This window comes from Rhodohalobacter halophilus, assembly GCF_001715195.1.
In the GTDB taxonomy this organism is placed as follows: domain Bacteria; phylum Bacteroidota; class Rhodothermia; order Balneolales; family Balneolaceae; genus Rhodohalobacter; species Rhodohalobacter halophilus.
Genome location: NZ_MDWE01000016.1, coordinates 1 through 115,343, shown reverse-complemented (window position 1 = coordinate 115,343; position 115,343 = coordinate 1). Strand labels below are relative to the sequence as shown.

Sequence of the window (115,343 nt, the reverse complement as noted above, 5' to 3'; positions counted from 1 at the left end):
AATCCCGAATCGGTCTATTCCTGGTCAAATATTGTACCGGGGAATGATGATGCGGAGGATGAATTCTGGGCACTCTCTCCCGCATGGGCTCCTGAACAAATATAAAAAATCCCGGATGAACTGAATCAGCCGGGATTTTAAAATGACGTTTAGATGGTTGTCTACATGACGCTGTCAATCGGAGAGTACTCCATATCAAACGCGTCTGCCACATATTTGTAGACGATCTTGCCGTCTGCAATATTCAATCCAAGTTTCAACTCCGGATCGTCATTCAGGGCTTTCTTCCACCCTTTGTTGGCGATCTGAACCGCATACGGCAGCGTTACGTTGGTCAGCCCCATGGTTGAGGTGTACGGAACAGCTCCCGGCATGTTGGCCACGCAGTAGTGAACAATGCCATCCACTTCGTAGATCGGATCATCATGAGTCGTAGCCTTGGATGTTTCAAAGCATCCGCCCTGATCAATCGCCACGTCAACCATAACGGTTCCGGGACGCATCAGCTTCAGCATATCTCTGCTGACAAGGCTTGGCGCTTTAGCTCCGGGGATCAGCACCGCACCAATCACCAGATCCGTGGTTGGTAACAGATTTCGAATTGCCCCCTCCGATGAAAACTGTGTGTCGATATTTTTGGGAAGAACTTCATCCAGGTAGCGCAGCTTGTTGATGTTGATATCCAGAATCGTGGTATTGGCACCCATTCCGGCTGCAATTCTTGCCGCATTCACACCGACAATACCGCCACCGAGTACAATTACGTTTGCAGGCTTCACACCGGGAATTCCACCCATTAATACACCGCGGCCGCCAAATGTTTTTTCGAGGTATTTAGCTCCTTCCTGAGCTGCCATGCGTCCGGCAACTTCACTCATGGGAATCAGCAGCGGCAGAGATCCGTCCGATTTCTCCACTGTTTCGTAAGCAATGGCAATACATTTCGATTTCTGAACCGCTTCCGTGAGCTCACGGCTAGCGGCGAAGTGAAAGTAAGTGAAGATAATCTGCCCTTCACGCATTCGCGGATACTCCTCGGCAATCGGCTCTTTCACCTTCATAATCATCTCGGCGCGGGACCACACTTCTTCCACATCATCGATAATGACAGCACCATTTTTTTCATACATATCATCTGTAAAACCACTGCCCAGTCCGGCTCCCTTCTGAACGAGTACTTCATGCCCGTTATTCTTCATTTGAAGAACGCCTGCAGGCTGCAATGAAACACGATTTTCCAGAGTCTTAATCTCCTTTGGAACTCCAATAATCATTATAAAAGGTATTTAATTTGAACGTTTAAAATTCGCGGTCATAAGGTAGGAAACTTTCCGCAAAAGAGGAGACTAATTCCTGTAAAAGAGAGCAAAAGAGTCAATCATTTTCAATGCTTGAAAGAGTACTCTTCCGGGTATCTATTTTATTGATAGACAACATACACCGCCGGCTCTCAAAATTCAGTTCATGTGACCGGCGGGACAGGCTTCTCGTCCCTTGCAAGTCAGTGGCTGATTTGGAAGGCTGAATCAACTCTCATATCACACATCTTAACTCTGAGATAGTACCTGGGGCGGGACTCGAACCCGCACGTTGTCGCCAACATCGGATTTTGAGTCCGACGCGTCTACCAATTCCGCCACCCAGGCTTGAGTAATGGATTGTGAATTGAGGATGCAAATATAAGCAGGGTTTCAAACAATAGAAAAATATATTTACACAGGATCCTCTCCTTTTTTATCCGGAGTTTCAGATCTTTAAATTGTTGATCGACATAACATATCAGCAGATTTCTTAGTAGATTTGGATATACAATAAACCGGAAGAATTTCTCACTATGAAAAAAGCATTCATCGGAAGTCTGGTCGGACTGGCCATTGTTATTGCATTTGATTCATTTGCCCGCGTCATCATCTCCATCTACATGGGGTTGGACCTGCCCATGATCTCCTATTCCGAATATGATGGAATCTGGCCCTTTCTGATCACCTTTATTGGAGGCTTTTCCGCTTTTTTCGGGGCCATGTTCTCACTTACATACGGACGCACGCACCGATGGGTTAATGTACTCAGCTACCTTACGCTGATGATCCTGCTAAGATATGGACAGATCTACCTGCTGACCGGGAAGGAGTCTCTCTTCTACCCCATCACAACACTGGTCCTTTCTCTTGGGGGGATTTTAATTGCATGGCAGCTGACCTCAAAAAACAAGCCTACATCAAGCGATTCAACATTCCAGCAGGATGAACCGGAAGAAGATCCACTCTATCACGAGCCGGAGTCATAGCGGAGAATTAGACCGCGCTATTTCAGAATGTGATCTCTGGAAACACCGCGCCACTCTGCAACCTGATCAGCGATCGCGTATCTGACACGATCCCGCAGTTCATTCGCATCCTCCTTTGTGAGCCCCTCTGTTGAGATTGGGTCCAGAATTTTCATTTTTACATACACATCAGGCTTAAAAACCCAGCTCTTCTTGGGTAAACAGCCCTGAGTTCCGTCGAGTGCAATGGGCAGAATCGGCACTTGCTCCCTGATCGCTAAATCAAACGCACCGGGTGCAAATCGGTTGATGGTGCCGGTTCTTGAGCGTGTACCTTCCGGAAAAAAGATCACCGATATATTTCGATCCAGATAGTATTTACACCTTTTGAATACGCCAATTCGTTTATTGGATGAGGATCGATCCACGGAAATATCTCCCGCCATCTTCATCATCCAGCCGGCTACGGGCAGAGAAAAAAGCTCTTTCTTGGCTACCCACTTCATCTCCCACGGAAGGTTGGATATGACGGGTATATCGGCATTGGACAAGTGATTGCTGACCATCACGTAGGGATGACGGTCATCGATATCATCCCCGCCTTCAATCGCCACATTCCAGTTTGGATTCACCTTTGAGATAAAGTAACCCAGCTTTCTGAACCATTTCCCGGTACGGTATCGTACCGGGTCGCGATCAAAAAGGCGAATGATCGCCAGAAGCGGCAACCAGAAGAGGATCAGGAGAACAATACCCGCCCAGATTAACAGTGATTTGATCCGCTGCATCATAGCGAAAAAACGTTTAGAACTTAGGTATCATGCTCTTGATGATGCCCCAAACTCCTTTTGCCGGTTTTCGAGACCGTTTATTTCTCTCGACGGCCTTCTCTACAACCGGTGGAAGCGTCACATTTTTCAGATCTTCTACCTGAGGCTCTCTCTCAGGTGTCTTTTTCTCCTCTTTAGCCTCTGCGGACTTTTTCGCTTTACCGGAATCACTTTTCGATTTATGATCTGGAGCAGACTCTTTTTTACTGCTCTGCTTCTTGTCTCGCTGATCCATATCCGGTTTAGAGTCCTCCTTCTTTCCTCCCGGCCGCTGCTTTTTGGATCCCTTATGATCTGAAGATTCCTGCTTATGCGATCCGGAAGATTTTGTATTCTTATTAGAAGAACGCTGCTTCTGATCCCCTTTCCCGGTATCTCTCTCACCGCCGGACTTCCCTTTTGATGAGGATTTTTTGAACTCGTTATCCCAGGAGAATTCACTGTTCTCACCAAAATTGCGAGGCAGCTTAATGTGTTTCAGCGTATTCCCTTTGATCCGTTCAATATCACGAAACTTCTTGCTGTCGCGGCGGGTCACAAATGTAATGGCAATACCCGACTTATCGTAGCGTCCCGTCCGGCCAATTCGGTGAATATAATCATCCGTATTGTTCGGCACATCATAGTTAATGATGATCGAGACCTCTTTAATATCAATTCCACGGGCCAGTACATCCGTTGCAACAATAACTGGCACTTTTCCATTTTTGAAGGCGCTCAGTGCCCGGTTACGTTCATCCTGCGAACGATCGCCGTGAATACTCTCGGCTTTAATGCCCTCCTGGCGCAGCAGACGGTGGAGCTCATCCGTCCCCTTTTTCGTGGAGGTGAATATGATACAGGAGTCCCAAGAAAGCTCTTTAAAAATCTTTTTAACCAGCGGAATTTTCTGTTCACTCAAAAGTGTGTAAGCCCGCTGTTCCACCTGTTTTGACGGTTTGGAACGCTCAATATCCACACCTTCGGGGTTTTTCATGATACCGCCGGCGAGACTCTGAATCTCATTCGGCATGGTAGCGGAGAAGAGCAGTGTCTGGCGTTCTTTCGGCAGCCAGGAAATAATCTTGCGGATGTCGGGCAGAAAACCCATATCGAGCATCCGGTCCGCTTCATCCAGAATAAAATAGTCGACATTTGAAAAATCGATGTTGATCACCTTGTTCTGATCCATCAGGCGTCCCGGTGTGGCTACAATAATATCCACGCCCGCTTTGATCGCCTTCACCTGTTCAGAAAAATCGCTTCCGCCAATTACAGTGGCTGATGTAAGCCCGGTGTGGTAACCGATTGCAAAAATCTCCTCATCAATCTGTTTTGCAAGCTCACGGGTGGGACTCAAGATCAGGGCTTTTACCCCCTCGCGTTTCTCCTTGTTTTTTAAAATTTGATCCATAATTGGGATCACAAAAGCACCCGTTTTACCGGTACCTGTTTGTGCGGTTGCAATCAGATCTTTTCCGGAGAGTACGATCGGTATTGATTTCTCTTGTACAGGGGTGGGCTCAACAAATTGTACATCCCGCAATCCTGCGAGCAGAGATTCAGAAAGGTTTAAATCAGTAAACTTCAAATGTCAGTCTTTTATTACAGTTAAATAGTCGTTTATGAATAAGCATTCAATATAAGAAAAGTGCGGGAGAGTTATGCATGTTCAGTTTACAGTGTTTTAGGATGGACGATGGACGATGGACGATGTTACCGAGTTCTACATTCTGCCCCTGCGTTAGCGCCATATGGCTTGGCAAGTATTTATTTATCGCTGATGTCATGTTTTTCGATTAGGTTAATGTATTGATTTACGACGGATTTGGAAATATTGGTTACCAGACTGATGTAGTCTGGATCTGAATTGTGATTGTATACGGTTTGAACCCGATGGAAGTCCTTCAGATAGCGATCTACCGCCTGTTGGGTGTGTTTCGTCTCGTTAGATACCTGAACCGGGTCCTTTTTTTCCACAATGGCCTTGTAAACAATTTGGTCTTTGTGAGTAACGCACGAGCCCATATCCTGCAGATTGCCCGGGTGAGGCAGCTCACACTGGTTAAGTTGCTCATAGTATTTTCGCCATTTTGATGGCATGGACGTGGGGTGCCAGCACAGTAGGGTAATGTCCCGCATGGATAATAACGCTCCTTGCTGATAGGCTTCCCGCAAAATACGAGCCGTTGCATTGGCACGAATGTCGGCTATCGACATTCCCTGGGTTCTGTTTTGAATATCCTGATCGGTGACCATCGTAAGTACAACAGGTATAAACCGGCGGTTAGGAGAATCTGCGCGTGTGGCTATGTCTACGGCGTTCCACAGGATTTGACCCGGCTTGAGGGTGGTGGCCTGGCGTACTTGCCGGCTAAATAACTCCAGCAGTGCATCGGCAATGTGCCCTCGCATAACCGGGCCAAACAGTTTTGGAAATTCTTCGACAAAGAAGTATTCTATTTGAGGCTTCAACAGGCGTTGAGTAGCAGAGCTATACTGTTTTTGATGGAATGTATTAGCGTTCATTGGATCTTTTTTTTTGGGGTAAAGAGGGGGATTGATCCGACAGATCTTGCTGAAGCTGCTTACGCCGGTGCTCTGCAATTGGTTGCTCGCGGTAGAGTTTCCAATAATGTTCGGTCAGCTTTGCCGATAACCCGACCAGAAAGCGGATGGTATGCGTGTCAAACCCCTGGCCGGCCAACCAAATGCATCGTTTAAACTTGCTCACATAATTGGCGACCGCTGTAGGAGAATGATGGGTGGCTTTGGATATGTGATCATATTCTTTGCCCGCCAGCCAATGGCGAATAATCAAGCTTCGGTGCGAAATACCCCGTCCCATATCCTTAATGGTCGATCGCAACGGTAGCACAATGGACTGCTCCCGAAAGTGGTGCATATCCCGCACAAGCGTTCTCACCCCGCAGTTAAACAGCCGGTAGGCAATATCCTCGAGCGTCAGTAATCCACCCTGTTGGTAGGCCTGATGGGTGATGCGCTCCAGGCGGTGGCGGCGCAGAGCCACCGTTCCGCTGGCATGGCGTATGGCCAGGTCATCCTCACCGCCATCCAGAGTAAGTCGCACGCGAACCATAGTGGCATCTTTGAGAGGCTTAGCTGAAGAGTTTTCGATTCCCGTGCATAGTATGTGGATGTCCCCAAGGCCTTGCTGTCCGCCGGTGTCCATTTGAGGAGCAAAGACCTCATAGACCGTGTCCAGAATGGCATTTGCCTCAAACGGCGAGCAGTTCAAACCTTCGATAAGACGGTTGGTAAACTGCTGATTAAGCGTTTTTTGCTGGAGCCGGTCCCATAGGGAGTGAAAAGTATTGTTGATCATAAGTGCACCATAGGCTAAGAGATGGAAAGCGGGATCAACCGCCTGTCTCGTTCGGGCTACGCCCTCACATCGCAGACGGTTGATCAACGTGGAATGTATAATAAAACATATCACGCCATATGGCACAATAGTAGGGGCAGAATCTTTATAAAAAAGAAAAGAACCCGAACTTCATCCGCCGAACAGAGAGCGTCGTTCAGAGTACAAAACAGAATAGAGGCGGAATCACTCCGGATGCGAATAAATACACCCTCAAGTAAAAAAGATCAGCGCTCTGATACAATAAACACCTGTTTACTCCTGGGCAGCCTTCTCCCTACCCCAATGACGTAAAATAGAGATCGAAAAACCGGCCATCAGCAAAAAGGTACCCAGCCATACAACCGATACGTACGGCTTCCTCTCAGCAACAATCAGCACCCAATCCTCTTCAAACTCTTCATCAAGTCCTTCAACCGTAATCTCAATTGCATCAGACTCAGGAAAAATGCTGCTGAAATAGACATCCATATTCCACCGGTCAATACTTAGCGGAGGCGAGTAGGTGTAACTGCGACCGTCTTCGGTATAGACAGCGAACAGCGGTTCAACCTCATACGCATTTCCACTTGGCCGATGCTCCACACGTATCTGTGCCCTTACTCCAATCTGAGTATTCTCAGGAACGGCCTCTTCACTTGCCGGGGTAAATTGCACAAAGGTAAATGAGAACGGGCCGGCTTCAATTGTCTCACCCTGATGAATTTCAATACTTTGACGCTCTTCCTCTGCCAAGGCTTCCGGAAGTTCATCACGCACTCTCTGATTCTCCAGCTCTTCATTCCGGTCTGCAACATACTGGCTTCCGGCTACATATAGGTAGATATCGCTCAGCCATCCGGTCCGAACATGAACGTCCACCGACCAGTCAATATTATTCATCGATGATGTAGTCATCATCGGATAGACCACCGGGTCCATGTAGAAAGTTCTGCCGCCGTCAATCGGCTCAAATTTAATGCGATAGGTCTGCTGGCCAGGCCGCGGAGAGTCTGAGACCTCAAACCCTTCGTAGGTCACCATATATTTTTCGTTGACAAGCTTGGGTCGATTCAGCTCCAGCTCAAACATCTCCACCGGCTGTGTGACGGGGAATCCCTCTTCATCAAACACATCCCCGGCCGCAATTCGGGCGTTGTAGCGCGTTGTCTGCTGATCGAGCAAGGGTTCTGTATAAACAGAGGATGCGATAATTCCCAGAAGCAGTGCTCCAAACCCGATATGAGTGACTGTTCCACCAACAAGTTTGGGGTTCTTTCGAAGCAGACTGAGTAGAACGGCCCCGTTTCCAATTACCGCAAACCACCCTGCAAAAATAAATACCATATAGTAGAGGTTTCGAACCTCACCGAACACAATGGATATAACTGTAGCGATTGAGGTGATAATAAGCGGGAAAATCATCTTTTCTGCCAAGCTCTCCCACGTATGTTTTTGCCAAAAAAGATATTGTCCGATTACCGTTGCAATCGCCATGATAATGGCCAGTGGCATGCTCCAGTCATTGTAGAACTGAATTTCAGGTGGTGTGGGGTTGTCAACAAAAAGCCGACCGAGTATGGGAGAGCTGGTCCCGATAATTATAATGAACCCGAGAATAAAGAGCAGAATGGAGCCGGTAAATGTCATGAACTCCTTACTCAAAATTTTAGACTCCTTATCCACCGAAGGTATCTCTTTATACCGAAAGAGATAAAATCCAATTCCCAAAAGAGTAATAACCAGGATAAACAGAAGTAGCTGGCCGTAAAGTCCCAGATCCACAAAGCTGTGTACCGACTGTTCGGCAAGTACACCCGAGCGGGTTAAAAAGGTTTGATAGATGACCGCCATGTAGGCCAGAATTGCAAAAAAGAGCGATGCTTTGTGTGCTCTTGCACTCATTCGCTGAATGATCATCGCGTGAATACCGGCTGTTCCGATCAGCCAAGGAACCAGCGATGCATTCTCAACCGGATCCCAAGCCCAGTAACCGCCAAAAGAGAGTGTTTCGTACGCCCAGTAACCGCCCAGGAAAATAGCTGTGAGAAGTGAAAGGTTTGCAGCCAGTGTCCAGGGAAGTGCCGGACGAATCCACTCGTGATAAGTTTTGGTCCAGAGAGATGAGATCGCAAAGGCGAAGGGAACTGTCATCATCGCAAAACCGACAAATATGATCGGGGGATGAATCATCATCCACGGGCTTTTCAGAAGGTCATTCAGCCCGGATCCATCTGCCGGTACAAAATCGGGATTAGCCTGAATAAACGGGGCATTTGGCATCTCCTGTGCAATTGTTCGGAATGGGGATGCCCCGATTTTCGTAAAACCAAGATCCCATCCCACAACCATGGAGAGCAGGAAAACCTGCGTCAACATCATGACAAACATCACGGGAGCCCTGTACGGTTTTCGGGTCCAGCGAATCAACCCGGCACCGACCAAAAATCCACAGAGTACCCAGAGCATGAAGCTTCCCTCCTGTCCGCCGTAGAAAGCAGAAAAAAGGTATTGCGTTTCCAGATCAAGACTGGTGTAGTTCCAGACGTAGTAGTACTGAAACTGATGGGTCATGATCAGGTAGATCAATGCACCGGATGAGATCAAAACAAACAGACCTTTTGTCATCCAGATCCAGTTGGCATACGTCTCAAGCTTTTTATCCTCCCTGATGGCGGAAAGTGCGTAGAGGATGAGCCCGGCTATTGACACGGCAAGTGCACCGCTTAAGAATAGATTACCGATTTGTGCAATCATAGAATTGATTTGTCAGAAAATTGTGTCAGTCCTTTTTGAGCAGCGATAGGCTTGATTTACATTCCGGCAGTTTCGGCCGGTTCAAAGTCCGGATTTTCATTGTATTTTGATGGACATTTCATCAGCATCTCATCGGCGTAAAAAACGTTATTTCGCATCGAGCCGATCACAACAAGCTGTGTGGCCTGCTCAAAGTTATTCGGTTTTGGCCGCGGGTAGACCACACGGCGCACATTGCCGTCTTCATCTTCCATATGGAATGAGAACTGCATGGTTTCACGGGAGAAACCGGACTCTTTGGTGTTGTCCCACTTCCCCACTACGTGAGAGTTTGTTCGGTCAGCCGCCTGTTCAAAATTAACATAGGTGCTGATGCTGTTGCCAAAGTTGTACATCAAAAGGGATGTGAACAGGACAATTGAGAAAACGCCAATCAATAATTTCGGTTTCATGCTTTTGTAAATCGGTTAATTCTTAAAAAAAGTTCACTCTTCATCTGATTCTTCAGATTTTTGACGATCAATTTGCTCTTCCAAACTGCTCACTTTCTTATCCAGCCGGATCATAAAAAAGAGCAGCACAAACCAGATAATCAGGCTCACTCCCAATACCACATAAATAAGGTCATTGGAAGACATAAACTGGATAAACGCAGAAGCATCTTCTGTACCGGTTCCTTCCCAGCGGTCGCCATAACTTTGAGTCAGTGTATCAACGGCGGTTGTTGCCGTATCTTGTATATCATTCAATTTCATGATAGCTGTGCTTCGTCTGTAATATCTTTAACATGTTTATACCGGTTGATAATATCCATTATCCAGATTGCCAGCCCGATAAATCCGATCACGGCCGGATAAAATATAATTCGGAGCTCCGGCGCCGTCATATCGCTGAAAGCCGGGTTTCCGTCAGCTCCCGGGTGCAGACTTGGAAGCTGGCGCGGGATGATGTAGAGCAGAAACGGAATCGTTGTAACGCCAAAAATATTATAAACAGCTGAAATTTTTGCCCGTTTTTCCGGATCGTTAAATGCAGTTCTGAGAATAAAATAGGCCACAAAAATCATCATGGCGAGCGCTGATAGGTTCATTCGCGGTTCGGCGAATGTCCACCAGGTTCCCCAAGTAAAGCGTGCCCAGAGGGAGCCGGTCAGCAGACCGCAGATGCCAAACATCAAACCTACGGCTGTTGCGGTTTCCGCTTTGCGATCCCACACTTTTGTCTCGTCATTCAGATATCGGACTGAGTAGTAGAACGCCATGGCAAAGGCAACCATCATTGTAAACCACATGGGAACGTGGAGAAACAGATTTCTCGCCGTCTGCTCCAGAATGTCAATCTGCGGTATCTTGATAGAAAAACCGAGTATGATGACCACCGTCATCCACAATGCCACAATGTACTTCCAGATCTTCAAGTGATACCCATCTGTAATTTCAAGTTCTTTTTATGAAAAAAGGCAGGATCATTTAAGATAGCCTGCTCTTTTTCAGCTCAAAAGATACAGAAAATGAATGAGAAGTTTATGAAAGGTATGTGAATTTTTGGCACTGTCATTTCCATGATCTACTGTAGATGCAACGCGAAATCTTTCCACCATATAAATATATGACAAGAGGTTTCATCTATGGAGCAGCACGTACAGGTACTCTGATTCGGATCTCTTCCCAGGCCAGTTCAATAAAGCCGCTGTCGTCATCTTCTGAAACCACGGAATAGACAAGCTGTTCGGTATGCTCATTCAGCATCGGCTCCACGTCAAAACGAGCCACATCCAGTTCCTCATCATATTCACCCGCCTGGTGCTGGTCCCAGTGTTCATTCATGATCACCGTCCAGGTCTCCTCGCCCGGGATGGTGAAAAAGGCGTACTTGCCGGCCGGAACCGGTTCACCGTTCACAAGCATATCATCCTCAAATTCTACCGATGTGGCCATATGTGCACCGCTGACCCATATTTCACCATAGGGAACCAGGTCATCCCAGATGATTCGTTCCCGAACGGAAGGAGCGCTGTATTCGATCACAATTTGGGATCCGCCTATGTCACCGGAAGCTTCCCGCTGTGGACTCAGCACCTCCTCTCCTTCCTCTTCACCCGATTCATTCTCGCGATCTGATTCCGTTTCCTGGTCAGACATCTCCAGCTCTGTGGATGTATCCGTCTCTGCCGGTGTGTCCGTTTGATCAGAGTTGGAACTGCATCCCGCGAAAATAAATACAAAAAGTACTATCCATACGGTTTTCATAATTCTCGTCCTGTTTTTTTTGATTGTATCCGTTGCATTAATGTTTTAAAAATTTTCATGAATGCAAAGTTTTAAAACACTCAGAAACAGGACCCAAGAAATATATTTTCGAGTAACACAAACAGACCTCCGGTATCACACAACTTGATTCTCCCAGCCTCAGCGAGGCAGTATCTTTATAACACCCATGGCCGATACATCCTTCTCTGCTCCGGACGGAGCAGTACCCCGGGCAGGTGGATCAGTTGATGTTCATGGAAAAGAGATCAGCACCCTTCTATTTTCTGTAACAGCTCCACAACCGAATCGGGATACGACTCCTCAATCGTGAGGGCAAAATCAGCAGCCGCACTCATTTGATACTCAGAGCTTTGAGCCTGCATCACCATCGCCGTCTGCATCTCATCCTCCAGGTAGGGAAAGACCAGGTCCTGAACGGACTTCCAGTCGTGACCGGAACACTGAAATGACTGAGGATTTGTCTGAGCACAGGAAAGAGTGAGAGTCAGAAATCCGAGCGTTAAAATGAAAATAAGTTTGTGAGGCATATGTTGTTTTTTGTAGTACTGGAGTTAAAGATATGCTTTGAAAACATCAATGATCAATCAGCGCTTCCTTCTCTTGCCTGGAAAACTGCTTAATCTCGTACTCCCTCTTGCAAGCGGCTGAACGATTCAAATGTTGTTCAATAAATACGACTTCTCCGGGATCGTGAACCCACAAATATTTCGCCCCGGTCCCCTGCCGATGCTGATGCCAGCGTCTGATCATATGATTTGTACTCCCGGTATAGAGATTGCCGTTCGTGCACCGGATGATGTATGTAAACAGGGAATTACTATTGGTTATTTATTCGTAAAATTTTTTACCTACTCAAATGAGTAGATCCTACATTTTAGAAATACGATGTCATCGAAACCTTTTCCACTTAATTTTCGAAGGGAATTCGATCTATTCATTTATCCATTCAAATTCGTGAGGCTCCCCAATCATTGCCAGGATAAAAATCAGCATACTCAAAATAACCAATGGATTCCGGACCAGATCCATCTGACCCTGATATAAAGCTATAGCCACGCATAGAAAAAGGAAACCCACAGCCAGCATGTTCATTTTCCGTAGCCGGGCATAACGCGGCTTTACTGTTTTGTATTGAGCCGGTCCGATGAAATATGTTTTATAGGTTTTCAATAGCTCAATTTTTTAATTCAAAATGGTTTAATCCGGGATTTCCCACAAGTATAGACATCAGATTTCTTAGCTAAAGGAGAATAACTAACTGATATCTATGCTAACTCATTTCTTTGACAAACTCTGAAGAATTTGGAGTCAGATTTAGTTATGACGATTTGATCTACTCGTGATAAAAAACTGCGAGGAAACAGAGGGTTATCTTGCGAAGATCTATTGGAGAGATATAAAAACGGGGAAAAAACATGCGTCTGTTAGTCCGTTTTTTATGTAAGAAACTCCATTGGAGTCATAGCAACATCAGGAAATTCCCGGACGATCCTTTTATCAAATGTAACCAGACGGGTATTTAAATCATCTGCCAATGCCACAAACTCACAATCGTAGGCTGAGCAGGATGAATCCGAAACAAGGCTCATAACTTGTGTTGAGTTTACTTCGAATTCGTTGGCACTCATTAGTTGTTCAGCTTCTTCTATTACTTGCAAGACAACCGATAATTCTAAAATATGCTTTCGCAGGTAGATAGATAATACATTTCTGAATTCTGACCGCCAGAGAAGAGGTGCAACCCAATCGTCATCTTTTTTAAGTACTTGATAAACCCATTCATCCATATCGTTTGGCACCCACATGCTGGCAATGACATTCGTATCGACAACAATCATGGACGCCCCTCATCAATGGCTTGTTGTATTTCCTCCATAGAAAGGGTGCCTTTGGCTTTCTGTTTAAGTTTTTTAGCATGAGTGATGACTTGGTCAGGATCCCGTCGGTTGCTTTGGGCTAACATTTTTAAATAGACGATCACTTCACTGTTAATGCTTCGATGATGCAGCTCTGCCTGTTTCTTTATTTTTTCATAGACATCGTCGGGTATGTCCCGAATAGTAATACTCTTTGGCATGGAACTTGAATTTAATTTGGTTTCAAAATAAAACTAACTATTGGGGGGTATTATTGCAAGAAATGCGATATAACGGGCCGGCGCATAATGCGTGCGAAGATTAAGAATCTCTAAACAGCTAAACGTTCAAAACAAGCAACTTTTGCTATCGATGCTTCGGAGAGTGGGGTGTCCATCTAATTTTTACACATTCTGATAAACATCCCCCTAAATCCCCCTATAATAAGGGGGACTTTTACATTCAATATTCAACACTCAATCAACGCTTCCTTCTCTTGCCTGGAAAACTGCTTAATTTCGTACTCCCTCTTGCAAGCGGCTGAACGATTTAAATGTTGTTCAATAAATACGACTTCTTCAGGATTGTGAGCCCGCAAATATTTCGCCCCGGTCCCCACGCATCCTCAGTTAATGCGATTGTTAGGTCTCTGGAGATGATTTTTCTTCATATTCACCAGTTCTTATTTTTCGATGAATCTCCTTTATTACTCGTTCCTCAAGTTTACCAGGATGAACATCTAATTTTTTATTGAAGCTACAATTTTCACATTCTATACTAGAAATTTCTCGATAAGGTACTGTATATTCATTTCTAATTACTGGTTGATAAGAACATTCTGGACAAAGAGGTATTAAGCCCGTTACATCTCCAAGATACCAACTCCATTCCCAGTCAATTCCCAATATCCTGTCGATTGTATAGTCTTGATAACTATTTTCTTGAGTTGTTCTAACATTCAATAATACAACACCTGCACCTAACCCAATTGATAAAATTACAATTAAAATGAATAACCATACTGAAATTGAAAAGGATGCTATAAAAAGTCCGCCTATATATATCAAAGTACAAAACAAGTAATTTACTACTTCTACTGTTGTGAAAACTTCTACAAAAATGCCCACAATTAACGGTAGAATAATACCAGTGATAATTAAGTTTTTTTTTCGATTCTCCTTATTCATTGAGTTGTAATAAGATTCCAAATAAAGCTAACGGTTCGGTGTTTCTGCGGCCGGGTTGTCAATTAATTGTTCAGCGAGAAGCTGTAACCGGTCCGCAGGAAACACTTGTTAGCCAATCTTTTCAACTATTTACCCCTTGCAATATCAATTTGAGTTTCAATCCAATCTTGAACATAATATTCAACATATCTATCAATTTCTTTTAGCATCTGATCTGGCAGTCTTAAAGCTTCTCCGAGATGCCTCGTAAATGTCATATTAGCTTCATCTAATAATGATTTTAAGTCAGAATGGATTTCATTTTTATTATTTTTGGAAGAAAATTCTTCCGAATTATAGGACACAAAAATAGAGTCAGTTATACCTACAGATTTTTCTTTCAAATACTCTGCAGCACTTATAATAATTAATGCATCGGCAACACTGTTTTTGTTCTTAATGAAAGGAGCTTTCTTTTGAAGAGCCCATTCCGTTGCGCGGAGTTTCATTTTGTCAGTAACTGGAATTATTTCACATTCATGAATTAGTTTTTCAGTTTCTTCAACTTGTTGCTTTGCAGATTCTTTAAAATCATTCCGATATCTTAAAAAATCTTTTACCAAATCTGAATACTTGCCTTTCGTTTTACTACTGTAATTTTCAAAGACTTTTTTGGTAGCGTCAAATATTTCATCTGCCTTTTTTGAGATATCCTTTAATGTTGTCTCTTTGTTTCTATTCCACTCTTCAATTATTATTTCATTGGTTAATAAAATAATTTCACCAGATTTCTTCTTTTTTTTGATTTCATCAATAATACCTGAAGGCCAATCTTTCGCTATGTAGGCAATCCAAATATTTGTATCTAAAACTAAACTGATCATAGACAGATATTTTTGCTTGTGATCTTATAAATATGAATTTCTATTCAAACAACTTCAATTTACGGTACAATCCGAGGTAAGCATCCCATTGTGTGAAGTAGAGCATCTTTTTTCCATCTAGAACTATTTTTCCTGGTGCTCTATTAATAGTTTCTACAATATATGCCTTCTCGTTACCTGTAACACCTTTTTTAGAAATCAAAAACAGCTCAGTAGGATTATTGAAATATTTTAAAAATACTTCTTTACTGTTAGGGGATGTGTTACTCTGTTGATTTTCTAGATTGATAAGTTCATCACCGTAGAATAATCTTACCGCTTTTTCAGATTCACTTATATGGATATATGTTATAATACTGTCTGAAATGGGCTGACTATTATCGTCAAGTTCTATTTCAAATTTCTTTTTGCCTTGGTTATAAGTAAAATAGACTTGAGTGGATGAGAAAATTTCATGTACGCCAACTACTTTTTTAAATAATGATCTTATAAAACTCATTTATTTGTAAAAAGTTAAGATTTTTACGTATAAATTATATTCATTCTTTTATCTAATGAATATTCATACTTATTCATAGCAACTTTAAAATGATTTTTAATTCCATTAAGTTTGTGACTTATGTCATATCCTCTCTGACTTTGATAATCTCTCAATATCTCATTACAAGTGTAATCTACTAATGAGCCATTTTCATGATTCTTTTTCGACATCTCCCTTAATATATATTTGGATGATTTAAATAGACCGTCAATCCTGCTTTTATTTAATGCCCGGTTATGCTCTCTAATTTCATTGAAAACTCTTTCATTAATTACATCAATAAAATCTCTTTGACTGGAATTAATTTTAGAATCTAACCTAATAATCATAAAGCAAGAAGTAATCATCGCAGTATCAGCAATTCTGTTCACAGGTAAGTTTCTCTCATATCCAACTAAATCAATACCATATGAAATAATTTCCGCTGTGAAGAAGGATACAGTGGAGATACATTCTTGTTCATTTATTGTACCTCTCCCAAACAAGTTTAAGTTGTTCTCTAAGTTTTGATTAGCCAATTCGAACAACTTGTTCATTCGATTTTCTCGACGCTTATTGAAGTAATCTGAGATTCCCATAACTTTTATAATTCTGTTGAATTATCTGTTAACCATTTTCTCAATTGTGTTGCTTCTTCACCTTCAAACCTATAATGATATGGACGATCTCTGTCGTGCGTATTGAAAAAAAGAGTGATTTCACCCTCTTCATCAATTAGATGTATTACACTTTCTATATTAATGTAATGATTTGAAATCTTTAGAATGTTCATAGATCAGATGTTTTGTTTAAAGTTGGCTAACGGTTTGGCGGTTGTGCGGCGAGGCGATGAATGGTCCAAAGCTCTTAGCCAAAACGAGTCCGCACGAACCGCTGGTTATGCTACTTTTGATTTACTTGTTCACAGAAAATGAAATTAATGAGTGTACACCAAACTCTGACTCTTTAACTCCATAAGCCTTGCCATTCTTAATTTCGTGAAAAATGACAGAGTCTTTTAGTTTTGTATGATATAACCTTTCTCCATCACTATTAAAAACCCACCACAGTTTGCCATTCTGGAAATCATCTTGATTCACTGCTACCCAAAAATGTCCATCATCATCGATTAAGAAGGTTTCAAAAAAAGGCTTTACCTCTGGAAGTTGTTCATTAATTTCACTTTGAATATTCCGACTAACATAATACTCATCATCCAGAACTGATTGTCTTTCCTGACTACTGACTTGAGTTGGTTCAAGCGGAATTTCAAAAACCTGTGTAGAATTCTCCGGGTTTTGAAAATCGAGTTTATGTATAGTGGGCTCACTGTTATGGCCATAAAATAATACATCGTTTTCTTTACTAAATATCGGTTTAGTACCGAAGGCTAGTGGGCGAACACCGAAACCCCTGCTATTACTAAACCGAAAATATTCCCTTTGAGGCAATTGATGGACCTCTGTATACTCTTGTGTCATTTTATTAAACAGTTGCAGCTTCTCATATTTAGTTTCCAAAAGATCCTGTTGAGAAAAGCCTTCTCCAAAAACAAAGAGGTAGTTTTCCTCGTCATAAGGCCAAAAGTTCACTACTCGTCTAAAAGCTCGATCGGGATATATGAAGTCATCAATATGAGTTAATTCTCCTAAATCGTTTTCAATGCGAAATTCAGATACTTTGAGCTGACTACTATCTACAATGTATAAAGACTGATTATTCACATATATCTGAGCTAAAGTCTGATATTCCCCAGGTCCCTGACCACGGTTATCAAACTCTCTAATCAATGCTCCATTTTGATCGAATATCAATATGCTATTACTCTGGACATCGGCAACGAAGACATTATTAAATGAATCAAGATATATATTCCGAATGAAGCCAAAATCAATATCGTCTGTTTCAGATAAATCAAACTCTACTGACAACTCGATTTCACTAACCTGTTCTTGATTTAACTCGGTGTCCGACTCCGAAGTACAAGCAAGCATTAATAAAAAAAGGAAGGGTAATAGTCTTCTCATAATTGATGAATGTTTTATTAGTAGCATAACATCTATTTCCCGGCATTATTTTAGATAGTGCCTTTGTCCGATAATAATCCAATCATATTATCAAAGCAAGTAAACACAAGGTTTTGCCCGAATAATATTTATCGGCAAGATCAGAATGTCCGAATAAAACACCGATTCTCTTCCAATCCGCGGCCTCACCTCTTGCTTCTATCTTCTCGGTTACCGCTGTGTGCTATTATCATCCGGTGGGAAAAACTCTTGAGTACTTCTTTGTCAATCGGATGATCGTACTGTGTAAATAATTTCAACGTCTGTTCGAGCAGAAATCAGACATGGTATTTCTGTTCCTCTCCAATACCATTGCTGCTAAAACAACATCTGTTAATATCCTACCCTGAATACTACTCCTCATAGAAATACCATGTCTTTTACTCCGCTCTCCGAAAATGATCGGAGCACGGCGCAGTGACGATTCAAAAAATCTCGCCTCTCGCCCGCCAATAAAAAAACAACCCGGAGGAGGTTCGGTCCCCCGGGCTGAAAAAGACTAGTCTATCGATTGCTAAATCAGGAGCACCCTGTCGTAGATCCGCACGTTATGCACTTTTGGCATGTCCCATTCCGGATCATCGTCATGCTCCCGCACTCGGGGCAAGAGTCGCCTGTATAACCAAGCTGTTTAGCTCGATCGAAATCGCTTTCCGCCTCTTCTTCTATCGCGGCAGCTCCTTCTGTCTGGGCTACCGGATTTTTCTTCTGCTGCACTCTGCGTGCAACTTCTTCTTCAAGTTCATCCTCTTCGGATGGCCTCAATTTTCGTGTCATGATCTCCTCGGGAGCCACATGCGCAAGGTCATCGCGCTCCAGGTAGGTTACCGCCAGCTCACGGAAAATGTAGTCGATCACAGACGTGGTCATCTTCACATGCGGACTGCCGGATACCATACCGCTCGGCTCAAACTTGGTGAACACAAATGCGTCCACAAACTCTTCGAGCGGTACGCCGTGCTGCAGGCCGAGCGAGATGGAGATCGCAAAGCAGTTCATCAAACTTCGGAACGCCGCGCCCTCGCGGTGCATGTCAATGAAAATCTCACCCACCTGGCCGTTTTCATACTCACCGGTACGCAGATAGACGCTCTGCCCGCCAATCTTCACTTTCTGTGTATATCCGTTTCGACGGAACGGCAGACGCTTCCGCCGCGCTACATATTTGTGAATGATCTTCTCAGCGGTTTTCACCACATCATCCTGTGCCGCAAGACTTTCTGCTTCATCCTCATCCTCCTCGAGCTCTTCAAACACATCACTCATAGAGTTGAGCGGCTGACTCAGTTTCGATCCGTCTCTGTAGAGAGCGTTTGCTTTCAGCATCAGCTTCCATGAATCCATGTAGGCTTCCTTAATATCCTCCACGGTAGCCTCATTCGGCAGGTTGATCGTCTTGGAAATCGCACCGGAGATGAACGGCTGAGCCGCTGCCATCATGTTGATGTGTCCCTTGGCGGATATGAAACGGGTTCCGGTTTTTCCGCACTTATTGGCGCAGTCAAATACTGCCAGGTGCTCATCTTTCAGATGCGGTGCACCCTCCACGGTCATTGTACCGCAAACATAGTCGTTCGCCTCGTTGATCTGGTCGCGGGTAAACCCGAGATACCGCAAAATGTCAAAATTATGGTCGGAGAGCTGATCTTCGGAAATACCCAGAACATCCTTGCAGAAATCCTCGCCCAGCGTCCACTGGTTAAAGGCAAACTTGATGTCAAAACTGCTTGGCAGTGCCTCTTCAACCGCTTCAAGCTGTTTGTCGGTAAATCCTTTCTTCTTCAGCGTCTCGGCATTAATGTGCGGACATCCATCCAGTGAACCGTAACCTTTGGCGTAATTTACAATCGCCTCAATCTCTTTCGGGCTGTAACCCAGGTTCTTCAGCGCAAGCGGAACGCTCTGGTTGATGATCTTGAAGTAACCGCCGCCTGCCAGTTTCTTGAACTTCACCAGGGCAAAGTCCGGCTCAATTCCGGTGGTGTCGCAATCCATCACCAGCCCAATCGTTCCGGTCGGTGCAATTACGGTTACCTGCGCATTTCGGAAGCCGTGCTCTTCGCCCAGTTTCACTGCGGCATCGGAATCCTCTCGGGCAGCTTTCAGCAGATAGTCCGGACATTGGTTTGCATCAATCCCTTTCGGCTTGATGGTGAGGCCTTCATACTCCTCAGGCGCCACATTGTAGGCTGCACGCCGGTGGTTTCGAAGCACGCGCTGCATGTGCTCTTTGTTTCGCTCATATCCTTCAAACGTGCCGAGCTCTTTGGCCAGCTCGGCACTGGTGGCATACGACTTCATATGCATAATAGCCGTCAGGGATCCCGCAATGGCGCATCCGCGCTCACTGTCGTACGGCGCACCCTGAACCATCAGCGCAGCACCCAGGTTGGCGTAGCCGAGACCGAGCGTTCGGAAGATATAGGATAGCTCCGCAATCTCTTTGGACGGGAACTGCGCCATCAGCACAGCGATCTCCAGAACGGTTGTCCAGAGGCGGGTGGCGTGACGGATCGACTCCACATCAAACTCTTTGCAGTCCTCATCCTTGAAATATTTCATCAGGTTGAGGGACGCGAGATTACACGCGGTGTTGTCCAGGAACATGTATTCCGAGCAGGGATTACTCGCCTTAATCGGCCCATCTTCGGGGCAGGTGTGCCACTCGTTAATGGTATCGTGATATTGTGTACCGGGGTCTGCGCAAGACCATGCCGCATAGGCGATGTCGTCCCACAATTCACGCGCCTTCAGCGTCTTCATCGGCTGCGGATCACGATTCTCTTCTGCCGCACGCTTTTTCTCTACCCGTCCATACAGATTCCACTCCTTGTCGTCTACAACGGCTTTCATAAAGCTGTTAGGCACACGAACGGAGTTATTGGAGTTCTGCCCGCTCACGGTGGCGTAAGCTTCTGAATTCCAATCGGTGTCGTACGTATCAAATTCAATATCAGTAAATCCCTGAGCTGCAAGCTGAATCACACGTTCAATATAGTTCAGCGGAACCTGATGCTGCTTCGCTTCCTTGATTGCCTGGCCCAGATCTTTATTCTTCAACGGATCGCGGCTCACCGCACCGTTATACATCTGTCCGTCCACATCTACCGGCTCATGACAGAGATTGATAATCTTCTTCAGATACTTCTCGGTGATTTTTGAACCGGATACAATGGAAGCCACTTTCTGCTCCTCTCTCACCTTCCAGTTCACATACTCTTCAATATCGGGATGATCCAGGTCGAGTGTTACCATTTTGGCAGCCCTTCGGGTTGTACCTCCCGATTTGATGGCTCCCGCTGCGCGGTCACCGATCTTCAGGAAGCTCATCAGTCCGGATGATTTTCCACCGCCACTCAGCGGTTCACCCGATCCTCGCAGTGATGAGAAGTTGGATCCGGTTCCGGAGCCATATTTAAAAAGTCTTGCCTCACGAACCCACAGATCCATGATTCCGCCTTCATTCACCAGGTCGTCATCCACACTCTGGATAAAACAGGCGTGCGGCTGCGGATGCGTATATGCATCTTTGGATTTGGTGAGTTTTCCGGTCTTGCCGTCCACATAATAATGACCCTGAGCCGGACCGTTAATTCCGTATGCCCAGTGCAATCCGGTGTTGAACCACTGCGGGCTGTTAGGCGCCGCCATTTGATTCGCTAGCATATAGCAGAGTTCGCTGTAGAAAACCTTCGCATCCTCTTCAGAACTGAAATAGTCGTGCTTCCATCCCCAATAAGTCCAGCATCCCGCCAATCGGTGAAAAACCTGCCGGCTGTCAATTTCGTGTGAGTAACGCTCCTCCTCATCCATCTTCTTGAGGGCTTTCTCATCCGGCTCCGATCGCTGCAGCCACTCCGGTACTCCTTTCTCCTTCACCTTTTTAACTTTGGCAGGAACTCCGGCTTTCCGGAAATATTTCTGAGCGATGATGTCCGTTGCAACCTGCGACCACGACTTTGGAACCACAACATTCTCCATCTTAAAAATGACGGATCCGTCCGGGTTCTTGATCTCTGACTTTCTCTTCTCAAATTTGATGGAATCAAACGGGGTCTTCCAGTCTGGCTTGGTATATAGTCGGCTAAATTGCATAGGCGTTACTCCTTAACTTATTCTTAACGTGTCTGATTGCTAATTACTTACTTCTCGTGAGATGATATCTGGTTGAACCAATCAACCTCTGATTGCTAAATATCGTGCTTGGTAATATATCCGAGCGTAGCTATCACAGCAAGAAAAAATTCAATTACTTTTCCACAAATCCATCAAGTTATCCACATTAGAAAATGTTGAACGATAACTTGAATTTTAACTTGACAGCCATACCGCCAAAACTGAATGTACCCAAAAACCTCTGATGCAGTTTTATTTGCCCCGACTGAGATATTAACAGCACCCTGTGGATAATTAAGGCTGTTTTTACAGCTTAAACTTAGATTTTAGGGTTATCCACAAAATATACGAGTTATCCACATTTCGGGGTAAATTACTCGAATCGATAAATTTTGAAGCACTGCGAATATTCTGTTTTCAACAATCCAATCTCTTCGGGCAATCGTGTCTTTTGAGGATTTTAAATTATTTTTTAAACTTTTTGATGCACAGATTATAGTTATTTAATTGTATATTTTTTCGAGTTTAAAATCGAAACCATCCATACAGACACTCACTCCCCATAGTAAATGGGAAGTGAATATTTGACTGATTAAATATCGGCTGACCGATTCAAGCATCATACTTATCTATACGCAAAAATACCTATCCCGAGTTCTGTTTTGGATCAGGGGTTAAATCCAATCCGCGCAGTTATCAGATAACTTCGTCCCGGTAGCGGATACCCATCAATAAACTGGTTTTGACTGTCGCCAAGATTACGCACCCGGGCAGTAATACTGAAGCGGTACCGATCAATCGGTATCTCTACCCTGCCGAAAAGATCTGTCTCCGTAAATGAACTTAGTGGTTCGGCAAGAGTATTGTCTTGGGTAGTATAGCGCTCACCGGTATAGCGAACATCCGTTCCGGCAGATAGGTTTTTCCAGCTGACGTTCAGGTGTGCCCTGTGAGACCATTCGGGTACGTAAACCAGCTGACCGCCCTCAGCTTCGGGATTCGATTCATCCTCTGTAATGGTTGCATCGGTGTAGGTACTTCCGCCTTCGATTGTCAGGCTCAAATTAGACGATAACCGGAAATCGTTCCTCAGGTTCAGCTCAATGCCCTTGGTCTCAATTTCATTCACATTTCGAACGGAGAGCCCGTTTTGATCAAACACCCAGAGAATGCCGTCTTTTTGTACTCCGGCAAATCCGTTGATCTCGGCCTCAAATCGTCCTCCATCGTAGTCATGGATGGATAATATACCCGCTTCGGCTTTATGATTTGTTTCAGGTTCAAGATCCGGATTTCCGGCATCGGGCCAGTAGAGATCGTTCAGCGTAGGTGCAACGAAATTTCGGCTCCACTGTCCCCTGAGAATCAAAGCGTCCTCAAACAGGTTGTAGTTGGCTCCAAATGAACCACTGACGGCATCACCGGCTGTTTCGTAGAAGTCGTAACGAATTCCGCCAAATAACCTCAGCGATTCACCCGACTGCCATTCACTGTTCAACCGGTAGGCAAAATTGAATTGCGATTCATTTTGCTCAAAATTTGTACTCTCCACACGATTTACCAAAAACTGTGCGGATTGATCGGTTTTCAGGTTATCCAGCCAGTTCCGGCTCCACCCGATCTCATTAGAAAACGATTTGATGTTTGTTTCACTTTCGGTTCCAAATGCTTCATCGGTGTAGTCGGTATCCGCATCGCTATAGATAATATTGCTGTAGAGCCGGTTGTTGTCGAACCTGTACTCGATGTTTGTAGCCGATCGAAGTGCACGATCGTCCTGAACCGCAGTTTCACTGGGAAAGCTCAGTGATCCGGGAGATTGATTCTCTACATCATAGAACCACAGCGTTGTTTTCATCGATAGCGGTTCCGTTTCGTAGCCTGCATTAACCAGAGCGTTAAAAGCCTCTACCCTGTTGTTGTCGCGGGACTGAGTCTCGCCGTTGTTCTCAAATTCAAAATCGTTGTCCGAAGCTTCTCGCTGCAGGGAGAGTCCGGCGTGCCAGCTTCCGGAGCGGTGAGTCAGGTTCACTCCCTGAAGATTCTGACCGTAGCTGCCAAGAGTCTGCCAGCCTGAGTAGCTGCTGGCCGCTGCACCGGAGTCGAGATAGAGTGTCCCTCCGGCAGCTGAACTGCCGTAAGCGGTGCTGCTATTACCGGCACTCAACTCCATCGAACGGATAAAATTTGCAGGCATCAGGCTCAGATCAAATACGCCGTTTACCGGATCATTCAGGTTGAAGTTGTTCCAGACAACCTGAGTACGGCCTGGACTGTATCCTCTCAGTGACAGGTTGGAGAGTCCGCCGGGGCTATATTCCCGAACTACAGCTGAACTTCTTTTACCGATCAATTCGGCAATGCTTCCCGTTCCATAGATCTCAAGATCTTTAGCAGTAAAACGGGTAACGGATATAGGCTGATGCTTGCGTTCTGCATTAAAACGGGTAGACTGTACCGTGATCTCCTCTAACGTAAGAGTATCGGCTACAGCTTGTGCTTGAGTACATTGTGGGAAAATCAGATATAGGAATAGAGTTGTAAACAGTGTTTGCACAGATAGAATTTTCATGGAAATAGGATTTGATATTCGATTACAGTGAATCGTTCCGAAAACTTTAACTCCCGAAAGTTTTCTGGGAAATAGAAACGGTGGCAGGTCTCCTGGCTTGTTCAGCTGTTGATTCAACCTTCCCGTCTGATTTGTACAGACAGTGGCAAGATAAGGATCAACAGATACCGATCATGATGATTGGTTCTGAACTTACAGTTGCGGGTACAGCTTCCGAATGAAACGGAATTCCCTTTTCATCCCGGTTGTATTCTATACCGGGACACCACGATAAACTATTCCAAAGAACTGTTCAAAGCTACGGGCATCTTCATAACAATCAAAAATTTCTTTTCCACAATGTGTTGATAACACCCATAATCGATGTTTAATGGGAAAATATGCAGATGTTTAATATCAAATTTTTCCAAATATTCAAATCGCAGATAAAGAGTTCGACTCCTTCGGAATCTTTTTATTTACCTGTTCCATTATACCCCGAACGGGTTTAATATCTAATTAATCTTTTATCCGGTCCCACCATCCAAACAAATTCTCAACGTCAAAATTCTTATGTTATCAATCTGACGGCAAATTTTATTATCAAACCATTTATAATGGAAAAAATCTACACCATCCCCTTCAAAGTCCGCTCGTACGAGGTAGACCGAAATGAAAAAGTCACCTTCTCCTCCATTTGCAACTATTTTCAGGAAACTGCCGGTATTCATGCACATCACCTCAATTTCGATATATCTCAACTACATAAAAAAGGTCTGACATGGGTTCTGTATAAAATGCACATAAAGCTTCTTAAACAGCCAAAACGATGGGAAGAGGTGGAGGTCACCACCTGGCCTTCTGCCGGTGACGGACTTCGGGCTTTTCGGGATTATGAGATGAAATCCGGGACCGGTGAACTATTGGCTCACGCCATCAGTCAGTGGATGGTGCTGGATATGAAAACAAAACGCCCGGTACGAACACCAAAAGAGATTTCAGAAATGGGGATAAAAGATAAGCCCCACACGATTGAACCTGAAAGAAAGTCCATCAATCCCCTTTCTACGGACAAGGCTGAACTGATTACCATTGTTGGCAGAAATGATTTAGACATGAACCACCATGTAAATAATGTCCGGTATATCGACTGGATGACCGGCTATCCGGCGGACGATCATAAAGGTTGCAGGGAGATGGAGATTCAATACCTGGCGGAATCCGTTTTGGGAGACACCATTTATCACACATCAGAAATAGATGGCAATCGAATGGTACAGAGCTTATTCAAAAATGAGGAGAAGAAACCTATCGCATCTTCAATTTCCTATTGGGATTAGGCCCTTACTCGCTATCCTCTTTTGATGAATCCACAATTTTTGGCTCTTCTGGCCGGCGTCGTCTGAAGTCTTCAGGGTGTTCTTCCATCTCTTTAAATTCCTTGAAGGTATAGATCAACCCAACAAGAAAAAGCAAGACCGCAATCAAACCGGACGATATAAGAAAAGGTACACTGCCCATCATGATCTCCCCCTGTATTTTAAGATTTTAAAGTAGGCGCCAAAGCCAAGAATGGACGGAACCCAAATTCCTACAAAAAGTCCGGCATCCTGGTCCCCGCTAATCCATAGGGCAATTGACAGTGCCATAGACAGAAGTGCTGCAGACAAAATAAAATAGTCGGATCGCTTAAGCGATATAAACTCTATTTCTTTTCAATAATCATGTGCTTATTAAAAAAGAAATAGATGGCAATCGTTCCGTAATACGGAATATGATGTTGATTAAAACATGATGTTCAACAAAGAAAAGATTACCAGTCCGGAGCAAAAGAGGGATTCACCAAACGAGTGGTTTTATCCAGATTGTCAATCTCCTCAAAGTGTTCATCCTCAAGCTGGAAATCAAAAATATCGATATTCGCTTCAAGATGTTCTCTGGATGATGCCTTTGGAATGGCAATTACATTCTCCTGTTCAATAAGCCATCTCAATGCTACCTGAGCAGGTGATTTTCCGTAAGCCTCTCCAATTTCCTGAAGCGTTTCATTTTCCATTACCTTACCCTGTGCAAGCGGGCTGTAAGCCGTAATCAGAAAATCGTTATCGTATGAGTAGTCCAGTAGATCAAACTGTTCCAGGAATGGATGAAATTCCACCTGGTTGGCAAAAATGGGTATTCGAAGCTCTTCGAGGACTTCTTTGGTAAGAGACAGCGGAAAGTTACACACCCCGATATTCATCGCCTTACCCTGATCTCTGAGAACCAGCATCGCCTCAAGTGTTTTCTCCAAAGAGTACTGCTTATTTGGCCAGTGAATCATCAAAAGATCCACATAGGGGGTCTGAAGGTTGGTCAGGCTCTCTTCCACAGTCTGCAGAACATCATCGTGTGCAAGATTTGTGTGCCAGATCTTGGTCGTCAGGAATATATCCTCCCTTGGTACATTTGCATACTGAATGGCATCTCCGATCTCTTTCTCATTTTTATACATTTGAGCGGTATCGATGTGCCGATATCCAATTTTGAGCGCGTCTGTCACGACTTTCTTACACTCCTTTCCGTATAATTTATAGGTTCCCAAGCCAATTTCAGGTATGTCAATTCCCTGAGCTGTTTTGAACTGCATGAATTTGTTTGTGAGTAGGTTTAATTAAATTTAAGAGTGATTCTCAATGAATATTTAAAGATATCGCAGATGAAAGGGAAAAGCCAATAAACCCTGTCTATTTATTCCATTAAACAAATTTTGCAAGGAATAAAGTTCGATCAGATTCACGGGGTCAGTATGAATTTTATTCATCAGTTAGACGATAAGCCGACTGTAACCTATTTGATCAGGGTGATCTTTCGGGTAAATACGCGGCTGCCTACCTCAAGCTGAACGATATATACGCCACTTGGCATCTCTGATGCATTCCAGGATATTGAATGCTCTCCCTGGCTAAAGTTATCATCGGCAAGAAGTGCCACCTGCTGACCAACAATATTATATACACCAACCTTTACAGGCTGCTGTTCCGGCAGGTAGAAAACAACATTTGTGGATGGATTGAACGGGTTGGGGTAATTTTGTCTCAACTCAACATTACCCGATGGGGCATGCTCACGATTTTGTGTGATGGATGATTCAAACGGTTTAACGGTAATGGTAAAACGCTCCTGCTCTTCGGGACTGAACGGTTGTATCGTTCCCGGCTCCTGCTCTTGCTCAACCATTGGATGGCGTGATGAAACCACACGAAATTCGTAGGATGACTGCTCACGCATATCAATTTCACGGCCATTTGAGTTGTCCAAAAGAGTGACCTCCCACTCTTCAGGAATATCCTGCATAGCACTCCAGTCGAGAACTGCCTGATAACTCCGATTGCCGGAAACTACGCCAAGATTCACGCTGTAGTTTTGAGTCGGCTCCAGCGGAAGGTGGGAAAAACTGTTTGCCCTGTTCACACTTTCAGCAGAGCTGATGTAAATTAAATTTAACTCTTCAGCTCTGAACTGAGCATCTTTCATGAGAAGCAATTTGGGCAGATCATAACGCGCTTCCGCCATGCCCCGCTCCTCCCTCAAAAATCCAAGAACCGTTTTATCAACCGACCTTCGCTGATTGCCTTGTGAGCTTTCAAATAACTCAAACTGTATGTATCGATTCAGACTATTTCCGGAAAGAGAGGCTTGAGAGCGGGAAGCCGGATTAGACACCTGATCGTGCACAATAAGCGGACTCCACGGGCTCACCTCGGTATCTTGTTCAAAAAGAAGTTCAAAATTCTGTAAACTGCTATTCCACTTCAGGTAAGCCGGTGAAATCCTTCTTCCGGTTTCATCACCGATTTCGCTTAACAAACGACTCTCACCGGTACCCAGGGTAATTATTTTGGAAGATGTGCCTGGAATCACAAAACTTTGTGCCGTTATATTTTGGGTTGATTCAGAAGCATACACTTTTTTATTCGCTTCTATATTTGCAAAAAACGGTTCCGAAACCGAAAGCTCTGTAATGGGTTTATTTTCCTCTCCTATTGAATAGAATTCACGGGAGTTCAGACGGCTCAGTCGTTCATCGATTAATCCCGGTGCTGCAAGCAGATGCCAACCGGCTTCATTCAAATCTCTCACAAAGAGTCTCTGGGTCAACCCTTTCGTACCGGGAGTAGCAGAAATTTGGCCGTCATATCTTGTGTCGGATGGCTGAAAATGCTGTAAACTGGTATAGCCGTCAAATCCGTTTGAAATAGAATTGAGCTCAAGTGAACGTGCAGGGTCACTCCTCTCAAATGTTGCTTTTGCAAGCTCTTGCCCCCCCTGGTAGATCTCTACATAACCGCTATTTGTCGGAAGGATAGAACGGGAAAACTGATAAACCGCTCGTCGGTCCGGATTGTTTGCGGATAAATCTCCGTGTGCCAGTACCGTAAACTGCTTGGGCTGAATAGATATATCGCGCCGGATAACTTCTGAACCGGCAGGGGTGCGAACTTCCAGACCTTTTAGAAGCACCGGATATTCAGTTGGGTTATAAAGCTCAATAAATTCAAGCATTCCACTTCGACTTTCCGTTGCTGGTAAAATTTCAGAAATAATTACATCTCCTCGTGACAAGCCCGATGGAGTAAAAAGTTCAGGAATAAATTCCATACTCTGAATAGCAACCGGTATATCGTCTGCAGATACTGCTCCCCGTGTGTCAACCCAATCAAACTCAATCGACTCCCCCGGGTTTAACAACAGATCGTTGAGAGTTGTCTGGATTGAAAATGTACTCCAGGTCTCTTCCCCACCTCTCAGCATTGTCTGATCAATCTTTGCTCCCGATACATTTTTCCAATCCTTACCATTTAATGAGTAGCGTAACTGAAGTGAATACTCTCCGGCATAGTCAGACAAATAGAGAAGATCAAAGACTACCTGAAAAGATTGAACTCCTTCTTTTAAATCATTGTCCAGCAACAAATAAAAGAGTCGATCTTCAGGAGATCCTTCAGGTTTAAGGCCTCCAATGGCAAAATCCCCCGACTCATTTTTTGCAAGAAATGGAGTATTAGAAGAACGGTTAGACTCCCAAACCGGAATGGAAGAGATGTCGCCATTATAATATAATCTGGAGACATCTTCGGGAGTCAGTTGAATAAATCCTGATTGAGATTGGGAAGAAATCTCACTGAATGAAACTTCGATACCGCCTTCATTCTCAAGAGTAACCTGTGCGAACACACCGGGAACGATTGAGTAGGAAAAAACGGCAAAAAGTAACAGAACAGTAAAAAATCCCTTCTGTAGCGGTTTCCCCATAGACGGTTTTAAATTCTGGTTTCAGCTATTGTATATGTAACAAAATTACGAATTAAATCAGAACGAATTTGTAAGGATTCTAATAATAATTTTGTGTTAACTCAGTCAACTCCTCTACCCTTTTCCTGCTCTTTTCAGTCAGCTTTGGGATATTTGTATTGTTGATCTCTACAATCTCTGCAAATAACTCTCTCGCATCGCCTTTATTGCCGGAGTTTTCTAAAATTTCAGCTTTTTTAAATTTAAAAATCACATTTTTGGGCAGCTCCCGAGTCAACTCCTCTGCATATTTTAAAGCCTCAGGGTAGCGTTCTTCTTTGTTGTAAAGGTACATCAGGAGCATTCTTGCATCATTGCTGACATAGCTCTCACTCTCTGCTGCAAGCTTTAGCTCTTCAAATCCCTGCTCCATGTCTCCGCGAAGACCGGCGATATTTGTAACCCACCTCAGCTCAGATGGAACACTTCCAACCATATAGTAAAACATTCCACGTCCGATGCGTGCATCGGGCCGGTTAGTATCGAGTGAAAGAAGCTGACGCGTATAATTAAAGCCGGTCATTCCGCTGCGTGCAGCTACTCTGTAGTTTCCCTCCCCGGCGGCCACAAGGCTACGATAGCCGTGAAGTCCGCTCAGCAACAAAACCATTGTTGTATCACTTTTAGATTCATTAAGCCGTTTCTCACTAAGCTCGACTGCCTTCTCAGACCTCTCCAGAAATTGATTCGCCAGCTCTTCAGACTGATCAATAAAGAAGTACTCCCAGAACGGCATCATAGAGAGAAAGAAGTGCGGCTGCGGATCGTCCGGTTTTTCCGATATCAGTTCATCAAATATGGACTCTGCCCGATCCCACTCTGTATCATAAAAAGCCTCAATACCATCCTGAAGCTTTTGCTCATAGATAGCATCTGACCGGTCATCCTGATGGAACCCGGTCAGAAGAGTCAGTATGAAATATGTTAACAGAGTTATATTCAATTCGGGCGATAATAATTATTCATTCATAGATCATTGTAAGTAAGTGATCTATACTCACTGTACACTGAGAATCAGGCTTCAGGTTCCTCATCATCGAAGTGCAACGCACCAAGTTTTCCTTCCGTATGGGCCACTGCTACTGAAACAGCGGCGTCTCCCGTCACGTTAACGGCCGTTCTGACCATGTCGAGAATACGGTCAACCCCCAGAATCAGGGCAATTCCCTCAATCGGAACCTGAATTGTTTGCAACACAATCACTAACATGATAATTCCTGCCCCGGGTACTCCTGCCGCACCGATCGAGGCGAGCGTAGCCGTAAGCACAATCGTCAGCTGCTGTGCAATACTGAGATCCATGCCCAGTGCCTGTGCAATAAAAACTGCAGCTACAGCCTGGTAAAGGCTTGTGCCGTCCATGTTGATTGTTGCCCCAACAGGCAGAACAAAACTTGAAACTTCTTCATCCACTCCAAGATTTTTCTCAACGCGCTCCATTGTTACCGGCAGGGTTGCAGCACTTGAACTGGTGCTGAAACCTAAAAGAACGGCAGGCTGAATGGCTTTGAAAAAGTCCTTCAATTTCATGTTGCTGAAAATTTTGAACAAACTCGAATAGACGATTAATACATGCAGAATCAGACCGACAATCACGGCAATAGTGTACCACCCAAGAGCATTCAGCAGTGTAAGTGCCTGACCGAGATCATCACCGGCCAAGTCAACAATCACTACGGCCATGAGAGCAAATACGCCATAAGGTGCTGTTTTCATTACAAGATCCACAATCTTGATGATCACATCATTTAAAGACTCGAAGACGTTTATCAGCACCTGTCCTTTTTGAACCGGAATATTTACGATCCCAATCCCGATTAAAATTGCGATGAACACCACCTGTAGCATATTGGAGTTATCGGAGGCAGCTTCAAAAAAGTTTTCCGGGACAATATCTACAAAGAAATCGAGAGGGCTTCGGTCCAGAAGTTCTTCCGCCACAGCGTCACGTCCTTCCACACCCCCGCCGTAACTTTCCATAAGTGTTGTACGGGTGTCTTCAGGAAGGGCTTTTCCGGGCTGCATTACATTCACCACTCCAAGACCAATTGTAATGGCAAACGTCGTTGTTACCATATAAATGGCAATGGTCTTCCCTCCCATGCGCGAGAGCTGACTCATATCATTCAGGTTGGAAACACCTACCACGAGCGATGCAAGTACAAGCGGAACAGCGATTAGTTTGAGAAGCGTAATAAAGATGTCCCCAAACGGCCGTATATAATCACTGGTAAACTCGTTAAAACCGGCCACACTGGAGAGCAACCCCCAGAGAAGTCCGAGTACCATCCCGATAATAATTTGCCAGTGTAGTTTTCTGTACCACTTCTTCATAAAGTCAATATTTTTATGGTTAGGAGAGTTAAAAGACCACCGATTCCGGTAGCCAGCCAGTTTACAAAACAGTTTTTCAGCAACAAGTCGCGACTTCCATTTTCATTACCTGACAAAAAAGGGATATCACGATTTTGAAAGTAGGCTCCAAGATAGGAGTCAGCGATGGAACCTAAAAGTCCTGCAGCCGCAACTGTAATAACAATGTTCAATTCGACCTGCTCGGGCATCACCAACAGCAGAGAAGCGAGAGCACAACTCCCGAGAATAGCAGCAAACGTACCTTTCAGGCTTATGCCCCCATCGGTACCGGGCGGCACTTTTTTAAACGTGGTAATCAACCTGGTTCGCCCCTCTTCTCTGGCACCCAGTTCCGTAGCCCATGTATCAGCGGTCGCAGTTGCAATGGCTCCAAATATTGCCATCATAAAGTAGATCTGTTCAAATTGAAACCACAATAGAGCAAAAACCGCAACCCAAAATCCATTTGCCCACACCTGGTACCCATCCCTTCTGCTATTATGATAGGGATCCACAGATCGCAACGGTACCTTTCCGGCATCTACACCGTTGGGTCGTTTTTTGCGAGTGATGATACTGCTGCTAACAAAAAAGAATATGAGTGCTGCGGCTGCCCAAACACCGGCAAAACCGAATGTAATCATCCCAACGACAACAACCGCTTTGGTTGCGTCGAGCGTAATCCAGTTCAGGAAAAAAGCTAAGTAAGCTAATATTAAAGAGAGACCCAGTCCGGACAGAATCATAAGGTGGTCGTTCAGCTTCCCTTCAATCACAAAGAGAAAGATGACAACGATCCAGAAGAGATAATTTATGAGTCTGTCCAAAGCCGATCAGGATGATGTGCTTGTTGAGGTGTCGTCAATTTTGTGGTCTCGTTTTAAAATCGCATAAACGACAATGCCATACCCGGTAAGCAGCAGAATCGGTGAAATGTAGAGTGAGATAAAGCCGTACACCTCATTCTCAATCCTCATAATTGTAAAGCCAATAATAACCAGCATCACCCCTACACCAAGCAACTTATAGTTGAGTGGTGTAAAAAGCATCGGTTTTGATTCTTTTCTCTGCTTACGTTTTCTGCTCATGCCGGTCATCCATTACGTTAAAAATGTTTGTCTGGACTACTGCCCGATCGATTCTTCAGGGGAGCAGTTAGCCAACTTTTAAATACTGCTTTTATTAAGCAGTGCGGTTGGTTAAGTTATTTAATTATCTGAAACAGCAAAAATGTTCTTTCGAAGAGAATTTTAAAAAATGAAAATCGTATTAGCATCTGCAAGTCCGAGGCGGGCTCAACTCCTCAAACAGCTTAATTTAACCTTCTTGGTCTCCCCATCAAATATTGAAGAAGTGATGGATTTTTCAATAAACCCTTCGGAGCTGGTCGAGTCCCTGGCTAAACAGAAAGGAGAATCTGTTTGCGAAGCCCACCCGGATTCATTTGTCATTGCTGCCGATACGATCGTCTCTCTTCATGGAAACTATCTCGGCAAACCGGAAACCCGGGACGAGGCAACGAAAATGCTGAGTGAGATGAGCGGAAATACCCATAATGTATACAGTGGTGTATGGTTGGCAAAAACGGATCAGAAGGGAATCCCGGAGAGAGAAGCCAACTTCTCGGAAAAGACGAAAGTAACCTTCGGCGCGTTAGACCCGTTAGACATCGAACGATATGTTTATGGTGGCAGCCCGATGGACAAAGCCGGGGCATACGGAATTCAGGACGATTTCGGGGCCGTATTTGTTAAATCAATCGAAGGCGATTACAATAATGTTGTTGGGTTTCCGCTCTTCGAATTCTATCAACAGGTAAAGAATCATTTCCCTGAGGTTTTTAAAAAACATTTCAACTCGCTGTAATGCTGTTCAGAATATTCACGGTTACTGCTTTATTGAGTCTGTTATCTGTCATCTCACTGTCTGCCCGGCAATCGGACTTTCAAACAGCAAACCGGTTGTATCAGCAGCAACATTATGAGCAGGCTATACCTCTGTTTGCCGATCTTCATGAAAGAAACCCCCGGTCTAATGTATATTTTGAACGGCTTGTAGAAGCGCTCATCAATAACGGAGAGTTGGGCAGAGCCGAAGAGGTTGTCAGAAATCAGATCGGTCGGAACCTTATTACCCTACAGGCAAAAGCCAAGCTGGGTGAGATTCTACATTTAAACAGCAAACCGGAAGAAGCGCTCGAAGTTTGGTACGACGTCCTGGATGAAAACCCGCAAAACATCCAGGCTACCTACATCATAGCTTCTTCCATGGCCTCAAGGCAGGAATTTGAGGAAGCTGCGAAAGCCTATCGGGCCGCGCGCGAAATTCACAACAACCCCACTCTTTTTTTGAATGAGCTGGCAAACACCTACCTTCTCGCCGGCCGGTTTGATGAAGCCGTTAACGAGTACTTCACTCTCATCATGGAAGCACCCCAGCAGATGGCCATTGTTCAGCAGCGATTTTTTCAGATGCGTGATGAACAACTCTACGATATTGCCTCATTTGAACTGGAGGATCTACTCCTGGAGCTTTCTCCTTCTCATGAAGCCTATTCGGCACTATACCAGCTTCTGGGCTGGCTGCTGATTGAAACTGAACAGTATGAACGTTCATACAACTTTGCCCGACATTACGAAGAAGAAACTCCCTATACAGTGTACTCACTGTTTGAACTTGGAAGCCGACTGCTTTCTGCCCGGCAATTTTCTACCGCCGAACGGGCTTATACCTATTATCTGAACAGCTCTAACCAGGGCACAAAACACAGAGTGTACGATGAGCTGAGCCATACCTATTTGCGATGGGCACAATTTGCCGAGCAAAACAATCTCCTCTCTGCCGATTCCATTCGGACGCTCTATCATCATTCGTACGATCGAGCGGAATCATTAATGCAAGAATATCCCGAGTACAATCGATCAGCACGGGTGCTTTCGCGTTTAACGGATCTTGCACTTGATTATATGAAAGACCCTTTAAAGGCAAAGGGTTGGATAGATCAGTTAATAAGTGTTTCAGGTAGCGACAGCCCCTACTCTCTCTATGCAGAGGGTCGACTCGCTATCTTTGAACAGCGCTTCGGGGAGTCGCGAAGACTCTTAGCCAGGGCCGACAGGGCAACCGAGGAATCCAATCTATCGGAGAAGGTCCGCTACTACTCAGCACTCTCCGATTTCTTTTCCGGTGATGCCGAATTTGCTGAAATTCAGCTGCGCTCCCTTGAACGGCGCAATTCTTCCTACTTTGCCAACGATGCAGTGAAACTTCGCATGTGGATTCAAAACGGATTGCGAGCTGATACGACCGGAGCCGAGCTGAATAAACTCGGCAACGGACTCTTTGCTCTACATACAGGCAATTACGAGATGGCGTTAGAAACTTTAGAGGAGTTCATTAGCAACCCTGAACATCCATTTACCGATGACCTCACAGTTGAACTCTCCTCTGCGCTGCCTGAAGAGTACTCAAACCTTAAATTGCGATTGATTGTTCAACAAATTGAATCGACCCCAAATAGCCCTCTGATTGAACGTTTGATGTGGGACAGGGCAACGATCATCGACCAGGCCGTGCGGGGTAAATTAACTCTCAACTCTCCTCAAACTGCAGAAGAGAAATTTTTTGACTCATCAGCACAATTCAGTTTTACCCGAGAGGATTCCGATGATTTTTATGAAGAGCTCATTGTACGGTTTCCAAATGGGTTTTATGCCTCTTTTGCAAGGGAAAAGCTGCAACAATCTCAAATTGACTACCTCTGATGATATCCATTCGAAAATATCTGATACTCATTCTCATTAGCACCGGGCTTGGTATCTGCAATGTGAATGCACAAAACAGGGTGTTAATCCCAATGGATGGATCCCAAACCAATCACCTGAAAGCATATGGGGTCATTTTTAATCACCTGGGTGAGGGTGCTACCGGACAGTGGCTGTTGAACTACAGAGGCGGTAGCTTTCTGACCACCGATGAGCATGACATCATAAGAAAGGCCCGTGTACGAAACGTAAGCATAGAAATTATTTCACAAGCTGATGCATCCGGTTTGATTGATGAGGTTGAAAATCCCGGAGTGAATATGGCTTCTGTAAATCTGGAAGCAGCCCCAAAAATTGCTGTTTATACACCCCCCGGTGCACTTCCCTGGGACGATGCCGTTACTCTTGTGCTCGACTATGCTGAAATACCGTACAATACGGTATACGACCGCGAGGTACTCTCCGGAGAGCTGTCCGAATATGACTGGCTCCATCTGCATCACGAAGATTTCACCGGGCAATTCGGTAAATTCTGGGCAATGTATCGCAATAGTCCATGGTACATCAAACAGGTGCAGGATAAGCGGGATCTTGCCCGTGAACTTGGATACGAAAAGGTGAGCACGCTAAAGCTCGACATAGTTCATGAAATCCGCGATTTTGTAGGAAATGGAGGGTTTATGTTTGCAATGTGCTCAGCTACCGACACCTTCGATATTGCACTTGCTGCAGAAGGAATGGATATCATTCCTCGGGAGATCGACGGCAGCCCGATCGACCCCGAGGTAAACAGCCGGCTTAATTTCGACCAAACTTTTGCTTTTGAAAATTTTGAGGTGATCACCGATCCGTATGAGTACGAACATGCAACCATTGATATTGAAGTAGATCTGGATCGAATCAGTGAAAGCCTTGATTTTTTTACCCTCTTTGATTTTTCAGCCAAATGGGATCCGGTTCCAACCATGCTCACCCAAAATCATGTAAACAGCCTGAGAGGTTTTTACGGTCAAGCAACAGCCTTTCAGCGGAGTAAAGTGAAGAGCAGTGCTGTGATTCTGGCTGAATCTCCCGGCAGAGATCAGGTAAAATATGTACACGGAAATTATGGAAGCGGAACCTTTACATTTTACGGCGGGCATGACCCCGAAGATTACACGCACAGAGTAGGTGATCCCCCAACCGACCTGAGCCTTCATCCCAACAGTCCGGGCTATCGGTTGATCCTCAATAACATTCTTTTCCCAGCCGCTGAAAAGAAGAAGAAACAGACCTGATGTAAATTGCTTCATGACTCCCGCCTCTGCTGTTCATACATCTGAATGGCGCTCCGGGCTCTTGCATTCTTCACCTTAACTCCCCACTTTCCTGAGTCAACTATATGAACCTCCAATTTGCTCCATGATACATTCAATCATTTACAAAATTTCTCGCGCAGTTTTCCTCATTTTTACCACACTGTCAGCCTCTGTTTATAGTCAGCCGGTTGTCCCAAATCACCTGGATGGCTTCTCTTCAGACCGGGTTGCAGAGCAGATTGAGCTTGAACAGAAACTGATCCGGGCGCTTAAACCGGAAATGTACCGGGACCACCTCTACCGCCTCACCCGGGAACCCAATATAGCAGGAACAGAAGAGAATCGGCGAGTGATCGACTATATGACCGAGTCAATGGAGAAATCGGGATGGCATGTTGATCACTACGATTACGATGTCTGGCTGCCGGAGCCGGGCGACGTCCGGGTTGAAATTGTTCGCCCTAAGCGAGAACCACTTAACAATAAAGAGTACATCCTTGAGGAAGATTTGTATAGCGCGGATGAACGGCTTCATCACGGCTGGAATGCCTACAGCGGATCAGGAGACGTAACAGCCGGTGTTGTATATGCAAATTACGGCACCAAACAGGATTTTGAAATGCTTGATGAACTCGGAGTTACAGTTGAGGGCAAGATTGTCATCGCCCGGTATGGCGGAAATTTCCGCGGCTACAAAGCCAAGTATGCAGAAGAGTATGGAGCGATCGGATTGATCATCTATTCTGATCCGGCAAACGGCGGTTATGTGAACGGTCCCGCCTACCCTGAGGATAAGTTCATCAACGAAAGTACCATACAGCGGGGTTCTGCACTTACAACAGAGTATTATGGGGATCCACTTACTCCATTTGAACCGGCTCTGCCAATAGATGGAAACATTGAAATTGAACGGCTCGATCCGGAAAGTGTAGATTTTCATACCATCCCGATCGCGCCGCTGCCTTACGCCTCTGCTCAAAAAATATTGGAACAGATGGACGGAACCCCTGTGCCGAATCAAAACTGGCAAGGAGGCTTACCATTTACCTATCGTATGACAAGCGAATCTCCTCTTGAAGTCAACATTTTTGTAGATCAGCCTGCTGAACTGAAACCCATCACCAATGTGATTGGAGTAATGGAGGGAAGCGAATATCCCGATGAGTGGATTATTATCGGGAGCCACTTCGATGCTTGGGGATTTGGAGCCATCGATCCGAATAGCGGTACGGCCATGCTGCTCTCTGTAGCTGATGTTCTGGGTGAATTGGCCGGGAATGGATTTCAGCCCAAACGAAGTATTATGATTGCCCACTGGGATGCCGAAGAGTACCTGTTGATCGGATCATCTGAATGGGTCGAACATCTTACGGAAGAACTTAATGCTAATTCCGTACTCTATTTAAATGCCGACTCAGCAGTAACCGGACCCTCGTTTGGGGCATCCTCTTCTCCCTCACTGAAAAGGCCTATTATTGAAGCTTCCAAAGTTGTTCAGCACCCTGACACCACATTGAGCCTCTACGAAAGCTGGACTGGAGATAACGACTCTCCATCATTGGGAAATCTTGGAGGAGGGTCTGATCATGTGGGGTTGTACATGCACATTGGAGTTCCGTCCGCCGGCATCAGTATGTCGCAATGGTCGCCGGTTTACCACTCCAATTACGATAATTTCCACTACTACAAAACGCACCTCGACAGCACGTTCAGTTACGGTCCGGCACTTGGAGGGGTTTACGGAACCATATCCCTTAGGTTTGCAAATGCGGATCTTCTCCCCTACGATTTTGAACGCTATCATGAAGATCTAACAACTCATCTCAATGAAATTGAAGAAAAGTCCGGGCAGTTAGACCTTTCTTTTGAGCCTGAACCGATGCGAGAACAGCTCCGTGAAATGGAGCAGCTGGTCAACCGGTTATCTGATAATCTTTCCGGCCTCTCTGCGTCTGACTATCGTGAGCTGAATGTAGCTCAAATCAATCAGAAACTGATTCAACTCGAACGAAACTTTATCGTTGAGGAGGGAATGCCGTACAGCGCCTGGCTTAAGTCGATCTACGCCTCTCCCGATCCGTATAGCGGGTACGCCTCCTGGATGTTGCCCGCTTTTCAATATGCCATCGAAGAGCAGTTTGATCGAAATGAGATCAACCGTTGGGTGAACATTCATGCTGAGGCATTTAAAGAGCTCAATGTGAATTTATCCGAACTGATAGAGCTTACGCAGGCAAGGTAAAGTAACGACACTGGCACGAAATAGACTCGTGTCTCTTCTTTTTAATTGCGTAGATCAACAACCGGAGTTCCAAAATCGAACCCTCTTTTGAAACTCATTATTTCTTATACTTGAGCAACAAAATCACAATTTCATCAGTTAGAATCCGGATCATTATTAATTTTTCAGGCAGCTCTTCATGAATTTTACCTGGTACATTGCTGGCCGATATTTTAAAGGAAATCAAAGGGAATCCCGATTTCTCTCATTTATTAAGATCATGGCCATTGCCGGGGTTGCTGTAGGCTCGGCCGGCCTGCTGATTGCCCTCTCCATTGTTCACGGTTTTAAATCTACCATCAACGAAAAAATTGTAGGATTTGCACCTCACATTACGGTTCACACATTTCTGAATGAGCCGATGAACCGGGCAGATACACTACAGGTATTTATGGATGATATTCCCGGCATAGAACGCTCACAACCGGTTATTCTTGGTCAGGTAATGATACAGGCATCGAGAGATGTTAGCGGCAGCGGCATCAAAGGTGTGCCCGAGGAGGGTGATGTGACCATGCTCCGGTCGTTCATTAGTGAGGGAGAATACAACCTGAAAATGACCGAATCGGGTCTTCCGGGAATAATTATCGGGTCTGACCTGGCAAGAAATATCGGCGCTTCTGTGGGGGATCGGGTTACCGTTTACGCCCTCGATGGGATGCCCTCTCCCCTCAACACACCTGAAATTAAGCAGTTTCGGCTGACCGGTATCTACCAGACCGGCATTGCGCGATTTGATGACAATTTCGCCCTGATCCCGATAGAGTCAGCCCGCCAAATTTTTGAATTCAGACAGAACCAGGCCAGTGCATTCGACATCAACGTAGCCAGTATTGATGATATAGAACCGATCTATCGAACCATTCGCGATGAAACCAAATTTCCATATATCACGGAGAGTGTTTATCAGCGCTATCGCAACATCTTTGCTTGGGTAGATCTGCAGGAAGAGACCATTCCACTCGTCATTGGGGTTATGGTTATTGTAGCAGCTTTCAACCTGATTGGGACGGTTCTGATGATGGTACTGGAACGGGTCCGGGATATTGGAATACTGAAAACGATCGGTGCAAAAAGCAAAGCGATTCGAAAAATATTTCTGCTTGAAGGACTTTTTGTTGCTGCATCCGGCTTGATCATTGGAATTGGTATATCCCTGCTTTTCTATTGGCTTCAGGTTAATTATCAAATCATTCCGCTTTCCGAAGAGAACTACTACATGAGTACCGCTCCGGTTGAGCCGCACCTGCTGGATTTCGTAATCGTCAGCGGTGTTACTATTCTGCTTTGTGCTCTGGCATCCTGGCTGCCGGCACGCATTGCGGCAAAAACAGATCCCGTAAAAGTTCTCTCTATCGGAAAATAGTTGTACAAATTCTTCCGGCTGGGAATTTTCAATTCTGATTTAAACGGCTCGAAACCAAGCTTTTTAACAACTATTTGCAATCCCAATACTTCTTACTACATTGAAGGACTTTAACTTATAAACAAACCCTTCAAAGCTTATGGAAACTCTGGCCGGCATTATTGCCCTAATCTGTGCGATTTACGTAATCGTAGAAGTCTGGACCAAACAGCCCGGAATGGGAACCGGAGAAAAGGCAGTCTGGACGGTAGCTGCAATCTTTTTTAGCATCATCACAGCGATTGTCTACTACTTTATGAAGAAGAAATGACGCATGCTCCCTTACGGAGAAGAACTAACCTGCAATGTTACTACATCAAATCGACGCAAAAACCGCCTGAGTAATCCGGCGGTTTTTCAATTTCTACTTTTCCAGAGCAAATTTATCACTTTAAACATAAATCGTACGCACTTCTGTTTGTAAGATGAATGGTTGAAGTTTCCTATCAGATATATATCCAGTTTCGGATGATAAAACATAAATGCACCTGTTGCCCCCAACACTCCCCATGATTTTAATTTCTCAGGAATCAAGAGCGGAATCGGTTTCACCTGCCAGATCCCATATCCATATTCAAAATTCGGAAAGAGGTTTGCTTTATCAGCTTTCATCAAGTCGAGCGTTTCACCCGATACAATCTCCCCGTTTACCAGCGCTTTCATAAAAATTAACAGCTCTTCAGGAGGAGCCACGACTCCGCCTCCGGCATAATCAATACCCGAGAATCCCCTCAGATCATTCAACCGTCTTTTTTTGAAGTAAAAATCGGCCACCCGATCACTCGATTTTTTTCTTGGTTCAGAAACCTGAAGCATGAATGCGTGGTCCATTCCAAGCGGGTCAAAAATCATACTGCTTAAAACTGAATGAAAAGGAGCACCCGTCACCTTTTCAGCAATTAATCCAAGCAGGTGATAATTGGTGTCGGTGTAGTACGATTTTGTTCCGGGCGGAGCTGAGGGAGTAAGATTCTCCTTCGCCCATATGACCGCTTCTCTTGGTGTTATGTTAAAGTCCGGGTCAGCCAGTAATTTATCAAAGAGAGGATAGAAATTATCCGGCAAACCGGATGTTTGATTCAGCAGATGCCTGATCTCAATCTCACCGGAATAATCCTTTCCTTTGTACAGATGCAACTGTTTCATCAACTCATCATCCAGGTAACTGCTGATCTTATCATCAAACGATACGTCACCTCGTTCATGAAACTGACCAAAAATCGTCGCTGTAAAGAGTTTACCGCAACTGGCCATATAGTGTGGCTGCTGTGTACTTAAAGAAGAACTGTCTTTGGAACCATGGGATAGATTTATATGAATTCCATGAGATTCAGAATGCACCAGTAAAAAAGCATTTTTTACTTTCCGATCTCGATGAACCGTTTTAAGAAACTGAGTTTCAATCTTATTTTGTACTGTTTTATCCACACCGACCACCTCTATCAAATTTAAGGCACAAGACTCCATCAAATAAGAACGGAATATTTAAGTTATTCAATGCTTTACAAACAAACCATTCTGAACTTGTCCAGCCAACTCTTATAATTGAGATTTCTTGCAACTCCTATCTAATAAATTTGAATCATATCACAGCAGAATGATCGATCAGATTATGAAAAAACCTGATGCTTCAATAATCTATTCCACTAAATTCTTCAAACCGGTATATCTCACTGTTTGCCGGGATACTCCTTTCGCAAACAATCCCATCTCTCCATACAGGGTAAAGCTGTTCCTGGCGCGGGTAATAGCCGTATAAAGCAGCTCCCTCGTTAGTATCGGTGTATCCCGCTTAGGCAGAAGCAGATTGACGTGATTAAATTCTGAGCCCTGACTTTTATGAACCGTCAGAAAATAGGCAGGGGCATAATCGGTAAGGCGGCTTGGCTGCAGCTTCTTGATTTCCGATCCCGATTCCACATAGATCCGTAACTCGCCCGACCCATCATGCAGACAAACTCCCATGTCTCCGTTAAATACACCCAGCGAATAACTGTTTCGGGTAATGATAATCGGTCGGCCGTGATACCAGCCGTTTTCGGGCTGCACCGATCGCTGAAGTATCAGGATCTTCTCCACCAAACGGTTCAGCTCCCGGCTCCCTTCCGGCCCCCGCCGAAGCACCGTTAACCACGCCGATCGTTTCCAGAAGTCCAGTAGAGCTCTCTCATCCCGAATATTTTGTACCTCTTTTACCCTTTCGGCAAGATTTCCTGCCAGTTCCTCCAGCTTATCTCGGCTGAAATTAAACGTTTCACAGCTTAATTCACTACTCCCATCCATCACCGTTTTCATCCCTTCTGCGTCGGGTTCTCCCCTTTTAACTAACGCAGCCAGCTTTCCAATTCCACTTTCTGAATCGAACCGGTAGCTTTTAGTCAGATAGAGAACGGAATCACTCAATACCGACTGCTCCTTCAACGGAAGTTCTGTATCCGGCATTAGCTGTTTAATCAGTTTTGCAGTCTCCTTCAAAAATCCGTTTTCAGGCTTCCGACAGAGATCAGCAAATACGGATCCAGCTTCAACCGAAGCCAGCTGATCTTTATCACCCAGCAGAATTAACTGAGTCCCCTCCCCGATGTGTGAAATCAATCGGTGCATTAAATTCAAGTCAATCATCGACGCCTCATCCACGATGATCAGATCGTAGCGTAATTTTTTCTTTTCAGGATCGGGCAAAAGTCCGCCCCGATCCAGCCCGTAGAGCAGACGGTGAAGCGTTGCTGCATCATCCGGAAGTTGTGATCGCTTCTCCTCCGGCACATTCAGTTGATCCATTTCACGATACAGGGATTCTGCCATTCGTCCGGCGGCTTTACCCGTGGGTGCAGCCAGGGCAATCCGAAGAGGTTCATGACTACTCACCATTTTCATTGCCAAAATCTTTGCAACCGTAGTCGTTTTACCGGTACCGGGTCCGCCTGAAATAATCAAAAACGGTTTGATGAAAGACATTACCACGGCCACCTGCTGCCAGTTTGGCGATTCTTTATCCTCCTCAAACAGTGAATGGAAGAATTCGAACGGAAAATCCGGCGCCAATTGATACGACTTCTCACTTTTTGATGAAATCCAGTCGGCAATTCGATTTTCATACATGAAAAATCTGCGAACACTGATCTGATCGCCATGCAGAATAAAAGGCTTCTCCTCTCTGCCAATACCCACCAAGCGGCTTTTATCTAGCTCTGATCGATCAAATTTTTCAGCAGGCAACCCTGATGAGGCCGCACCATCCAAATCGAGATGTCCGACCCACTCTGCCGGTGACTGGCCGATCGGTAAACTCACATGTCCCGCCTTCAGGTAGAGTGACGTAAACACCGCAATTAACCGCTCTGTATCGGTTAGATTTCCATATTCAGCTTCGAGATATCGAACCAGCTCCTGTTCATAAAGTTCAATCCATCCGTCCGAAATACCGCTTCTATACCAATTAAAAAGTGTACTCATTACTTCACCTCCGCAGTCGTTGTAGTGGCTGTCAGATAGGTCTCAAGCCGGTCGATAATATCTTTATTCGGTTTAACCTTCCAAACACCCGACTCAGACCCTGCTCTCATTCCTCGCACGAAAAGGTAGGCCACACCGCCAAAATCTTCGTCATAATTAAAATCCGGAATACGAGTCTCAAGATATTTTTTCAGCGCTACTGTGTAAATATGATACTGCACGTCGTAATGGGCCGCTTCGATCTCCTGTTTCAACTTTTCAGGGCTGTAATCCTCAACCTGATCTCCCAGGTAGTTCGATTTGTAGTCCAGTATATAATACTTCCCATTTTGACGAATCGTGAGGTCGATAAATCCGGTGAGGTAATTCTGTACATCACCCTTTTTGATATATCCGGAGCTGCTTTGTCGGATGATGCTGAGGATTTCTTCCAGTTCCGTCTCTGATGATGGGAAATGGAACTCCATTTCACGGATTTCATCATCACGCCCCACTTCTTTCAATTTCAAATCCCCAATATCAGAAGCTGCTACATCCCGCATCATTTTCTGCAGTACGCCCGACCACTTCTGATCAAAATTGTACTGCTCCAATACCTGCTCCGCAATCGGAATCAGGTCGGTTTGATCGGCTGTGGCAAATTCAAAATCCTCATGTTCAAAAAGTTTGTGAATAGCGGTACCGGCAGTGGCTCCTTTGGGAAAGGTGAAAATAGTTCGTTCACCCATCTTCTTTTCATCTTCAAGAAATGATACGTAGTTGTCGAGAGTCTGATCATAATCCTGCTCACCCGTATCACCGCCATGTGTATTCAGTGATGAAAAACTTTCCAATCGCCTTCCGGCCGGTAACCTTTCCGGTCCGTTATACGGTTTAAACTCAGGAACCGATTCCAACTGCTCAACTAGCCTCACGGGTTTTTCCCTCTTCTGATATTCGGAAACCTTCTGTAAAGAAATGTACTCGGAATTCTTCCTGTGCAAGTCGCTAATCCTATCTATAAAAATTGTAGAACTAATATGCTTCTTATTATCCCCCAGTTTATTATCGATATTTTCATCAAGGAATATCTTCTCAAGAAGAATTCCACCCATTCCTGAAAGATGAGACTCTGAATGGCTTCCCCAAATAATCCGGCACTGATATTTGGCACGGGTTATCGCCACATACGTCTTCCTAACTTCTTCGGCAACCGACTCCATCATACTTTTTCTAACGGCTTCCTGACTGCCCTCTTTCCGAAAATCAACATTGATCTTCAGACGGTTATTCTCATCATGGTACTCATTAAATTCAGTCCCATTCTCTTTCCGGGTTCCTTCCCACAAATACGGACAAAATACTATCGGAAATTCCAGGCCCTTGCTGGTGTGCACAGTCAGAATTTTGATCAGCTTTTGATCGCTCTCCAGCAGCTGAGTTTTCTCATCGTCATCCTCAGCTCGTTTCATCTCATCCAGAAACCAGTGATAAAGTTCCCTCATGGAGAATGCATGCTCCTGCTCTGCCTTAGCACAGAGGTCGGCCAGATGAAAAAGGTTTGTCAGGACCCTCTCCGAATTCGGCTGTTCAGAAAAGTGATGAAGAGATTCGTACTTAAACAGCAGATGGCGCAGCATTGTGTAAAATCCCTGTTTGTACCAGATCTCATTCAGATGATTCAGTGTCTCAGAAAGGCGGACTATGAACTCATCACGATCCAGTTCACTGCTCAAATTCTCACCGTCAAACCCGAGAAATCCGGACACCAAAAGGTTGTTCATTTTTTTTCCGCTTTCCGGATCCATCACACTTTCCATCAATAGCTTAACACGTGTGGATTCGAATGATTCAAATACTTTTTCCCTGGAATAGGTGACCGCACTTAACCCTACTTTCTTCAGCTCCCGTTTTACTTTTTCTGCATCGCTGTTCCTGGAAACCAGGATGGCAATATCTCCGGGTCGTACCGCCCGCATTACCTCACTCTCCTCATCCATAATTTGCAAGCCGGAACTCTCCAGCATCTCACTAATCTCCGCAACAGTCTGATTCACAGCATAACTGCGCAGTTGATCCTTGTTCGATTGTAACGGTTCATACAACGTAAAATGGATCCCCGGAACCGGCTCACCATTTTTCATAAACTGCTCCTTAAGACCCTTTTTGCCTACACCTGATGGATTGTAGGTGATCTGCTCATCTAAAAAAGGATACTCACTAAATTCCAAAAGAGCATTGACTCCCTCAATAACTCCCTCCGAACTCCTGTAATTGTCCTGAAGTGTGTGTATGTCACCTTTTAATTCACTCTTGGCTTTCAGGTATGCATAAACATCTGCGCCCCGGAATGTGTAGATCGCCTGCTTGGGGTCCCCGATCATCAGCAGAGAAGAATCGACAGAGGTAGCCGGATAAATTTTGTCAAAAATTTCATACTGAATCGGATCGGTATCCTGAAACTCATCCACCAGCGCAACAGAGTATCGACTCCTCAGCTTTCGGGCGAGGAGATCCGGATTACTCCCAACGGTAAGCGCATCTCGAAGTTCTATTAATAGATCATCGTAACTATATGTCTCTGAATTTGATTTAAGTTTACTTCGCCGTTTTGTAATACGTTCAAAAGCTTCCAGAAGAATCGTAGTCTTCACTTTGTCGATATCTGAAATCAGCTCTGCATACTCGTCAGCCAGATCAAAAAAGTCACAATGTTGAGGTTTTTTTGTTCCCTTGCTTGTCAGATTTGAATCGTCGTCAACATAACTCCAGCAGAAATAGGTTAACTGTGAGATTACCTCACAATCTATGAGCGAAGTGCTGAGAAACTCATCCATCTTATTAATCCGACTGTCAGCATGCTGACTAAACCGACTAAGATCGTTGTCGTGAAATTCATTAACTATAAAATCTCTGTTCTCCTCCCAGCTCGTCTTCATTTTATCCCGCAGAGTTAAGACGCCAGTCAGATAGCCATCCACATCTTCCATCCTCTCTCCCTCAATCTCCGCATACGGCTTTTTGAAAAGATCGGTCAAAAATCGTTTCAATGTTTCCGGATGTATAGGATCATATCCATTTCTTTTAAAACTGTATAGCACTTCCAGTTTGTACTGACCAATTTCTGAGTCACTGTTTTCCGCTGTAAATTCTCTCCAGAAATCCTCTGTGGCCTCTTCGAGCTCGCTATCCTCCCGGGAGATCTCCGCATCAAAAGCTGATCCGGCCAGCAGCGCCTCCTCCTTCAAAACCTTCTGACAAAACCCGTGAATGGTGGAGATCAGACATTCATCAAAATTGAGAATCGCCTGGTTTAGAATATCTACAGCCCTTTCTCTATCATCCGTCCTTTTCACAAGTTCGGTGAGAAATGCATCCTCTGTATCATCCGCACCCAGTAACATCTTTTTAGCATTTCGAAGGGACTCCAGAACTCTCTCTCTGAGCTCTGATGCTGCTTTATTTGTAAAAGTTACAACCAGAATTTCATCCACTTTCAGTTCTCTCTCAAGCAATAGACGCAAAAAGAGCCCTACAATGGTGTAGGTTTTCCCGGTTCCCGCATTCGCCTCAATAATCGACCGCGCTTCCCACTTCAGATCATAAATTGATTCCAGCTTTTTCGACATTACTTCTCCTCCTTCATGTAGTGATGCATCTCATTCATCCAGGTTAAATAAGGCTCATCAACCATATCATCCGAGAATTCAATATTAGGTCCGTATAGGAGTTTAACTGAGAGCTTATCCCGTTCGGCAAATGGTGAGAACTCATTCCCTTCAAACTTAACCTTGGCTGCCGAAATGGCTTTTTCCTGATCCTTTTCAGGACTCTTTTCCAGATAATTCTGAATTACATTTGGGAAAAATTTTAATGGCTTGAAATCAAATTCGAGATATTTGGTTAAATATTTCTCAAGTATCTTTTCCGGCTCCTCTAACGAGCTAAAGACAAACACCCTTGGCTTTCCCTTTTTGAGCTCACAGATGAAGCGGGATTCACTTCTATTCTCCCTATCAAAAACCTGCCACACTAAATGGTTCAGCCACGCTTTAAAGAGATTGTCACCCCGGGCAGAGGATGGATTAATCTGCACCAAACCATTCTTCGAAAAATTCTCTATAGATCCATTTAAAATGTTACCCTTTATATGAATAGTTACTTCTTTATAAGATATTTCAGGGTCAATATTCAGATCATGTAAAACACTCAGCGCTTTGTCCACGGCTCCGCTCAATTCATTTAATATCTTTCGTCCGCCCCAGCCTTCCGGAAGAATTCCGGACTCCAGAACGACCGGCAAAATGGAATCGGAATTTATGCCGGACAATCGCCATGTGAAGATCTGAAGAAAAAGCAGGTGCTTCTCCAGGTTATTGAGTGCAAACTCGTCTCTCTCATCTTGCGGATCTCGCGGGCTTGCATCAAACTTATTGCGGAGAAACCAATCGGAATGCTTTGCATAGAAACTGATCAGGTCACGTAGCTCTATGTCTGATCCCGATCCCATCTCACCTTTTTTTGATATAAATTTCATGCCGCCAACTCGCTCCGCCGACTCTGCACCGGCTGATTTCATGGCTTCATGATAACGAGAGGAGTAGAATTTACCATTTTTAAACGCGTTGGGAGAAAATCCGGATATCGCTTCGTGCCTGATCCACTCCTCCTGCTTGAAACCGGTAATTCGGCTCAAATAATCAATCCATTCACTCACAACCGGCGACGGGGGCAGGTGTTCGTTATCCACCTTACTCTGGCCGATAAAACTGCAGTAATGCACCTTACCCGCTGCCATGACCGATTCCAGAAACAGAGCTTTATCCTCTTTCTTTCGATCTCGTTCCGTAATCCTTGGGTTTTGATTCATGAGGTCAAAATCGGGTGCATTCTGCATTCGCGGAAAACTCTCCTCATTCAGTCCAATCATCGCAATAACCTTAAATGGCAACCCCCTCACAGGTACCATACTGCTGAATGTCACTCCATCTGTAAACCTGGCGGACCTCCCGGACCGGTTTTCAAGCTCTTTTATCAATTCAGCCAGTATTACCCTAAAGGGCAGTTTATCGTTGATAACAGAATTTCTTATTTGCTCTCTAAGCGACTCAATGGCCGAATTCAGCACGTACCCCGCTCCGTCACTCATTAGTTTGTCAGAAAAGAGATTTACAGCCCATTTAGACAATAAATCACACCATTGCCCGCCGGGTTTAGGTGATTTCACCTCAACACGGCATTCTGCCAATAACCCAAAGAATTTCATAAATACAGCCCATCTTTCCCTGTCTGTGATCGATTGAATTCCATCATATCGGTCAAACCCAAGAGTGCCATTGTCGTGCCCCCCCATCAGATCACCGGCCCAAATTCTCTGAATGGCTCGTTGCCATGTATGAGTATTCTGTTCAGGCTGTCCCCACTCTCTCCGGTGATGATCATCAATTCCCCAGATAACATAATTCTCTTCCAGCCACTCTTTTACTTTCGCAGCATCCGACTGCGTCAGGTCAAACTTTTCTAAAATTGGTTTGGACTGAAACAGGTCAAAAACCTCATCAAACTGAAATCTTGACGTGAGCAGATTAAGAAAATCCAGAAAGGTGTTTTTCACCTGCATCGATTCCTGAATACCTGATGAAGGCGTGCGGTATGGAATGGCCGGAATCCCCTCCTCTTGCACACCGAACACGCCGTCGATCAACTTTTCGTAAGGCTCCAAATCGGGAGTGACCACCAGAATATCATCCGGTTTTAATGACGGATCGGATTCAAACTGTTCAAGCAAAAATTGGTGCAGAGTCTCAATCTCTCGCAACGGGCTGTGGCAGGATCGGATCTGAACGGTTGAATCAACGTCCGTGTGTTCTGTATCCTTGTCACTTAGATTCTTCGTAATACTGTTTTTTACCTTGCTGAGCAGTGTATCAGTTTTATATTCACGAAAATCCTGTTGCTCGCTATCTTGAATGTGTCGATACACTGAATCCACACTCAAAGTTTCGTCTGCAAGTGAGTTCAGAAGTGAACAGTCATAGGCTTCATGAATATTCTCAGTAACTCTGTTTTGAAACAGAAATACAGGATGATTTGCAGAGTAAATGTTTAGAAACCGAATAATGGAAGCCGGCATCAATCCGGGATTAAAAATAAAAAGCGGTGAATCGGCAAGATTTTCTCTTGACTGAAACTCCTTTTCAGCCATTTCAAACAACTTGGCTTTGTGATAAGCAACCGGTTTATCAAAAAGACGATGCCATTTCCGGTTCATCAACTGCCATAATTCCGCCTGCCACTGTTCATCACCCTTACCTTTTTTGCCACTATCCCATTTTAAAATCATTTCAGGCCTGTAGATCAGATATTGATCAAATACCGAGGCAAGCTGCCGGCTCAACTTCAATGTAGCAATCTCCCTCATATCATCACTTTGGGCAGAGATGTAGTTGTAGAGCCTGTTAAAGTTTTTAAGTACATCGGGATCACTCAACAGGCCAAAGAGAGTCCATTTCATCGGCTCAGGGTCTGAGGGCAAGACTTTTGGCAATTCGGGACAGACCTCCCGTATTCGCTTCCAGTGCCATTCAGCCGGCATCAGAAAACGGTAATTTGCAGCAATTCCCTGTTTCACGGATAGGTGAAGCTGTAACCACTTTGCTGTATCCCGGTTAGGAATCAATATAGTTTGTGACTGAATCGGATCACTCGGAGTGTGACTCTTCAGCGTTTCGGATAGATGGCCCGCAAGATTAGGTAGATGATTGCCGGTGATGTAAGAAACCATTCGCTCTCTGAGTTGACTGTTTGATGATCAACGGCAATGTAAGAATCAACAGTGACAACTTCTGTCACCCTGATGAAAAAGATAGGCTGTAAATTTTGACGAAAAGGTTTATCAATAACCTTTCTTAGAGATGAACCTCTCAATGGCATCGGTTACCACTGCAGAATAAGATCGGTTTATCTTATCAGAGAAGGTTTTTAAGCGATCAATCAGATCAACTTCAAGATAGTAGCTTGCCACTTTTTTCTTCGGAGCTTCCTCTTCTACCGGTTCGGGAACATCCCGCTCTACCAGGTGCTTGCTGATCTCTTCGTCTGTTTTTGGCTCTTCCCGGAATTTCCGTAACTCACGGTTAAGGCTGAACCCTTCCGGTTCACTGCCCACTTCCCGCAGTGACTCCCGCCTTTCACCCCCATTGATGTCAGGAATGAAAGAAAATTCCGATTCATCCACTTTGTGTTCCTGAAAAGGAAAGTGGCCGAGACTTTTTTTAGTAAGATTCATACCGGTTAGTGGCCATTTCTGATTTCTTTCGCAAGCATTTGATAGTCTTTGGCTCCGTTACTTTCACTGTCATACTCAAAAATAGTTTTGTGATGACTTGGAGCTTCCGCCAACGCTACGTTATCTCTAATAACGGTATTAAATACCTTGGATCCAAAATAATCCCGAATATGCCCCACTACCTCACGGTTCAGATTTTTTCGATTATCATAAAGCGTACAGAGAATTCCTTCCACTTTAAGATTCTTATTTAACCGTTTCTGAACGATTTGAATCACATCCATCAGTTTAGATAAACCGTGCAGTGCCAAATACTCCGATTGAAGTACAATGACCAGCTCATCTGCCGCAGTAAATGCATTCAGAGTCAGAATTCCAAGATTGGGCGGGCAATCGAGAAGAACAAAATCATAATCCTCTTTCACCTCATCCAGCGCATCTTTAAGCAGCATTTCACGAGCCGGCACATTGACCAACTCCATCTCTGCACCCGACAATTCAATCGATGAAGGGAGAATATCGAATGAGTTATGTTTTATGATCACTTCAGAAACATCCGCAGTTCCCTTCAATACTTGATACACATTTTTATCAATACGATTCGAATGGAGCTTTAATGAATAGGTAAGATTTGCCTGGGGATCCATATCCACGAGTAATACCTTATAACCCAAATTACTCAATCCGGCCCCGGTATTAATGGTAGTCGTGGTTTTACCAACCCCTCCTTTCTGATTTGTGAAAGCAATTTTTCTCATTGTACGTACGTCCGTAACGTTCACATTTAGTCTATTAGAAAGAGTAAGAAAGTGAATTTTTGTTACAAATTACATTAGCAATGATTAAAAAATAAAAAGGGCACCCGTTCAGAGCACCCATTTTGCCGTTATTTGATTGTCGATAGTACGTATTGGAGTTACACGATCAATATTAAGTTCAGATGTTAGTAGAATGTTAAGTTGATGTTAAGCTTAATAGAAAACTATAGATCAACTGATTTGACTATTTTTTGATCAACAATCGTAATATCTGTATGCCGGTGCGAGATCCAGTTAATAAAGTCATCGATTCAGTAATATTATTCTTAACTTTGCTGAGTCATATTTTTTAATCATGCACTTACAACTATAAATGGTTACTAAGTGAGTAACTTTAACAAAAATTTTTAAACCCATTGCATCATGCCTGAAATTTACGAAGGTATGCGTTTCTTCAGCAGAAAGTTGATTAAACCACAGGATCTAAATGCGCACGGCACCCTTTTTGGCGGGAGTGTACTGGCCTGGATTGATGAAGAAGCCGCAATTTATGTTATTTGCCAGCTTGGAAAGAATAATATCGCTACCAAATTCATGTCTGAAATTGATTTTGTCAGTTCGGCTCAACTGGGCGACATTATTGAAATCGGAATGGAAACGGTGAAATTCGGGACCACTTCCATCACTGTTAAATGCGAGGTCAGGCACAAGTTCACAAAAGAGACGATTATTCGGATAGATAAAATCGTTTTTGTCCATCTGGATAATCAAGGACGCCCTACCCCGCACAATATCAACAAACCTGTAAACTGATCAATGGCTAAACAAAGAAACTTTGTTGATGTTGGAATTATAAGAGAAATGCTCTACGACGATGATGGATACGTAAAAGAGTTTTCAAAAGCGTCAATTCAATCCTTTTCAGAATTTCAAACCAACTTTAAAGAGTCTGTACTCGCCCGGGATATGGAAGAGCTGCGACGTGCCGGCCATAAAATTAAACCGGTAGCAATGATGCTTAAACTGCAGCCGGTGATTGATATGTACGAAAAATCAAAAGATTATATCAAAGAGAACCGATCAACTGAAGAGCTTGCAGACCTCACAAATGAAATGGATGTCTATTGCGACCAGATCCTATCTGAGTTCAACGAGCTAATTTAAATAACTGTTTATCTATTTATGAAGACGATACTTGTTACCGGAGGAACCGGATTTATAGGAAGTCACACTGTATTAGAACTCTTAAAAGAGAATTATAAGGTTGTTGTGATGGACAACCTGTCTAATAGTAAAACCGAATCTCTGAAAAGGGTCCGGGAGATTACCGGTAAAAAGGCTGAATTTCATAAACTGGATCTTTTGGATGAAAACGGATTAGATGAATTGTTCTCAACGTACGATTTCGATGCTGTTATTCATTTTGCCGGATTAAAAGCTGTCGGAGAGTCCGTTGAGAAACCTTTGCTTTATTTTAAAAATAATATCTCAGGCACTGTAAACCTCTGTGAAGCAATGAATAGATATAGGGTAAAAAACTTGGTTTTCAGTTCATCGGCTACAGTTTACGGAGACCCTGAAAAGTCACCCATCCCTGAAGAGAGTCCGGTCACGTCCGTTAATCCATACGGGAGAACTAAACTCACGATTGAATACATTTTAAAAGACCTCTACGATTCTGACCCTGCATGGAATATTGCTTTGTTAAGATATTTCAATCCAGTTGGGGCTCACGAAAGCGGACTAATTGGTGAAGATCCCAATGGAATTCCTAATAATCTGATGCCATTTGTCACACAGGTGGCTGTGGGTAAACTCGATAAACTGCGTGTTTTTGGGGATGATTACCCCACTCACGATGGGACCGGAGTACGGGATTATATTCATGTTGTTGATCTATCCATTGGCCATTTGAAAGCGTTGGAAAAACTTGAGAGCAATCCCGGTGTGGTAACGTACAACCTTGGAACCGGAACCGGATCGAGTGTATTGGATGTAGTAAAAGCATTCGAGAAAGCCAATGATCTCGAAATCCCTTACGAGATTGCCCCCAGGCGATCAGGTGATGCAGCGATCTGCTATGCAGACCCAACTAAAGCTGAAAAGGAACTTAACTGGAAAGCTAAACGCAATCTGGTTGATATGTGCCGTGATGCATGGAATTGGCAACAGAATAATCCAAACGGATACGAAAGCTAAAGAAGATTTATGCTCTTTAGGTATAAGAAGCCCCCGGATAAAGAGGACTCTCATATAGATTCTCACCTAACTAATCATTCATCTTAATCTTCAAATACCGAGAATGTTTGGTCCGGGCGCATGTTCAGGATAGACTCTGTCATCAGGTCAATGAGTGCTTCCACATCATTCAACGATGCTGTTTCCACCGGGGAGTGCATATATCGTAGTGGCAGTGAGATAAGTGCACTTGGGATACCGGTTTTTTGATAGAAAATGCTGTCCGTATCTGTTCCGGTTCGTACACTGGTCGCCTCATGCTGTATCGTGATCTTAGCTTTTTCGGCAGCTTCTTGAACAAGTTTTACAACAGCAGGATGATTTGCTCCTCCATGCTGAACTGTTGGGCCTCCGCCTAACGTCACAGAGCCGAACTCTTTCTTATTGACCCCAGGGGTATCAGTGGAGTGCGTAACATCTGTTACCAAAGCAGCATCCGGCATGTGCCTGAAACTCATCATGCGTGCGCCAAATCCGCCAACTTCCTCTTGTACAGAGTTCAACGCAATAACATTCACTTTTAAATCTTTCTTGCGCTTCCTCAGTTTTCTTAATACCTGAGCAATGACAAATCCGCCAATTCTATTATCGAGAGCGCGAGCTGTAATAATTTCATCATTCAGATATTCCACTTCGTCGGTATAGGTTACCGGATCACCGATCTGAACCAGCTCCAACGCCTCTTCCTTACTCGATGCACCGATATCCACATAGATGTCTTTCCAGGCCGGTTGTTTGCCCCCACCATTTTTGGAGTCCTGAAGGTGAATGGCCTTGTTTCCAACAACACCGAGTACTCTCCCCTTTTTACTATGAATATAAACCCGTTTTGCCCGAGCAATGGTAGAGTCACTTCCCCCCAGTTTATTAAGCGTGATGAATCCCTCTTCAGAAATGTGCTGAACCACCATACCAATCTCATCAGCGTGGGCTTCTATCATTACCGTGGCTACATCCATGTTAGTTTCAACCTTGGCAACTACAGAACCGTACGCATCCGACTCAACCTTATCAGAATACTTTTTTACGTACTCCTTCCATACTTTTTGTCCGGCAGCTTCATAACCGGTTGGGCTTGGGGTAATCAATAACTCTTCTAAAAATAACTGCGACTCTTTATCCAACATTATGTCTGATCCTATTTTGTTTTCAATTTCCATCAGAATATAAGCATCCAATCTGTAGATATCGTCTTTTATTCAAAAGGATCTTCTTTCACCTTTCAGCTTATTTCTCATTACCTTACAGATGAATTATTTGGTATAAAACCCTATTTAAAATAGATCTATTTCATGGAGAAGCCCACATATCGACCCGACCTTTTCTACCACTGGACAGAGATTGCTGTTCGTTTCAGGGATCTGGATCCTCTCAATCATGTAAACAATGCGGTGTTTAACTCCTATTTTGAAGAGGCAAGAATACAATTCATTCACCACATTCCAGAGTTTAAGGCCTCTGTAAAAAGTGGTTTTAGTTTTGTTCTCGTTCACCTTGAGCTCGATTACATTAAACCAATATTAATGGGAGAAACAATTTTGGTAGGCTCTTCTGTGGAAGAGTATGGAAACAGTTCAATCAAAGGTTTTCAGGCAATTTATTCCAAAAAGGAAAAGGAGTTGAAAGCTGTTGCAAAAACGACCGGTGTGTGGTTCAATTTGGAGAAAAACCGGCCGGCCAGATTACCCGATATGATAGACAGAGAAAAATATCTCTTTAAAGGATAGACAATGGATAAAAGTAAACAGTACAAAATTTTCAGTGATCCGATCCACGGCTTCATTTCTGTCCCAAAAGGGATTATTCTCAAACTGATCGATCATCCATATGTGCAACGGCTTCGGCGTATTCGCCAGCTCGGACTCGGATACCTGGTCTTTCCGGCGGCTGAACATTCCCGTTTTTCACACGCCATCGGCGCCCTGGAGCTCGGGCAGCGCGTATTAAAGAATCTTCAGGAGAAAGACACTACCATAAGTGATGCTGAAATCAATGGAACACTGATCGCAATCCTTCTTCATGATGTTGGTCACGGCCCACTGTCTCATACGCTTGAACACTCTCTGATCCGAGATTTCAACCACGAAATGATGAGCTTGAAAATCATGGAGAAGCTTAATCAGGAGTTTGACGGAGCATTATCCACCGCTATCGACATTTTTACCGATCAATACCCGAAAAAATTTCTGCATCAGCTCATCTCCTCTCAGTTAGATATCGATCGCCTCGACTATCTTAAAAGAGACAGCTTCTTTACCGGAGTTTCGGAGGGTTCTGTTGGTATTAACCGTATTTTAAAAACAATGCGGGTTCTAAACGGAAACGTAGTAATTGAAAAGAAGGGAATTTATGCAGTAGAGAATTACATCCTTTCGAGAAGATTGATGTACATGCAAGTTTATCTGCATAAAACGGTACTCAGTGCCGATACACTGCTTAAGCAGATTTTTAAACGGGTTGAATACCTCCTGGAAAATGGAGAAAGCGTTCACATTCCTTCAGATCCTCTCAGGTTTTTTCTGCAGGCTAAGCCTTCAGCAAGAAAATTAATAACATCGGACATGCTGGAACACTACCTCGCCCTGGATGATAATGATGTACTCATATCTATTAAAAGCTGGCTTGGAAGTTATGACCCAATACTTTCTGACTTAACGTCCAGATTTCTGAACAGATCCCTTTTCAGAACCACATTTATCCAAAAAGGCCAGGTTAAAAGCCTGAAAGATGAGATTTTTACAAAAACCAAGAAGTATCTGAAAAAGCACAATTTACCAAGTGATGACCATTCAGCCGGGTTTTATGTAAATTTTGATAAGAGCTATTCCGAGGCTTATAAATATGAAAATGAGAGTATCTGGATACTGGATGATGATCACAAGAAAGCCGTTGAATTCTCAAAAGCAGCCGATACAAAACATATAATCGCTTTGACCAAGCCTGTTGTGAAACCCTACGCAGTGCACGTAAAAGAGATTAATTTAATGGAGCATTAACTGCTTTTAGTACCTCTACTAAGTCTCTCTCTTTGAAAGGTTTTTTAAGAAGTGCGTTAAATCCTTTCGTTCTCAGAGTCTCTCTCTTGTCATAAAATGTACTGGCTGTGACGGCAATAATCGGTAAATCATCGATGTTGTGTCCATCCTGACGCAGTTTTTTGGTCGTCTCCAATCCATTCATCACCGGCATACTGATATCCATCAGAATTAAGTCTGCAGGATTTGCTTCAAACTTTTTCAATGCTTCTTTACCGTTTACGGCTTCAGTAACATCAAAATCCATCCTCCTCAGCATAATTTTCAAAACAGTACGATTGATCGGCACATCATCGACAATCAAGACTTTACGAATCTCAGTTCTGTTTTCAACAGCAGAAATATTGGTTGAATTTCTATCAGCAAGAAGATCTTCGATTCTCGATTTTAGTTGAAACGACTGTGCATTAATCGTTTCAAGGTAATCTCGTTGATCCGGATTAAGCCCTTCCTGATTCTTTAAAATTTCGGAATAACCGACAATTGCGTTTAGAGGGGTATTGATCTCGTGCAACCATTTTCCGGCATCAGCTTTTCCCTTTCCTGTGAAAATATGATCTGAAATTTTGTACAGTGTCCCGAGATGTTGTCCATCATGTGTCGTCACGGGAGCCTTTTTGCAAGAAATCTTCCGACCATCATTTAGCGTAAATACTGAGCTGTTAGATCCATTATTTCCTGTCATAGTGACGATATTTTTTAGCTCAATAGGTACTCCAATTTGGGAAAATGAGATATTATCCACTGCCTCTTCTTCAAGGTCGAACATTTTGAGAAAATGCTCATTTGCAAACTTCAGTGTATGCTGATGATCTACAATAAAATCAGCTGTCTCGGAATATTTAGTTACAGCCTGTAAAAAGTGGTACTGTTCAGATGTGGTCAACGAGAATGATTCAGACTTCCTGTTTTTTATGAACAGATAGGCAACCAATGAAAAGACCATGATCAGAGTAACAAGGTAAATTTGGTTTGTTACACTGTACAGCCAAATTTCATTTAGAAACAGGGGTCGATATGTTGAAAGATAAATTTCCATCGGGCACCGGATACACTGCAAACAATCTAAAACTAATAGTCCTCAACACGCAGTTAATATTTTTTAACTATAAAGTTAACACACACTTTACCGTTAAACTTTTTTAAGTTTAACGAAATCGAATGCAGAATGTTCCTCTCTCCAGTACTCTCTCCAAACCGTTCCAATTTTATCCTGGTATTCCGGAAAAAAGGTATCACCTGAATACTCCACCTTTATTTGCGTGACAATGAGTTCATCAGCCATATCCAGGGTTTGTTTGTAGATCTCCCCTCCTCCAATTATAAACACCTTCTCATGGCCCCGAAGATTATCAAGCGCCTCCTCGATTGATTTGAATGTTTTGACGTGCTCAAAGGATTTTGTGCGGGACAGTACAATATTTTCACGGCCGGGAAGTGGTTTTTCATTTAGCTCTTCAAATACAATACGCCCCATCACAATTGGGTGCCCCATCGTTTCTTTTTTAAAAAACTTGAGGTCTTCACTGTAGTGCCAGGGTAAACCGCCTTCATTGCCAATCACCAGGTTTGGGTCATGAGCTACAATTAATACAATTTTCATACAGCCACAGGAAATTTAATAGCCGGATCGGGATCATACCCTTCAAGTGAAAAGTCTTCAAACTCCAATTGGTCGATCGGTTTTTTTGCGATCGTCAATTTAGGCAGCTTTTTGGGTTCCCTGGTCAACTGCTCCTGGAGTCCTTCAATGTGGTTTTCATAAATATGAGCATCCACAATTGTATGTGCAAATTCACCCGGTTTCAATCCAACCTCCTGGGCCATTGCCATAGTTAAAGCAGAATAGCACGCCAGATTAAATGGAATTCCCAAGGCAATATCACCGGATCGCTGAGTTAAATGGCAATTCAATCTCCCGTTAGACACATTAAATATATACATGATATGGCAGGGTGGCAGCCTCATCTCATCCAATAAACCCGGGTGCCAGGTAGAAACAACGATTCTTCGGCTGTTCGGGTTGTTTTTCAACATATCAATGGCTCTCTGAACCTGATCAAATTCATCATAGACCCAATCCCTTTCACGGGATTCTCCCTGTTTTGGATATGATGCGCCATTCTTCTCCTTCAAATAGGGAAACCTTCTCCACAGCACAGGATAGATTGGGCCTACGTAACCGTCATCATCAGCCCATGCATCCCAGATGTGAACATCTTTTTCATCTCTTAGCCAGCGTATATGGTCATCGCCTCTCAGGTACCAGAGAAGCTCCATAATTACGGATTTGAAATAGACTTTTTTTGTAGTGAGCAGCGGAAACCCATCCTCCAGGTCAACTTTATAAAATTCTGCAAAATTTGAGAGCGTGTCGGTTCCCGTCCGGTTCTCCTTTCGAACTCCGTGCTCAAGTACGCGCTGAACTAAATCTAAATATGCTTTCATAATGTGTTTGTTTAAAGAACAACTCCTGTTAAAAGTGCAACAGCAATGCTGAAGTAGATGATAATTCCGGTAACGTCTACTAGGGTAGCCACAAAAGGGGCCGAAGTAACCGCGGGGTCTAATCCCAGTTTTGACATGATAAAAGGAAGCATTGAACCGATTAAGTTTCCAAACAGCACTACCCCAACCAAGCTGGATCCTACCGTTAATGCCTGTAAAAGAACCGTAAACGACATCGGTTCTCCCCTGAAGACCATCCAGGTAGAAATCACCGCTGTTCCCATAATTCCTAAAATGGAACCCAACAAAAATCCGGACATCAGCTCTCTCTTAAGTACGCCAAGCCAATCTGTCAATTTAATGTCATCAGTTGATATAGCCCGGATAATAAGTGTAGCGGCCTGGGATCCTGAGTTACCGCCACTGGAAATAATCATGGGGATAAAGAGAGCCAGCACTGCAGCCTGAGCCAGTGTATCTTCAAAACCGGCCATTGCGGTTACGGTAAACATCTGCCCCAAGAATAGTAAGATCAGCCAGCCAATTCTCTTCCGGACCATCTCAGGTATATTGGTTTGAGAATAGTAGTCATCCAGTGCACTCATACCGGCCATCAACTGCATATCCTCAGTCGTCTCCTCTTCAGCTACATCGAGCACGTCATCCACCGTTACAATACCAACGAGAACTCCATCCGAATCTACCACGGGCAGTGCTACCCGGTCGTATTTACTGAGCATTCGAACTGCTTCTTCCTGATCATCAAATGCACTCAGCGCCTCAAAAGAGTGGTCCATGATATCCTCAATCTTCAGATCCGGATCTGAAATAATCAGCTGATTTAATCGGAGGTCATCAATCAGTTTTTCCTCCTCATTTACCACATAAATTACGTTTACAGTCTCTGCATTCCGGCCATACTTTCTTATATGACTCAGACTGCGATCAATTGACCAATCTTTTTTTATTTTTACATAGTTTGTGGTCATTAAACGACCGACACTCTTAGGCGGATACCCCAACAGACGGCGCACCTGGGCTATGTTTTCAGTGTCCATTGAGTTGAGAACACGCTGAGTTAAGTTACCCGGCAGCTCTTCCATCAGGGCAACTCTTTCATCCGGTTCAAGATTGTTCATAACATCACTGAGCTGCTGGCGGCTGAATACTTCAAGCAGTTCTACCCCTTTTCCGGAACTGAGGTATGTGAAAACATCAGCAGCTTTGGCCTTTTTCAGCAGTCTGAAGATTACAACCGCAACTTCCGGTTCGAGATCTTCAAGCAGTTCAGCAATATCAACAGCCGGTACATCCTCGAGTGCCTCCTTGATCGTAATCCACTCCTTGTTCCGGATCAGCTCATCAAATTCGGGTTTTAGCAAATGTGCAATCATATCTGTACCGGGTAAAAGAGAAATTCCTATTTACAAAGGTCCACTAAGATAATTCATCAGCCTTGCAGAAGCTAACAGTACCATCAATTTTTTGCGATTCCCAACTCCTCAATCGCGACCCTGGCCGCTTGCTGTTCGGCCTTCTTTTTACTTTTCCCTACACCTTCACCAATTTTCTGATCATCGAAATAAACACCAACTGTAAAGGTTTTATCGTGCCCCGGCCCCTCTTCCGATAAAACCTTGTAGACCGGCAGGGATGCACCTTGTGATTGATAGTGCTCCATAAGCAGGGATTTAAAGTTGTCTACTTTATTTTCCAAGGTTTCAAAATCGAGGAAACTGTTTACGTTACTGAGCACAAAATTGTAGGTAAACGCATATCCTTTAGAAATGTAGATCGCAGCAATTACCGATTCATATACATCGGCCATTATACTTTTAGAAAATTCGATTCCCTGCCCGGATGATCTCTCCCCTACTTCCAGAGCATCATAAAGCCGTAAATTGTTTGCAATGATTGCAAGAGTTTCACCTTTAACAATTTTTGATCGGAGTTTTGTCAAAAACCCTTCATTTTTGGTAGGATATTTTTCAAACAGGATTTCTGTTACAATTAGGTCCAGAACTGCATCACCCAAAAACTCCAGTCGTTCGTAGGTTTCGTGAGACTCGAATTGTTCATTATCAACAATAGACCGGTGGCGGAGGGCTTGTAAAAAAACAGACCGATCTTTAGCTGGTATACTAAACCCTATAGAACGTTCAAGTGTGTTTATACGAGTAAAAGACTCGGATTGATTGAAGTTTTGATCCCTTCTAAACCACTCCCTGAGTCTTTCAATCATATTTTACTCTTCAAATTTCTTAAATACGAGAGTTGTATTGTGTCCGCCAAATCCGAATGCGTTATTCATGGCATATCGTACGTCCCGCACTTCGGCTTCGTTGGCAGTGTAATTCAGATCGCACTCCGGATCGGGTGTATCGAGATTTATAGTAGGCGGAACCGTTCCATGATAAATTGCCAACAGTGTTGCCAGTGATTCAGCGGCTCCTGCGGCTCCGAGCATGTGCCCGGTCATGGATTTGGTTGAATTTAAATTGATTTTGTAGGCATGATCTCCAAAAACACGCTTAATCGAGTTTGTTTCGGCTATATCGCCTAATGGAGTGGATGTGCCATGCATATTGATATGGTCAATATCTTCCGGTTTGATTCCGGCCATTTTTAGCGCATTTGTTAGTGCGAGGTGAACACCGTTTCCATCCGGATCCGGGGCTGTAATATGATATGCATCAGCTGAAAAACCGTAACCTGTAATTTCTCCATAGATTCGGGCTCCGCGTTCAAGTGCAGAATCAAGTGATTCAAGAAACATCATTGATGCGCCTTCTGAAAGGACAAATCCATCTCGATTTTTATCAAAAGGCCGGGATGCTTTTTCCGGATCCTCATTTCGGGTAGATAGGGCTTTCATGGAGGAAAAACCGGCAATCCCGATTTCCCAAACCGGCGCTTCTGTTCCACCGCAGAGAGCCATATCGGCCTGCCCCATTCGAATTTGATCGTAGGCTAAACCAATATTGTGTGATCCCGTGGCGCAAGCAGACACTGCACAGAAGTTTGCACCTCTGAATCCATACTTAATGGAGATCTGACCTGCAGGCATATCAGGAATAAGCATGGGAATAAAGAATGGAGAAACCCCTCTTGGACCATGCTTATCATGTGATATAGACTGATCATAGAACGTTTTCATGCCTCCTATACCAGTTCCAATCAGAACAGCAACACGATCTTTGTCAATCTTGTCCAGATCGATTTTACTGTCTTCAATGGTTTCATCAGCCGCAATCATGCCGTACTGAGTCACAGGATCTAATCTCCTGGCCTCTTTACGATCGAAATATTGATTCGAATCATAATTTTCGATCTGTCCGGCAAATTTTGTGGGATAGTCGGAGGTGTCAAAATGGGAAATGGGGCGTACACCACTTTTCCCTGAAACAAGACCGTTCCAGAAATCCGGAGCGGTCTTACCCAGTGGTGTAAACGCGCCAATACCCGTGATAACGACTCTTCGTTCAGTCATCGGCGATTTTTTAAATTGTCAGTTAGCTATAATACTACGACTTTTCCTGGATGTACTTCACAGCATCGCCAACAGTGGCAATGTTTTCAGCGTCTTCATCAGGAATACTGAGATCAAACTCTTTTTCGAATTCCATAATAAGTTCAACGGTATCCAGAGAGTCTGCTCCCAAATCGTTTGTGAAGTTTGCTTCTGCAACTACTTCTGATTCGTCAACACCGAGTTTATCAACTATAATGGATTTTACTTTCGCTTCAACATCTTGTGACATATGAGTCCTATCGATTTGAATTAGTGGTTTTTATGTTTAATAAAATTTTTGATATGCTGAAAATACAACATATCGATAAAAAATAACACGAGCCGCTTCAGACTGTGCAAAATTATGAAAAATTACATTGCCATTCCGCCATCAACACGAATCACTTCGCCTGTGATATAAGAACTTAAATCCGATGCAAGGAATGCTACTACATTGGATACTTCTTCAGGATTGCCTGCACGTCCTAACGGAGTCTCCTCACGTATTGATTCCAAGACTTTCTCATCCAGGTCCTGAGTCATCTCTGTTGTGATGTACCCCGGCGCAACTACATTTGCCCGAATATTTCGGCTGGCAAGTTCTTTAGCGTATGATTTTGTGAATCCGATCAAACCGGCTTTGGATGCAGAATAATTGCTTTGTCCGGCATTTCCGGAAATACCCACAACCGACCCAATATTAACAATGGAGCCACCGCGTGCTCTCATCATCGGTTTGGCAGCAGCTTTACTGTAGTTAAATACACTCTTCAGATTGGTATTAATAACCGCATCCCACTGCTCCTCATTCATTCTGAGGATCAGGTTATCTTTGGTAATTCCGGCATTGTTGATGAGCACATCGAGTGCCCCCCACTCTTCAACAACTTTAGCGATCACCTCTTCAGCTTTAGAAAAGTCTGTAGCATCTGCCTGAATTGCCATCGCCTTAGAACCGGCTTTTTTAATCTCATCTGCAACTTCGTTAGCGGCATCAGCTGAGCGGGAATAAGTAATAGCAACATTAGCACCAAGCTTGGCAAACGTCAATGCGATTGATTTACCTATTCCGCGACTCCCGCCGGTAACGATGCAATTTTTATCTTTTAAATTCATTATTCGTAGCCTTCAATTGTTACGTTTTCCAATGTTCTCTTTACCAAACCCTGAAGCACTTTCCCAGGGCCAACTTCTACAAACGTTTCGGCACCTTTACTCTTCATGTTGTTCAATGTATTTGTCCACTGAACAGGATTTGTTAACTGCATGATAACATTTTGCTTGATCACTTCAGGATCTACTGTACCAACGGCAGTATAGTTACTATACACCGGAAAATCAGGTTCCGAGAAATCCATCTCATCAACCTTTGTTTTAAAAGCCTTATATGCAGGTTCCATCAGTGGTGAGTGAAATGCTCCGCTTACCGGCAACACTTTTGCAAGCCTGCAGCCTTCACTTTTAGCAAACTCAACAGCTTTATTCACAGCATCCACATCGCCGGAAATTACTAGCTGTCCGGGGGAGTTATAATTAGCTGCAACAACCGGCTTTCCAATTTCTTCTGTTGCTTTCTCACAAATCTGATCTACAACATCATCATCCATACCAATAATGGCTGCCATGGTACCGGGATGTTGAGCTCCGGCTTCCTGCATTAATTTACCCCGTAAACTCACCAGTTCGAGTGTTTCTTTAAAGGACAGCACACCTGCTGCAGCAATTGCGCTAAATTCACCCAAACTGTGACCGGCAACCATGTCCGGTTTAAGATCAAGTTGTTCATAGAGTGCAAATGAGTGAACAAAAATCGCCGGTTGCGTAAATTTTGTTTGGGTCAGTTTCTCTTGCGGCCCTTTAAACATGATGCTGCTCAATTCGTAACCGAGTATTTCATCAGCCTGATCCAGATGTTTTTTAAACAATGTGTTGGAGTTGTAATGATCTTGACCCATTCCAACTTTTTGGGAACCTTGTCCCGGAAATAGTAATGCCTTCATTTATTTACTCCATTTTAAATAGATTGCTCCCCACGTCAAACCTCCGCCAAAAGCAGAAAGGATGATATTGTCGCCATCGTTCAGACTCTCCTTCCAGTCATACAGACAAAGCGGAATGGTAGCAGCGGTGGTATTACCGTATTTATTGATGTTCACCATCACTTTATTCTTATCAAGACCCATTCTGCGGGCCGTGGCATGAATAATTCTAAGATTTGCCTGATGCGGTACTAACCAGGCTACATCATCTGCTTTAAGGTTATTTTTCTCCATGATTTCTGAAGATACATCCGCCATACCTTCAGTGGCCTTTTTAAAGACCGATCGCCCATCCTGTTTGATATAGTGCTGCTTGTTTTTCACGGTCTCTTCAGTTGCAGGATGAAGGCTTCCGCCGGCCGGCTGATAGAGCATATTATCTTCATCGCCGTCAGTATATTGAATAAAATCCACAATACCGGTGTCTTCATTTGTCTCTTCAAGAACAACTGCGCCTGCACCATCACCAAATAGTATACAGGTTGATCTGTCGGTAAAATCCATTATTGAGCTCATCTTATCGGCACCGATAACAAGTGCCTTTTTGATGCGTCCCGATTCTATCATTGAGCCAACCGTAGAAAGGGCAAACAGAAAGCCGGAGCAAGCTGCTGAAAGATCGTAGGCAAATGCATTTTTTGCACCCACTCTTTTTTGAACCAGCGCAGCCGTGGCAGGAAACAGATAGTCTGGTGTAACAGTTGCAACAACCACCAAGTCGATCTCCTCTGCAGAGACACCTGCATCCTTCAATGCTTCATTGGCAGCATTTGTAGCCATAAAGGAGGTTGCTTTGTCGGGATCTTTTAAAATTCTTCGCTCTGATATTCCGGTTCTTGTTCGAATCCATTCATCGTTGGTATCTACGTACGATTCAAGCTCTTCATTGGTTAGTACATAGTCCGGCAGGTATCTACCAACACCGGTAATTTTTGCTCGTTTAAAAGCCATTAAATTGAGATAAGATTAATTTAGAGAAGCTACGATTTTATCATTTAGCTTATGGGTAACACAGTGAGCTGCGTTTATGATCATGTTCTTAATTGCAGTTGGAGAACTGCCCCCATGCCCAACTAAGCTGGTACCGTTTACACCCAAAAATGGAACTCCACCAACATGTTCATAATTGAACGTGTTTAGACCTTTGGCCAAAATGGTAAAGAGTTGTTTCTGAACTTCCGGAGAAACTTGCTCACTCTCCATCGTTTTAGAGAGAAGTAGTTTAAGTACACCCGGAATAGACTCACCAAACTTGAGAACTACATTGCCGGTAAATCCATCGGTCAGGTATATATCGGTTGTTCCGTATAGAATATCTTTTCCTTCAATATTTCCTTTAAACCCGTCCATTTGTGATAAAAGCTGAAAAGCTTCCTTATGCTCATCAGAGCCTTTTTCGGGCTCTTCGCCAATATTCAGCAATCCAATGGTCGGGCTTTTTTTATTTAAAATCTCTTCAGAAAAGATTGTCCCCATTTTTGCAAACTGAAGATACATTTCAGGCTTCAGTTCAAGGTTGGCTCCGGCATCAATCAAAAGGCTAATGCCTTTTAAGGTGGGATAAGTGGCTGAAATAGTTGGCCTCATTACACCTTCAAGCTTGCCAAGTATCAGCGTGGATGCAGCAAGAAGTGCACCGGTATTACCGGCACTTACAAACCCGTCGCACTCCCCTTTTTTGTGAGCCGTTAGCCCAAGGGAAATAGATGAGGCCTTTTTGCTTTTGAAGGCCGCCGATGGAGACTCATCCATACCTACAATCTCAGGAGCATCCAGAATATGGGTTCGATTTGAATCATACTCGAGATTTTTCAGCTCTTTTTGTATAAGATCTTTGGGTCCGGTTAGGAGTACTTCAATTGAATCATCTTCTTTTAGTGCTTCAATCGAACCCTGAACCGGATTCTGAGGAAAATGGTCTCCGCCTACAGCATCAACAGCAATCAGCATTCTTCAGTTGTTTAATTATTTGGAAACGTTCAGTACCTGTCGTCCGCGGTAGTATCCGCACTCCATGCACACGTGATGGTACCGGTGCATTGAGCCGCAGTTTGAACATTCCGCCAAAGGAACATCCGCAATACGGTGGTGTGATCGTCGTTTATCTCTGCGGGCTTTGGATGTCTTTCGTTTAGGATGCGCCATTTCTACTGTTTATTATTGTTTACTTTAATTTTTTCAATTTCTCCCATCGGGGATCAATACGCTTCTCCTCATCAATAGGAGGACCAAAAGATTTTGTTTCAAATTTTTTCGGCTTACCGTCTGAATCTAACAAGTCAGGATGAATTTTACGAATTGGAAGATTGAGCATAATGGTATCCCTCACCTCCTTCTCTATATTAAGGAGAAGATCATCAGCCGGAATCTGCCTAACTGCTGCCTCTTCCGTTTCACTCTCCTCAACAGGATTGGGTTCAAACAGTATCTGGTATGAACCCTCTGCTGTATAGAGAAACGGTTTAAGCGTTCTGTCGCAGATAAAATTAACATCTGCCTGAACACCAAACTTCACCTGTACAAAATGATCGGTCTTATAAAAATTGACCTCAACATCAGCCTTTTTCAGTGAAACCTCATCATCTAACTCAAATTCAGCCTCCCCAATAGCAATCTGCCCATTGCTTTCACCGTCAGGGATTTCCTGTAATCGAAATGTTAGTTTTGATGTATTCACGATAGCTTTCAAAAATAAAAAGATCTTCTTTGGAAAGCAATTTAATTAAAGAGTCCGTAGAGCCTCTGCTCAACCAGCGAGATTACTTTCCCGAGGTCTTCACTGTTATTTACAAAATCGAGATCGTCTGTGTCTATGATCAACTTTTGATGTTCGTAACGATCAATCCAGCTTTCATACAAACTGTTGAGCCGTTCTAAATATTCAATACGAATCGTATTTTCGTAGTTTCTTCCCCTTTGCTGAATCTGTCTCACGAGGGTTGGAACTTCAGCTCGAAGGTAGATCAACAGGTCAGGCGGACGCAAATAGTTAACCATTTCGTGAAACAGAGCCTTGTAATTTTCATAATCTCTGTCACTCATTAACCCCATATCGAAGAGGTTTTTGGCAAAAATTTCTACATCTTCATAGATCGTTCTGTCCTGTATCAGGTTCTGATTGGACCCCTGTATCTCCTTTTGATGACGAAAACGGCTTGATAAAAAGTAGATCTGAAGATTAAAACTCCATCGGCGCATGTCATCATAAAAATCAGACAAATATGGATTATCGTCCACCGATTCGTAGTACGGTTTCCAGTTAAAATTTTTCCCCAACAACCTTGTTAATGATGACTTACCTGCACCGATATTTCCGGCAATCGCTACGTATTTATTCCTGCTCTTCTTTGTCTGCATTCCATTAATTTGTTTTACCGAGCAGACGATACATCGCCTGCTTATAATTTTCTACTCCGGGTTGATTGAACGGGTTTACATCCAGCATATACACATAAACTGCTGTCAATAATTCGTAGAAATAGATTAAGCGTCCTATTTGCTGTGCATTCAATTTTTCGATGATAATTTTCACTACTGGAACGCCACCATCGTGGTGCGCCTCCACCGTACCGTTCAGAGCACTTTGATTAATTTCGTGGAACAGTTTACCCTCCAGATAACCAAGCTGGTCTGTATTGTCAGACATTTCTGGTACACCCAGATCTGAAATAGGTTGGTTAACGACAAACAGTGTTTCCATTAAATTCCGACGCCCCTGCTGTATCATCTGCCCAAAGCTGTGCAGATCGGTAGAGTATCCGGCTACTGCGGGGAACAACCCCTTCCCCTCTTTTCCTTCACTCTCACCAAGAAGCTGCTGCGTCCAATCGGCAAACCCCGACAACTCCGGTTCGAACGATCCGATCACATCCAATGCTACACCATTCATATGCAAAACATAGCGCAGTGCAGCATACTGAAGGACTGAGTCCGGGGATTTTTCCAGATGTTCAAACTCCGAAACCGCACCGTAATAGAGAGTTTGAATATCGATACCGGCAACGGCAACAGGCAGAAGTCCAACCGGAGTCAGAACAGAAAAACGCCCTCCAATATCATCCGGAATGATATATTTCTGATAACCTTCACCTTCAATGATCTTGTTTAAAACTCCACCGGTTTTACCGGTTGTAGCAAAGATCCTGCTTGAAGCATCCTTGCCATATGTATCATTCATCCAACTACGCAGCGTTCTAAACGCAAGAGCCGTCTCAAGTGTGGAACCCGATTTTGAAATCACATTCAAGTAAACACTTTTGGGTTCTCCATTCTCTTTGGGAGTTTCAATGTATTTGAGCAGCTCCTGAAGATAGCGACCGCTCATATGATGCCCTGCAAACAGAATTTCGGGTCCAGAAGCATTAAACGGCATAGTTAATGCCTCAATAATTGCTTTTGCCCCCGTAAAAGATCCACCTATTCCACAGACGATAAAAATATCTGCATCTTCACGGATTTTGGCAGCGTGCTGCTCAATCCGGTCAATTTCAGCATCATTAGGCTGTGCTAAAATCCTCCGCCAACCAAGCCATTCACTGCCTCTTCCGCTCCCGTCCTGAACCTGCTTCAATGAACCGTTTGCAAGCTTTAAAGCATTATCAAAGTCATCAGAATCAATGAAATTTTGAGCCTTTGAAAGATCTACATTAATCATTCTTACCTCAATGTTTTTGCAAGTTCAAGAAGGTCGAAATTGATATCCTTCTTCTTACCGAACGTCATTTTTAGCGGTGTCAGCTTTACTTTGTTATTCACAACCCCAACCATTACCTGGCTGTGGCCTTCATTAAGAACACTCACCGCTGCCGATCCAAGTCGGCTTGCGAGTACACGGTCACGAGCAGTTGGGTTACCTCCACGCTGAACATGCCCCAGAATACAGACTCTCATTTCGTACTTGCTGAAATCCGGTTTCAACTCTTCGGAAATTTTGAGAGCACCACCGGTGTCATCTCCTTCGGCAATAACCACCAAGCTGCTGCGTCGTTGCTCACTCAGTACTTCATTTAATGACGCTTTAACATCATCAATATCCGTAAGAGATTCAGGGAGCAAAATTAACTCAGCCCCACCTGCAATTCCTGTTTCCAAAGCAATGAATCCGGCATCACGTCCCATCACCTCAACCAGGAATAGCCGATCGTGGGCATCTGCCGTATCACGTATTTTATCAATGGCTTCCATTGCCGTATTTAGAGCTGTGTCGTAGCCAATTGTTTCATCCGAACCAACCAGATCGTTATCAATCGTGGCCGGCACACCAATTACATTTATGTCATGCTCATTGGCTAAATGCGTTGCGCCCTGAAAGGTTCCGTCTCCGCCAATCGTAATCAAGGCTTCAATTTTATGTTTTTTGAGAACATTTGCAGCTTTCTCCCGTCCCTCTTTTGTACGGAATTCATCACATCGAGCTGATTTGAGAACTGTGCCACCTCTCTGAATTATATTCGATACATCATGTGGAGTTACTTTAGTAATGTCATCTTCAATCAGGCCTTTGTAGCCGTGCCGTATCGCCATCACCTCCATATTTAAAGTCTTTGCAGTTCGAACTACGGCACGAAAAGCCGCGTTCATCCCCGGGGAGTCACCACCACTTGTTAAAACACCTATTTTTTTCAAGATTCAAAAATTTAGATTCATTGGTTTTTTGAATAAGTTGTAAAACTAAAGAGCCCTTCATCATTGCGCAACTATTTAATGAGTTTATTCTTACTTTTCGGCTCTAATTATTAACCACGAAATGTCTACATGGCCTCTGAGGCAGCACTGAAGAAATCAGAATCAATACAGAACCCGCTTTCGCTCAAGGAGATAACTGCCCCCATCCGGGATGATCTCTCAACGTTTCGTACATTTTTTAAAGATGAGTTGCGAAGCGATGTTTTTTTACTGGATCAAATTATACAATATCTTCTGCGTCAAAAAGGTAAAGAGATCCGTCCAACCCTGGTCTTTATGACCGCCAGAATGTTTGGAACCGTGGATAAACGGAGTTTTGTAGCAGCCACTATGATCGAACTGCTCCACACAGCTACGCTCATCCATGATGACGTGGTTGATGAAGCCGACATTCGCCGAGACTTTCTTAGCATCAATAAACTGTGGAAGAATAAGGCCGGGGTGCTTCTCGGTGACTTTCTACTCTCAAAAGGCTTGCTGGTTGCCCTGGATCATAAAGAGTATCAATTGTTGCATGTTCTCTCAGATGCTGTGCGTAAAATGAGTGAAGGGGAATTACGCCAGCTCAAAACCTCGAAACTGTTCAACATGACGGAAGAGCGGTACTACCAGATTATTTCTGAAAAAACCGCCAGTCTCATCTCAGCCTGCTGCCAGTGTGGGGCCATTGCAACCACCGATGACGAACAGATCATAAGCAGTATGCGGGAAGTTGGAATGGATATCGGTATCGCATTCCAAATCAAAGACGACCTCTTCGATTATGGAATTGACAATGTGGGGAAACCGACTCGAAATGATATTCAAGAACGAAAAGTAACCCTCCCCTTAATTAAAGCTTTGGAAAAAGCGCCGAAATTGGAGCAGATGAAAATTCGCCGCATCATGAAAAAGCGTAAGAAAAAGAAGGCGGATGTCAATGAGATTGTCAATTTTGTACACAAATATGACGGACTCAAACTCGCTGAAAAGAGCATGGAGATGTATGCCAACCGCGCTCTTTCCACACTCAACAAACTTCCCGTTAAAAACGGACTCGATGATTTCGAAGCTCTGATTCGGTTCATTATCAACCGGAAAAAGTAGATTCCATGACACATCTTTTCCTTTCGGATGTGCATCTGGGTGCGTTTACTCCTGAGGTTAACCGGGAACTTGAGCTCCAACTCATCTCATTGGTTGAATACTGCTCAGAGAATTCCATTCAGGTACACATTTTGGGAGACTTGTTTGACTACTGGATGGAATTTGGGGCAATCAAACCGAAACTTGGTGAGAGTTTACTGGAATCACTTAAACATTATAATCATCATGTAAAACCGGCTACCTATATTACCGGCAACCATGACAACTGGACAGAAGGATATTTCTCCTCCGCAGGGTTTGATTTAATTGAAGAGTATAAAGTCATAGAAGCTGACACAAATAAACTTTTCATCCACCACGGTGATGGTTTGAAGGATTCAAGGTTTAACCTTCCAAGGCCGCTGTTTCATAGGCTGCTGAGACACCCCCTATTTGTTCGGTTTTATAAATTTATATTTTCTCCTGAAACAGGAATCGATATCATGAAACAATTTTCAGCCTTCAGCAGAAATAATCCTTCGGACGATCCGAAACGGTTAAACAGTTGGGCAACGAGCTTTTTAAAAGAGACCGACTACCGGTATGTCATCAGCGGGCATGATCATCATGCAAGAGTGGAAACTTTCCCTTTCGGTACGTATATAAATCTCGGTACATTCTACGGAGATAAAACGGTTGCAATTTATACCAATGGCGAATGCAATCTCGTTAGATGGGATGCAGAGAACAGAACATTTACTCCATTTAAATCAGATTATAAAGATCAGCAATGAGTGATAACGAACACAATATAGATATGGACCGGTATTTTGATGATCCGGAATATCGAAAAAGTGTGATGGGTAAAAACAGGCAGAACCCGGAAAGCGAGCGCGGTCCCAATCCCACCAAAAGAAATGGTGTTGGTAAGAAGATTTTGATCTACGGAGGCTCTACAGCTGCAGCACTACTGCTAATGGGTATAGGATACTTTATCTATTTACTGCAGGGACTGCCATCAATCCAGGAGCTTGAAAATCCACAAACAGCCGTTGCAACAGAAGTGCGAAGCCACGACGGAGCCGTACTTGACCGCTATTTTGTTGAAAACCGGACCTATGTTACCATCGATAATATTTCTCCAAATGTCATCAATGCTCTGATTGCCACAGAAGATCACCGTTTTTTCGATCACTGGGGAGTAGATATTCGCAGACTTGCGGGACTACCCTACTATTGGATACAGGGGAGAATTCAAGGTGGATCAACCATCAGCCAGCAGCTTGCCCGTAACCTTTACCGTAATATCGGTTTTGAAGTATCTGTAACCCGAAAACTTCGGGAGATGATTACTGCGATTCAGATTGAGAATAATTACACCAAGCGTGAAATCATTGAGATGTATCTGAATACTGTGGAGTTCAGTAACAGTGCATTTGGTATTGAGCAAGCTGCAAGAACACACTACGGAAAAAGTGCCGGTGATCTGACAATTAGTGAAGCAGCAACATTGATCGGTCAGCTTCGTGCCGTCTATGCTTACAATCCTCGAAGATTTCCCGAACGGGCTCAGTTTCGCCGAAATGTGGTGCTGAATCAAATGTACAACCGTAACTTTATCAGTGATGAGGTTTTCGAAACCCTCAGAATGGAGGAAATTCAGCTAAATTACCAGCCTCCATCAAGGTCCGGCAGGGAAAGCCGTTACTTCGGTGAGTATGTTCGTCTTCAGGTGCAGCGCTGGGCTTTGGAAAATGGGTACGATCTTTTTACAGACGGACTGGTGATTTACACTACGATCGACTCCCGCCTACAGCGCCATGCCGAAAGAGCAGTTCTGGAAAAACTTGAGGAGTTTCAACCTGTATTTGAACGAGAATGGACCTCACGTGGCGGCGACTACATGAATGAGTATTGGGAGGAGTACCCTACCTATCTCAGAGATTTTATTCGGGAAACAGACCGATACAAAAACGGTTTCCAGAAATTTAACACCGACCAAGAATCAGTTGTTTTTGCTGAACTGATGGCAGACTCTGCTTTTGTTGATTCCGTCAAACGAGTAAACACCAAACTTCAGGCAGGTTTTACAGCCATTGACCCGAATAATGGAAATGTGCTGGTTTGGGTTGGCGGTGCCGATTTTGGTGCCAAACAGTTTGATCATGTTCATCAGTCCAGGCGGCAGGCCGGTTCTACATTTAAACCTTTCGTCTACGCGGTTGCCATAGACAACGGCTACATGCCTTACCATAAGTTCTCTAAATATCCGAGCAGTTTTATTGAGACATCCGGCAGATTGTGGAACCCCAAAGACCCTTCGGTTCCATCCGGTCCGGAGATGGTTTCACTCAGAGAAGCCCTTGCAAGAAGTTTGAACAACGTCACGGTACGCCTGCTGCCCGAAATTGCAGGTGCCCCCGGAACAAACCGAGCAAACGACCTGATGCCGGCCGCTACCAAAATTGCAGAGATGGCCTCAAACCTCGGGATTAATATGACCAATCAATCTATATACCCTTCCATTGCGTTGGGTACAACGGAGGTCTCCCTGCTTGAGCTGGTCAGTGCTTACACTACATTTGTAAATCAGGGAGTTCACATAGAGCCGGTTGCCATAACCCGTATTGAGGATCGGGAAGGGAATGTTCTTGAAGAGTTCAATCCAAAATATACACAGGAGGTAATCAGCCCGGAAACTGCCTACATGATGATCGACATGATGCGCGGCGTCATTCGCGGAGGCGCCGATTATCACGGTACGGGTGTGAGATTACGAAACGTTTACGGTGTACAGCAGGATGTTGCCGGAAAAACCGGTACCACCCAGAACAGTGCTGATAACTGGTTTGTTGCCATGATGCCACACATTGTGATGGGTGCCTGGGTTGGCGGCGAAGATCGAAAAATTCGGTTTCCTACCAATGATCCCAACAGTATTGGTCAGGGAGCGCGAACCGCTCTTCCGATCGTCGGTGAATTCATCAATCGTGTAACGAATGACCCTGAAGCCCCGTGGAGTTACGATGCATTTGAACAACCACCCGGATTTGTGATGCCGGAGGATCCTGCCAACCAGGAGCGGAATGATCGACGCGGAAGAATTGGCTGGTAATTTTCATTCAAAACATTGAATTTTATGATCAGGGTTTTCACAATCATTCTCTCATTTCTTTTATTCAGCTGTGCAAACAGTGAACAAGAGAAGGAAACAGATGATGCTGAACATTCTTTCATGCAGCTTACAGTTACGGAACTCTACACACAGTGCGACGACACTCTATTCGCTGCAATCTATCATCACCCTGTAACCCGCACATTATATAACAACCCAACTTTTTGGGCAGGTCAGCCTGTATCGGCGTTTCACGACCTGATGAATACAGATCAAAAAGAAAAATTATTGATGGAGCTCCATCAAATAATGGACGAAACGACCGACCGGGACCTGTGGGCAGAAGTTTCTAACCAGCTTTCTCAATGGTGTAAAACTTCAGATGTGGTGGATCATGCTGAAAAAAGTTTGAGCCGAGAGGAGATCCTTGCCACTCTCTACAGCAGTGACCGGTTTAGCTATCTTTATAACGAATTTGAAAGCAGAGACCTCTTTCAAAATGATGAAATGCTCCCCATTGACAAGGTTGCATCACTCTCCTCGGCTCAAAGCAACGGCGTGATTACTACACTGATCACCGACATGGCTATGAGCCGACCCTTTGTTTTTCAATCGGAACTCAATCAGTTAGAAGAGTTACTTCTTTGACCGTTACACCTCCACTCTCTCCCTTTTCTGCTCACAAAAAACATACCCGCATATTTTTTTAAAAAAGAGTTCAAAGTTGGGTATAAAACCTGCTATATTTGAAGGGTATATTCGTTGACTTTCCGTCGTTGTGGCGGTAATTTAGAGCAAAAATAATTCTAACCGTATTTCATGCTTGAACAATATTATCCCATTCTGGTCCTGATTGGCGTTGCTTTTGTATTGGCGCTGGTTTTAATGTCACTCTCAAGAATTCTGGGACCATACAGACCAAATACCAACAAGCTCAGCCCTTACGAAAGTGGAATGGATCCAGTAGGTGAGGCGAAAGAGCGCTACTCAATCGCTTTTTATTTGGTAGCAATGGAATTTATCGTGTTTGACCTTGAGGTCGTTTTCATATATCCATGGGCAGTTCGCTTTATGGAGCATGGTACAGGAACGTTTCTGGCTATGACGATCTTTATTGTAATCCTATTCATCGGGTTGATTTATACCCTCAAGAAAGGCACCCTGGACTGGGACGTGAAAAACATTAAATACGAAGCTTTATCGAAATAACTTAAGATTATGGGTTTAGAAAGTTCTCTTAGTGAAGGCTATTTAACTACCAGAGTAGATGCTTTGGTAAATTGGGCGCGTTCAAATGCTGCATGGCCAATGCCGATGGGTTTGGCATGCTGTGCTATTGAAATGATGGCATTTGCAGGTCCTCGGTATGATGCCGCTCGGTTTGGATCAGAAGTGATGAGATTCTCTCCGCGCCAGAGTGATGTTATGATTGTTGCAGGCTGGTGTACATACAAAATGTCTCACGCTATCCGAAGAATCTGGGATCAGATGCCCGACCCAAAATGGTGTATAGCCATGGGTGCTTGTGCGTCAACCGGTGGAATGCACCGATGCTACGGTGTGGTTCAGGGAGTAGATAACTTCCTGCCCGTGGATGCCTACATCTCAGGCTGCCCTCCCCGACCGGATGCCGTACTCCACGCTCTCATGAAAATTCAAGATAAAATTAAAACCGAGCACTCTGTTACGCTCGACAGTTAATTCCTATGAGTTTAGAATTATCAGAATCTCTTCAAAAAACCGTAGATGCTCTTACTGAATCTTTTTCTAAAAAGATTTTAGATGTTTACCAGTCTTCCGGCCGAACGTTTGTTTTGGTGGATCTGAATTCAATTATTGAAATCTCAACTTTTTTGAAGGAAAATCAACATTTTACTTACCTGGCAGACGTTTTTGGAATTGATCGTTACACTTCAGATGACAGATTTGAAGTGGTATACAATCTCATTTCATTAAAAAACGGTGATCGGCTTTTTGTAAAAGTTCGATGCGAGGAAGAAAACCCGGAAGTTGATTCTGTCACATCAGTTTGGCAGTCTGCCGGATGGAATGAGCGTGAAGTCTATGACATGTTCGGAATCAAATTCAACAATCATCCGGACCTCAGACGAATCTTTATGCCGGAAGATTTTGAATATTTCCCGCTTAGAAAAGAGTTCCCACTACTCGGAATTCCCGGCTCTATCGATCTTCCAAATTCAACACCTGATACTGAATAGTAAGATTTTATGAAATTAACGGACATTCAATCGAAAGTTGATTCCAAGTTCTTTAAGGAGCACCAGAAAAAGCTCTATCAAAGTCTTGAAGACAAACACACCACCATTGAAGAGCTCGATGACGGCGATCCGCTGACATCCAAAATGGTGTTAAACATGGGCCCTCAGCACCCTGCTACGCACGGTGTATTACGGCTTGTTCTTCAGTTGAACGGCGAATCAATCGAAAAAACGAAACTGGATATCGGTTACCTCCACAGAGGTGTTGAAAAAATTGCCGAGAATAAGACGTATCAAGAGTTCATGCCGTACACAGACCGCATGGACTATCTTTCGCCTTACAGTAATAACGTAGCTCTCTGTCAGGCAGTTGAAAAGCTATCAAATGTTGAGGTGCCTGAACGTGCGCACTACATCCGGATGATCGGTGCTGAACTTGCACGAATTTCATCGCACCTTCTCTGGCTTGGAACCATGGTAATGGATGCCGGAGCTGTATCATTCTTTATCTGGACATTCAAAGAGCGTGAGAAAATCTACGATATCATGGACCGTTTGGCCGGTCACCGTTTTACGGTATCTCATGCCAGAATTGGGGGAGTTGCTAACGACATTACCGATGAAGCCATGGGCGCCATCAAAGAGTTTGTCGATACATTCCCGAATGAATTGAAAGATTATCATAAACTGCTCGACAGAAACCGAATATTCTTCGACAGAAATGAGGCTGTAGGTGTATTGAAAACCGAAGACGCGCTTCGTTACGGTGCAACCGGTCCCGTGCTGCGAGCATCAGGCTTTGGAATGGATATTAGAAAGTTTGAACCGTATGCCCGGTACAACGAAGTAGAGTTCGACATCCCTACCCGCCTCGAAGGTGATAACCTTGCAAGGTACTATGTACGTATGGAAGAGATGAGCGAAAGTATTCGAATCATCAAACAGTGCTTGGATAAATTGCCAAAAGGCCCGGTTCGTACCGATAATGCTAAACAGGCCTACCCTTCCAAAGATGAAGTATACTACTCAATGGAAGGAATGATTCATGACTTTATGATGACAGATACCGGTATCTGTCCGCCTGAGGGCGCAGAGGCTTACACAGCTGTTGAATCACCCAAAGGTGAATTGGGATATTACATACAAAGTGACGGAACGGGTCACCCATGGAGATTAAAAATTCGAGCCCCTTCTTTTGTCAATTTACAGGTATTAGAAAATGTAATTGACGGAGAAATGGTAGCCGATACAGTAGTCATAATTGGAGGAATTGATCCCGTATTGGGAGAAGCTGATAAATAGATCTATGAAATACGAATTCACAGAAGACGATTTACAAGAAATAGAAAAGATCAAAGCGAAGTATCCTGAAGTAAAAGCAGCCACTCTGCCTGCACTTTGGGTGGCACAAAATCGCTTTGGCCATGTAAATTCAGACGTCCAAAAGCTTGTTGCAGAGACATTGGAGCTTCCTGAAGCACACGTTCATGGTGTGGCAACTTTCTACACTCAATATTACAAGGAGGAGAAAGGTAAGTTTGTTCTAGATGTTTGTACCTGCCTTAGCTGTCAGCTTTGCGGCGGATATGATGTTCTGGAGCGTGCGGAAGAGAAGCTCGGAATTAAGGCCGGAGAAACAACCGATGACGGTATGTTTACCCTGAATGAGGTTGAGTGCTTGGGAGCCTGCGGCTATGCACCCATGCTTCAGATCACAAACGACAAGTATGTGAATAATCTCACTCCCGAGAAGATTGAGAGTTTGATTGAAGACCTCAAAGCAGGGAAAACTCCCGAATACGAACAAATTGAAATGCCACTCAGAAAAGTTAAATAAGCATTATGAGTACTGTTGATTGGAAAAATTACGAACCGGTACTGATTCCAAACATCAAGGATATTCACAAAATTGATGTTTACAGAAAAAATGGTGGCTACGAAGCCCTTAAATCGGTTCTGACTGATAAGAAGAAGTGGGCAGACCAAAAAAGTGTTATCGAAGAGGTTAAGAGTGCAAACATTCGGGGACGCGGTGGTGCCGGGTTCAATGCCGGACTAAAGTGGTCTTTTATGCCTCCTGCCGACGGTGGGCCTCGATATCTCGCCTGTAACGGTGATGAATCTGAGCCGGGGACCTTTAAAGACCGAAAGATTTTTGAATACAACCCTCATGTATTTATTGAAGGTGCATTGATCGCTGCATACGCCATGGAAATCACGTCGATCTACGTCTATATACGCGGTGAGTACAAAGCCTATATTCAAATGATGGAAAAGGCCATCCAGGATGCTTACGATGCAGGAATGATCGGTAAAAATATTTTTGGATCGGACTTTAGCGTCGATTTTTATGTTCACTCAGGTGCAGGTGCATACATTTGCGGTGAGGAGACATCCATGCTTGAGTCTTTAGAAGGGAAACGCGGTTATCCACGAGTGAAGCCCCCATTCCCCGCACAGAAAGGTTTATGGGGACGTCCCACCACAATCAATAACATTGAGACCCTCTCCCATGTGACGAGCGTAATTAACAGGGGAGCAGATTGGTTTAAGAGTATCGGTGCAGAGAATCACCCCGGCCCTATTCTTTACGGAATTTCCGGCCATGTAAATCGTCCGGGAGTTTATGAATTACCCAGTGGTGTTCCTGTATTCGATCTCATTAATGATGTAGCCCAGGGAATGAGAAATGGAAAGAAATTAAAAGCCGTCATTCCAGGCGGTTCATCAACACCGGTTGTAAGAGCCGATCAGCTCGATGGTGTAACCATGGACAGCGACTCTTTGCGTGAAGTGGGTACCATGTTGGGTACTGCCGGAATGGTTGTAATGGACGAAGACACCGACATGGTAGATATGCTTTGGAGAATTACTCACTTCTACCATCACGAGTCCTGCGGACAATGTACACCTTGCCGTGAGGGAACCGGCTGGCTTGAAAAGGTTATGCTAAAGATCAAAAACGGTGAAGGTGAGATTAAAGATTTAGATCTTTTGCTCGACATTACCACTCAAATGGAAGGACGAACCATTTGTGCACTGGCTGATGCTGCTGCATGGCCGGTTCGCCACACAATTACACGCTTCCGTGATGAATTTGAAGCAAGATGCAAAAAATCAGTTCACGCAGTAGCCTGACTATCAACGCAACTATAAATAGAAATTCACAGATCGCTGTTTAGCACTGCTAATTGGCACTATTAAATTAAAAAGTCAATATCATGCCTGAAGTATTTATTGATGGGAAACGATTCGAATATGAAGGTGAACAACGACTCCTTCAGTTCATTCAGGATCAGGGAATGGAAGTTCCGTTTTTCTGCTACCACCCCTCTCTTTCTGCACCGGCAAACTGCCGACAATGTTTGGTAAAAGTGGGTCAACCGGTTAAAGATCGGGAAACCGGAGAGTATGAGCTGGATGAAAATGGAGAGCGGGTTATTCGCTGGTTCCCAAAATTGCAAACTTCTTGCAATACCATGATATCAGACGGTATGGTTGTGCATACCCAAGAGACAGATGATCTGGTAAAAAGAGCACAAAAAGATACCTTAGAGTTTATTCTTATCAACCACCCGCTCGACTGCCCTATTTGTGATCAGGCGGGGGAATGCCCACTCCAGATTCAAACGTATAAATACGGACCGGAAGGAAGCCGATTTGAGGTAAAGAAAGTTCATAAACCAAAGCGTATTCAATTGGGGCCGCGTGTAATTCTGGATGCTGAACGGTGCATCAACTGTACACGATGTGTGCGATTTACAGATGAGGTCAGTAAAACTCATCAGTTAACAATTACCTCTCGTGGAGATAAAAATTACCCAATTACGGCACCGGATCGTGAGTTTGATGATGCTTACTCTCTCAACACGGTTGATATTTGTCCTGTTGGTGCACTTACTTCCGCTGATTTCAGATTTAAAGCCCGGGTTTGGGAGATGAATCAGACTCCAAGCATTGACATTACCAATGCAAAAGGAACGAATATTGACATCTGGACGAGAGATAATCTCGTATTGAGAATAACTCCGCGATATAACGAAGCGGTAAACGATCACTGGATGCCGGATGAGGGGCGCGAAGCATATCGCCTGTTTAATGAGAATCGTGTTTCAAGACCTCATCAAAAAATTGATAACGAACAGGTTAAATCATCCTGGAACAATGCGTTTGCTACCGTTGCAGAGCAGTTAGAAGGAGTTGATAAAAAAGATGTTCTGTTAATTGGAAGTTCGCACGCATCGGTTGAAGAAAACTACATTCTGTCAAAGTTATCTTCCCTTTTAGGCTATAACGAACCGGTTTTCACCTCCCACACAGAAAAAGGAAAAGGAGATGGATTCCTTCTTACTGATGATCTTGCTCCGAACGCCAATGGATGCCGACTGCTTGGGTTTAATGAAGTTGATAACAGCAAATTGTCTGGACTTGCAGAAAAGGCCAAAGTTGTACTTCTTCTGAACGATAATCTGGTAGACCGTGAGGTGTTGAGTGAAGATCAACTGAATAACACATTTGTTGTCTCTTTCTCTACAAATCACTCACAAACATCAAAAACCGCTGATCTGGTTATTCCGATCACATGCATTGCGGAACATGCCGCAAGCTATGTGAATATTGATGGACGAATACAACGATCCTTCCCTGCTAAGGAGACGAAATATACCAATCGCAGACTCGATTTTGAGATGAATGAAGGTCGATTAGACCGGTACGGAACCAACTTTGATAATTGGGTTACGGAAGAAAATAAAGTAGACTGTCTTCCATTCTGGATTGTAGCCTCCAAACTTGCAGATCAATTGGGAGTGGATGGTTTTGACTACGGCAATGGAAGAGAAATTATGGAGGAGATCTCCTCTACCCTCGCTCCGTTTGAAGGGGTAAGCTATGCCAGAATGGATGAGGAGTCTGGAATTGTATTAGACCAGGAAAAAACAACAGTAAAATCTTAATTATTTAATTTCTTAGGGGATGGCTGAAGTCACATTGACATCTTATATCGTTTTAGGAGTAGGCCTGTTTATGCTTCTGAACTCTGCTGCAATTACTGTATATGCAGAACGACGGGTTGCAGGTTTAATTCAAAACAGAGTTGGACCTAACCGGGTGGGGCCATTCGGATTACTCCAACCGATCGCAGACGTGTTGAAACTTATCTTTAAAGAGGATGTAACTCCTGACAAAGGAAATAAAGTTCTTCACACAGTTGCACCAATGATTCCTGTAGTTACCGCACTGTTAACAGTTGCTGTTATTCCATTTGGTGAGGGACTCTATGCCACCGACATCAACGCAGGTGTTCTGTACTTGCTGGCAGTTGCCTCATTGGGTGTTTACGGTGTAACTCTTGCCGGATGGGCCTCAAACAGTAAATACTCCCTTTTAGGTGGATTGAGAGCTGCGGCACAGATGATCAGTTATGAACTGCCGCTGGGTATGGCTGTTGCATCCGTCATTCTTTTTGTAGGTTCGCTAAGTGTGGTGGATGTTGCAGTAGCACAGGAGAACTGGTGGTTTGTATTTCTCAACCCAGTTGGAGCTATCATTTTTATCATAGCAGCCTTTGCCGAAAGTAACAGAACTCCTTTCGATCTCGTAGAGGCAGAACAGGAACTTGTCGGTGGTTTTCATACCGAGTACAGCTCCATGAAGTTTGGTATGTTCTTCCTCGCAGAGTACATGCACGTCGTGATCAACTCTATGCTGATGACTACCTTCTTTTTTGGAAGCTACCATTTGCCATTTGCAGGATACTGGCTGCCGGAGCTTTCCCCTTTGGTGAAAGGAATTCTGGATGTTAGTGTATTCACAGCAAAAACTGCATTCTTTGTCTTCTTCTTTATCTGGGTTCGGTGGACCATTCCAAGATTTAAGTATAACCAGGTGATGAAACTGGGTTGGTCAAGACTTTTACCAATCAGTATTCTTAACTTTTTTGTGATTGCTGCCATCCTCTTCTTCATCGTCGGATAGGAACAGTCACAATTTGCTTTCTTAAACCCTTGTTAACGTTTAACAAGGGTTTTTTTATTGATATGAGAATCGTGCCATCTGTTGTTTATCATCTACGCCAAGTAATTGACTTTACGCACAACAGGTATCTGAATGGCACCCATTGGCATGATTGCTGTAAGAATCATTTGGTGTGAACTCTACACTCATATTGCAACTTACAATTAAGAGCAAGTAGAAGTGTAATGTTGCTATCAGCTTTTTTAAAGCGGCTGACAATTAAGTGCCGGAGTTATTCTCTTGAAATCTTATGGTCTTCGTGAGTTATGGGATTTGGTAGGTTTGGACGCTGCCAAACCTAAACAAGAAGACTTTTTATTCTACACTACAGACACACTCACCGGGGAAGTATCTTAATCGAAAAGCGATGGTTAGGACTCTCTGAATATCCTATCAAGATCCATGAAAGGGTTTAGATTCAGGGAGAGCTTTTATTGATTTAGCTGAAGTAAATTCCCATCTAATCAAGGAAAGTTACCTATGCAGGCTGCATGGTTAAATCACGATTGGAAAGTACAGGATTATCAACCCGCTCGTCCGACTCAATTAAGCCGTCCCGTAATCGGACAACTCTGCGAGCATGCTCAGCAATCTCATTCTCGTGTGTTACCAGAATAATGGTATTCCCTGCCCGGTAGAGCTCTTCAAAAAGATTCATGATCTCTTCTCCGGTTTTGGTGTCGAGGTTCCCTGTAGGCTCATCAGCAAGAAGAATAGACGGATTGTTGACCAATGCACGGGCAATTGCCACTCGCTGACGCTGCCCGCCTGAAAGTTCATTGGGTTTATGATCTACCCGATCTCCCAGTCCCACACGGGTCAGAACATCCTTCGCGCGCTTTTTTCTTTCTGAACTTTTTATTCCGGAGTATATCAACGGTAGCTCTACATTACTGAGGCAGTCTGTTCTGGGAAGTAGATTGAATGTCTGAAAGACAAACCCGATCTCTCGATTTCGAACCTGAGCAAGTTCAGAATCATCCAGTTCGCTAACACGATTGCCATTCAAAATATACTCACCGGAAGTTGGTGTATCGAGACAGCCAATCATATTCATTAATGTTGACTTTCCGGATCCTGAGGGTCCCATTATGGCTATATATTCGTTTTCATCCACGTTAAATGTCACTCCGTTCAAAGCCCGAACGATGGTTTCACCCATTTTATAGTGCCGTGTTAAATCTTTAATCTCAATTACTTTCTTTGCCATATCAGTTTCCTCCGAGCGCTGCGATCTTATTTCTGTTTTGTACTTTTATCGGATTTCCATCATTGAGTACCCGCGAAAGAATTCGATAACTGCCTGTTACCACCTCAGCTCCTGTATCTACACCGCTCATAATCTGAATGTGTGTATTGTCGCTGATTCCTGTTTCAACTTCAACGCGTTTTGCAATTCCATTATCGTTTACAAATACAACTCTTCGAAAATCCTCGTCAGTGCTACGTGATCTAACTCCCGATGTTTCGCCATCCTCATCACTTTCCTGCTTATCCTCGGCGAAATTTCGAACTGTAACGGCCTGAATAGGAACTGAAACCACATCGTACACAGTGTTTGCCTTGATATCTACGGTGCCCGACATTCCCGGTTTAAAATTTGGGATAAATTCCGGCACTTCAGAATCTGTGGCATCCTGTGCTAAAATGCGATCAGGAGACTGATCCAGGTTATGCGGTGTAGTTATCCGAATTTTCACTTTATAATTCGTAACCTGATCGGCCGAACCTGAACCCGTTACATCTGCAGAGTTGGCTATCTCTGTCACAACTCCTTCAAATGTTCGATTCGGATAGGCATCCACTTCTATCAGGGTAGTGTCGGTTAACGAGACGTTCACGATATCGTTTTCATTCACATCCACCACAACTTCCATCTGCTCCATTCGGGCAATTCTCATCATCTCTGTACCGGCAGTCTGAGCCTGCCCCAGCACACGTTCTCCCCGTTCCACTGCCAGCCGACTGATTGTACCGTCTTTCGGTGAACGAATCACCGTCTGCTGAAGCTCCTCCTCTGCCCTGCGAAGCTGTGCCCGCGCACTTTCTATTTGAAATTCTGCAGCTTTAAGATTCGCTTTTTGTGCTTCATAATTATTTTTGATCTGAAGAAACTCCAGCTCAGAAATAAGCTCCCGATCGTATAGCTGTTGATTTTTCATGAACTCCGCTTCAGCCTGTAGCATTGTCGCCCGTGCCTGCTCCATTCGAGACTGTTGGGTAAGCAGTGCGGCATTCAACTCATCAATTCTCGCTTCATAAATATCCGGCTTAATTCTCAGCAGAAGTTCACCTTCGCGTACAAAGTCACCCTCCTTTACGTTGAGCTCAATAATCTCGCCGGATACATCGGGCCGAATAATCACTTCCACTTCCGGTTGAATGCGGCCGGATGCAGAAACAAGCTGGGTGATGGTTCTCAATTCAGCTTGTTGGGTTTCAACTTCCACTTCTCCGGAGTCGCCATCCAACCAGCCGGCTGTTTTAGCGACAATTGCCAGAACTACCATCGCAAATAGAAGTATGCCGAGTAGTTTTAATAGTTTTTTTGTCGCAGACTTATTTTTTCCCATCACCCTTACCGTTAGTTACTGTTTGTTTTAAAATTGAAACTCTGAATTTAGCTGACCGATGTAGTAATCGAGCAGTTTCTCCTGGAATACAAAGTTGTAAACTGCCTGTATTCGGTTGCTCTGTGCCTGTACGTAATTTGCATTGGCCTGATTCAGCTCGATCAGCGTTGTGGATCCAACTTCGTAGCGCTGCTGTTCTGTTTCGTATGCACGCTCAGCCGCTCTCAGTGCTTTTTCTGATGATTCCAACTCTTTAACGATAGATACATAGTCGTTATACGCCTGACGAACTTCTTCAGTTACCTGAAAGCGTACATTGTCGAGAGCAAGTTCACTGTTTTTAAGTTGAACTCTTGCGCTTTCGATGCTGGTTCGCGTATTCCATCGGTTAAAAATGGGTATTTGAATAGAAAAGCCAAGGGAACGTCTTACGTTTTGATCAAAAAACTGATCACTAAATGAAACGGTTTCCCCGGTAATAGGGTCACGGAGCTGATCACTCCAGCTGCCGTTAAAACCTGCACTTGCCGAAACGGTTGGATAGTACTGACCTCTGGCTATACGATAATTCTGCTGATTACTTTCAATATTGAATTCTTGTGCCCGAATATCGCTTCGCTGTTCAAGCGCAGCAGATATCATATCGTTCAAGCTTAAATCCATTGGCATCAGTGCCATCTCATCAACGGTAGGCATTACGGGATCCACCTCCGTGATGGAGTCATCTTGCATAATTCGAATAAGCCTTGCCATGCTCACTTCCAAAGCATTTTCTCGCTGTATCAAGGTCAGTTCATCATTGGCTACTACCGACTCCTGATTGTATTGGTCAACTGTTGGCCGAGATCCAACCTCGACCTCTGCTGAAATTCTTTCAAGCTGACCTCTGGAAGCTTCGAGGTTACTCTCAGCAATTTTTAGCAGCTCTCTATTTAATACCACTTCCAGAAATCGGCTGGCTGTATCAAACATCACATTCTCTTTCAGCCTCTGAAAGTTCAGCTCTTCTGATTCCCGATCAGCCTGAGCACCTCTTAAACCTGCAATATTTGCAAAACCATCAAAAATGGTAACGTTGGCATTTATGCTTCCACTCAGTCCGTAGGTTGTTCTGTCTTCAAACGAGAGATCCTCCTGAACAAACTGTCGACCTACGTTTCGGGAACCGTTAAAGCCTGCATTCAGTGATGGCAGGAAATCGGCTTGTGCACTTCGAACCCTGGTATCAGCCAGATTTCGATTATTTTCGGCCTGTTTAATCTGGTAATTATTTTCCAGCGCTGTATTGATCGCCTGTTCTATTGTCATGGATTGTGCCTGGGCAAACCCGATAACCGGAAAAAGTAGAAATAATGAGGTTAGTAATAGTTTCTGCATCATTCGGTAGTTATGATTATTTATTGGTGTTACACGAGAAAGTTTAAACAGAGTTACAGTAAAATTACTCCGTCTAAAAGATTTAATACGTTTTTTTACAAAAACCCCGTTAGAGGACGGGAAAAGTGATTAATTATTCTCAGATCCGGATCGCTTTCTGGAAGCCAACTGCTGGTCGACAACATCTGAGAGATAGTACATCGCTTTCTGTACAGCCATGTGCTTTAATTCGTTCATCAGAATAGACGAAATTCCACTTCGGGGGTTTGATTTGGAGTTGGAATATGAACGAGATTTATTGCTTCTCTTGAGCAGCCCAAGTGTAAAACCTGCTGCAGCCGCAACCGCGACAGACTTAATCGGATTCTTCTTTACATATCCGGTGGGACCGGTAATTTGGCCGAGGTTAGATTTCGCTTTCGTAATACGATTTTCAAAACCCGATTCAAGGAGTCGAATCTCATCTTTAAGCTTTTGCTTTCGTTCTTTCACCTCTTTCATCGATATGTGATTACTCTTTTCCAGCGTTCTCCTCTTGATTTTTTTGATCTGTTGCAGATGGACGAATCGACTCTTCCACCCCGTCCATCACTTTTGTAATCAACTCAGCCTGAATACGTTCTGTTAATTTTTTTGAACTGGTACGTGAAAAGATGAATCCTACCAGAAATAGCGGCAGCGAGGCGAGCAGGAACCCAAGAGCATTACTTTGAACCAGTTCACTCAGAAAAAATGCCACTCCCAGCCATAGAAACAGCAATGCCGAGCTGAGAATCAGCAGGCCAGCAATTTTTTGGAAAGACTGTGCAACAATCAATGAGATCTGCTCAGCAAAATTTATACTGATCAGCTGTATGCGTTTCTCAACATAGAGGCGTATCTCTTGTCCCAGGTTATTTTGGGTGTCGCTATCTTTTGGGCTGTCTGTCATAAATTATTTGAGTAATCTGGCCAGCAGGTATCCTGCTGCTGCACTAATCAAAACACTTTTAATCGGGTGCTTACGTATCAGAAGTTCTGATTCTGTTTTCAATTCCTGAATTTTTTCCTGCAACTCTTCATCCTGCAGAAATGAGTAGCCTTCCTCAATCACACCTTCCAGCTCTTCATTTAAATCGTTTATAATATCTTCATTCATCGTATTGTCCATTTTCATTTTCAAAAAAACTACAGGAGGGCTTGAATAGTGTTTTCAACCCTTCATGTAATCAAAATAACACCTTGATTGGTTTTCTTAAAACAGAACTTTCAATTCTCAAGTTCAATTTATCGGCTTAACACGTATTAGCCATAAAAAGTGAAGGGGCCTGATATACTATTCGTATCGGAGGCTTTCGATCGGGTCGAGACGAGCAGCTTTAAAAGCCGGATAAACTCCAAACAGTACACCAACTACGGTCATACCGATAACTCCACCGATAGCTGAGCTCCATGGAATAACCACACCGGACTCCAGCCAGATAGCCGCACCATTACCGAGAGCTGCACCAAGTAATATCCCCACGATTCCCCCGATTTGGCAAATGGCGATCGATTCCATCAAAAATTGAGACACAATAGCTTTTCGTGTGGCACCCACAGCTTTTCTGATACCGATTTCCCGTGTCCGTTCGGTTACGGATACCAGCATAATATTCATCACTCCAATTCCCGCACCGAGCAGTACCACACCGCCAACCACAAAACCGATCAGGTAAAGAACTCCGGTAAAACTATCAAAAACGCTTCCCAACGATTCATTGGTTGAAATTTCAAAATCGTTGGAACTCTCCGGGCTTACTTTACGGATGGCTCGTAAAATACCTGTAACTTCGTCGATAACGGCATCCAGTTTTTCAACGGAACCGGCCCGAACCTGAATTCCAATATTCTGATTCCGACCATAAACACCTTCAAGTGTGCTGTATGGCATCACCACAAACCGATCGAGTGTTTGACCGAAAACATTTCCTTTCGCTTCTGTAACTCCGATAATTGTATAGGGGCGGCCTTCAACCCGTATCGTTTTCCCGAGAGCCTCCTCCTGCTCAAACAGTGCACTCTTTACGTCTGCTCCAATAATGGTAACCGGACGTGAGTAGTCAATATCCTCTGCCGAGAAGTTACGTCCGACCTCAATTTCGTATGCGTTATTTGAGAGATAGTATTGATTTCCACCCCGGATGTTGATGTTAGGCTCGGTCTCCTCTTCTCCGTATGAAACCCTGGTAGTTCTGTACGTACGATTTGGACCAACTTCGGATGCCTGCCGGCTAAGTTCATGAAGGCGCTCCATTTGATCGACCGTAATATCTTTCCGGTTTCGGATCTCGTCCCAGTTCTCCCCTCCCATGTTAATTGCCGGAAACTTGCTGACAGTTATAACATCACCGCCCATCAAACTGAGTGTATCTTTAAAATATGTATCCAATACCAACACAGCCGTGTTTGCGCTGATGATCGCAAAGACACCGACTGCAATAGCCAGAAGCGTTAATGACGAGCGAAGTTTATTTGCCCGGAGTGAATCGATTGCCTGCCTGAAAACCTCAACAATATTCATACTTATTCGTACCTCAATGATTCAATCGGGTTGGATTTGGCAGCTTTATTGGATGGAAGGTAACCGAAGAGAATTCCAACAAATGTACAGATTAAAATGGCATTCAATACGGTGGTCCAATCCATGTAAGCTATGAAGAACTGGTTGATGATCTGGGTAATTCCCACAGAGAGAAGAACCCCAATCACTCCGCCCAGCATACAGATTACAATAGATTCCATTAAAAACTGAAGCAGAATTTCCCACGGCTGAGCGCCTACGGCTTTTCGGATTCCAATCTCCTTGGTTCGCTCTTTCACCGATACGAACATGATGTTCATCACACCAATACCCCCCACAAAGAGCGCCAGGCCGGTTAAAAAGATGCCAATTCCGTAGATCACCACTTTCATCCCCTGAAATTCTTGTTCAAAAAGGGCGGCTTTGTTGATTGCAAAATCGTCGTCGTCCATCGGGTCGAGCCCGCGAATCTGGCGCATCGCACCAATCACTTCATACTCACCGTCTACCATTAACTCTTCTGATGGGAACTGTACGGAGAGCCGAACATTATTACGAATATCAAAAATGGATGCCATAGCTGAAATGGGGATGACCATTTGATTGTCTAGATCTTCCATTCCGAGAAAACTTCCCTGTTTTTCGAGAACTCCTATCACCATAAATCTTTGTCCTCGAATCCTCACACGCTCGCCAATTGGATCCGAATCGGGAAAAAGGTGATCGGCCACACCGGCACCCAACACCACAACTTTAGCGGCTCTTTGCTCGTCCGAGTCGGTAAATGGGCGTCCGTCCCCAATATCCAGGCCTGCCGTTTCGAAATAAGATGCAGTTGCACCGGCGAGTCCCACACCTTCGGCTGTGCGATCCTCAAACCGAACAGATGTTCCCCGATAGACGTTTGCAGAAACCTCGGATGCATTTAACACCAAATCTCTCAATTGATCGACATAGCCAACTTCGAGCTCTCTTCGATTACGGTACTCCCACCATTTGTACTCGCCGCCGAAGCCCCACGGCCACTTTTCAACAAACACCACGTTTCGCCCAAGCATATCCATACTATCCTCAAATGCCCTGTCTACACCATCGGTAATTGTATTCATCGCGGTCACAGATACGATACCGATGACGATACAGGTGGTTGTTAAGATAGCCCGCATCTTATTCGCCCAAAGTGAAGAGAGTGCAATCTTAAAACCTTCGGTAAAACTTGTAAAAATTCGATTCATCGATATTCGTGTGAACGGTGATCCTTTCTATAGACTTCTATTTAATCATTGAAAACGTTCTGATTAATATAGAAACAGTTTTCGAATGTGCGATACGGAAATAAACTCTTTTCGTTTCACTATATTTGAATAAAAACGAAAAACCTTATTTATCTATGAAAGTTGATATTCTTGCCTTTGGCGCACACCCCGATGATACTGAACTAAGCTGCTCCGGAACACTGGCCTCATTGATCAAACAGGGGAAAAAAGTGGCCGTAGTTGATCTAACCCGGGGCGAGATGGGTTCTCGCGGCACGCCCAAAATTCGGATGAAGGAAGCTGCTGAGGCTGCTAAAATACTGGGGCTTTCCGCACGGGAAAATCTGGGGCTACCCGACACAGAACTGCGCAACAAACGAGCTTTCCATCTTCCCATTATACAAGCTGTACGTAAATTCAAACCCCATGTTTGTCTGATTCCTGCACCATCAGACCGACACCCCGATCATGGGGATGCGGCGCGTTTGCTTATTGATGCCATCTTTTACGGCGGATTGATCAAAATTGAAACAAAAGATGAGAATGGAAATCTTCAAGAGCCTCACAGGCCTTCACATGTGCTCCACTTTATGCAGGATCGCCCGTTCGAACCGGATGTTGTATTTGATATTTCAGACACCATTGATATCAAAGAGGAAGCGATTAAAGCATTTTCAACACAGTTTGATGTAGCTGACCCCGGAGATGAACCGGAAACTTACATATCTGATCCTGAGTTTTTTCAGGCCCTTCGTGCAAGAGCTAAACATTTCGGACACCTCGGCGGCTTTTCGTATGGTGAAGGATTCCTCTATCAAAGCAAACCAATACCTTTGAGTTCGTTCAACTTGTTTTCGGAAACCAAACCGAAACGGTAATGTCATTAACTATGCCATGTCTACTATGAGATTTCTGAAGTTATCGATTCAATCCCTGAGAGACATGGTACTCAAATCTAATGTTGGTTTCATTTACAATTTTTTTCGATTCGCTCACCCTCACTTCTATATTTTATTTTGAATCGACCGATCGATTTATAAATTATGATCCTCGGTAGTAAACGCGTTGGCAATTCTTACCGATCCAATTCTGAACCTAATGGTTCAGTCTCTATCACTTACCAATTTTATTAACCCTGAACCACACACAGATTCTATGAATCATACATACGACTCTCTGAAAAACTTACACTCTTCAGTGTTGCGGTGGCTTTTACTTCCACTGCTTCTGCTGGCACTCCCTGCATGGGGTGTGGCACAAACCACTCCCATCGACGGGATGAAAGATAATACACCAAATGTTCACGCATTCACCAATGCCACCATTGTTACAGCTCCAGGTGAAACCGTCCGAAATGCAACCCTTGTCATCCGAAATGGTGTTGTTGAAGCCGTTGGGAGACGCGTAACTCCACCGGCAGATGCACGTGTTTGGGATATGGAAGGAAAAACGATCTATCCCGGTTTTATTGATCCTTATACAGATCTCGGGATGAATGATCCGCGAGTTGAGTTAGATCGTGGTAATGTCTCGTGGAATCCAAACCTTCGCGCTCACCTCAAAGCGGAACAGGAGTTTGACAATGAAAATGATGGCAGTGATGATTTAAGAAAGCAGGGTTTTACAGCCGCACTCACACTTCCTCCTCTCGGTATTTTCAAAGGGGAAGCTGCCGTTATGAGCCTCAAAGACGGTCTTTCTGCCGACCGTGTTGTGCAATCCGGTGTAGCCCAGGGAGCTACTTTTTCACGATTCAGAGAGTTTGGGTTCACCTATCCAACTTCGGCAATCGGAGTTATCGCATTCATCCGCCAAACCCTTTATGATGCAGACTGGTATGAAAGGGCCCATCAAGCCTATATGAACGATCGTTCACTGGAACGTCCGGAATCGAATGCTCCACTTGCCGCTCTTCGCAATGCAGCAAACGGTGAGCAGCCCCTCCTTTTTGAAACCGGCAGTGATGAAGAGATTCTGAGAGTCAGACGTCTTGCCAATGAGTTTAACATCACCCCATGGATTCTGGGTAATGGACATGAATATAAACTCCTTGATGTATTAAGGGATGGCGGGATGCCGCTTATTCTTCCACTCAATTTTGCCGATAAACCTGATGTGGATACACCTGAAAATGCACTCGGAGAAGATTTAGCCGATCTGCGCCACTGGTATCTGTCACCTGAAAATCCGGGCAGGGTTGCCGATGCGGGCATACAATTTTCCTTAACCACAAAAGGTCTCGACAACAAATCATCGTTCCTGCCTAACTTGAGAAAAGCGATCAAACTCGGGTTAAATAAAGAGACAGCCCTTGCCGCTCTTACAACAAACCCGGCAAACCTTCTGGGGATAAGTTCTACTCATGGTTCGATTGAATCCGGAAAAAGTGCAAGTTTCATCATTGCAGATGGAGATCTGTTTGAAGACGGTTCCAAAATCATCGACCTCTGGGTTGACGGAGATCACTATCGTATAAACCACGAAAATGCGATGAATCCGCGAGGTGTGTGGGAAATCGCCTCAAATGATGGATCAATTGACGGAACATTGAAGATTGAGGAAAACCGTCCCGGAAGACTCTCTGGCACCATGACCATCAGTGGCAGCGAAGTAGATCTGGCATCGGTCAGCTATGAAGATCTGCCAAGACGTATTCGCGCTCATTTTGCAGGCAGTGAAGCAGGTTTTGAAGGTCCTGTACGACTTACAGCATCTCTTGATGGAGACAATTTAAGAGGCTGGGCTGAGGTTTCAGGACGAGAACGTGTTCAATTCAGTGCTACCCGAACCAGTACACTGCCCGCAGCCGAAAATGGCGACTCCTCGAAAGAGTTGAATCGGGATGTTCAGCTTGCTGATCTGCGGCCGGCCATGGAGTACGGACGTGAAAGTATACCCGAACAGCCACAAAACGTATTTGTCCGTAATGCCACCATCTGGACCATGGGGGCCCAGGGAATCATGGAAAATGCCGACATGATTGTCTCAAACGGAGAGATCGTTGAAGTGGGACAGAACCTGCGCGCTCCGCGAAATGCTGTTATAATTGATGCGGAAGGTAAGCATGTAACCCCCGGTTTGATTGACGCTCACCTCCACTCCGGAGTTGACGGTGTCAATGAGGTTGGAAATGCAATTACTGCAGAGGTTCGAATGGGTGATGTACTGAACATCAATAATATCTGGATGTATCGTCAACTTGCAGGCGGCTTGACAACTGCACACGTCATGCACGGTTCAGCGAATCCAATTGGCGGACAAAATGTACACGTTAAAATGCGATGGGGCGCTCTCTCCGACGATCTTATGATTGAGGATGCACCGAGAACCGTAAAATTTGCACTGGGCGAAAATCCCAAAAGAGTCGGTTCCGACCGCTATCCTGAAACCCGAATGGGTACCGAACAGATTATTGAAGACCGTTTCCGCATGGCACGTGATTACGAAGCCAGATGGAATGAGTGGAATGAGACCGGACAGGGAATTCCGCCACGTAAAGATCTGCGCCTGGATGCACTCCTCGATATTCTTAACGGTGAAATCCTAATTATGTCTCACAGCTATCGTCAGGATGAAATCCTGATGCTGATGCGACTTGCCGAACGGTTCGACTTCAAAATCCACGCCTTCCATCACGGTGTTGAGGCGTATAAAGTAGCTCCGGAACTTGCAGAACATGGTGCAGGGGCGGTTGTATGGTCAGACTGGTCTTCATTCAAAATTGAGGCTTATGACGGAACACTCTACAATGCACGACTATTGAAAGAGGCGGGTGTTTTAACTTCACTACACTCCGATAACAGCCAGATTGCATCACGGATGAATTGGGAAGCGGCCAAGATGGTACGCGCCGGAATGGATCCGGAGGATGCACTTTCACTCGTTACCAGTGATACAGCAAAAATTCTTGGAATCGAAGACAGTGTCGGTTCACTCGAAAGCGGAAAGGATGCAGATTTTGTAATCTGGAATGGAGATCCACTTTCAACACTCACAAAAGCAGAACAGACCTGGATTGACGGTCGTAAATATTTTGACCTGGACGAAGATGCTGATCTGCAACGAGCCGTAGAGCGTGAGCGTGACCAGTTAATCCGACTTATCGTGGAGGAATAAGATGAAAATTTCAAAAATGAACCCGCGAACGGATATGATCAATCGTTTGAATATCAAAACGTACGAAACTATGAAAAACCTACTTTTAACTTGCACCCTGTTTGCTTTCGTGATGATAGCTGTACCGCAGGCTGATGCTCAAACCCCGGCTCCCAAACAGAGTGAACCCATCGCTCTTGTTGGGGGAACTATTCATACCTTAGCCGGTGATGTCATTGAAAATGGAACCATTCTGTTTGAAGATGGAAAAATTACCGCCATTGGTTCAAACGTGAATATTCCATCCGGTACACGGCAACAAAACGTTAGCGGCAAACATATTTATCCGGGTCTGATCGACTCTTACAGCCAGATGGGAATTACTGAAATCGGGGCTGTTAATATGACAAGTGATGTGAATGAGCAGGGCATAATCAACCCGAATGTGCTGGCCGAACGGGCATTTCACCCAGCCAGTCGCCACATACCGATTGCCCGATCTGCAGGAATTCTAACTGTAATAACCACTCCGGGCGGCGGTTTAATTTCCGGGCAGTCATCAGCGATGAAAACAGATGGCTGGGCATGGGATGAAATGACACTCAAATCGAGCACCGGACTAATCGTTAACTGGCCGTTTCCCAGCAGAAGCGATTACGAAGATAACATCCAAACACTGCGTGATGCATTTGCTGATGCTCGATCTTACATGAAAGCGCGGCAGGCTATGCGTTCGGGTCAGGCTCAGCGCCACGATACCGACAGCCGTTGGGAAGCGATGATCCCTGTTTTTGAAGGGAATGTTCCGGTGGTGGTAAGTGCCAATGAAGTGCGCCAGATTCAAGATGCCATAACCTGGGCCGAAGAGGAAGGTGTCCGGTTGATTATATTAGGCGGGTCTGATGCTCACCTGGTTACAGATCATCTGCGTTCAAAAAACATTCCGGTTATTATCACAAGCGTACAAACCTCCTCCAACAGAGACTGGGAGAGTTATGATGCACGCTATTCACTTCCTGCCAAGTTGCATGAAGCCGGTGTTACATTTGCCATTGCCGGCGGGTCAAGTGCAGCCTATGCACATCGGCTCCCGTATGAAGCGGGTACAGCAGCTGCGTTTGGTTTAGATGCCGATACAGCACTCAGATCACTGACTACATATCCGGCGGCCATTTTAGGCCTTGATGATTATGTGGGGACGCTCGAAGTTGGAAAAGACGCCTCTCTGCTGATCACAACCGGCAACCCAATCGAGTATAGCACTCAAATTGAACAGGTTTACGTTCAAGGGCGTGAAAGCGATATGATGGATGCCCATCGTCAGTTCTATGAGCTGTATCGTGAAAAGCTGGATCAGCGCAACGCAGAGCGGTGAATAAAACATTTACTGTCTGTTAACGATTCGACAAACAACACCTAAATTAAACCTGAACCCCATCAGATCTTTGTCTGATGGGGTTTTCTATTTACCTCCATCAGATGATAACAATTAAAAAAGAGCGGCTTAACTCTTCGGCTTTCTCAGTTCACGCGGAATAAACTCCTCTACCCTCTTGAGCAGCATGTTGTGAATTTCTGGATTTCCTGCAATAATTCTTTGGCCAAACAGCCATCTGTTTTCCCCAATCCAGTCTGTAACCAACCCTCCCGCTTCTTTTACGATAAGTGCGGCAGCAGCTACATCCCAGGCGTGGAGAGAGTATTCAAAGAAACCGTCAAACCGTCCACAGGCTACACAGCAAAGATCAAATGTAGCAGCTCCCGGTCTTCGAATTCCCTGAACTTCCTCCATAAGATGACGGAAAAGTTGTAAATACGGGTCAACAAGGCTCAGGTCGTTATACGGAAAACCGGTAGCAATAAAAGCATCTCTTGACTTGTGAGTGTTTGAAACCGAAATTTGTTCACCATTCAAAAATGCACCTTCACCGGCCACTGCAGTAAACTCTTCGTTCCTGTTCACCTCTATGACAACCCCAACAGCCGGTTTCTTGTCAATCCATAGAGCAACTGAAACACAATAGATCGGAAAATCGTGAGCAAAATTGGTTGTCCCGTCAATCGGATCTACGATCCATGTGCGAGAGTCGGTCAGATGTTCGTGTGCTTCCGTCTCTTCAGCCAGTATTTTATCTTCCGGAAAATGATCCTTAATGACTGATAATACTGCCTTTTCCGTTTCAAAATCAGCATCTGTCACCAGATCATGATACCCCTTTTCGCGGGTATTCAGTTTTTTGGTTTCAAAGCTTTTGATCATCTCAACGCCTTTTCGCGCGGCGTTTAAGGCAACCTTTAAATCATTATTCATAATAAATGTTAAGTTTTGAATGCTGGATGATAAATGTATGGCAACTTCTCAAGTCTCAAGCCTCACGACTCATATCTAATTCTCCCCCTTCATCTTATACTCAAATTTACCGGTAAAATTTGATGTGTCATCACTCTTTAAAAATTCCGGATCTTCAAATAGTTCATCGGCTGATATTTTTTGAATGCGAGTAATTTCCTGCTGCAGCTTGGTGATTGTTTTTATCAATTTTGACTTCTCTTCACCGCTAACCTGTTTCAGCCTCTCAGTTACATCTCTTCGTTTGCGTTCAAGGAAGTGGAGCCGCAGGGGCTTCATAGAGTACTTTGCCGTTTTGAATGGATTTCGGTCGCGTTTCACTTCGCTTCCGGTTCTTTTTGCGTGTTTTTCGCTGACAGAATAGCGTTCCAGCATTATGTCTCCAACTAATCCAGGATAGGGCTTCTCCCGGTTTGAATAGTGTTGAACTGATATCTCCTCTTCATTTACATGCCGCACTATAATATCGTTGTAGAACTCTTTTAGTTCCTCATCCTCAAAATGATCCTCGGCAACATTATGTCCAATAAATTTGATCATCTTTTCACCGTACGACAACATCAGCCGGATAATCTCCTTTTCGTAGTGAGGCTTCTTTTTGGGAACAGGTTTAGAATCCCCTGACCATTCCGGTTCAGGTGAAAAATCACCGATTGTATGTGGAACCGGTGCATTTGGGCCCGACTGCTTATCACGCTTGCGGAATTTGCGCTGACTCTTTTTTTCCGCCAATATCTTATCCAGCACCTGAAACAGCTCACGGTCGCTCCCTTTCCTGTATTTCTGTGTCTGTTGGTGTAGATGCTGAACATAGACCTGGCGTTCCAGTTCTTCCGGAATTAACGCGATACTTTCGAGCACCGAGCGAATGGCGGCCGTCCGATCTCCGGGGCTCTCCATCCGCCCCTCCTTCTCCGCTTTATGGATGGAGAATGTGACAAAATCTTCGGCATGCTTTCGTTTATAATCCAGGAACGATTCCCCGCCAAACTGTTTCACAAAAGAGTCGGGATCTTCTCCATCGGGTAACTCCATCAGAAAAACTTCCATACCCTCTTCAAGAGCGATGTTCATACCGCGCTCCATCGCTTTTTGGCCGGCACTGTCTGCATCATAAATCATCACAATCCGTTTGCCATAACGCTGCAGAATATTAATCTGTCCGGATGTAAGTGAGGTTCCGCTGGAAGCCACCACATTTTTTATGCCGTGCTGATGCATGGTAATCACATCAGTATATCCTTCCACCAGAATCACCTCTCCCTCTTTTCGAATCTCATTCTTCGAAAAGTTGACGCCGTAAACAACTTCACTTTTGTTATAGACAATTGTCTGGGAAGAGTTTACATATTTGGCCGCTTTTTTATCCTCATCCAATATTCGGCCGGCAAACGCTATTACCTTACCGGATGGGTTGAAAATCGGGAACATCAGCCTGTCGCGGAAAGTGTCGTAAAATCCATCACCGCGGTTGCTGGGTTTCACCAGATCAGCCTCTGCCAGATACTCTTCCGGAATTCCTTCGCGTGTGGCCTCTTTCAGGAGCTGAGAATTTGCGGGTGCATATCCCAGCCCAAACTTTTTAATAATGGAGTGATCATAACCACGTCTCTTCAGATAATCACGTGCCTTGGCTGCATCCTCATTCTCCTTCAGATGGCGATAGAAAAAGAGGCCGGCATATTTAAGCGCGTGATACACACCCTCCCGCTTTTTGGTTCGTTCATCATCCCCATCCACATGTTCATCGGGAATATCGATTCCGTAGCGATCCGCCAGTGATTTGAGCGCTTCCGGAAATCCTACTCCCTCCATCGCCATCACAAAACTGAACACATCTCCGCTCTCTCCACACCCAAAGCATTTATATATGCCCATACTTGGTGTTACGTGAAAAGAGGGTGTCTTTTCATTGTGAAACGGACAGAGCCCTACAAAGCCGGTGCCGGATTTTTTGAGCTTCACATAGTCGCCTACAATCTCGACAATATCAGCCGTCTCGCGTATTTCCTCTTTTTTACTATCGGTTATCATATCGGGTTAAATAATACAAAATTGATCCGACTAAAAAGATCTCAATTGAGAATTAACTTTCAGTTTAAAACAAAACAGAGAAAGAAATTCGATCCATGAACAACCTTAGATTTGTTGCCAGAGCTCTTGGGAAAATCTGATCAATGATGGTATATTCATGCGTAGATTTATAAATCAAAATATCAAATAAACTAACCTGATTCATGAGTGTATTAGTTGGTAAAGATACCCGGCTGATTGTGCAGGGTTTCACCGGCAGTGAGGGCACATTTCATGCCGGACAAATGATTGAATACGGAACAAATGTAGTGGGTGGAGTAACCCCGGGCAAAGGTGGTCAAAAGCATCTGGACCGACCGGTTTTTAATACCGTTGCCGATTCTGTAGAAAACGAAGGAGCTAACACATCTGTCATTTTTGTACCGCCTCCATTCGCAGCCGATGCGATTATTGAGTCTGCCATTGCGGGAATTAAAGTTATAATTTGTATTACCGAGGGAATCCCGGTTCAGGATATGGTGAAAGCAAAAGCCGTATGCGACCGTCACGGAGCAACTCTGGTCGGGCCAAACTGCCCCGGTTTAATTACACCCGGTGAAGCGAAAGTTGGTATTATGCCGGCTATGATCTTTACCCCGGGTAACGTTGGACTTATTTCCCGATCCGGAACATTGACCTACGAAGCCGTTGACCAGCTTACAAAAATCGGGCTCGGACAGAGTACTGCTATTGGTATTGGCGGAGACCCGGTAATCGGAACCACACACACCGATGCCGTTAAACTTTTCCAGGATGATCCCGATACGGACGCCATTGTACTGATCGGTGAAATTGGCGGTTCTGCCGAAGAAGAGGCGGCTGCCTACATCAAGGAGAATGTGGACAAACCGGTTGTAGCATTTATCGCCGGAAGCACAGCGCCTCCCGGACGACGAATGGGGCACGCTGGTGCTATTATATCCGGTGGAAAAGGAGGTGCGGACGACAAGAAGAAAGCACTGAAAGATGCCGGAGTAACCGTAGCAGAAAGCCCTGCAGAAATTGGTGAGACATTGAAGGGAATTTTATAATTCTAGTCAATTTTCACACTTTTTTAAAAAGCCGCTCTGTTCTGCAGAGTGGCTTTTTTTATTGCCCCACCTGTCTGAAATTTTTATGTACCTCCCATTAGTGGAAACCCTGCTTTAAAACTGTAGTATGAGTAGATATTAACAAACCCTCATGCCGATGAAAACTACAATTTCTATACTCAATACCAGTAGTGTCCGGTTAAAAGTCGAAGAGCCCCAATTGGTTACGTAATTGGGGGTCAAATTCTGTGAGTTGTTCATCGGAAAATAGCTGTTTAAGCGTCATACGGTCCAATATCGCGACGCTGAGAACTTGCATCATCGTGTGCATTTTGACGTTAAATTGATTTGTTCTTTGAGTTATTAAAATGATCAGGTAACTGCAGATCGCAGTCCAGATCTGGGTTTTTACTGCATTCACCGATTGGCCGTAGAAAGATTTAATTCGAAGGTGCTGTTTTATCCATTTGAAGAACAGTTCGATTTGCCAGCGGCTTTTATAGTACTGGCAGATCGTCTCGGCACTGCACGTTTTCATGTTCGTCAGAAGAATAATGTTTTGATCGTTTTCGGTGTCGATCAAACGAATACGGCGAAGTGGCTCAGGATATTTTTTCTTGGGCTTTGCTCCTGTTAATCGAATGAGTTGATCGCATTGGAGGCCTTGACTTCGATCAACCGGAGTGGAACTTTTGCGATAAAACTGAAGGTTCTTACGGGATCGGATGACAAAGCGGCCACCAGATTAATGCAGATCATACAGTCGCTGGAAATCCAAATATCCACGATCCATGATGTAAATACTCCCGGCCATTATTGGGATCATATCCAGGACCTTCACATCGTGGGTGCGACCGTCGGAAATATGGATAAATGTGGGTATAGAACCCTCCAGGCCCATTAATGTGTGGAGTTTGATCGCGGCTTTACGGGAGCGAAACTCGGCCCACGGGAACAGCGACAAACACAAATCGATGGTGGTGGAATCAAGGGCATAAATGGAATCCCTCGCCCGTTCCAACTCACTCTGATCACTGACAACCTTGCGAGCCTGATCGATCAGCACCATGGCCAAATCCTGATAGATCTGCCAGGGTCGACTATTATTGGCATCAGCAAATGTAGATAATGGGACCTTATGCTTGATACCCATGTGATAGCGGCGCGAATCCAGGGCATTGAGGGTCGAAGTCAAGTCCCTCAGACTTTCCCGAAAGGTGAGTTGACGAAACACAAGCAAAGAAGTTGATCCCAGCATGTAAAGCGACGCACACGATAATTACCATTGTGACGGTCAACGATTTTTCGAAATTTGTATTTGGGAATGACATCCATAAGTTGTGAAAAAATAAGTCGGCCAGTGTACATGATTTTATATATCGATCTATAATTGAGCACCGCAGTTACTGGCAAACTACGAGTTCAAGTCGATAAAAATTTTAACAATACTTATTACACTGTACAACAATGAGTTACAAGAATTTAGAATTTGCTTAACCGGACACTACTGACTCAATACTTCTTCAATGCTAATCTTTCTGTTTTCCGCATGTGAACCCATAGAGTCACCGCAATCAGCTAATGAACCAGAAACCAATACTCCATCATCCACCCAAATTGGAAATGATGAAACAGACGACCTTTCTGAAATCTACTATCTTATCCTGGACGAAGACGCCATCAACAACGGAGACCGTTACTGGCCCGGAAACGAAACCAATCTGAACGCGGACAATATCCGATCTTTCAGTGACACTGAAGTAAACGACGATCTTTCTGATCTGGCACGCAGAAATCAGCTGCGCTATTTCGGTAACAATATCAGCGAAACCATCTGGCTTTGGAGCGGTCAAGTCGGTGATGAAGGGTGGCACGCTCCTAAAACCATTCCAAACCGGTGGACAGAAGCCGGACCCACTGACAGCGGCTTGCGAAACTATCTCGGCAATCCTTCTCAACCCTACCCTCATAATGTCGGGCAGGGCCTTGGAACCGGAGACAGCCCGGAAGTGCGGCTTGATGAAATCCCGAATGTGATTCCGCTCCGTGCAGAAGGCCTATATGGCCTGATCGGAAAAACGGTTTGTGCTGTAGTTTACGACAGCGACGTAAGTACCAATTACAGCCCGATTGAAGCAAATTTACAGGGGGAAAATTTAGGTACAGTCGCGTTTAGTGTAAAAGATGTGAAGTACTTATCTGATTTCTCCACTGGCACACTTCCCGCGGTACAAATAAAAATACTGAATGCGGATATTCTTTGTGAGGAGTCTCTTGAGCTATATCATGGTGCTCCGGAACCCTCGAGTTCATCTGAGCCTTACGATGTAAAACCCAATGATTCATCGGATAATAACGGCTATAAATGGAGTTGAAATAGAAATCACGAAACATCTATTTTTGAGGCTTCCAATTTTTGGGTATTGGAAGCCTTTTTTGGGAACAAACTGCTCTTCTTTGAGTAGTCAATTCTGTAACAATCACTCTACTTTAAATAATTAATTCTGGAATGAAAACGATACTTACAAGTATCTCACTTCTACTCTTATCTATTTTATTGGTTATCGGCTGCGAGGTGCTCGAAGACTCTATTGAAAAACAGGAAGAAGTAACAATTGAACAGTCGACAGAAATATCTGATGGTTCAGACACTCACATTGAAGCAGTTCTCTCTGATACCGAAACGCCTTCAATCCGGAAAGAGGAGAGAGAAAAACAGGAAGAGAAAGACTCCTGAAACCTTTCCTCTCACTTATAAAATATACCCGACTGATTCCGGCTTGTGAAGAAGCCATCCCGTTAAACTGTATCGTGACACATTGGTTTTCAGAACTTCATGTTCTATTACATCGCTCTTAAAGAGAAGTAATCGTCGGGCAACGGGTTCCACAAGAATTTCTTCTTGTTCTTTGTAGATCACCAGCTCACCGCCATCTCCTTTTTTCCAATTCTCGTTAAGATAAATCAAAACGGTTATTTGCCGATTTGACCGCTCATTAAATTGATCTAAATGCCGGTCATAATGGGAACCCTCCGGATATTTTGCGATATGAAATTCTGAACCGGATAGGCTCAGAAAACAGAACCTTCTCAATTTTTCGATCAATTCATTTTTCAGGTCAAAAAAACCACTTATTTCCACGTCTCTCTCCTCATCAAGCCAATAGATAAAATCTCCGCGAACAGATGACTTGATCTGAAATTCACCGGAAGCCCCAATCCCGGCTTTCTTGAGTCGATCGCTCTTTTCAGCATTTGAAAAGAAAGCCATAATCTGACGGTAGAGGTCACCTGAAAGAAAATCATCGACAACTACATGGTCATCCTCCGCAAGGCGATCAAACCACTCAATCCACTGTTCATCTGAATACATAACCCGAATAATTTTTAAATGAAATAAATCTGTAATAAAGTTTCAAAAATTAAGCAGTTCCAGATAAATTGTGAATAGATACAGAAAAAATATTTTACTGAATACTGTATCCGTCAGGAATTACAGTGCCTTTAGGAATAATCACGATGCCATCTACCACGTGATATTTATCATACTCTCCATCCTCCAGATGCGTACCGCCAACAATTCGAACATCATTCCCAATTCGAACATTTTTATCCACAATGGCGCGGCTGATATAGCATCTCTGACCGATTCCCATGAGCGGCATTTCGCTGCTCTGTTTATTCAGGTCATCGGGCGTTGGGAAGTTATCATTACCCATCACAATAGAGTGCTCGATGGTTGTACCCTTTCCAATTCTGGACCGAATTCCTATCACAGACCTCTCTATCCTGCTCGCCTCAATGATACACCCCTCAGCAATAATCACATATTCAAGTGAGGTGCCTGTCAGTTTAGACGTTGGCAGCAGACGTGCACGTGTGAAGATTTGCCGTTCATTATCGTACAGATTAAACTTCGGCAAGGTTTCTGTAAGAGCAAGATTCGCTTCAAAAAAAGAGGCAATTGTTCCGATATCGGTCCAGTAACCAATATATGGGTAACTGTTCACCTTTGCCCCCTCATCGATCGCTTTGGGAATGATCTCCTTACCAAAGTCTGTTGCATCCGGATTTTCATTAAACAACCGAATCAGATCTTCCTTGTTGAATACGTAAATACCCATGGATGCCAGGTAAACCTTCCCCTCCTTTTCAAGCTTTGAGCCGGTTTCAGATGACCATTTCGAAAGCTCATCTTTTGAAGGTTTCTCAACAAACGAGTCGATCATTCCGTCTTCATTGGTCTTCATAATCCCAAAGCCGGGAGCATCATTGGCATCTACCGGAATGGTTGCTACGGTAAGATTGGCTCCGTTCTCTTTATGATCCCGGATCAGTTTATCGTAATCCATTTGATATAGCTGATCGCCGGAAAGTATCAGTACATGTTCATATTCGTGATTAGCCAGATGGTGAATTGACTGTCTCACGGCATCGGCCGTCCCCTGAAACCAATTGCTGCTCTTGGGAGTTTGTTCAGCTGCCAGAATATCCACAAATCCATGAGAGAATAGATCAAAATTGTAGGTATTCTTGATATGACGATTCAGAGATGCAGAGTTGAATTGCGTTAATACAAAAATTCTGCGTATCCCTGAGTTCAGACAGTTCGAAATGGGAATGTCTACCAGACGGTATTTACCCGCCACCGGAACGGCAGGCTTACTTCTGTGATACGTTAGCGGATGAAGCCGGGTGCCTCTTCCCCCTCCAAGAATTATGGCTATTGTTGAACTGCTCATAATATACCCCGTTAAGATTTAATCAATGAATTGTAGAGCGATATGTACTTCTCTGTTGAACGTCTCCAGGAATAATCCAGCGACATCACTTTTTCTACCTTCTTTTTAAATAACGCTTTTTCGGCAAATAGTTCTACTCCGCGCTCAACTGCCCTGTATGCATCCCCAACGGAAAATTCATCGAATACAATCCCATATCCCGATTTTTCATGTAAATCCTTCACCGTGTCAGCAAGTCCGCCGGTTTTCCTCACTACCGGTATGGTGCCATAGCGCATGGCGTAGAGCTGGTTTAACCCGCATGGTTCAACACGTGACGGCATCAACAAAAAATCGCTGCCTGCATAAATTTGATGAGCCAATTGTTCATTGTATTCAAGTCGTGTGTCAAAATAACCGAAATGCTCATCACTCAGTTTATCAAACACTTCGTGGAGAGAAGGATCTCCGGTTCCTAACACAATAAATGATGCATCAACGCCCTCTTCACTACACTTTTGAATGAGCGATGGCAGAAGATCAGCCCCCTTTTCTCGAACCAGCCGCCCGATAAATGAGAAAACAGGAGACTTCGGATCAACTTCGAACTCGTTGCATAGAATCTTCTTATTTTTTGACTTTCCTGTTTTTGAACTCTTTTTCGAGTAGTTATGCCCGATATATTGATCCGTTTCTGGGTTCCATACATCGCTGTCAATTCCGTTCACAATACCTATGGTCTTCTCCTTTTCGTGACGAAGCAACTGCTCCAGCCCATGACAATACTCCAGTAACTCCTCCATGTACCCTTCCGAAACCGTTGTAACACTCCACGCGGTTTTAATTCCGGCAGCCAGGGAGTTCAGAGCTCCATCCCAATCCAGTAAACCAATGTTTTCCAAATTAAATGCCGGTAAAAGATCATAATCGTCCCTGCTGTATCGTCCCTGGTACTCTCCGTTGTGAATGGTCAGAATTGAGGGAGTTTCTCTGAAATTCTCAAACCGAAAGGCTTGTCCCATCATAAAAGGAATGAGCGCCGTGTGATGATCATGACTATGAATGATATCCGGTTTGAAGTCTTCGATTTTAAGCCATTCGAGTGCGGCCACCTGATAGCTGATAAATCGCTCTTTTTCATCCCAGTAGGCGTGTCCCGACCACGGATCGATATAGATACCCGGCCGGTCAAATCTTCCGGGTATATCGATAACATACAGGTCAAAATCCTTAGAGTCATCTACTTTATACACCCGGAAGGCAAATGGCTCAACGCCGAGCGGAGCCTGACCTTCATAGACAAGGCTTTTTTCAGCATCTCTCAGTCTTTCATTGTAATAATACGGTAGGATCACCATGGCCTGATGTCTGCTTTGATTCAGATATTTCGGCAGTGCTCCTACTACATCTCCCAGCCCTCCGGCTTTGGCATAAGGGTAACACTCGGCAGAAATGTGAACTATATTCATTGAAACTTATCTATAGATGATTCGTAATCGTTACTCGAAGGATTTAGTATGCCTCCATTAGATTATTGAGTTAAGAAATTTATTGATGACCTGCAACGAACAGCACATCATCAAACCAATAATTTTACCGAACATTATGGGCATAGAGCACTTTTTAAATTTCATTCTTTATAGATTTTAGAGTATCCTTTGTGCTGTCATCTAATTAAAACAATCTTTTAAAGAGAACCAGATGAGTGTAACAATATCTGTAGACGGCGTCTCTAAACGATTTGGGGAGACACAGGCTGTAAATAATGTCTCATTCGATGTGGAAAAAGGGCGAATTTTCGGCCTTCTCGGCCCCAACGGTGCTGGTAAAACCACAACCATCAGAATGATCAATTACATCACCCTGCAGGATGAGGGGAAAATTACGATTAATGATCTCCCCGTAAGCCCCAAAACCCAAAAGATGATTGGATATATGCCCGAAGAGAGAGGGCTCTATAAAAAAATGAAAGTGGGTGAACAGCTGATGTATCTCGCTCAACTAAAAGGGATGAACAAGACGGACGCCAGGGAAAAAATAAAGTACTGGCTAAACCGGTTTAATGCCTACGACTGGCACTCCAAAGTAGTTGGGGAACTCTCCAAAGGGATGAGTCAAAAAATTCAGTTTATCTCAACAATCGTTCACAATCCGGAAATTTACATTTTTGATGAACCGTTTAGCGGACTCGATCCCATCAACAGTGAGCTTTTAAAAGAGATTATCATTGAACTGAAAGATCAGGGGAATACCATCCTCTTTTCTACACACCGAATGGAGCAGGTTGAACAGATGTGTGATGATATCTGCCTCTTTAACAACGGGAAAGTGGTGCTGACCGGAAATCTCAGAAAGATTAAAAAAGATTTTGGCAAGAATACCGTACTGCTTGAATTCCAGGGAGACGGAAGTTTTCTGGATGAGCTGGAGGATGTTCGAATCAATAATCGATCAACCAACTTCGCTGAGATACGAATTTTAAATGGATTAAATGCTCAGGAGATTTTGAAAAAAGCGATGCAAAATGTGGAAATTCACAAATTTCAGCTTGTAGAGCCTTCACTAAATGAAATTTTCATATCTACGGTAGGCGAAGATAACATCAAAAAGCAGCAGGAGGCCGAACTCTCATGAATTGGCGACAAACGTATTTAGTCTTAAAAAGAGAATATCTGACCCGTGTAAAAAGTAAAGGGTTTATCTGGGCTACCATTCTGGTTCCGGTCGGGTTTGCCGTTTTGATTGGTGTGGGGATCTTCATCGCCGCATGGGACAGTGAAATCGACTACACAATCGGCGTATTTGATGAATCCGGGCTGATTATAGAGAATCTGCAGGAAATTGATGAAACTCGCTATCAGGACTATTCAGACTTGCCGGTAGACACTCTGCGTGCAATGGTGCAGAGAGAAGAGATCACGGGCTATGTTTTGGTCAACGATTCACACATTACCGGTGAACAAAACCTGGAACTGATCTACAGCGGCAGCGGCGGACTTCAGCTTTTGACAGCCGTCCGCTCCGATTTCAGAGAATCGATCCGACAGGAACGACTCCGGCGTGAAAACGTGAGTGAGGATATCAGAAATATTTTTGAAAGTTCCGTAACCATTGATTCAAGACGTTTAAGCCGGGAAGGTGAAGAAACCGACGACGATACCGAGTTTCTCTCCGTAGTGGGTATGTTTATGGGATTGATCATTTTTGGTGCCATTTTTGGTTATGGTGGTTACATAATGCGCGGTGTTATTGAAGAGAAAACCAATCGGATTATCGAGGTGATTGCCTCATCCGTCAAACCGATAGAGCTTCTGACCGGTAAAATGGCCGGTGTGGGTGCAATTGCCATTACCCAGTTCGGGATCTGGATACTCGCATTTACAGGACTGTCGGCCATTGCAGGCCCCGTGGCGTCCTCCATTATCGGGGAGAGCGCTTCAGCAACTCAAATGCCGAATGGTATGGAACAGGCCAATCAGGAACTTCCGGCCATCCTGGATATTCCAACACTGGAAACATCTCTCATTATCTACTTTGTAATTTTCTTCTTCCTCGGTTACCTGCTGTTCAGCTCACTGTTTGCAGCTATTGGATCGGCTGCCGATTCCGAAACAGATACGCAACAACTGATGTTGCCAATTTCTGCGCCTATATTTATTGCATATATCATCATGTTTCATACCATGCAGAGTCCGGACAGTACGCTCTCGGTGGTTGGATCACTGATTCCTTTTTTCTCTCCGATTTTGATGATTACCCGAATTGCAATTACAGAGGTTCCGTTCTGGCAAACATCCACGGCCATACTATTGATGCTCCTCTCCTTTGTTGGAACCATGTGGCTGAGTGCGAAAATATACCAGGTGGGAATATTAAGCTATGGCAAAACAGCTACTTTTAAAGATCTTGCAAAGTGGATCAAACAGTCTTAAAACAGTTTAAAAGCCCGGTGACTCAGTCATTGGGCTTTTTTTCTCTACAGACTGTTTAGTGATCTCCTTACCCGTTCATCATACTCATCAGCTTCTCGTCGTTCAATCCATTCCGATTGAAAACTACTGCCGGTTCGATTCAATGCTTCCAAGGACCTAACACGGATTCTGGGATCACGATCCTGAAGCAGTGAAGGCAGACGATTCTCCCAGCCCTCTCTGGACTGATCCAGATTGAGTACAAGCTGCAAAATTTCCTGCCTTACCGTAAAGGGAAAGCCTTCCGCTAAAAATGTGGACGCATACCGAACCGCAGCCTCTTCTTCACCTTTCTCGGCCAGCAGTCTAAGTATGAGCGGTACATCATAAAGAGCTGATTCTCTTGTGATCAGATCTTCTGCCAGAACTTTAAATCGATCCGGGTTTGTAGTCTCATTCAGGGATCGAATGGCAGCCGTTCGGAGCTCACCATTTTCTGTTTGATTTGCTACCGAACGAAGACGGCTGACTACCCGATCGTTTTCACTAAAATGGGCCAGAGCTTCAACAGCAGCCAGTTGCACTTCAGCTGAGTAGTTTGAAGAAAGGTGACTGATAAACGTTTCATCCGTACCGGTGGCTCCCATTGTTACTGCTGATAGAGTTCGAAGCAATTCGGCATACACATCCTGATTCTCTTCTCCTCGCATTTGATCACGGATGGCAAGCTGCAGATCCGGATTGTCGGAATATCTTGCCAATGACCGGGCCGCCTCTTTTCTATCTCTGATTTCCTCTCCGTTTCGAAGCTGATAAATCCAGAACTCAAACGGCTTTTTTGTTTCAAGAGTGATGTCATCTCTTCCAAGAACAGTGAAACGAATATTTTCTGTAGCAGCCGAAGTGTTCAAAACGATTGTATCGTCTGAACCCGTAAATGTAATCTCACTCTGCTTTTGATCCTGAAATGTGATCTCATCAACCTGAACGGTTACCAGTTCGTTAAGAGGCTCACCAATCGCACGAAAATGAATCGTCATATTTTGATCCTGCTCATTATGAGTCAATTCCGCTTCGTAAAGATATTCTACCGGCTCTTCTTCCCTTACTTCCGGTAATTCAAGTTTTTCGAAATAGGGAACTCCGGAATCTCTATAAATAGAACCAGCCAGATCATTCCATGTAACAACTCCACCGGTTTCATTCAATAACGTATTCATAACTCTTTCAAATCGTCCGGCAAAGGTTGAAAACGAATCCTGTTCCAACCCGTATCGCCAGACAGATTCCATCGATCCGTCAAATACATGATAAGGGACCGGTGTCTCTTCTGTTATATAATCCAAATCAAACAGGTCAGAGTTGACGTAAGCTTGCATAGCCAGCACAGCGTTTGCATCCTGCCACTGTTCAGCCCGGATATGTGACCCGACCCAGAGTCCGGTCATGCTTCGATAGAGCTGCTCTTTGAGATCTCCCCGGCTTTCATATAAATAGATTACACCCGCACCGTAAGATTTTGTCTCCCAGTAATCATCATCCAGTATGATGATTGACAAATCCCTAAATGGGTATCCGATTCCGAGTGAGTTGTAAAGTTTTTCATATGCATCCACAGCTGTGTGCAGAATGTCATCCGTGTTTATTGCGGAGTTTTCCGAATAGATATAAATGTGGTTATCAGACCGACGCTCAAACAATCTGGAAGCTGAACCGGAACCCCTGCTGCTTTGAGTAGAGGCAACCAGTTCAACATCACCAAGTGCAAATGTGAGATCCACCGGCGATATCGGTTTGTTAGATGAATAGATGGTTACTTCTTCAGAAACACTTTCAATATCACGGGATGATTGTCTGCCATTAGAAATCAGTGTTTTTCCGGAAGGATGTGTGAAAATCATTTCGGTAGTAAACTGTACTCTGGGGTGGTCGACCACGGGCAGCCAGTGGGATGTTGTTTTGGGGAGAAGTGAGCTAAAAAACGTCCCCTTTGCTGTTTGATTTAGACCAAACATGGGAGATACTCTATACTGAACACGAAGTGAAAGCTCCTCCCCTTGTGTGAAAGAATCAGCAACCGGTATGATTAGTTTATCGGACTCGATATAAAAATCTGCACTCTCTCCTTCTAATACCAGGCTCAGGATTTCAATTTCTCTTGCATCGAAAACCAGAGAATCAGATCGGTTATCTTTTAATGTCAATAAGTAGAGCAAATCCCCCTCAATCACCCCTGTTTCGCTAATTGTGATCTCTGCGTCCAGATGACTGATTTCGAACGGTTGATAGGGATAAGACTCGTAGTCCCAGTTTTGTGACTGTACAGCAGAATAGATTCCAAGGTTAAAAAGCAATGCCGAACAAAGTAGAAAGAACTGTTTTCTCATCTTAATCATTAAATATTGAAAGAATTTGAGGTAGCAGAATTGGGTTTGTTGAAAGTCCGTTACCGGTATCTATTGATTGGTGTCCCATCAGGTCGGTGTATGCCCCGCCGGATTCACTTACTATGGGTAGTAACGCCGCTGCATCCCAAATATTTAAAATAGGATCGATCATGATGTCTGCCCGACCTGCAGCTACCATCATGTGGCCGTAGGCATCACCCCAGGTTCTGTGAATCCGAGTTCTGTTTAAAAGTTCCGAAAAAGACCTGCCAAAACCGTACTGCTCAAATGTTGTCACCTCCGTTGAAAGAAATGTAGCTTTAGAGAGGTCTTCACACGCTCTTACATTCGTTTTCTTGCCATTCAGTGTGCAACCGTGGCCAATGGCTGCTGACATCATTTCATCCAGTGCAGGTGCATAAATCACACCTACTTTCGGTTGATTACGGATCAAAATCCCGATTAATGTGGTATAGAAAGGCACGCCGTGAATAAAAGATTGTGTGCCGTCAATCGGATCGAGTACCCAGACTACATCACTGTCCGTATTCTCCTCTCCAAACTCTTCCCCGATAATTCCATGTTCGGGAAATTGGTTGTTAATCAAATCTCTGATGATTCGTTCAGCTGTACGATCGGCATTGGTAACAGGGGAATCATCCTCCTTAAACTCCAGCTCAAACGATTTTTTAAAGTATTGAAGTGTGGAATCGCCACCTTTTCTGGCAAACGATTCTGCGTAATTACGAAGTTCCTGCAGTGACTCAGACATTGATATCTATCCATTTATACGCAAAACAAACTGCGCGTTTCTATCCAATGGAAAGATAGTTATTTATAGAGCCATTCTCTTGTGATTTCTAAACCGGAACGTTGAAAAGATGATAGACGTGTCAGAAGTAATAAATGAATGGCTTAACTAAGGTTGATCGTATCAGGAGTAACTTTCTATTTTTTGAAATAGATATAAACCTGAGTCGGTGAAGTCACTTCAATGGATACACTGTCCTCCTCATTCATATCAAGGGTGAACGTTTCATCGGCATCCGTTAAATAGAGATTTCCATCAAAATAGCCGTCGTTCATCTGCCAGTTTAAACTAACTTTACTATTCTCTCCCGGCTCTACATTCAATACCCATTCAACACTTGATGAGACGGAATTTCTGAAATCGTGAAACAGTTTTCGTTCATCATTATCGAACCAGGCAAAGAGGGAGTTGGGAGCTGCGCTTGGCGGAGCTTCAAGGTCAATACCTGAATCAAACACATCCGTTGCGCCGCTTACCTGTCCAAATGCCAGGTCCACCGCTGATTGCCCGTCACTCATTTCCAGATCAATCCGGTAGTTGTTACTCATTACCCTAAAGTTGGCAATAAGATTCAAATCATCCTCCAACTCCATTACTAATGGATTTTCATCAGATTCCACATCACCGCTCCAGTTTTCAAACTGCCAGCCATCGTTGGGTACGGCCAGAAATTCGGCGGTATTCCCAACTTCATCACCTCCACTGCTCAAAACGGTTCCCGCCGTAGACGGTACAGCATTCACGTTGATGTTCACACGATCACCCGATGATGAGATTTCACCACAACCGCTCAATACAATTGAAAAGAGTAAAATTTTAATCAGAGAGTATTTCATAATCTTCTACTTAACCAATGTCATTTTTCTGATGTCGACCACGTTGCCCGCAGTAAACCTAATGATGTAAAGACCAGATGCCAGATTTCTCCCATCAAATTCCACACTGTGCTGACCGGAAAGCTGAACATTGTTTGCCAGCATTTTTACCCTTCGCCCAATCACATCATACACCTCAATCATTACGTGGGTCTGCTCCCGAAGCTGATATTGAATCGTTGTTGTCGGGTTGAATGGGTTCGGGTAGTTAGGCATCAGCTGATTTTCAGAGACCACATCATCCGGATGAACCAGCTCCACACTTAATCTGTCATACTCTTCCGTAATTTGATCACTCTGGCCGGGTAGCAGATCAAATGAACGCTTCTCCCCCTCCTTTTCTGCATGAATACGAATGGCAAATTGATGCATCTCATCAATCTCATCCAGGGAAACTCGTATGGGATATTGATCCGAATCAATGATCAACTCAGTCGGCTGATTGTTAATCAGCTTTGTATGACTTCTGGTACGAACATCGAGCATCGGTTCGGGCGAAACAGGCGGCAGATAGTACCGAGTTTGCTCCGATTGATCCATGTAGATATTGCTTACATACACTTCGGCAGCTCGGCCTTCATTTGAAAAACGAAGTACCGGAAGAACCGTGTCGTCTAAAATCTTCTGATCTGCTAAGACATGATCACTAGCCGCAGGAGGAGAATTTTGGATGGTCATCGTGACATTTCCGTTATCGGATGCGTACATCCAGTGCCCTGCGCCGGGAATGATATCCTCTGTTTCAGTATAGCTATTTCCTTTATACAGATAGACCGGTGTGTTTGTTAAAATGTCATCCGGGTCTGAAATTGTACCTACATCCACATCATCAGACAAGCTTCCGATCAAATTCCACCCACGATTCAGCTCAATGGTAAGGCTGTCAGCACCCTCCCCTGCAACCGGCATCAATTCATCTTCATACGACCGGGTTTTGACCCAATATCCCTTACCGGATTCCAGCGAACTGCTCAGTTCATATCTGTCGGTAAAATTATAAATGGTTGCAAGCTCCATTTCTGCCGTACCCGTTTTTACCGGAATACTGACAAGCTGCCATTCCTTAGAGGCAATGAAATTGGTATTTACAAACGTTTTGATGTTTGAAATTTCACTCTCTTCCCCATTTCTGTTTACGGCAGTCATTGCATAGCTGGATGTACCCGACAGTGGGTTAGAATCGATGTAAGATCGTGAGGTCACATCAGTCTCATTTACAATTGACATGTTGTCGATTGAACTGCCTCTATAAATTCTAAATCCGATAATATATTCAGTGGTTGAAACTGTCCATTCCAACTGTGCGGATCCATCTGTTGCCTCAATGGCAACAAGTTGAGGTGCATTCGGAATTCCGTCCTCCGCTTCAAATACTATCTCAGGCTGATCTAAAAGCAGAATATCATCCACAGTGATTGAAACTATTAT

Annotated in this window: 105 protein-coding genes, 1 tRNA gene, 1 pseudogene and 1 riboswitch (1 of these 108 running past the window's edge); of the genes and pseudogenes, 34 read left to right on the top strand and 73 right to left on the bottom strand. The window is 44.1% G+C overall.

The genetic code is table 11. The features are described 5' to 3' along the window. Positions 1–105, top strand: partial view of an IPT/TIG domain-containing protein gene (locus tag BG260_RS05935; protein WP_069131038.1) — the 3' end only. Its footprint begins 1,614 nt before the window's first position; the window shows 105 of its 1,719 coding nt (coding positions 1,615–1,719); its start codon lies beyond the left edge, outside the window; it ends in the stop codon at positions 103–105. A gap of 56 nt (positions 106–161) precedes the next feature. On the opposite strand, the gene ald is transcribed toward BG260_RS05935, so the two are convergent. Both ald and BG260_RS05925 read right to left on the bottom strand, forming a co-directional pair. Beyond that, positions 162–1,274, bottom strand: a complete 1,113-nt coding sequence (gene ald, locus BG260_RS05930) for an alanine dehydrogenase (RefSeq protein WP_069131037.1) — start codon at positions 1,272–1,274, stop codon at positions 162–164. A gap of 288 nt (positions 1,275–1,562) precedes the next feature. Further along, positions 1,563–1,646 (bottom strand) — tRNA-Leu (locus BG260_RS05925). Between the two features lie 188 nt (positions 1,647–1,834). Between BG260_RS05925 and BG260_RS05920 the strand changes: the two genes are divergently transcribed. Further along, positions 1,835–2,287 (top strand): hypothetical protein, encoded by a 453-nt coding sequence (locus tag BG260_RS05920; protein ID WP_069131036.1) that lies wholly within the window; start codon positions 1,835–1,837, stop codon positions 2,285–2,287. 17 nt (positions 2,288–2,304) lie between these two features. Here BG260_RS05920 and BG260_RS05915 read toward each other — a convergent pair whose 3' ends face one another. The 22 genes from BG260_RS05915 to BG260_RS05815 form a co-directional block, all read right to left on the bottom strand. Continuing rightward, entirely contained in the window at positions 2,305–3,057 is a 753-nt protein-coding gene (locus BG260_RS05915) for a lysophospholipid acyltransferase family protein (protein WP_069131035.1), read from the bottom strand. Between the two features lie 13 nt (positions 3,058–3,070). Further along, positions 3,071–4,666 (bottom strand): DEAD/DEAH box helicase, encoded by a 1,596-nt coding sequence (locus BG260_RS05910; protein WP_069131034.1) that lies wholly within the window; start codon positions 4,664–4,666, stop codon positions 3,071–3,073. 179 nt (positions 4,667–4,845) lie between these two features. Beyond that, positions 4,846–5,604 carry a DUF1670 domain-containing protein gene (locus BG260_RS05905; protein ID WP_083750124.1) on the bottom strand — a complete coding sequence of 253 codons (759 nt, stop codon included), beginning with the start codon at positions 5,602–5,604 and terminating at the stop codon, positions 4,846–4,848. After that, positions 5,594–6,535, bottom strand: coding sequence for a DUF1670 domain-containing protein (locus BG260_RS05900; RefSeq protein WP_141691528.1), 942 nt, complete (start codon positions 6,533–6,535; stop codon positions 5,594–5,596). Before BG260_RS05900 ends, BG260_RS05905 begins: the two co-directional genes overlap by 11 nt. Positions 6,536–6,715: 180 nt before the next feature. After that, positions 6,716–9,196, bottom strand: a complete 2,481-nt coding sequence (locus BG260_RS05895) for a heme lyase CcmF/NrfE family subunit (RefSeq protein WP_069131031.1) — start codon at positions 9,194–9,196, stop codon at positions 6,716–6,718. Positions 9,197–9,252: 56 nt separating this feature from the next. Next, positions 9,253–9,648, bottom strand: a complete 396-nt coding sequence (locus BG260_RS05890) for a cytochrome c maturation protein CcmE domain-containing protein (RefSeq protein ID WP_069131030.1) — start codon at positions 9,646–9,648, stop codon at positions 9,253–9,255. Positions 9,649–9,681: 33 nt separating this feature from the next. Then, the gene (locus tag BG260_RS05885; RefSeq protein ID WP_069131029.1) at positions 9,682–9,951 is read right to left on the bottom strand and encodes a CcmD family protein; all 270 of its coding nucleotides are present in this window, start codon (positions 9,949–9,951) and stop codon (positions 9,682–9,684) included. Further along, positions 9,948–10,613: a cytochrome c biogenesis protein CcsA gene (gene ccsA, locus BG260_RS05880; RefSeq protein WP_245683908.1), complete on the bottom strand. Its 666-nt coding sequence runs from the start codon at positions 10,611–10,613 to the stop codon at positions 9,948–9,950. Before ccsA ends, BG260_RS05885 begins: the two co-directional genes overlap by 4 nt. A gap of 208 nt (positions 10,614–10,821) precedes the next feature. Beyond that, positions 10,822–11,445 carry a DUF2911 domain-containing protein gene (locus tag BG260_RS05875; RefSeq protein WP_083750123.1) on the bottom strand — a complete coding sequence of 208 codons (624 nt, stop codon included), beginning with the start codon at positions 11,443–11,445 and terminating at the stop codon, positions 10,822–10,824. Positions 11,446–11,711: 266 nt separating this feature from the next. After that, on the bottom strand, positions 11,712–11,993 hold the full coding sequence (locus tag BG260_RS05870; RefSeq protein WP_069131028.1) for a hypothetical protein: 282 nt from the start codon (positions 11,991–11,993) through the stop codon (positions 11,712–11,714). 46 nt (positions 11,994–12,039) lie between these two features. After that, entirely contained in the window at positions 12,040–12,261 is a 222-nt protein-coding gene (locus BG260_RS13900) for a GIY-YIG nuclease family protein (RefSeq protein WP_281179583.1), read from the bottom strand. Between the two features lie 135 nt (positions 12,262–12,396). Then, positions 12,397–12,636 carry a hypothetical protein gene (locus BG260_RS05865; RefSeq protein WP_069131027.1) on the bottom strand — a complete coding sequence of 80 codons (240 nt, stop codon included), beginning with the start codon at positions 12,634–12,636 and terminating at the stop codon, positions 12,397–12,399. Positions 12,637–12,902: 266 nt separating this feature from the next. Beyond that, positions 12,903–13,304, bottom strand: a complete 402-nt coding sequence (locus tag BG260_RS05860) for a type II toxin-antitoxin system VapC family toxin (RefSeq protein ID WP_069131026.1) — start codon at positions 13,302–13,304, stop codon at positions 12,903–12,905. Further along, positions 13,301–13,543: a FitA-like ribbon-helix-helix domain-containing protein gene (locus BG260_RS05855; protein ID WP_069131025.1), complete on the bottom strand. Its 243-nt coding sequence runs from the start codon at positions 13,541–13,543 to the stop codon at positions 13,301–13,303. The genes BG260_RS05860 and BG260_RS05855 overlap by 4 nt, the downstream gene beginning before the upstream one ends. A 420-nt stretch (positions 13,544–13,963) precedes the next feature. Next, positions 13,964–14,509: a hypothetical protein gene (locus BG260_RS05850; RefSeq protein ID WP_069131024.1), complete on the bottom strand. Its 546-nt coding sequence runs from the start codon at positions 14,507–14,509 to the stop codon at positions 13,964–13,966. Positions 14,510–14,634: 125 nt separating this feature from the next. Further along, positions 14,635–15,372 (bottom strand): PIN domain-containing protein, encoded by a 738-nt coding sequence (locus BG260_RS05845; protein ID WP_069131023.1) that lies wholly within the window; start codon positions 15,370–15,372, stop codon positions 14,635–14,637. A gap of 40 nt (positions 15,373–15,412) precedes the next feature. After that, complete coding sequence (locus tag BG260_RS05840; RefSeq protein WP_069131022.1) at positions 15,413–15,871, bottom strand: hypothetical protein; 459 nt, start codon at positions 15,869–15,871, stop codon at positions 15,413–15,415. A gap of 23 nt (positions 15,872–15,894) precedes the next feature. Beyond that, positions 15,895–16,491 carry a hypothetical protein gene (locus tag BG260_RS05835; protein WP_069131021.1) on the bottom strand — a complete coding sequence of 199 codons (597 nt, stop codon included), beginning with the start codon at positions 16,489–16,491 and terminating at the stop codon, positions 15,895–15,897. Positions 16,492–16,496: 5 nt separating this feature from the next. Beyond that, entirely contained in the window at positions 16,497–16,685 is a 189-nt protein-coding gene (locus tag BG260_RS05830; RefSeq protein WP_069131020.1) for a hypothetical protein, read from the bottom strand. A gap of 121 nt (positions 16,686–16,806) precedes the next feature. Beyond that, a complete protein-coding gene (locus BG260_RS05825) occupies positions 16,807–17,919 on the bottom strand; it encodes a 6-bladed beta-propeller (protein WP_069131019.1) in 1,113 nt (370 codons plus the stop codon). Between the two features lie 558 nt (positions 17,920–18,477). Then, entirely contained in the window at positions 18,478–22,053 is a 3,576-nt protein-coding gene (locus BG260_RS05820) for a vitamin B12-dependent ribonucleotide reductase (protein WP_069131018.1), read from the bottom strand. Positions 22,054–22,741: 688 nt separating this feature from the next. Continuing rightward, positions 22,742–24,646, bottom strand: coding sequence for a TonB-dependent receptor (locus tag BG260_RS05815; RefSeq protein ID WP_069131017.1), 1,905 nt, complete (start codon positions 24,644–24,646; stop codon positions 22,742–22,744). 65 nt (positions 24,647–24,711) lie between these two features. Then, positions 24,712–24,931, bottom strand: a riboswitch (cobalamin riboswitch). A gap of 311 nt (positions 24,932–25,242) precedes the next feature. Here BG260_RS05815 and BG260_RS05810 point away from each other — a divergent pair. Continuing rightward, positions 25,243–25,965 carry an acyl-[acyl-carrier-protein] thioesterase gene (locus BG260_RS05810; protein WP_069131016.1) on the top strand — a complete coding sequence of 241 codons (723 nt, stop codon included), beginning with the start codon at positions 25,243–25,245 and terminating at the stop codon, positions 25,963–25,965. Positions 25,966–25,969: 4 nt separating this feature from the next. On the opposite strand, the gene BG260_RS05805 is transcribed toward BG260_RS05810, so the two are convergent. The 8 genes from BG260_RS05805 to BG260_RS05775 all read right to left on the bottom strand — a co-directional run bounded on the left by BG260_RS05805 (position 25,970) and on the right by BG260_RS05775 (position 33,402). Then, entirely contained in the window at positions 25,970–26,149 is a 180-nt protein-coding gene (locus BG260_RS05805; RefSeq protein ID WP_069131015.1) for a hypothetical protein, read from the bottom strand. Next, entirely contained in the window at positions 26,146–26,274 is a 129-nt protein-coding gene (locus tag BG260_RS14440; protein WP_281179582.1) for a hypothetical protein, read from the bottom strand. The genes BG260_RS05805 and BG260_RS14440 overlap by 4 nt, the downstream gene beginning before the upstream one ends. A 164-nt stretch (positions 26,275–26,438) precedes the next feature. After that, positions 26,439–27,254, bottom strand: coding sequence for an aldo/keto reductase (locus BG260_RS05800; protein WP_069131014.1), 816 nt, complete (start codon positions 27,252–27,254; stop codon positions 26,439–26,441). 200 nt (positions 27,255–27,454) lie between these two features. After that, the gene (locus BG260_RS05795) at positions 27,455–29,920 is read right to left on the bottom strand and encodes a T9SS type A sorting domain-containing protein (protein WP_069131013.1); all 2,466 of its coding nucleotides are present in this window, start codon (positions 29,918–29,920) and stop codon (positions 27,455–27,457) included. A gap of 79 nt (positions 29,921–29,999) precedes the next feature. After that, on the bottom strand, positions 30,000–30,902 hold the full coding sequence (locus BG260_RS05790; protein ID WP_069131012.1) for a tetratricopeptide repeat protein: 903 nt from the start codon (positions 30,900–30,902) through the stop codon (positions 30,000–30,002). A gap of 71 nt (positions 30,903–30,973) precedes the next feature. Continuing rightward, on the bottom strand, positions 30,974–32,293 hold the full coding sequence (locus BG260_RS05785) for a dicarboxylate/amino acid:cation symporter (protein WP_069131011.1): 1,320 nt from the start codon (positions 32,291–32,293) through the stop codon (positions 30,974–30,976). After that, a complete protein-coding gene (locus BG260_RS05780; protein WP_069131010.1) occupies positions 32,290–33,141 on the bottom strand; it encodes a DUF92 domain-containing protein in 852 nt (283 codons plus the stop codon). The genes BG260_RS05785 and BG260_RS05780 overlap by 4 nt, the downstream gene beginning before the upstream one ends. Positions 33,142–33,147: 6 nt before the next feature. After that, positions 33,148–33,402: a DUF3098 domain-containing protein gene (locus tag BG260_RS05775; protein ID WP_176719442.1), complete on the bottom strand. Its 255-nt coding sequence runs from the start codon at positions 33,400–33,402 to the stop codon at positions 33,148–33,150. 169 nt (positions 33,403–33,571) lie between these two features. On the opposite strand from BG260_RS05775, the gene BG260_RS05770 reads away from it, so the two are divergent. The 6 genes from BG260_RS05770 (at position 33,572) to BG260_RS13895 (ending at position 41,333) form a co-directional block, all read left to right on the top strand. Further along, positions 33,572–34,180 (top strand): Maf family protein, encoded by a 609-nt coding sequence (locus tag BG260_RS05770; RefSeq protein WP_069131009.1) that lies wholly within the window; start codon positions 33,572–33,574, stop codon positions 34,178–34,180. Next, the gene (locus BG260_RS05765; protein WP_069131008.1) at positions 34,180–36,078 is read left to right on the top strand and encodes a tetratricopeptide repeat protein; all 1,899 of its coding nucleotides are present in this window, start codon (positions 34,180–34,182) and stop codon (positions 36,076–36,078) included. Before BG260_RS05770 ends, BG260_RS05765 begins: the two co-directional genes overlap by 1 nt. After that, positions 36,078–37,355 (top strand): asparagine synthetase B, encoded by a 1,278-nt coding sequence (locus BG260_RS05760; RefSeq protein WP_069131007.1) that lies wholly within the window; start codon positions 36,078–36,080, stop codon positions 37,353–37,355. The genes BG260_RS05765 and BG260_RS05760 overlap by 1 nt, the downstream gene beginning before the upstream one ends. 124 nt (positions 37,356–37,479) lie before the next feature. After that, positions 37,480–39,618, top strand: coding sequence for a M28 family peptidase (locus BG260_RS05755; RefSeq protein WP_069131006.1), 2,139 nt, complete (start codon positions 37,480–37,482; stop codon positions 39,616–39,618). Positions 39,619–39,796: 178 nt separating this feature from the next. Continuing rightward, positions 39,797–41,023: an ABC transporter permease gene (locus tag BG260_RS05750; protein ID WP_069131005.1), complete on the top strand. Its 1,227-nt coding sequence runs from the start codon at positions 39,797–39,799 to the stop codon at positions 41,021–41,023. 139 nt (positions 41,024–41,162) lie between these two features. Next, positions 41,163–41,333: a PLDc N-terminal domain-containing protein gene (locus tag BG260_RS13895; protein ID WP_083750119.1), complete on the top strand. Its 171-nt coding sequence runs from the start codon at positions 41,163–41,165 to the stop codon at positions 41,331–41,333. An 86-nt stretch (positions 41,334–41,419) separates the two neighbouring features. Here BG260_RS13895 and BG260_RS05745 read toward each other — a convergent pair whose 3' ends face one another. The 6 genes from BG260_RS05745 to BG260_RS05720 all read right to left on the bottom strand — a co-directional run bounded on the left by BG260_RS05745 (position 41,420) and on the right by BG260_RS05720 (position 52,543). Beyond that, the gene (locus BG260_RS05745; protein ID WP_069131052.1) at positions 41,420–42,490 is read right to left on the bottom strand and encodes a serine hydrolase domain-containing protein; all 1,071 of its coding nucleotides are present in this window, start codon (positions 42,488–42,490) and stop codon (positions 41,420–41,422) included. Between the two features lie 210 nt (positions 42,491–42,700). Beyond that, positions 42,701–44,518 (bottom strand): exodeoxyribonuclease V subunit alpha, encoded by a 1,818-nt coding sequence (recD, locus tag BG260_RS05740; protein ID WP_069131004.1) that lies wholly within the window; start codon positions 44,516–44,518, stop codon positions 42,701–42,703. Further along, positions 44,518–48,126: an exodeoxyribonuclease V subunit beta gene (gene recB / locus BG260_RS05735; protein WP_069131003.1), complete on the bottom strand. Its 3,609-nt coding sequence runs from the start codon at positions 48,124–48,126 to the stop codon at positions 44,518–44,520. Before recB ends, recD begins: the two co-directional genes overlap by 1 nt. Beyond that, positions 48,126–51,281 (bottom strand): exodeoxyribonuclease V subunit gamma, encoded by a 3,156-nt coding sequence (locus BG260_RS05730; protein WP_069131002.1) that lies wholly within the window; start codon positions 51,279–51,281, stop codon positions 48,126–48,128. The genes recB and BG260_RS05730 overlap by 1 nt, the downstream gene beginning before the upstream one ends. Positions 51,282–51,392: 111 nt before the next feature. Further along, positions 51,393–51,785 carry a hypothetical protein gene (locus tag BG260_RS05725; RefSeq protein ID WP_069131001.1) on the bottom strand — a complete coding sequence of 131 codons (393 nt, stop codon included), beginning with the start codon at positions 51,783–51,785 and terminating at the stop codon, positions 51,393–51,395. Between the two features lie 5 nt (positions 51,786–51,790). Further along, complete coding sequence (locus BG260_RS05720) at positions 51,791–52,543, bottom strand: ParA family protein (protein ID WP_069131000.1); 753 nt, start codon at positions 52,541–52,543, stop codon at positions 51,791–51,793. A gap of 444 nt (positions 52,544–52,987) precedes the next feature. Here BG260_RS05720 and BG260_RS05715 point away from each other — a divergent pair, with 444 nt between their 5' ends. From BG260_RS05715 to galE, 3 genes are read left to right on the top strand one after another with little or no spacing between them, the layout of a single operon-like run. Further along, positions 52,988–53,356: a hotdog domain-containing protein gene (locus BG260_RS05715; RefSeq protein ID WP_069131051.1), complete on the top strand. Its 369-nt coding sequence runs from the start codon at positions 52,988–52,990 to the stop codon at positions 53,354–53,356. A gap of 3 nt (positions 53,357–53,359) precedes the next feature. Further along, on the top strand, positions 53,360–53,707 hold the full coding sequence (locus BG260_RS05710) for a hypothetical protein (protein ID WP_083750117.1): 348 nt from the start codon (positions 53,360–53,362) through the stop codon (positions 53,705–53,707). 18 nt (positions 53,708–53,725) lie between these two features. Next, positions 53,726–54,742, top strand: coding sequence for a UDP-glucose 4-epimerase GalE (gene galE, locus BG260_RS05705; RefSeq protein ID WP_069130999.1), 1,017 nt, complete (start codon positions 53,726–53,728; stop codon positions 54,740–54,742). 83 nt (positions 54,743–54,825) lie between these two features. Here the strand turns inward: galE and BG260_RS05700 are convergent, their stop codons facing one another. Further along, positions 54,826–55,908: a M20/M25/M40 family metallo-hydrolase gene (locus tag BG260_RS05700; RefSeq protein WP_069131049.1), complete on the bottom strand. Its 1,083-nt coding sequence runs from the start codon at positions 55,906–55,908 to the stop codon at positions 54,826–54,828. A gap of 165 nt (positions 55,909–56,073) precedes the next feature. Here BG260_RS05700 and BG260_RS05695 point away from each other — a divergent pair, with 165 nt between their 5' ends. Both BG260_RS05695 and BG260_RS05690 read left to right on the top strand, forming a co-directional pair. Then, a complete protein-coding gene (locus BG260_RS05695; RefSeq protein ID WP_069130998.1) occupies positions 56,074–56,508 on the top strand; it encodes an acyl-CoA thioesterase in 435 nt (144 codons plus the stop codon). A gap of 3 nt (positions 56,509–56,511) precedes the next feature. Continuing rightward, a complete protein-coding gene (locus tag BG260_RS05690) occupies positions 56,512–57,777 on the top strand; it encodes an HD domain-containing protein (protein ID WP_069130997.1) in 1,266 nt (421 codons plus the stop codon). Here BG260_RS05690 and BG260_RS05685 read toward each other — a convergent pair. The 16 genes from BG260_RS05685 to pfkA form a co-directional block, all read right to left on the bottom strand. After that, complete coding sequence (locus tag BG260_RS05685) at positions 57,758–58,762, bottom strand: response regulator (RefSeq protein WP_176719441.1); 1,005 nt, start codon at positions 58,760–58,762, stop codon at positions 57,758–57,760. The genes BG260_RS05690 and BG260_RS05685 overlap by 20 nt on opposite strands. 186 nt (positions 58,763–58,948) lie before the next feature. Beyond that, positions 58,949–59,419 (bottom strand): dihydrofolate reductase, encoded by a 471-nt coding sequence (locus BG260_RS05680; RefSeq protein WP_069130995.1) that lies wholly within the window; start codon positions 59,417–59,419, stop codon positions 58,949–58,951. Next, positions 59,416–60,264: a thymidylate synthase gene (locus tag BG260_RS05675; RefSeq protein ID WP_069130994.1), complete on the bottom strand. Its 849-nt coding sequence runs from the start codon at positions 60,262–60,264 to the stop codon at positions 59,416–59,418. The genes BG260_RS05680 and BG260_RS05675 overlap by 4 nt, the downstream gene beginning before the upstream one ends. An 11-nt stretch (positions 60,265–60,275) precedes the next feature. Next, positions 60,276–61,658 carry a magnesium transporter gene (mgtE, locus tag BG260_RS05670; RefSeq protein ID WP_069130993.1) on the bottom strand — a complete coding sequence of 461 codons (1,383 nt, stop codon included), beginning with the start codon at positions 61,656–61,658 and terminating at the stop codon, positions 60,276–60,278. 83 nt (positions 61,659–61,741) lie between these two features. Further along, entirely contained in the window at positions 61,742–62,506 is a 765-nt protein-coding gene (gene rnc / locus BG260_RS05665; protein WP_083750116.1) for a ribonuclease III, read from the bottom strand. A 3-nt stretch (positions 62,507–62,509) separates the two neighbouring features. Then, on the bottom strand, positions 62,510–63,754 hold the full coding sequence (gene fabF, locus BG260_RS05660; protein WP_069130992.1) for a beta-ketoacyl-ACP synthase II: 1,245 nt from the start codon (positions 63,752–63,754) through the stop codon (positions 62,510–62,512). Between the two features lie 34 nt (positions 63,755–63,788). Then, positions 63,789–64,025 carry an acyl carrier protein gene (locus BG260_RS05655; RefSeq protein WP_069130991.1) on the bottom strand — a complete coding sequence of 79 codons (237 nt, stop codon included), beginning with the start codon at positions 64,023–64,025 and terminating at the stop codon, positions 63,789–63,791. 122 nt (positions 64,026–64,147) lie between these two features. Beyond that, the gene (fabG, locus tag BG260_RS05650) at positions 64,148–64,891 is read right to left on the bottom strand and encodes a 3-oxoacyl-[acyl-carrier-protein] reductase (protein ID WP_069130990.1); all 744 of its coding nucleotides are present in this window, start codon (positions 64,889–64,891) and stop codon (positions 64,148–64,150) included. Next, entirely contained in the window at positions 64,891–65,775 is an 885-nt protein-coding gene (gene fabD, locus BG260_RS05645) for an ACP S-malonyltransferase (RefSeq protein WP_069130989.1), read from the bottom strand. Before fabD ends, fabG begins: the two co-directional genes overlap by 1 nt. Beyond that, on the bottom strand, positions 65,776–66,765 hold the full coding sequence (locus BG260_RS05640) for a beta-ketoacyl-ACP synthase III (RefSeq protein ID WP_069130988.1): 990 nt from the start codon (positions 66,763–66,765) through the stop codon (positions 65,776–65,778). A 15-nt stretch (positions 66,766–66,780) separates the two neighbouring features. Continuing rightward, the gene (plsX, locus tag BG260_RS05635; protein ID WP_069130987.1) at positions 66,781–67,764 is read right to left on the bottom strand and encodes a phosphate acyltransferase PlsX; all 984 of its coding nucleotides are present in this window, start codon (positions 67,762–67,764) and stop codon (positions 66,781–66,783) included. Between the two features lie 15 nt (positions 67,765–67,779). Further along, positions 67,780–67,959: a 50S ribosomal protein L32 gene (gene rpmF, locus BG260_RS13890; protein WP_083750115.1), complete on the bottom strand. Its 180-nt coding sequence runs from the start codon at positions 67,957–67,959 to the stop codon at positions 67,780–67,782. 19 nt (positions 67,960–67,978) lie between these two features. Beyond that, positions 67,979–68,503 (bottom strand): YceD family protein, encoded by a 525-nt coding sequence (locus BG260_RS05630; protein ID WP_176719440.1) that lies wholly within the window; start codon positions 68,501–68,503, stop codon positions 67,979–67,981. A gap of 29 nt (positions 68,504–68,532) precedes the next feature. Continuing rightward, positions 68,533–69,171, bottom strand: a complete 639-nt coding sequence (locus BG260_RS05625; protein WP_069130986.1) for a deoxynucleoside kinase — start codon at positions 69,169–69,171, stop codon at positions 68,533–68,535. 4 nt (positions 69,172–69,175) lie between these two features. Next, positions 69,176–70,468 carry a glucose-6-phosphate isomerase gene (locus tag BG260_RS05620; RefSeq protein WP_069130985.1) on the bottom strand — a complete coding sequence of 431 codons (1,293 nt, stop codon included), beginning with the start codon at positions 70,466–70,468 and terminating at the stop codon, positions 69,176–69,178. A 2-nt stretch (positions 70,469–70,470) separates the two neighbouring features. After that, positions 70,471–71,439 carry a 6-phosphofructokinase gene (gene pfkA, locus BG260_RS05615; protein ID WP_069130984.1) on the bottom strand — a complete coding sequence of 323 codons (969 nt, stop codon included), beginning with the start codon at positions 71,437–71,439 and terminating at the stop codon, positions 70,471–70,473. Between the two features lie 129 nt (positions 71,440–71,568). Here pfkA and BG260_RS05610 point away from each other — a divergent pair, with 129 nt between their 5' ends. The 12 genes from BG260_RS05610 to nuoH all read left to right on the top strand — a co-directional run bounded on the left by BG260_RS05610 (position 71,569) and on the right by nuoH (position 83,874). After that, positions 71,569–72,585, top strand: coding sequence for a polyprenyl synthetase family protein (locus tag BG260_RS05610; RefSeq protein WP_069130983.1), 1,017 nt, complete (start codon positions 71,569–71,571; stop codon positions 72,583–72,585). 5 nt (positions 72,586–72,590) lie between these two features. Beyond that, positions 72,591–73,358, top strand: coding sequence for a UDP-2,3-diacylglucosamine diphosphatase (locus BG260_RS05605; protein WP_069130982.1), 768 nt, complete (start codon positions 72,591–72,593; stop codon positions 73,356–73,358). Beyond that, positions 73,355–75,679 (top strand): penicillin-binding protein 1A, encoded by a 2,325-nt coding sequence (locus BG260_RS05600; RefSeq protein ID WP_069130981.1) that lies wholly within the window; start codon positions 73,355–73,357, stop codon positions 75,677–75,679. Before BG260_RS05605 ends, BG260_RS05600 begins: the two co-directional genes overlap by 4 nt. Positions 75,680–75,703: 24 nt before the next feature. Then, the gene (locus BG260_RS05595; protein WP_069130980.1) at positions 75,704–76,327 is read left to right on the top strand and encodes a hypothetical protein; all 624 of its coding nucleotides are present in this window, start codon (positions 75,704–75,706) and stop codon (positions 76,325–76,327) included. A 171-nt stretch (positions 76,328–76,498) separates the two neighbouring features. Next, positions 76,499–76,888: an NADH-quinone oxidoreductase subunit A gene (locus BG260_RS05590; protein WP_069130979.1), complete on the top strand. Its 390-nt coding sequence runs from the start codon at positions 76,499–76,501 to the stop codon at positions 76,886–76,888. Between the two features lie 9 nt (positions 76,889–76,897). Further along, positions 76,898–77,380, top strand: coding sequence for an NADH-quinone oxidoreductase subunit B (locus BG260_RS05585; protein WP_069130978.1), 483 nt, complete (start codon positions 76,898–76,900; stop codon positions 77,378–77,380). Between the two features lie 5 nt (positions 77,381–77,385). Next, positions 77,386–77,898 (top strand): NADH-quinone oxidoreductase subunit C, encoded by a 513-nt coding sequence (locus BG260_RS05580; protein WP_069130977.1) that lies wholly within the window; start codon positions 77,386–77,388, stop codon positions 77,896–77,898. A gap of 9 nt (positions 77,899–77,907) precedes the next feature. Next, positions 77,908–79,200, top strand: a complete 1,293-nt coding sequence (gene nuoD / locus BG260_RS05575) for an NADH dehydrogenase (quinone) subunit D (protein ID WP_069130976.1) — start codon at positions 77,908–77,910, stop codon at positions 79,198–79,200. A gap of 4 nt (positions 79,201–79,204) precedes the next feature. Next, positions 79,205–79,735, top strand: a complete 531-nt coding sequence (locus tag BG260_RS05570) for an NADH-quinone oxidoreductase subunit NuoE family protein (protein ID WP_069130975.1) — start codon at positions 79,205–79,207, stop codon at positions 79,733–79,735. A 5-nt stretch (positions 79,736–79,740) separates the two neighbouring features. Next, positions 79,741–81,036, top strand: a complete 1,296-nt coding sequence (nuoF, locus tag BG260_RS05565; protein WP_069130974.1) for an NADH-quinone oxidoreductase subunit NuoF — start codon at positions 79,741–79,743, stop codon at positions 81,034–81,036. Between the two features lie 83 nt (positions 81,037–81,119). Further along, a complete protein-coding gene (locus tag BG260_RS05560; protein WP_069130973.1) occupies positions 81,120–82,853 on the top strand; it encodes a molybdopterin-dependent oxidoreductase in 1,734 nt (577 codons plus the stop codon). 19 nt (positions 82,854–82,872) lie between these two features. Next, complete coding sequence (nuoH, locus tag BG260_RS05555) at positions 82,873–83,874, top strand: NADH-quinone oxidoreductase subunit NuoH (RefSeq protein ID WP_069130972.1); 1,002 nt, start codon at positions 82,873–82,875, stop codon at positions 83,872–83,874. A 517-nt stretch (positions 83,875–84,391) separates the two neighbouring features. Here the strand turns inward: nuoH and BG260_RS05550 are convergent. The 8 genes from BG260_RS05550 to BG260_RS05515 form a co-directional block, all read right to left on the bottom strand. Continuing rightward, a complete protein-coding gene (locus BG260_RS05550; protein ID WP_069130971.1) occupies positions 84,392–85,123 on the bottom strand; it encodes an ABC transporter ATP-binding protein in 732 nt (243 codons plus the stop codon). Position 85,124: 1 nt separating this feature from the next. Then, positions 85,125–86,486 (bottom strand): efflux RND transporter periplasmic adaptor subunit, encoded by a 1,362-nt coding sequence (locus tag BG260_RS05545; protein ID WP_069130970.1) that lies wholly within the window; start codon positions 86,484–86,486, stop codon positions 85,125–85,127. A gap of 27 nt (positions 86,487–86,513) precedes the next feature. Next, entirely contained in the window at positions 86,514–87,866 is a 1,353-nt protein-coding gene (locus BG260_RS05540) for a TolC family protein (RefSeq protein WP_245683905.1), read from the bottom strand. 126 nt (positions 87,867–87,992) lie between these two features. After that, entirely contained in the window at positions 87,993–88,364 is a 372-nt protein-coding gene (locus BG260_RS05535; RefSeq protein WP_069130968.1) for a DUF883 C-terminal domain-containing protein, read from the bottom strand. Between the two features lie 10 nt (positions 88,365–88,374). Further along, positions 88,375–88,794 (bottom strand): hypothetical protein, encoded by a 420-nt coding sequence (locus BG260_RS05530; RefSeq protein WP_069130967.1) that lies wholly within the window; start codon positions 88,792–88,794, stop codon positions 88,375–88,377. A gap of 3 nt (positions 88,795–88,797) precedes the next feature. Continuing rightward, complete coding sequence (locus BG260_RS05525) at positions 88,798–89,001, bottom strand: hypothetical protein (protein ID WP_069131046.1); 204 nt, start codon at positions 88,999–89,001, stop codon at positions 88,798–88,800. A gap of 177 nt (positions 89,002–89,178) precedes the next feature. After that, positions 89,179–90,405 carry an ABC transporter permease gene (locus BG260_RS05520; RefSeq protein WP_069130966.1) on the bottom strand — a complete coding sequence of 409 codons (1,227 nt, stop codon included), beginning with the start codon at positions 90,403–90,405 and terminating at the stop codon, positions 89,179–89,181. A gap of 2 nt (positions 90,406–90,407) precedes the next feature. Beyond that, on the bottom strand, positions 90,408–91,640 hold the full coding sequence (locus tag BG260_RS05515) for an ABC transporter permease (RefSeq protein WP_069130965.1): 1,233 nt from the start codon (positions 91,638–91,640) through the stop codon (positions 90,408–90,410). Positions 91,641–91,795: 155 nt separating this feature from the next. Between BG260_RS05515 and bshB1 the strand changes: the two genes are divergently transcribed. From bshB1 to BG260_RS05500, 3 genes are all read left to right on the top strand, one after another. Next, a complete protein-coding gene (bshB1, locus tag BG260_RS05510) occupies positions 91,796–92,539 on the top strand; it encodes a bacillithiol biosynthesis deacetylase BshB1 (RefSeq protein WP_069130964.1) in 744 nt (247 codons plus the stop codon). 277 nt (positions 92,540–92,816) lie between these two features. Continuing rightward, positions 92,817–95,777, top strand: a complete 2,961-nt coding sequence (locus BG260_RS05505; RefSeq protein WP_176719439.1) for an amidohydrolase family protein — start codon at positions 92,817–92,819, stop codon at positions 95,775–95,777. A 1-nt stretch (position 95,778) separates the two neighbouring features. Beyond that, on the top strand, positions 95,779–97,131 hold the full coding sequence (locus tag BG260_RS05500; protein ID WP_069130962.1) for an amidohydrolase family protein: 1,353 nt from the start codon (positions 95,779–95,781) through the stop codon (positions 97,129–97,131). A 129-nt stretch (positions 97,132–97,260) separates the two neighbouring features. Here the strand turns inward: BG260_RS05500 and BG260_RS05495 are convergent, their stop codons facing one another. Both BG260_RS05495 and dnaG read right to left on the bottom strand, forming a co-directional pair. After that, complete coding sequence (locus BG260_RS05495; RefSeq protein ID WP_069130961.1) at positions 97,261–98,067, bottom strand: inositol monophosphatase family protein; 807 nt, start codon at positions 98,065–98,067, stop codon at positions 97,261–97,263. A 75-nt stretch (positions 98,068–98,142) separates the two neighbouring features. Further along, positions 98,143–100,140 (bottom strand): DNA primase, encoded by a 1,998-nt coding sequence (dnaG, locus tag BG260_RS05490; protein WP_069130960.1) that lies wholly within the window; start codon positions 100,138–100,140, stop codon positions 98,143–98,145. A 203-nt stretch (positions 100,141–100,343) separates the two neighbouring features. Here dnaG and sucD point away from each other — a divergent pair, with 203 nt between their 5' ends. Then, positions 100,344–101,210, top strand: coding sequence for a succinate--CoA ligase subunit alpha (gene sucD, locus BG260_RS05485; RefSeq protein WP_069130959.1), 867 nt, complete (start codon positions 100,344–100,346; stop codon positions 101,208–101,210). A gap of 199 nt (positions 101,211–101,409) precedes the next feature. Here the strand turns inward: sucD and BG260_RS05480 are convergent. Then, positions 101,410–102,578, bottom strand: a pseudogene (locus BG260_RS05480) (IS4 family transposase). A 158-nt stretch (positions 102,579–102,736) separates the two neighbouring features. Between BG260_RS05480 and BG260_RS05475 the strand changes: the two are divergent. Continuing rightward, positions 102,737–103,585 carry a hypothetical protein gene (locus BG260_RS05475; protein ID WP_087148684.1) on the top strand — a complete coding sequence of 283 codons (849 nt, stop codon included), beginning with the start codon at positions 102,737–102,739 and terminating at the stop codon, positions 103,583–103,585. 134 nt (positions 103,586–103,719) lie between these two features. Next, on the top strand, positions 103,720–103,947 hold the full coding sequence (locus BG260_RS05470) for a hypothetical protein (RefSeq protein WP_069130958.1): 228 nt from the start codon (positions 103,720–103,722) through the stop codon (positions 103,945–103,947). A gap of 15 nt (positions 103,948–103,962) precedes the next feature. Here the strand turns inward: BG260_RS05470 and BG260_RS05465 are convergent, their stop codons facing one another. The 3 genes from BG260_RS05465 to BG260_RS05455 all read right to left on the bottom strand — a co-directional run bounded on the left by BG260_RS05465 (position 103,963) and on the right by BG260_RS05455 (position 107,400). Further along, positions 103,963–104,583, bottom strand: coding sequence for a 2OG-Fe(II) oxygenase (locus BG260_RS05465; protein WP_069130957.1), 621 nt, complete (start codon positions 104,581–104,583; stop codon positions 103,963–103,965). 94 nt (positions 104,584–104,677) lie between these two features. Beyond that, positions 104,678–105,952, bottom strand: coding sequence for a glucose-1-phosphate adenylyltransferase (locus tag BG260_RS05460; protein ID WP_083750112.1), 1,275 nt, complete (start codon positions 105,950–105,952; stop codon positions 104,678–104,680). An 11-nt stretch (positions 105,953–105,963) separates the two neighbouring features. Next, on the bottom strand, positions 105,964–107,400 hold the full coding sequence (locus BG260_RS05455) for a glycogen synthase (RefSeq protein WP_069130955.1): 1,437 nt from the start codon (positions 107,398–107,400) through the stop codon (positions 105,964–105,966). Positions 107,401–107,632: 232 nt separating this feature from the next. On the opposite strand from BG260_RS05455, the gene BG260_RS05450 reads away from it, so the two are divergent. After that, complete coding sequence (locus BG260_RS05450; protein WP_069130954.1) at positions 107,633–108,565, top strand: ABC transporter ATP-binding protein; 933 nt, start codon at positions 107,633–107,635, stop codon at positions 108,563–108,565. Next, positions 108,562–109,863 carry an ABC transporter permease gene (locus tag BG260_RS05445; protein WP_069130953.1) on the top strand — a complete coding sequence of 434 codons (1,302 nt, stop codon included), beginning with the start codon at positions 108,562–108,564 and terminating at the stop codon, positions 109,861–109,863. The genes BG260_RS05450 and BG260_RS05445 overlap by 4 nt, the downstream gene beginning before the upstream one ends. A 44-nt stretch (positions 109,864–109,907) precedes the next feature. Here the strand turns inward: BG260_RS05445 and BG260_RS05440 are convergent, their stop codons facing one another. The 4 genes from BG260_RS05440 to BG260_RS05425 form a co-directional block, all read right to left on the bottom strand. Next, positions 109,908–112,229 (bottom strand): HEAT repeat domain-containing protein, encoded by a 2,322-nt coding sequence (locus tag BG260_RS05440; protein ID WP_176719438.1) that lies wholly within the window; start codon positions 112,227–112,229, stop codon positions 109,908–109,910. Position 112,230: 1 nt separating this feature from the next. Beyond that, on the bottom strand, positions 112,231–113,001 hold the full coding sequence (gene hisN, locus BG260_RS05435) for a histidinol-phosphatase (RefSeq protein ID WP_069130951.1): 771 nt from the start codon (positions 112,999–113,001) through the stop codon (positions 112,231–112,233). A gap of 176 nt (positions 113,002–113,177) precedes the next feature. Beyond that, on the bottom strand, positions 113,178–113,876 hold the full coding sequence (locus tag BG260_RS05430) for an InlB B-repeat-containing protein (protein ID WP_069130950.1): 699 nt from the start codon (positions 113,874–113,876) through the stop codon (positions 113,178–113,180). A 6-nt stretch (positions 113,877–113,882) separates the two neighbouring features. Then, positions 113,883–115,343, bottom strand: a 1,461-nt coding sequence (locus BG260_RS05425; protein ID WP_218089729.1) for a T9SS type A sorting domain-containing protein, incomplete at its 5' end; no start/stop codon positions are given.

Excerpts from the sequence above, each read along its gene's own strand:
- ald (WP_069131037.1), bottom strand. The coding sequence starts at position 1,274 with ATGATTATTGGAGTTCCAAAGGAGATTAAGACTCTGGAAAATCGTGTT.
- BG260_RS05920 (WP_069131036.1), top strand. The coding sequence starts at position 1,835 with ATGAAAAAAGCATTCATCGGAAGTCTGGTCGGACTGGCCATTGTTATT.
- BG260_RS05915 (WP_069131035.1), bottom strand. The coding sequence starts at position 3,057 with ATGATGCAGCGGATCAAATCACTGTTAATCTGGGCGGGTATTGTTCTC.
- BG260_RS05905 (WP_083750124.1), bottom strand. The coding sequence starts at position 5,604 with ATGAACGCTAATACATTCCATCAAAAACAGTATAGCTCTGCTACTCAA.
- BG260_RS05895 (WP_069131031.1), bottom strand. The coding sequence starts at position 9,196 with ATGATTGCACAAATCGGTAATCTATTCTTAAGCGGTGCACTTGCCGTG.
- BG260_RS05890 (WP_069131030.1), bottom strand. The coding sequence starts at position 9,648 with ATGAAACCGAAATTATTGATTGGCGTTTTCTCAATTGTCCTGTTCACA.
- BG260_RS05885 (WP_069131029.1), bottom strand. The coding sequence starts at position 9,951 with ATGAAATTGAATGATATACAAGATACGGCAACAACCGCCGTTGATACA.
- BG260_RS05875 (WP_083750123.1), bottom strand. The coding sequence starts at position 11,445 with ATGAAAACCGTATGGATAGTACTTTTTGTATTTATTTTCGCGGGATGC.
- BG260_RS05870 (WP_069131028.1), bottom strand. The coding sequence starts at position 11,993 with ATGCCTCACAAACTTATTTTCATTTTAACGCTCGGATTTCTGACTCTC.
- BG260_RS05860 (WP_069131026.1), bottom strand. The coding sequence starts at position 13,304 with ATGATTGTTGTCGATACGAATGTCATTGCCAGCATGTGGGTGCCAAAC.
- BG260_RS05855 (WP_069131025.1), bottom strand. The coding sequence starts at position 13,543 with ATGCCAAAGAGTATTACTATTCGGGACATACCCGACGATGTCTATGAA.
- BG260_RS05850 (WP_069131024.1), bottom strand. The coding sequence starts at position 14,509 with ATGAATAAGGAGAATCGAAAAAAAAACTTAATTATCACTGGTATTATT.
- BG260_RS05845 (WP_069131023.1), bottom strand. The coding sequence starts at position 15,372 with ATGATCAGTTTAGTTTTAGATACAAATATTTGGATTGCCTACATAGCG.
- BG260_RS05840 (WP_069131022.1), bottom strand. The coding sequence starts at position 15,871 with ATGAGTTTTATAAGATCATTATTTAAAAAAGTAGTTGGCGTACATGAA.
- BG260_RS05835 (WP_069131021.1), bottom strand. The coding sequence starts at position 16,491 with ATGGGAATCTCAGATTACTTCAATAAGCGTCGAGAAAATCGAATGAAC.
- BG260_RS05830 (WP_069131020.1), bottom strand. The coding sequence starts at position 16,685 with ATGAACATTCTAAAGATTTCAAATCATTACATTAATATAGAAAGTGTA.
- BG260_RS05825 (WP_069131019.1), bottom strand. The coding sequence starts at position 17,919 with ATGAGAAGACTATTACCCTTCCTTTTTTTATTAATGCTTGCTTGTACT.
- BG260_RS05820 (WP_069131018.1), bottom strand. The coding sequence starts at position 22,053 with ATGCAATTTAGCCGACTATATACCAAGCCAGACTGGAAGACCCCGTTT.
- BG260_RS05815 (WP_069131017.1), bottom strand. The coding sequence starts at position 24,646 with ATGAAAATTCTATCTGTGCAAACACTGTTTACAACTCTATTCCTATAT.
- BG260_RS05810 (WP_069131016.1), top strand. The coding sequence starts at position 25,243 with ATGGAAAAAATCTACACCATCCCCTTCAAAGTCCGCTCGTACGAGGTA.
- BG260_RS05805 (WP_069131015.1), bottom strand. The coding sequence starts at position 26,149 with ATGATGGGCAGTGTACCTTTTCTTATATCGTCCGGTTTGATTGCGGTC.
- BG260_RS14440 (WP_281179582.1), bottom strand. The coding sequence starts at position 26,274 with ATGGCACTGTCAATTGCCCTATGGATTAGCGGGGACCAGGATGCCGGA.
- BG260_RS05800 (WP_069131014.1), bottom strand. The coding sequence starts at position 27,254 with ATGCAGTTCAAAACAGCTCAGGGAATTGACATACCTGAAATTGGCTTG.
- BG260_RS05795 (WP_069131013.1), bottom strand. The coding sequence starts at position 29,920 with ATGGGGAAACCGCTACAGAAGGGATTTTTTACTGTTCTGTTACTTTTT.
- BG260_RS05785 (WP_069131011.1), bottom strand. The coding sequence starts at position 32,293 with ATGAAGAAGTGGTACAGAAAACTACACTGGCAAATTATTATCGGGATG.
- BG260_RS05775 (WP_176719442.1), bottom strand. The coding sequence starts at position 33,402 with ATGAGCAGAAAACGTAAGCAGAGAAAAGAATCAAAACCGATGCTTTTT.
- BG260_RS05770 (WP_069131009.1), top strand. The coding sequence starts at position 33,572 with ATGAAAATCGTATTAGCATCTGCAAGTCCGAGGCGGGCTCAACTCCTC.
- BG260_RS05765 (WP_069131008.1), top strand. The coding sequence starts at position 34,180 with ATGCTGTTCAGAATATTCACGGTTACTGCTTTATTGAGTCTGTTATCT.
- BG260_RS05760 (WP_069131007.1), top strand. The coding sequence starts at position 36,078 with ATGATATCCATTCGAAAATATCTGATACTCATTCTCATTAGCACCGGG.
- BG260_RS05755 (WP_069131006.1), top strand. The coding sequence starts at position 37,480 with ATGATACATTCAATCATTTACAAAATTTCTCGCGCAGTTTTCCTCATT.
- BG260_RS05750 (WP_069131005.1), top strand. The coding sequence starts at position 39,797 with ATGAATTTTACCTGGTACATTGCTGGCCGATATTTTAAAGGAAATCAA.
- BG260_RS13895 (WP_083750119.1), top strand. The coding sequence starts at position 41,163 with ATGGAAACTCTGGCCGGCATTATTGCCCTAATCTGTGCGATTTACGTA.
- recD (WP_069131004.1), bottom strand. The coding sequence starts at position 44,518 with ATGAGTACACTTTTTAATTGGTATAGAAGCGGTATTTCGGACGGATGG.
- recB (WP_069131003.1), bottom strand. The coding sequence starts at position 48,126 with ATGTCGAAAAAGCTGGAATCAATTTATGATCTGAAGTGGGAAGCGCGG.
- BG260_RS05730 (WP_069131002.1), bottom strand. The coding sequence starts at position 51,281 with ATGGTTTCTTACATCACCGGCAATCATCTACCTAATCTTGCGGGCCAT.
- BG260_RS05725 (WP_069131001.1), bottom strand. The coding sequence starts at position 51,785 with ATGAATCTTACTAAAAAAAGTCTCGGCCACTTTCCTTTTCAGGAACAC.
- BG260_RS05720 (WP_069131000.1), bottom strand. The coding sequence starts at position 52,543 with ATGAGAAAAATTGCTTTCACAAATCAGAAAGGAGGGGTTGGTAAAACC.
- BG260_RS05715 (WP_069131051.1), top strand. The coding sequence starts at position 52,988 with ATGCGTTTCTTCAGCAGAAAGTTGATTAAACCACAGGATCTAAATGCG.
- BG260_RS05710 (WP_083750117.1), top strand. The coding sequence starts at position 53,360 with ATGGCTAAACAAAGAAACTTTGTTGATGTTGGAATTATAAGAGAAATG.
- galE (WP_069130999.1), top strand. The coding sequence starts at position 53,726 with ATGAAGACGATACTTGTTACCGGAGGAACCGGATTTATAGGAAGTCAC.
- BG260_RS05700 (WP_069131049.1), bottom strand. The coding sequence starts at position 55,908 with ATGTTGGATAAAGAGTCGCAGTTATTTTTAGAAGAGTTATTGATTACC.
- BG260_RS05695 (WP_069130998.1), top strand. The coding sequence starts at position 56,074 with ATGGAGAAGCCCACATATCGACCCGACCTTTTCTACCACTGGACAGAG.
- BG260_RS05690 (WP_069130997.1), top strand. The coding sequence starts at position 56,512 with ATGGATAAAAGTAAACAGTACAAAATTTTCAGTGATCCGATCCACGGC.
- BG260_RS05685 (WP_176719441.1), bottom strand. The coding sequence starts at position 58,762 with ATGGTCTTTTCATTGGTTGCCTATCTGTTCATAAAAAACAGGAAGTCT.
- BG260_RS05680 (WP_069130995.1), bottom strand. The coding sequence starts at position 59,419 with ATGAAAATTGTATTAATTGTAGCTCATGACCCAAACCTGGTGATTGGC.
- BG260_RS05675 (WP_069130994.1), bottom strand. The coding sequence starts at position 60,264 with ATGAAAGCATATTTAGATTTAGTTCAGCGCGTACTTGAGCACGGAGTT.
- mgtE (WP_069130993.1), bottom strand. The coding sequence starts at position 61,658 with ATGATTGCACATTTGCTAAAACCCGAATTTGATGAGCTGATCCGGAAC.
- rnc (WP_083750116.1), bottom strand. The coding sequence starts at position 62,506 with ATGATTGAAAGACTCAGGGAGTGGTTTAGAAGGGATCAAAACTTCAAT.
- fabF (WP_069130992.1), bottom strand. The coding sequence starts at position 63,754 with ATGACTGAACGAAGAGTCGTTATCACGGGTATTGGCGCGTTTACACCA.
- BG260_RS05655 (WP_069130991.1), bottom strand. The coding sequence starts at position 64,025 with ATGTCACAAGATGTTGAAGCGAAAGTAAAATCCATTATAGTTGATAAA.
- fabG (WP_069130990.1), bottom strand. The coding sequence starts at position 64,891 with ATGAATTTAAAAGATAAAAATTGCATCGTTACCGGCGGGAGTCGCGGA.
- fabD (WP_069130989.1), bottom strand. The coding sequence starts at position 65,775 with ATGAAGGCATTACTATTTCCGGGACAAGGTTCCCAAAAAGTTGGAATG.
- BG260_RS05640 (WP_069130988.1), bottom strand. The coding sequence starts at position 66,765 with ATGGCTTTTAAACGAGCAAAAATTACCGGTGTTGGTAGATACCTGCCG.
- plsX (WP_069130987.1), bottom strand. The coding sequence starts at position 67,764 with ATGCTGATTGCTGTTGATGCTGTAGGCGGAGACCATTTTCCTCAGAAT.
- rpmF (WP_083750115.1), bottom strand. The coding sequence starts at position 67,959 with ATGGCGCATCCTAAACGAAAGACATCCAAAGCCCGCAGAGATAAACGA.
- BG260_RS05625 (WP_069130986.1), bottom strand. The coding sequence starts at position 69,171 with ATGCAGACAAAGAAGAGCAGGAATAAATACGTAGCGATTGCCGGAAAT.
- BG260_RS05620 (WP_069130985.1), bottom strand. The coding sequence starts at position 70,468 with ATGATTAATGTAGATCTTTCAAAGGCTCAAAATTTCATTGATTCTGAT.
- BG260_RS05610 (WP_069130983.1), top strand. The coding sequence starts at position 71,569 with ATGGCCTCTGAGGCAGCACTGAAGAAATCAGAATCAATACAGAACCCG.
- BG260_RS05605 (WP_069130982.1), top strand. The coding sequence starts at position 72,591 with ATGACACATCTTTTCCTTTCGGATGTGCATCTGGGTGCGTTTACTCCT.
- BG260_RS05600 (WP_069130981.1), top strand. The coding sequence starts at position 73,355 with ATGAGTGATAACGAACACAATATAGATATGGACCGGTATTTTGATGAT.
- BG260_RS05595 (WP_069130980.1), top strand. The coding sequence starts at position 75,704 with ATGATCAGGGTTTTCACAATCATTCTCTCATTTCTTTTATTCAGCTGT.
- BG260_RS05590 (WP_069130979.1), top strand. The coding sequence starts at position 76,499 with ATGCTTGAACAATATTATCCCATTCTGGTCCTGATTGGCGTTGCTTTT.
- BG260_RS05585 (WP_069130978.1), top strand. The coding sequence starts at position 76,898 with ATGGGTTTAGAAAGTTCTCTTAGTGAAGGCTATTTAACTACCAGAGTA.
- BG260_RS05580 (WP_069130977.1), top strand. The coding sequence starts at position 77,386 with ATGAGTTTAGAATTATCAGAATCTCTTCAAAAAACCGTAGATGCTCTT.
- nuoD (WP_069130976.1), top strand. The coding sequence starts at position 77,908 with ATGAAATTAACGGACATTCAATCGAAAGTTGATTCCAAGTTCTTTAAG.
- BG260_RS05570 (WP_069130975.1), top strand. The coding sequence starts at position 79,205 with ATGAAATACGAATTCACAGAAGACGATTTACAAGAAATAGAAAAGATC.
- nuoF (WP_069130974.1), top strand. The coding sequence starts at position 79,741 with ATGAGTACTGTTGATTGGAAAAATTACGAACCGGTACTGATTCCAAAC.
- BG260_RS05560 (WP_069130973.1), top strand. The coding sequence starts at position 81,120 with ATGCCTGAAGTATTTATTGATGGGAAACGATTCGAATATGAAGGTGAA.
- nuoH (WP_069130972.1), top strand. The coding sequence starts at position 82,873 with ATGGCTGAAGTCACATTGACATCTTATATCGTTTTAGGAGTAGGCCTG.
- BG260_RS05550 (WP_069130971.1), bottom strand. The coding sequence starts at position 85,123 with ATGGCAAAGAAAGTAATTGAGATTAAAGATTTAACACGGCACTATAAA.
- BG260_RS05545 (WP_069130970.1), bottom strand. The coding sequence starts at position 86,486 with ATGGGAAAAAATAAGTCTGCGACAAAAAAACTATTAAAACTACTCGGC.
- BG260_RS05540 (WP_245683905.1), bottom strand. The coding sequence starts at position 87,866 with ATGATGCAGAAACTATTACTAACCTCATTATTTCTACTTTTTCCGGTT.
- BG260_RS05535 (WP_069130968.1), bottom strand. The coding sequence starts at position 88,364 with ATGAAAGAGGTGAAAGAACGAAAGCAAAAGCTTAAAGATGAGATTCGA.
- BG260_RS05530 (WP_069130967.1), bottom strand. The coding sequence starts at position 88,794 with ATGACAGACAGCCCAAAAGATAGCGACACCCAAAATAACCTGGGACAA.
- BG260_RS05525 (WP_069131046.1), bottom strand. The coding sequence starts at position 89,001 with ATGAATGAAGATATTATAAACGATTTAAATGAAGAGCTGGAAGGTGTG.
- BG260_RS05520 (WP_069130966.1), bottom strand. The coding sequence starts at position 90,405 with ATGAATATTGTTGAGGTTTTCAGGCAGGCAATCGATTCACTCCGGGCA.
- BG260_RS05515 (WP_069130965.1), bottom strand. The coding sequence starts at position 91,640 with ATGAATCGAATTTTTACAAGTTTTACCGAAGGTTTTAAGATTGCACTC.
- bshB1 (WP_069130964.1), top strand. The coding sequence starts at position 91,796 with ATGAAAGTTGATATTCTTGCCTTTGGCGCACACCCCGATGATACTGAA.
- BG260_RS05505 (WP_176719439.1), top strand. The coding sequence starts at position 92,817 with ATGAATCATACATACGACTCTCTGAAAAACTTACACTCTTCAGTGTTG.
- BG260_RS05500 (WP_069130962.1), top strand. The coding sequence starts at position 95,779 with ATGAAAATTTCAAAAATGAACCCGCGAACGGATATGATCAATCGTTTG.
- BG260_RS05495 (WP_069130961.1), bottom strand. The coding sequence starts at position 98,067 with ATGAATAATGATTTAAAGGTTGCCTTAAACGCCGCGCGAAAAGGCGTT.
- dnaG (WP_069130960.1), bottom strand. The coding sequence starts at position 100,140 with ATGATAACCGATAGTAAAAAAGAGGAAATACGCGAGACGGCTGATATT.
- sucD (WP_069130959.1), top strand. The coding sequence starts at position 100,344 with ATGAGTGTATTAGTTGGTAAAGATACCCGGCTGATTGTGCAGGGTTTC.
- BG260_RS05475 (WP_087148684.1), top strand. The coding sequence starts at position 102,737 with ATGCTAATCTTTCTGTTTTCCGCATGTGAACCCATAGAGTCACCGCAA.
- BG260_RS05470 (WP_069130958.1), top strand. The coding sequence starts at position 103,720 with ATGAAAACGATACTTACAAGTATCTCACTTCTACTCTTATCTATTTTA.
- BG260_RS05465 (WP_069130957.1), bottom strand. The coding sequence starts at position 104,583 with ATGTATTCAGATGAACAGTGGATTGAGTGGTTTGATCGCCTTGCGGAG.
- BG260_RS05460 (WP_083750112.1), bottom strand. The coding sequence starts at position 105,952 with ATGAGCAGTTCAACAATAGCCATAATTCTTGGAGGGGGAAGAGGCACC.
- BG260_RS05455 (WP_069130955.1), bottom strand. The coding sequence starts at position 107,400 with ATGAATATAGTTCACATTTCTGCCGAGTGTTACCCTTATGCCAAAGCC.
- BG260_RS05450 (WP_069130954.1), top strand. The coding sequence starts at position 107,633 with ATGAGTGTAACAATATCTGTAGACGGCGTCTCTAAACGATTTGGGGAG.
- BG260_RS05445 (WP_069130953.1), top strand. The coding sequence starts at position 108,562 with ATGAATTGGCGACAAACGTATTTAGTCTTAAAAAGAGAATATCTGACC.
- BG260_RS05440 (WP_176719438.1), bottom strand. The coding sequence starts at position 112,229 with ATGAGAAAACAGTTCTTTCTACTTTGTTCGGCATTGCTTTTTAACCTT.
- hisN (WP_069130951.1), bottom strand. The coding sequence starts at position 113,001 with ATGTCTGAGTCACTGCAGGAACTTCGTAATTACGCAGAATCGTTTGCC.
- BG260_RS05430 (WP_069130950.1), bottom strand. The coding sequence starts at position 113,876 with ATGAAATACTCTCTGATTAAAATTTTACTCTTTTCAATTGTATTGAGC.